The organism is Bradyrhizobium sp. 76, from assembly GCF_023073025.1.
Taxonomy (GTDB): domain Bacteria; phylum Pseudomonadota; class Alphaproteobacteria; order Rhizobiales; family Xanthobacteraceae; genus Bradyrhizobium.
The window spans coordinates 279397-391065 of record NZ_JADPIS010000102.1 but is presented as its reverse complement, the minus strand read 5'-3'; the positions used below and the strand labels follow the sequence as shown (position 1 = coordinate 391065).

Annotated in this window: 104 protein-coding genes, 1 tRNA gene and 2 pseudogenes (2 of these 107 cut by a window edge); 55 read left to right on the top strand and 52 right to left on the bottom strand. The window is 64.2% G+C overall.

Annotated elements, in window-relative coordinates:
• From IVB48_RS25800 to IVB48_RS25790, 3 genes are all read right to left on the bottom strand, one after another.
• A protein-coding gene (locus tag IVB48_RS25800) for a tripartite tricarboxylate transporter substrate binding protein (protein ID WP_247404153.1) crosses the window boundary here: on the bottom strand, nt 1-884 show its 5' portion. 82 nt of this gene lie to the left of the window's left edge; the window shows 884 of its 966 coding nt (coding positions 1-884); it begins with the start codon at nt 882-884; the stop codon falls past the left edge of the window.
• A gap of 75 nt (nt 885-959) precedes the next feature.
• On the bottom strand, nt 960-1742 hold the full coding sequence (hisN, locus tag IVB48_RS25795) for a histidinol-phosphatase (protein WP_247284704.1): 783 nt from the start codon (nt 1740-1742) through the stop codon (nt 960-962).
• A gap of 538 nt (nt 1743-2280) precedes the next feature.
• Entirely contained in the window at nt 2281-3171 is an 891-nt protein-coding gene (locus IVB48_RS25790) for an N-formylglutamate amidohydrolase (protein WP_247404150.1), read from the bottom strand.
• A 420-nt stretch (nt 3172-3591) separates the two neighbouring features.
• Between IVB48_RS25790 and IVB48_RS25785 the strand changes: the two genes are divergently transcribed.
• From IVB48_RS25785 to IVB48_RS25760, 6 genes are all read left to right on the top strand, one after another.
• On the top strand, nt 3592-3951 hold the full coding sequence (locus tag IVB48_RS25785; protein ID WP_007597092.1) for a response regulator: 360 nt from the start codon (nt 3592-3594) through the stop codon (nt 3949-3951).
• 74 nt (nt 3952-4025) lie between these two features.
• Nucleotides 4026-4100: transfer RNA gene (locus IVB48_RS25780), tRNA-Val, on the top strand.
• A gap of 140 nt (nt 4101-4240) precedes the next feature.
• A complete protein-coding gene (locus tag IVB48_RS25775) occupies nt 4241-4456 on the top strand; it encodes a DUF2945 domain-containing protein (RefSeq protein WP_027565519.1) in 216 nt (71 codons plus the stop codon).
• A gap of 6 nt (nt 4457-4462) precedes the next feature.
• The gene (locus tag IVB48_RS25770; RefSeq protein WP_247404147.1) at nt 4463-4999 is read left to right on the top strand and encodes a DUF488 domain-containing protein; all 537 of its coding nucleotides are present in this window, start codon (nt 4463-4465) and stop codon (nt 4997-4999) included.
• 161 nt (nt 5000-5160) lie between these two features.
• A complete protein-coding gene (locus IVB48_RS25765) occupies nt 5161-5592 on the top strand; it encodes an L-2-amino-thiazoline-4-carboxylic acid hydrolase (RefSeq protein ID WP_247404144.1) in 432 nt (143 codons plus the stop codon).
• A 14-nt stretch (nt 5593-5606) separates the two neighbouring features.
• Complete coding sequence (locus IVB48_RS25760) at nt 5607-5849, top strand: hypothetical protein (protein ID WP_247404141.1); 243 nt, start codon at nt 5607-5609, stop codon at nt 5847-5849.
• Nucleotides 5850-5861: 12 nt separating this feature from the next.
• Here IVB48_RS25760 and IVB48_RS25755 read toward each other — a convergent pair whose 3' ends face one another.
• Nucleotides 5862-6326: an NUDIX hydrolase gene (locus IVB48_RS25755; protein ID WP_247404137.1), complete on the bottom strand. Its 465-nt coding sequence runs from the start codon at nt 6324-6326 to the stop codon at nt 5862-5864.
• 138 nt (nt 6327-6464) lie between these two features.
• Here IVB48_RS25755 and IVB48_RS25750 point away from each other — a divergent pair, with 138 nt between their 5' ends.
• Nucleotides 6465-6887 (top strand): RidA family protein, encoded by a 423-nt coding sequence (locus tag IVB48_RS25750; RefSeq protein ID WP_247404133.1) that lies wholly within the window; start codon nt 6465-6467, stop codon nt 6885-6887.
• A 68-nt stretch (nt 6888-6955) separates the two neighbouring features.
• Here IVB48_RS25750 and IVB48_RS25745 read toward each other — a convergent pair whose 3' ends face one another.
• The gene (locus IVB48_RS25745; RefSeq protein WP_247404131.1) at nt 6956-8047 is read right to left on the bottom strand and encodes an enolase C-terminal domain-like protein; all 1092 of its coding nucleotides are present in this window, start codon (nt 8045-8047) and stop codon (nt 6956-6958) included.
• Between the two features lie 176 nt (nt 8048-8223).
• Between IVB48_RS25745 and IVB48_RS25740 the strand changes: the two genes are divergently transcribed.
• Nucleotides 8224-9786, top strand: coding sequence for an adenylate/guanylate cyclase domain-containing protein (locus tag IVB48_RS25740; RefSeq protein ID WP_027565513.1), 1563 nt, complete (start codon nt 8224-8226; stop codon nt 9784-9786).
• A 221-nt stretch (nt 9787-10007) separates the two neighbouring features.
• Here IVB48_RS25740 and IVB48_RS25735 read toward each other — a convergent pair whose 3' ends face one another.
• The 4 genes from IVB48_RS25735 to IVB48_RS25720 form a co-directional block, all read right to left on the bottom strand.
• Nucleotides 10008-11234: an ABC transporter substrate-binding protein gene (locus IVB48_RS25735; protein WP_247404367.1), complete on the bottom strand. Its 1227-nt coding sequence runs from the start codon at nt 11232-11234 to the stop codon at nt 10008-10010.
• A gap of 276 nt (nt 11235-11510) precedes the next feature.
• Complete coding sequence (locus IVB48_RS25730; protein WP_247404128.1) at nt 11511-12440, bottom strand: carboxylesterase family protein; 930 nt, start codon at nt 12438-12440, stop codon at nt 11511-11513.
• 134 nt (nt 12441-12574) lie between these two features.
• Nucleotides 12575-13069: a hypothetical protein gene (locus tag IVB48_RS25725; RefSeq protein ID WP_247404125.1), complete on the bottom strand. Its 495-nt coding sequence runs from the start codon at nt 13067-13069 to the stop codon at nt 12575-12577.
• 232 nt (nt 13070-13301) lie between these two features.
• A complete protein-coding gene (locus IVB48_RS25720) occupies nt 13302-13871 on the bottom strand; it encodes an alpha-ketoglutarate-dependent dioxygenase AlkB (protein WP_247404122.1) in 570 nt (189 codons plus the stop codon).
• A gap of 79 nt (nt 13872-13950) precedes the next feature.
• On the opposite strand from IVB48_RS25720, the gene IVB48_RS25715 reads away from it, so the two are divergent.
• The gene (locus IVB48_RS25715; protein WP_007597071.1) at nt 13951-14091 is read left to right on the top strand and encodes a hypothetical protein; all 141 of its coding nucleotides are present in this window, start codon (nt 13951-13953) and stop codon (nt 14089-14091) included.
• Here IVB48_RS25715 and IVB48_RS25710 read toward each other — a convergent pair.
• The 3 genes and pseudogenes from IVB48_RS25710 to IVB48_RS25700 all read right to left on the bottom strand — a co-directional run bounded on the left by IVB48_RS25710 (nt 14088) and on the right by IVB48_RS25700 (nt 17885).
• Nucleotides 14088-15675: pseudogene (locus tag IVB48_RS25710) on the bottom strand (ATP-binding protein). The gene IVB48_RS25715 and the pseudogene IVB48_RS25710 overlap by 4 nt on opposite strands.
• Entirely contained in the window at nt 15672-16376 is a 705-nt protein-coding gene (locus IVB48_RS25705) for a response regulator transcription factor (RefSeq protein WP_247404119.1), read from the bottom strand. Before IVB48_RS25705 ends, IVB48_RS25710 begins: the two are co-directional and overlap by 4 nt.
• Before the next feature lie 18 nt (nt 16377-16394).
• Nucleotides 16395-17885 carry a DUF4173 domain-containing protein gene (locus tag IVB48_RS25700; RefSeq protein WP_247404116.1) on the bottom strand — a complete coding sequence of 497 codons (1491 nt, stop codon included), beginning with the start codon at nt 17883-17885 and terminating at the stop codon, nt 16395-16397.
• A 187-nt stretch (nt 17886-18072) separates the two neighbouring features.
• On the opposite strand from IVB48_RS25700, the gene IVB48_RS25695 reads away from it, so the two are divergent.
• Nucleotides 18073-19416, top strand: a complete 1344-nt coding sequence (locus IVB48_RS25695) for a glycoside hydrolase family 3 N-terminal domain-containing protein (RefSeq protein WP_247404113.1) — start codon at nt 18073-18075, stop codon at nt 19414-19416.
• Here IVB48_RS25695 and IVB48_RS25690 read toward each other — a convergent pair.
• The 3 genes and pseudogenes from IVB48_RS25690 to IVB48_RS25680 form a co-directional block, all read right to left on the bottom strand.
• Nucleotides 19413-21025 (bottom strand): annotated as a pseudogene (locus tag IVB48_RS25690) (ABC transporter substrate-binding protein). The gene IVB48_RS25695 and the pseudogene IVB48_RS25690 sit on opposite strands and share 4 nt — an antisense overlap.
• Before the next feature lie 96 nt (nt 21026-21121).
• Nucleotides 21122-22576, bottom strand: a complete 1455-nt coding sequence (gene hydA, locus IVB48_RS25685) for a dihydropyrimidinase (protein WP_247404110.1) — start codon at nt 22574-22576, stop codon at nt 21122-21124.
• 113 nt (nt 22577-22689) lie between these two features.
• Nucleotides 22690-23298: a TetR/AcrR family transcriptional regulator gene (locus IVB48_RS25680; RefSeq protein WP_247404107.1), complete on the bottom strand. Its 609-nt coding sequence runs from the start codon at nt 23296-23298 to the stop codon at nt 22690-22692.
• 102 nt (nt 23299-23400) lie between these two features.
• Between IVB48_RS25680 and IVB48_RS25675 the strand changes: the two genes are divergently transcribed.
• The 6 genes from IVB48_RS25675 (at nt 23401) to IVB48_RS25650 (ending at nt 27535) form a co-directional block, all read left to right on the top strand.
• Nucleotides 23401-24096: a PspA/IM30 family protein gene (locus IVB48_RS25675; RefSeq protein ID WP_247404105.1), complete on the top strand. Its 696-nt coding sequence runs from the start codon at nt 23401-23403 to the stop codon at nt 24094-24096.
• Between the two features lie 36 nt (nt 24097-24132).
• Nucleotides 24133-24408 carry a YiaA/YiaB family inner membrane protein gene (locus tag IVB48_RS25670; RefSeq protein WP_027565500.1) on the top strand — a complete coding sequence of 92 codons (276 nt, stop codon included), beginning with the start codon at nt 24133-24135 and terminating at the stop codon, nt 24406-24408.
• 228 nt (nt 24409-24636) lie between these two features.
• Nucleotides 24637-25701: an amidohydrolase family protein gene (locus IVB48_RS25665; protein WP_247404102.1), complete on the top strand. Its 1065-nt coding sequence runs from the start codon at nt 24637-24639 to the stop codon at nt 25699-25701.
• 14 nt (nt 25702-25715) lie between these two features.
• On the top strand, nt 25716-26828 hold the full coding sequence (locus IVB48_RS25660; protein WP_247284685.1) for an amidohydrolase family protein: 1113 nt from the start codon (nt 25716-25718) through the stop codon (nt 26826-26828).
• Between the two features lie 15 nt (nt 26829-26843).
• A complete protein-coding gene (locus IVB48_RS25655; RefSeq protein WP_247404099.1) occupies nt 26844-27257 on the top strand; it encodes a Rieske (2Fe-2S) protein in 414 nt (137 codons plus the stop codon).
• A gap of 71 nt (nt 27258-27328) precedes the next feature.
• Nucleotides 27329-27535 carry a hypothetical protein gene (locus tag IVB48_RS25650; protein WP_247404096.1) on the top strand — a complete coding sequence of 69 codons (207 nt, stop codon included), beginning with the start codon at nt 27329-27331 and terminating at the stop codon, nt 27533-27535.
• Between the two features lie 129 nt (nt 27536-27664).
• Here IVB48_RS25650 and IVB48_RS25645 read toward each other — a convergent pair whose 3' ends face one another.
• On the bottom strand, nt 27665-28510 hold the full coding sequence (locus IVB48_RS25645; protein ID WP_247404093.1) for an SDR family NAD(P)-dependent oxidoreductase: 846 nt from the start codon (nt 28508-28510) through the stop codon (nt 27665-27667).
• Between the two features lie 195 nt (nt 28511-28705).
• On the opposite strand from IVB48_RS25645, the gene IVB48_RS25640 reads away from it, so the two are divergent.
• The 5 genes from IVB48_RS25640 (at nt 28706) to IVB48_RS25620 (ending at nt 34985) form a co-directional block, all read left to right on the top strand.
• Complete coding sequence (locus tag IVB48_RS25640; protein ID WP_247357883.1) at nt 28706-30202, top strand: aldehyde dehydrogenase family protein; 1497 nt, start codon at nt 28706-28708, stop codon at nt 30200-30202.
• 204 nt (nt 30203-30406) lie between these two features.
• On the top strand, nt 30407-31270 hold the full coding sequence (locus tag IVB48_RS25635; protein WP_247404090.1) for an outer membrane beta-barrel protein: 864 nt from the start codon (nt 30407-30409) through the stop codon (nt 31268-31270).
• A gap of 157 nt (nt 31271-31427) precedes the next feature.
• Nucleotides 31428-32555, top strand: coding sequence for an alkene reductase (locus tag IVB48_RS25630; RefSeq protein ID WP_247404087.1), 1128 nt, complete (start codon nt 31428-31430; stop codon nt 32553-32555).
• A 156-nt stretch (nt 32556-32711) separates the two neighbouring features.
• Complete coding sequence (locus IVB48_RS25625; RefSeq protein ID WP_247357886.1) at nt 32712-33215, top strand: GFA family protein; 504 nt, start codon at nt 32712-32714, stop codon at nt 33213-33215.
• Between the two features lie 108 nt (nt 33216-33323).
• Nucleotides 33324-34985 carry a thiamine pyrophosphate-binding protein gene (locus IVB48_RS25620; RefSeq protein ID WP_247404084.1) on the top strand — a complete coding sequence of 554 codons (1662 nt, stop codon included), beginning with the start codon at nt 33324-33326 and terminating at the stop codon, nt 34983-34985.
• 117 nt (nt 34986-35102) lie between these two features.
• Here the strand turns inward: IVB48_RS25620 and IVB48_RS25615 are convergent, their stop codons facing one another.
• The gene (locus IVB48_RS25615; RefSeq protein ID WP_247357888.1) at nt 35103-36482 is read right to left on the bottom strand and encodes an LLM class flavin-dependent oxidoreductase; all 1380 of its coding nucleotides are present in this window, start codon (nt 36480-36482) and stop codon (nt 35103-35105) included.
• A gap of 241 nt (nt 36483-36723) precedes the next feature.
• Between IVB48_RS25615 and IVB48_RS25610 the strand changes: the two genes are divergently transcribed.
• The 6 genes from IVB48_RS25610 (at nt 36724) to IVB48_RS25585 (ending at nt 42386) form a co-directional block, all read left to right on the top strand.
• Entirely contained in the window at nt 36724-38133 is a 1410-nt protein-coding gene (locus tag IVB48_RS25610) for a M20 family metallopeptidase (RefSeq protein ID WP_247404081.1), read from the top strand.
• Between the two features lie 99 nt (nt 38134-38232).
• A complete protein-coding gene (locus IVB48_RS25605; protein ID WP_027565488.1) occupies nt 38233-39144 on the top strand; it encodes an amino acid ABC transporter substrate-binding protein in 912 nt (303 codons plus the stop codon).
• Between the two features lie 114 nt (nt 39145-39258).
• The gene (locus IVB48_RS25600; protein ID WP_027565487.1) at nt 39259-39990 is read left to right on the top strand and encodes an amino acid ABC transporter permease; all 732 of its coding nucleotides are present in this window, start codon (nt 39259-39261) and stop codon (nt 39988-39990) included.
• Between the two features lie 4 nt (nt 39991-39994).
• The gene (locus tag IVB48_RS25595) at nt 39995-40687 is read left to right on the top strand and encodes an ABC transporter permease subunit (RefSeq protein WP_027565486.1); all 693 of its coding nucleotides are present in this window, start codon (nt 39995-39997) and stop codon (nt 40685-40687) included.
• Nucleotides 40688-40695: 8 nt separating this feature from the next.
• Nucleotides 40696-41427, top strand: a complete 732-nt coding sequence (locus IVB48_RS25590; RefSeq protein WP_007597027.1) for an amino acid ABC transporter ATP-binding protein — start codon at nt 40696-40698, stop codon at nt 41425-41427.
• Between the two features lie 98 nt (nt 41428-41525).
• Nucleotides 41526-42386 (top strand): D-amino-acid transaminase, encoded by an 861-nt coding sequence (locus IVB48_RS25585; RefSeq protein WP_247404078.1) that lies wholly within the window; start codon nt 41526-41528, stop codon nt 42384-42386.
• Nucleotides 42387-42513: 127 nt separating this feature from the next.
• On the opposite strand, the gene IVB48_RS25580 is transcribed toward IVB48_RS25585, so the two are convergent.
• The 3 genes from IVB48_RS25580 to IVB48_RS25570 all read right to left on the bottom strand — a co-directional run bounded on the left by IVB48_RS25580 (nt 42514) and on the right by IVB48_RS25570 (nt 45917).
• The gene (locus IVB48_RS25580; RefSeq protein ID WP_247404076.1) at nt 42514-42975 is read right to left on the bottom strand and encodes a carboxymuconolactone decarboxylase family protein; all 462 of its coding nucleotides are present in this window, start codon (nt 42973-42975) and stop codon (nt 42514-42516) included.
• A gap of 29 nt (nt 42976-43004) precedes the next feature.
• Nucleotides 43005-44621, bottom strand: a complete 1617-nt coding sequence (locus IVB48_RS25575) for an MDR family MFS transporter (protein WP_247404074.1) — start codon at nt 44619-44621, stop codon at nt 43005-43007.
• Between the two features lie 114 nt (nt 44622-44735).
• Nucleotides 44736-45917, bottom strand: a complete 1182-nt coding sequence (locus tag IVB48_RS25570) for an HlyD family secretion protein (protein WP_247404072.1) — start codon at nt 45915-45917, stop codon at nt 44736-44738.
• 275 nt (nt 45918-46192) lie between these two features.
• Here IVB48_RS25570 and IVB48_RS25565 point away from each other — a divergent pair, with 275 nt between their 5' ends.
• Entirely contained in the window at nt 46193-47104 is a 912-nt protein-coding gene (locus IVB48_RS25565) for a LysR family transcriptional regulator (RefSeq protein ID WP_027565481.1), read from the top strand.
• Here IVB48_RS25565 and iaaH read toward each other — a convergent pair.
• Complete coding sequence (gene iaaH, locus IVB48_RS25560) at nt 47099-48523, bottom strand: indoleacetamide hydrolase (protein ID WP_247404069.1); 1425 nt, start codon at nt 48521-48523, stop codon at nt 47099-47101. The two genes, IVB48_RS25565 and iaaH, sit on opposite strands and share 6 nt — an antisense overlap.
• Nucleotides 48524-48598: 75 nt before the next feature.
• Complete coding sequence (locus tag IVB48_RS25555) at nt 48599-52048, bottom strand: indolepyruvate ferredoxin oxidoreductase family protein (protein WP_247404066.1); 3450 nt, start codon at nt 52046-52048, stop codon at nt 48599-48601.
• Nucleotides 52049-52198: 150 nt separating this feature from the next.
• Between IVB48_RS25555 and IVB48_RS25550 the strand changes: the two genes are divergently transcribed.
• Nucleotides 52199-52654, top strand: a complete 456-nt coding sequence (locus tag IVB48_RS25550) for an Lrp/AsnC family transcriptional regulator (RefSeq protein ID WP_247404064.1) — start codon at nt 52199-52201, stop codon at nt 52652-52654.
• 149 nt (nt 52655-52803) lie between these two features.
• On the opposite strand, the gene IVB48_RS25545 is transcribed toward IVB48_RS25550, so the two are convergent.
• From IVB48_RS25545 to IVB48_RS25535, 3 genes are read right to left on the bottom strand one after another with little or no spacing between them, the layout of a single operon-like run.
• Entirely contained in the window at nt 52804-53589 is a 786-nt protein-coding gene (locus IVB48_RS25545; protein WP_247404062.1) for a fumarylacetoacetate hydrolase family protein, read from the bottom strand.
• 15 nt (nt 53590-53604) lie between these two features.
• Nucleotides 53605-54972, bottom strand: coding sequence for an LLM class flavin-dependent oxidoreductase (locus IVB48_RS25540; RefSeq protein ID WP_027565476.1), 1368 nt, complete (start codon nt 54970-54972; stop codon nt 53605-53607).
• Between the two features lie 36 nt (nt 54973-55008).
• Nucleotides 55009-56061: an Ldh family oxidoreductase gene (locus IVB48_RS25535; RefSeq protein ID WP_247404059.1), complete on the bottom strand. Its 1053-nt coding sequence runs from the start codon at nt 56059-56061 to the stop codon at nt 55009-55011.
• 295 nt (nt 56062-56356) lie between these two features.
• Here IVB48_RS25535 and IVB48_RS25530 point away from each other — a divergent pair, with 295 nt between their 5' ends.
• The gene (locus IVB48_RS25530; RefSeq protein WP_247404057.1) at nt 56357-60472 is read left to right on the top strand and encodes a GAF domain-containing protein; all 4116 of its coding nucleotides are present in this window, start codon (nt 56357-56359) and stop codon (nt 60470-60472) included.
• On the opposite strand, the gene IVB48_RS25525 is transcribed toward IVB48_RS25530, so the two are convergent.
• The 4 genes from IVB48_RS25525 to IVB48_RS25510 all read right to left on the bottom strand — a co-directional run bounded on the left by IVB48_RS25525 (nt 60446) and on the right by IVB48_RS25510 (nt 65335).
• Nucleotides 60446-60787, bottom strand: coding sequence for a hypothetical protein (locus tag IVB48_RS25525; RefSeq protein ID WP_247404055.1), 342 nt, complete (start codon nt 60785-60787; stop codon nt 60446-60448). The two genes, IVB48_RS25530 and IVB48_RS25525, sit on opposite strands and share 27 nt — an antisense overlap.
• Nucleotides 60788-61071: 284 nt before the next feature.
• The gene (locus tag IVB48_RS25520; RefSeq protein ID WP_247404052.1) at nt 61072-61878 is read right to left on the bottom strand and encodes a WecB/TagA/CpsF family glycosyltransferase; all 807 of its coding nucleotides are present in this window, start codon (nt 61876-61878) and stop codon (nt 61072-61074) included.
• On the bottom strand, nt 61871-64243 hold the full coding sequence (locus tag IVB48_RS25515; protein WP_247404049.1) for an exopolysaccharide transport family protein: 2373 nt from the start codon (nt 64241-64243) through the stop codon (nt 61871-61873). Before IVB48_RS25515 ends, IVB48_RS25520 begins: the two co-directional genes overlap by 8 nt.
• Before the next feature lie 291 nt (nt 64244-64534).
• Complete coding sequence (locus IVB48_RS25510; protein WP_247404046.1) at nt 64535-65335, bottom strand: methyltransferase; 801 nt, start codon at nt 65333-65335, stop codon at nt 64535-64537.
• Between the two features lie 394 nt (nt 65336-65729).
• On the opposite strand from IVB48_RS25510, the gene IVB48_RS25505 reads away from it, so the two are divergent.
• Complete coding sequence (locus IVB48_RS25505) at nt 65730-66758, top strand: glycosyltransferase (protein ID WP_247404043.1); 1029 nt, start codon at nt 65730-65732, stop codon at nt 66756-66758.
• A 15-nt stretch (nt 66759-66773) separates the two neighbouring features.
• Here IVB48_RS25505 and IVB48_RS25500 read toward each other — a convergent pair whose 3' ends face one another.
• Nucleotides 66774-67760, bottom strand: a complete 987-nt coding sequence (locus IVB48_RS25500; protein ID WP_247404364.1) for a glycosyltransferase — start codon at nt 67758-67760, stop codon at nt 66774-66776.
• Between the two features lie 247 nt (nt 67761-68007).
• Here IVB48_RS25500 and IVB48_RS25495 point away from each other — a divergent pair, with 247 nt between their 5' ends.
• The 3 genes from IVB48_RS25495 (at nt 68008) to IVB48_RS25485 (ending at nt 71724) form a co-directional block, all read left to right on the top strand.
• On the top strand, nt 68008-69072 hold the full coding sequence (locus tag IVB48_RS25495) for a glycosyltransferase family 1 protein (protein WP_247357906.1): 1065 nt from the start codon (nt 68008-68010) through the stop codon (nt 69070-69072).
• 40 nt (nt 69073-69112) lie between these two features.
• Nucleotides 69113-70513 (top strand): O-antigen ligase, encoded by a 1401-nt coding sequence (locus tag IVB48_RS25490; protein WP_247404040.1) that lies wholly within the window; start codon nt 69113-69115, stop codon nt 70511-70513.
• Between the two features lie 65 nt (nt 70514-70578).
• Nucleotides 70579-71724, top strand: a complete 1146-nt coding sequence (locus IVB48_RS25485; RefSeq protein WP_247404037.1) for a GNAT family N-acetyltransferase — start codon at nt 70579-70581, stop codon at nt 71722-71724.
• A gap of 43 nt (nt 71725-71767) precedes the next feature.
• Here the strand turns inward: IVB48_RS25485 and wrbA are convergent, their stop codons facing one another.
• From wrbA to IVB48_RS25470, 3 genes are all read right to left on the bottom strand, one after another.
• A complete protein-coding gene (gene wrbA / locus IVB48_RS25480; RefSeq protein WP_247404033.1) occupies nt 71768-72367 on the bottom strand; it encodes an NAD(P)H:quinone oxidoreductase in 600 nt (199 codons plus the stop codon).
• Nucleotides 72368-72449: 82 nt separating this feature from the next.
• Nucleotides 72450-73148, bottom strand: a complete 699-nt coding sequence (locus tag IVB48_RS25475; RefSeq protein ID WP_027565463.1) for a pirin family protein — start codon at nt 73146-73148, stop codon at nt 72450-72452.
• Between the two features lie 35 nt (nt 73149-73183).
• On the bottom strand, nt 73184-73936 hold the full coding sequence (locus tag IVB48_RS25470) for an SDR family oxidoreductase (protein WP_247404029.1): 753 nt from the start codon (nt 73934-73936) through the stop codon (nt 73184-73186).
• Between the two features lie 117 nt (nt 73937-74053).
• Here IVB48_RS25470 and IVB48_RS25465 point away from each other — a divergent pair, with 117 nt between their 5' ends.
• Nucleotides 74054-74989 carry a LysR family transcriptional regulator gene (locus IVB48_RS25465; RefSeq protein WP_247404026.1) on the top strand — a complete coding sequence of 312 codons (936 nt, stop codon included), beginning with the start codon at nt 74054-74056 and terminating at the stop codon, nt 74987-74989.
• A gap of 130 nt (nt 74990-75119) precedes the next feature.
• On the opposite strand, the gene IVB48_RS25460 is transcribed toward IVB48_RS25465, so the two are convergent.
• Entirely contained in the window at nt 75120-75377 is a 258-nt protein-coding gene (locus IVB48_RS25460) for a hypothetical protein (RefSeq protein WP_027520456.1), read from the bottom strand.
• Between the two features lie 154 nt (nt 75378-75531).
• Here IVB48_RS25460 and IVB48_RS25455 point away from each other — a divergent pair, with 154 nt between their 5' ends.
• On the top strand, nt 75532-76515 hold the full coding sequence (locus IVB48_RS25455) for a tripartite tricarboxylate transporter substrate binding protein (protein WP_247404023.1): 984 nt from the start codon (nt 75532-75534) through the stop codon (nt 76513-76515).
• Between the two features lie 95 nt (nt 76516-76610).
• Nucleotides 76611-76961, top strand: a complete 351-nt coding sequence (locus tag IVB48_RS25450; RefSeq protein ID WP_247404020.1) for a hypothetical protein — start codon at nt 76611-76613, stop codon at nt 76959-76961.
• On the opposite strand, the gene IVB48_RS25445 is transcribed toward IVB48_RS25450, so the two are convergent.
• From IVB48_RS25445 to IVB48_RS25435, 3 genes are all read right to left on the bottom strand, one after another.
• Nucleotides 76958-77434: a YbaK/EbsC family protein gene (locus IVB48_RS25445; protein WP_247404018.1), complete on the bottom strand. Its 477-nt coding sequence runs from the start codon at nt 77432-77434 to the stop codon at nt 76958-76960. The two genes, IVB48_RS25450 and IVB48_RS25445, sit on opposite strands and share 4 nt — an antisense overlap.
• A 41-nt stretch (nt 77435-77475) precedes the next feature.
• Nucleotides 77476-78207, bottom strand: a complete 732-nt coding sequence (locus IVB48_RS25440; RefSeq protein ID WP_247404015.1) for a haloacid dehalogenase type II — start codon at nt 78205-78207, stop codon at nt 77476-77478.
• Nucleotides 78208-78299: 92 nt separating this feature from the next.
• Complete coding sequence (locus IVB48_RS25435; protein WP_247404012.1) at nt 78300-79310, bottom strand: NAD(P)-dependent alcohol dehydrogenase; 1011 nt, start codon at nt 79308-79310, stop codon at nt 78300-78302.
• An 84-nt stretch (nt 79311-79394) separates the two neighbouring features.
• Here IVB48_RS25435 and IVB48_RS25430 point away from each other — a divergent pair, with 84 nt between their 5' ends.
• Complete coding sequence (locus IVB48_RS25430; RefSeq protein ID WP_085350121.1) at nt 79395-79742, top strand: MerR family transcriptional regulator; 348 nt, start codon at nt 79395-79397, stop codon at nt 79740-79742.
• A 24-nt stretch (nt 79743-79766) separates the two neighbouring features.
• Here the strand turns inward: IVB48_RS25430 and IVB48_RS25425 are convergent, their stop codons facing one another.
• Nucleotides 79767-80189, bottom strand: a complete 423-nt coding sequence (locus IVB48_RS25425) for a helix-turn-helix domain-containing protein (RefSeq protein WP_247404009.1) — start codon at nt 80187-80189, stop codon at nt 79767-79769.
• A gap of 84 nt (nt 80190-80273) precedes the next feature.
• On the opposite strand from IVB48_RS25425, the gene IVB48_RS25420 reads away from it, so the two are divergent.
• A complete protein-coding gene (locus IVB48_RS25420; RefSeq protein WP_247404007.1) occupies nt 80274-81008 on the top strand; it encodes an SDR family oxidoreductase in 735 nt (244 codons plus the stop codon).
• Nucleotides 81009-81059: 51 nt separating this feature from the next.
• Here the strand turns inward: IVB48_RS25420 and IVB48_RS25415 are convergent, their stop codons facing one another.
• Nucleotides 81060-81944: an amidohydrolase family protein gene (locus IVB48_RS25415; RefSeq protein ID WP_027565452.1), complete on the bottom strand. Its 885-nt coding sequence runs from the start codon at nt 81942-81944 to the stop codon at nt 81060-81062.
• 336 nt (nt 81945-82280) lie between these two features.
• On the opposite strand from IVB48_RS25415, the gene ykgO reads away from it, so the two are divergent.
• The 3 genes from ykgO (at nt 82281) to IVB48_RS25400 (ending at nt 83539) form a co-directional block, all read left to right on the top strand.
• Nucleotides 82281-82406: a type B 50S ribosomal protein L36 gene (gene ykgO, locus IVB48_RS25410; protein ID WP_006611362.1), complete on the top strand. Its 126-nt coding sequence runs from the start codon at nt 82281-82283 to the stop codon at nt 82404-82406.
• 106 nt (nt 82407-82512) lie between these two features.
• The gene (locus IVB48_RS25405; protein ID WP_007596972.1) at nt 82513-83154 is read left to right on the top strand and encodes a tetratricopeptide repeat protein; all 642 of its coding nucleotides are present in this window, start codon (nt 82513-82515) and stop codon (nt 83152-83154) included.
• Between the two features lie 124 nt (nt 83155-83278).
• Entirely contained in the window at nt 83279-83539 is a 261-nt protein-coding gene (locus IVB48_RS25400; RefSeq protein WP_247404005.1) for a hypothetical protein, read from the top strand.
• Between the two features lie 12 nt (nt 83540-83551).
• Here the strand turns inward: IVB48_RS25400 and IVB48_RS25395 are convergent, their stop codons facing one another.
• A complete protein-coding gene (locus IVB48_RS25395; protein ID WP_007596968.1) occupies nt 83552-83734 on the bottom strand; it encodes a hypothetical protein in 183 nt (60 codons plus the stop codon).
• 325 nt (nt 83735-84059) lie between these two features.
• Here IVB48_RS25395 and IVB48_RS25390 point away from each other — a divergent pair, with 325 nt between their 5' ends.
• Complete coding sequence (locus IVB48_RS25390; protein WP_247404002.1) at nt 84060-85016, top strand: alpha/beta hydrolase; 957 nt, start codon at nt 84060-84062, stop codon at nt 85014-85016.
• Nucleotides 85017-85124: 108 nt separating this feature from the next.
• Here IVB48_RS25390 and cycA read toward each other — a convergent pair whose 3' ends face one another.
• Nucleotides 85125-85520, bottom strand: a complete 396-nt coding sequence (gene cycA, locus IVB48_RS25385) for a cytochrome c-550 CycA (protein ID WP_247357923.1) — start codon at nt 85518-85520, stop codon at nt 85125-85127.
• Nucleotides 85521-85792: 272 nt separating this feature from the next.
• Here cycA and IVB48_RS25380 point away from each other — a divergent pair, with 272 nt between their 5' ends.
• The 5 genes from IVB48_RS25380 (at nt 85793) to IVB48_RS25360 (ending at nt 91789) form a co-directional block, all read left to right on the top strand.
• Nucleotides 85793-87286 carry an FAD-linked oxidase C-terminal domain-containing protein gene (locus IVB48_RS25380; RefSeq protein ID WP_085350117.1) on the top strand — a complete coding sequence of 498 codons (1494 nt, stop codon included), beginning with the start codon at nt 85793-85795 and terminating at the stop codon, nt 87284-87286.
• Between the two features lie 63 nt (nt 87287-87349).
• Entirely contained in the window at nt 87350-88585 is a 1236-nt protein-coding gene (locus tag IVB48_RS25375; RefSeq protein WP_247403999.1) for an FAD-binding protein, read from the top strand.
• Nucleotides 88586-89908 (top strand): glycolate oxidase subunit GlcF, encoded by a 1323-nt coding sequence (glcF, locus tag IVB48_RS25370; protein WP_247403996.1) that lies wholly within the window; start codon nt 88586-88588, stop codon nt 89906-89908.
• 100 nt (nt 89909-90008) lie between these two features.
• Nucleotides 90009-90380, top strand: coding sequence for a histone (locus IVB48_RS25365; protein ID WP_247404361.1), 372 nt, complete (start codon nt 90009-90011; stop codon nt 90378-90380).
• A gap of 404 nt (nt 90381-90784) precedes the next feature.
• A complete protein-coding gene (locus IVB48_RS25360; RefSeq protein ID WP_247284644.1) occupies nt 90785-91789 on the top strand; it encodes a TorF family putative porin in 1005 nt (334 codons plus the stop codon).
• A 231-nt stretch (nt 91790-92020) separates the two neighbouring features.
• On the opposite strand, the gene IVB48_RS25355 is transcribed toward IVB48_RS25360, so the two are convergent.
• Nucleotides 92021-93784: an ABC transporter ATP-binding protein/permease gene (locus IVB48_RS25355; protein ID WP_247403992.1), complete on the bottom strand. Its 1764-nt coding sequence runs from the start codon at nt 93782-93784 to the stop codon at nt 92021-92023.
• A gap of 313 nt (nt 93785-94097) precedes the next feature.
• On the opposite strand from IVB48_RS25355, the gene IVB48_RS25350 reads away from it, so the two are divergent.
• On the top strand, nt 94098-95762 hold the full coding sequence (locus IVB48_RS25350) for an L-lactate permease (protein ID WP_027565443.1): 1665 nt from the start codon (nt 94098-94100) through the stop codon (nt 95760-95762).
• Nucleotides 95763-95899: 137 nt separating this feature from the next.
• Nucleotides 95900-96298, top strand: a complete 399-nt coding sequence (locus IVB48_RS25345; RefSeq protein ID WP_027565442.1) for an META domain-containing protein — start codon at nt 95900-95902, stop codon at nt 96296-96298.
• Between the two features lie 127 nt (nt 96299-96425).
• Here IVB48_RS25345 and IVB48_RS25340 read toward each other — a convergent pair whose 3' ends face one another.
• From IVB48_RS25340 to IVB48_RS25330, 3 genes are all read right to left on the bottom strand, one after another.
• Nucleotides 96426-97637 (bottom strand): hypothetical protein, encoded by a 1212-nt coding sequence (locus tag IVB48_RS25340; protein ID WP_247403990.1) that lies wholly within the window; start codon nt 97635-97637, stop codon nt 96426-96428.
• A gap of 199 nt (nt 97638-97836) precedes the next feature.
• Nucleotides 97837-99468, bottom strand: coding sequence for a chaperonin GroEL (gene groL / locus IVB48_RS25335; protein ID WP_027520435.1), 1632 nt, complete (start codon nt 99466-99468; stop codon nt 97837-97839).
• A 147-nt stretch (nt 99469-99615) separates the two neighbouring features.
• Nucleotides 99616-99912 (bottom strand): co-chaperone GroES, encoded by a 297-nt coding sequence (locus IVB48_RS25330; RefSeq protein ID WP_007596954.1) that lies wholly within the window; start codon nt 99910-99912, stop codon nt 99616-99618.
• Between the two features lie 314 nt (nt 99913-100226).
• On the opposite strand from IVB48_RS25330, the gene IVB48_RS25325 reads away from it, so the two are divergent.
• Nucleotides 100227-100748 (top strand): hypothetical protein, encoded by a 522-nt coding sequence (locus tag IVB48_RS25325; RefSeq protein ID WP_007596953.1) that lies wholly within the window; start codon nt 100227-100229, stop codon nt 100746-100748.
• Between the two features lie 169 nt (nt 100749-100917).
• On the opposite strand, the gene IVB48_RS25320 is transcribed toward IVB48_RS25325, so the two are convergent.
• Nucleotides 100918-101697 (bottom strand): protein phosphatase CheZ, encoded by a 780-nt coding sequence (locus IVB48_RS25320; RefSeq protein ID WP_007614982.1) that lies wholly within the window; start codon nt 101695-101697, stop codon nt 100918-100920.
• Between the two features lie 315 nt (nt 101698-102012).
• Here IVB48_RS25320 and IVB48_RS25315 point away from each other — a divergent pair, with 315 nt between their 5' ends.
• The gene (locus tag IVB48_RS25315) at nt 102013-102813 is read left to right on the top strand and encodes a L,D-transpeptidase (RefSeq protein WP_027565440.1); all 801 of its coding nucleotides are present in this window, start codon (nt 102013-102015) and stop codon (nt 102811-102813) included.
• A gap of 72 nt (nt 102814-102885) precedes the next feature.
• Here IVB48_RS25315 and IVB48_RS25310 read toward each other — a convergent pair whose 3' ends face one another.
• The 5 genes from IVB48_RS25310 to IVB48_RS25290 all read right to left on the bottom strand — a co-directional run bounded on the left by IVB48_RS25310 (nt 102886) and on the right by IVB48_RS25290 (nt 107975).
• Nucleotides 102886-103722, bottom strand: a complete 837-nt coding sequence (locus IVB48_RS25310; RefSeq protein WP_247403987.1) for a DUF2076 domain-containing protein — start codon at nt 103720-103722, stop codon at nt 102886-102888.
• Nucleotides 103723-103853: 131 nt separating this feature from the next.
• A complete protein-coding gene (locus IVB48_RS25305; RefSeq protein ID WP_247403984.1) occupies nt 103854-104699 on the bottom strand; it encodes a ChbG/HpnK family deacetylase in 846 nt (281 codons plus the stop codon).
• Nucleotides 104696-105742, bottom strand: a complete 1047-nt coding sequence (locus IVB48_RS25300; RefSeq protein WP_247403982.1) for a glycosyltransferase family 2 protein — start codon at nt 105740-105742, stop codon at nt 104696-104698. The genes IVB48_RS25305 and IVB48_RS25300 overlap by 4 nt, the downstream gene beginning before the upstream one ends.
• Nucleotides 105743-105842: 100 nt before the next feature.
• A complete protein-coding gene (gene hisG, locus IVB48_RS25295) occupies nt 105843-106820 on the bottom strand; it encodes an ATP phosphoribosyltransferase (protein ID WP_247403979.1) in 978 nt (325 codons plus the stop codon).
• A 3-nt stretch (nt 106821-106823) separates the two neighbouring features.
• Nucleotides 106824-107975 (bottom strand): ATP phosphoribosyltransferase regulatory subunit, encoded by a 1152-nt coding sequence (locus tag IVB48_RS25290; RefSeq protein ID WP_247403976.1) that lies wholly within the window; start codon nt 107973-107975, stop codon nt 106824-106826.
• Between the two features lie 714 nt (nt 107976-108689).
• Between IVB48_RS25290 and IVB48_RS25285 the strand changes: the two genes are divergently transcribed.
• On the top strand, nt 108690-109634 hold the full coding sequence (locus IVB48_RS25285) for a helix-turn-helix domain-containing protein (protein ID WP_247403973.1): 945 nt from the start codon (nt 108690-108692) through the stop codon (nt 109632-109634).
• 9 nt (nt 109635-109643) lie between these two features.
• Here IVB48_RS25285 and IVB48_RS25280 read toward each other — a convergent pair whose 3' ends face one another.
• Nucleotides 109644-110396, bottom strand: a complete 753-nt coding sequence (locus IVB48_RS25280; protein WP_247403971.1) for a 16S rRNA (uracil(1498)-N(3))-methyltransferase — start codon at nt 110394-110396, stop codon at nt 109644-109646.
• Between the two features lie 210 nt (nt 110397-110606).
• On the opposite strand from IVB48_RS25280, the gene IVB48_RS25275 reads away from it, so the two are divergent.
• Both IVB48_RS25275 and ubiA read left to right on the top strand, forming a co-directional pair.
• Nucleotides 110607-111266 carry a hypothetical protein gene (locus IVB48_RS25275; protein WP_247284634.1) on the top strand — a complete coding sequence of 220 codons (660 nt, stop codon included), beginning with the start codon at nt 110607-110609 and terminating at the stop codon, nt 111264-111266.
• Nucleotides 111263-111669 carry the beginning of a 4-hydroxybenzoate octaprenyltransferase gene (gene ubiA / locus IVB48_RS25270; RefSeq protein WP_027565431.1) on the top strand. The gene runs 526 nt beyond the window's last position, so the window shows 407 of its 933 coding nt (coding positions 1-407); it begins with the start codon at nt 111263-111265; its stop codon lies off the right edge, out of view. The genes IVB48_RS25275 and ubiA overlap by 4 nt, the downstream gene beginning before the upstream one ends.

Below are 111669 nucleotides of genomic sequence, written 5' to 3'. Positions count from 1 at the left end.
TCCGGCTCATCGCCGACCAGGGTTGCGCCCTGGGCGGCGAGCTTTTCCTTCACCGCGGGATCCGCCATCGCCTTCGTGGCCAGACCATGCAGCGCGGTGACGATCTCCTTCGGCGTGCCCTTCGGCGCGACCATGCCGTACCAGTTCTCGATGCGCAGATCGGCAAAGCCGGCTTCCGCGGTGGTCGGCACATCAGGCGCCGTCGGCGAACGCTCGGCGGAGCCAACTGCGATCGGTCGCAGGGCGCCCGCCTTGACCTGCGGCAGCAGCACGGGGAGGTCCAGGAACGTCATCTGCACCTGCTGGCCCAGCAGATCGTTCACGGCCGGCGCCGCGCCGCGATAGGGCACGTGCACGATGTCGATTTTGGCCGTCAGCTTGAACAATTCCCCGGCGAGATGCGGCAGGCTGCCGGGGCCGGAGGAGGCGAAGTTGAGTTTTCCCGGCTGCGCCTTGGCGAGCGCGATCAATTCGCCGATGTCCTTTGCGGGCACATTGGTCGCCACCACCAACATTTCCGGCACGGTTGCGACCAGCGTCACCGGCGTGAGGTCGTTGAGCGTATCGTAGGCGACCCGCTCCATGCTCGGGCTGATGGCGAGCGCGCCGGCCGAGGAGATCGCGATGGTATAGCCGTCAGGGGCAGCCTTGGAGATGGCATCGGTGCCGAGGACGCCACCTTGGCCGCCGCGATTGTCGATCAGCACCGGCTGCCCTGACAGCTCCGACATGCGCTGGCCGATCACCCGCGCGATGATGTCGTTGGGGCCGCCGGCCGGGAACGGCACGATCAGCTTGATTGGCTTGGCCGGGAAATTCTGGGCGCAGGCCAGGGTCGGAAACAGAAGCAAGGCCGCGAGAAGGAGCGTGCGCCGGTTGGTCATGCAGGCTCCCTGAAGCATGATCCGGAAAAGTGTGCAGCGGTTTTCCGAGAGGATCATGCGCAAACAATAAATCGCTTATCCGTTGAGCAGTTTCAGTGCTTCTTCGTGAACCCTGGCGTCGCCGGCCGCGACGATGCGGCCGCCGCCCTGCGCCGGCTTGCCTTCCCAGGTGGTGACGACGCCGCCAGCGCCGGTCACGATCGGGATCAGGGCTGCGATGTCGTAAGGCTTCAGCTCGGTCTCGACCACGAGATCGACGTGACCCGCCGCCAGCATGCAATAGGAGTAGCAGTCGCCGCCATAGCGCGACAGCCGCGCGCCCTTCTCGATGCGGCCGAAGATGGCGCGGTCGCGCTCGTTCATCAGCAGCGGGCTGGTGGTGTAGGTCGTCGCCTCCGACAGCGAAGCACAGCGCCGGACCTGGAGCCGGCGCTCGCCGGAGGGGCCATTATAATGAGCCGAGCCGCTGTCGCCGGAAAAGCGTTCGCCGATGAAGGGCTGGTGCATCATGCCGTAGACCGGCGTGCCCTTGTGCAGGAGCGCGATCAGCGTGCCCCAGATCGGAAAGCCGCCGATGAAGGATTTGGTGCCGTCGATGGGGTCGAGCACCCAGACGTAATCCGAATCCTCGCGCTCGTTGCCGAATTCCTCGCCGACGATGCCGTGCTGGGGAAAGTTGGCCTTGATCAGACGCCGCATCACCGCCTCCGCGGCGCGGTCGGCCTCGGTTACGGGGTCGAAATCCTTGGTCTTGCTCTTGTCCTCGATCGACAGCGAGGTGCGGAAGAACGGCAGGATGGTTTCGCCGGAGGCGGTGGCGAGCCGTCCGATGAAGGCGGAGAAATCGATCACCGTCACGGCGTATCCTCAAAAAGCGAAAGTCGGGTGAAGCTCACTCCTGCCTAGCTCAAATCGGAAGGATCGTGCAGCGCTGTCTTGCTTTTGCACCCTGGTATTTTGGATGCCGGAAGCGTTCGCCTCGTCAAAGACACCCGCTGGGCAAATATCGATCATTGAGTTGAAACCTTAGTTCCGGATTTGCCTCGTTGGTATGCAAATGATTATCAACCCATTGAATTTACTTATCAAAGGAGCTGAATCCGGGTTTCTCTGGAAGCAACCGAGCTATGTCCTCATTGCATGGGAAACCGCTCGAAAGCCCTTGCACTTTGTGCGTCGCGGCCGCATATTGTTGCGGTGCGGTAGCGCTTCTCGCGTTACTGCTGCCCTCCTTGGGCGTTTCCTCCCTAGACTTGGGCCGCTTCTTCATTAGAAGCGGCCCTTTTTTCTTTCAGCCTCTCATTTCTTTAAGCCTTGGCTTTCATTTCAATGCGCGCCGCGAAACGCGCACGCGCTGATCGCACCCAACACCATTGTTCGAAGAAAAACGTCGCGCTTATTCCGCCGCGGCCTGGAACGGGCCGAGATCGCCGAACGGGACCGTGGTCGCCAGCACGTCGGCGAGCACGCCGAAGTCCGACGCCACTTGCGCAAAGCACGGACTGCGCTCGCGCCGCCGCTCGTCCATGTAGATCGCGCGGTTGAGCTCGAGCTGCACGGCGTGGAGGCCGCTGGCCGGGTTACCGTAATGCTCGGTGATGAAGCCGCCGGCATAGGGCTTGTTGCGGCCGATCGAATAGCCGAGCCCGGACATGGTCTCCTCGACCCGGTCGGGCAATAGCGGCGTGCAGCTGGTGCCGTAGCGGTCGCCGATCACGATGTCGGGCCGCCGCGGCTCGTCGCGGGAGACGCCGACCGAGGGCATCGAATGGCAGTCGACCAGCACGACGGTGCCGAACATCTGGTGCACCTTGTTGATCAGCCGGCGCAGCGCGCGATGATAGGGCTTGTACAGCGTCTCGATCCGCCCCAGCGCGTCGTCGACCAGGATGCGCTCGCGATAGATCTCCTGGCCGTCGCCGACCACGCGCGGAATGGTGCCGAGCCCGCCGGCGACCCGCATCGAGCGGGTGTTGGCAAAGCTCGGCAGGCGCCCGGTGAACATCCGGGGATCGAGCTCATAGGGTTCACGATTGACGTCGACATAGGAGCGCGGAAAGTTGACCCGCACGGTCGGAAAGCCGCGCTCGCTGAGATGGCCGATCAGCTCGTCCATGAAGGAATCTTCGGAACGCCGCAGCGTCGGCAGGTCGATCCTGGAGGCGATGAGGAATTCGTCCGGATAGGTCGAGCCGGAATGGGGCGAGTTGAAGATAATCGGCGCGCGCCATTGCGCGGGCTCAACGATCTCGAAGGCGGGCGACTTGTCGCCGTCAAACCGGGTCATCTTCTCAGGCTTCGTCCCTTGGTGTCAGGCTTCATCCCTTGGCAATCAGGCTTCGCCCCTTGGTATCAGGCTTCGCCTCTCCGTATCAGGCTTCGCCCTTGGCGCCGCACGATCCAACAAGCCCAGCACCGGCCTTAACGCATTGATTCGGCCGATCAGGCGGCTCTTATGTGTCGTCATTGTCCGGAATCGCAACCATCCTGCCAAGCGAAAAGATGAGATCTGCGCTGGAACATGTCTTAACCCTGCGGGCAGCGAGGTGGGGACCGGCAGGTACGGCTCGATTGCTTCATGCCGTATTCCGGTTCACAAGAGTCCGGCAGCGCGAGCTGCGGACGGTAAAGATTTTCACCCCAAATTTACCCTCCGTCGGGCTTAGTGACCTCCGCTGATATCCTCTGGGGATTCGACATTTCCGCCATGCCAAAGATCCTGCTCGCCGAAGACGACAACGACATGCGCCGTTTCCTGGTCAAGGCGCTGGAAAACGCCGGTTTTCAGGTCTCGTCCCACGATAACGGCATGGCCGCCTATCAGCGGCTGCGGGAAGAGCCGTTCGAGATGCTGCTCACCGACATCGTGATGCCGGAGATGGACGGCATCGAGCTCGCCCGCCGGGCCTCGGAACTCGACCCCGACATCAAGATCATGTTCATCACCGGCTTCGCCGCGGTCGCCCTGAACTCGGATTCGGACGCCCCCAAGAACGCCAAGGTGCTGTCCAAGCCCGTGCATTTGCGCGAATTGGTCAGCGAAGTGAACAAGATGCTGGCGGCCTAAATCGGCCCCCTTCCGTCCTTGCACCGGCTCCCGTGAGCCGTTATAGGGACCCGACCCGATCTAGACGACATCTAGGGCGCGTAGCTCAGCGGGAGAGCACTACCTTGACATGGTAGGGGTCACAGGTTCGATCCCTGTCGCGCCCACCACGCTTCGCCTTCGGCTTCGCGTGGCACAGCCAAGACCTCTCGGGCGAAGCGTGTCCGGCGTAGCTCGAAGAGCGGAGACGGACTGGAGCGTTCTGCTCCGCTGCCTGGAACGTCCAGACGCGCTCCCGCATTGGTTCGCCATGCCGAAAGTGTTCAAGCGTGGCGACCATGTCAGCTGGAATTCCGAGGCCGGCCGGGTGCGCGGCCACATCCTCCGCGTGCACACCAAGGACGTCGAGTACAAGGGCTACGTCCACCATGCCAGCCCCGACGATCCGCAATACGAGATCAAAAGCGACAAGACCGATCACGTCGCCTTGCATAAGGGCCGGGCGTTGCACTTGCTCCGGAGCTGACGGGCGATGGCTCACCCATTCTTCACGATCGGCCACGGCACACGTCCAATCGGTGAATTCGTTGTCCTGTTGCAGAGCGTGTCCGTCACGCATCTCGTCGACGTCCGCACCGTGCCCCGCTCGCGCACCAATCCCCAATACAATCGCGAGGCCCTGTCGCAAGCACTCGGGGCCGTTTCGATCGACTATGAGCATATCGCCTCGCTCGGCGGCCTGCGCAGCCGCAAGCGGGAGATACCGCGCGAGACCAATGCTTTCTGGCAGAACGACAGCTTTCACAACTATGCCGACTATGCGGTGAGCGAGAGCTTTCGCGAGGGGCTCGCGCATCTGCGCGAACTCGGGCAAGCGCAGCGATGCGCCATCATGTGTGCCGAGACGGTATGGTGGCGCTGCCACCGGCGGATCATCACCGATTACCTGCTCGCCGGCGGCGAGAGCGTGTTTCACATTATGGGACCCGGGCAGGTCAAACTGGCCGAGATGAATCCGGCGGCGCACATGATGGCTGACGGCCGCTTGGTTTATCCCACGGAAAGTTAGCAAATCGTCGCTATTCGCGGCTATGATTGCTGCAGTCCGTGATCCTCTGGGAGAGTGGGTTATCGCTACCCGTCACCCATAGGGTCTATGATCCTCTTGGTCCGCGACGTGAGTTTGCCATGAGCATTTCCGTGCTCGAACAGGTCAGAATCCAGGCGTAGGTGTTGGTGCCCTTGGTCAAGGCGCTCCAGGCCGAACTCGGCGAGACGCATGCCAACGCGCTGGTGCGCAAGGCGCTCGGCGATCTCTATCGCGGTTTCGGCGAGGAATTCTGGAAAGCCAAGAACGAGAACAATCTCGGCAAGGCGGTGTCCTCCGCCTTCAAGACCTATGCCCGTGACGACGCGCTCGCTTACAATATTGTCGAGCAGACCGAGGACGTCTTCGCGCTTGATGTGAAGCGATGCGCCTATGCCGAGTTCTACAAGGCGCTGGGCGAGCCCAAGCTCGGCTTTCTCCTGGTCTGCACCGCCGACTTTGCGACCGCCGAAGGTTTCGGCCCCGACGTCGCGCTGACGCGAACGCAGACCATCATGCAAGGCGCTCCGCATTGCGACTTCCGCTACCGGCGCGATCCGGGCGGATCACGGTGAAGGAACTCCGACCCATGCGAACGGGCTGTCTTGCCTTAGCTGTATTGTCGGTGATTGCGTCGCGGGCCGACGCAGCCGCCATTGACTGGCAGGCCGAGTTCCAGCGCTGCCGCGCGCTGCGTGAAACCATGGCGCCACTGCTGCAGGCCGGCCAAGGGATATCCGCAGTCGGCCGCTCCAATACGGCCGTGCGGCGTTGCATCTGGATCCAGCGCCGGGCGGTGCGCAAGCAAATCCCGGGCGCGGAGACGTGGTAGCGAGAGCGTCTGTCAGTTGGACTTCTTCTTCGGGGCGAGCAAGTCCTTTAGCCCGGCCGGATAGAGGCTCGGCCCGCCCTCGATGTCGAGGTCGGCGAGGTCGAACCAGCGGGCGATGATCTGCTCCCCGTTATACTCGCGGAAAGTGATTCGATCCTGGCCACTGAACGCGCCGCCGGGAAACGCGACCTCCGCGATGAACATCATCTCATGCCCGGTCGCTCCCTCGTGCAGGAAGATGTTCTCCATCATCGACGGCTCGCCCGTGATGGTGATGTCGATGCCGAGCTCTTCGTAAAATTCCCGCACGAGCGCCGTCCGCCAGCTCTCGCCAAACTCGATCTCGCCGCCGAGCGGGCGCACGCCTTTGATCCGGCCCGCGTCGTCGCGAACCTCGGCCGCGAGCAGCCGCCCGTCACGCCAGTGCAGGCCGATCGCGACGACCCGGATGTGCGGGTGAGGGCGCCATGCGGTCATAGGGGATCGTTATAGTGCGCGCTGCCGCTGCCCAATGTGCGGAAAGAGCCTCGCAGCCTTGATCCGGGACTCGGCGCCTGCCATGGTCCGATCTTCCGCTACGCTCCACCGGATGTGAGAAGAAGGCAGGGTATCGAGATGAGCAGCGTGAACAAGCCCGGCGGCAACTATCTGCCGGTGATCATCCATGGCGGAATTGCCTATGTCAGCGGTCAGCTGCCGCGTCGCGGCGAAGACCTGCTGTACGCGGGCAAGGTCGGCGCCGGTGTCGACATCGCTGCCGCACAGGAGGCGGCAGCCCTCTGCGCCGATCTCTGCATTGCGGCCATCAACCACGCAACAGGCGGAGAGGACAAGATCGTCCAGGTCTTGCAGCTCGTTGGATACATCGCCTCGGCGCCTGGATTTACGCAGCAATCGCAAGTCATGAACGGCGCCTCCGACCGGCTGATCGAGCGCATAGGTGATCGCGGTCGTCATACGCGTACATCTGTTGGCGTCGCCGAGTTGCCGCGGGGCGCACCGGTCGAGCTGAGTATGATTGCCGCTGTTCGGTCGTAGATGGCGTGTTCGCTCGGTGATCGTCAGGTACCGAAGTCCGCGATGTGATGCGCCGCAACGAACGCGGCCTATTCGACCAGATACTTCTTCACCGCGGCCTCGTCCCACGCAATGCCGTTGCCGGGCTCCTCGCTTGGCAGGGCAAAGCCGTCCTTGATCTGCAAACGGGTCGCCAGCACCGCGTCGGCCCAATCGACATATTCCAGCCAGTGCGCGGTGGGCGTTACGCAGAGCAGATGCGCGCTGACTTCCGAGAACAGATGCGTCGACATCTCGATGCCGGCGGCATGCGCCAGCGCGGCGGCGCGCAGCCAGCCGGTGACACCGCCGATGCGTTGCACGTCGGGCATCACGTAGTCGCAGGCTTCCGCCGACAGCGCGGATTGCATCGCGAACGCGCTGTCAAAGTTCTCGCCGATCTGGACCGGGGTGCGCAGCGCATCCGCGATGCGGGCGCAGCCGGAATAGTCGTCGTGACGAATCGGCTCCTCGATCCAGGTGAGCCCCTCGTCGTCGAGCATCTCGCCGCGGCGAATGGCCTCGCTGACCGTCAGCGCCTGATTGTAGTCGCACATCAAGGTCACGTCGTCGCCGACGGCCTTGCGCACCGCGCGCACCACCTTCAGGTCTTCCCGCGCATCGGGACGGCCGACGCGGATCTTTGCGGCTTGAAAACCCTCGGCCAGCAGCTTGTGGGCTTCCTCCACCGCGGCACCCGCCGGCATGATGCCGAGCCCTTTCGAATTGTAGGCCCGAACCGGTTTCGGCGCGCCGCCGAGCAGGCGCGCCAGCGGCAGGCTTCGAGCGCGGGCCAGCGCATCCCATGCCGCCATGTCGATGCCGGATTGCGCCAGCCGCTGCAGGCCGGCCAAACCCAAGAGCGTGAAGCGCTGGGTCAGCTTGCGCTCGATCTCGAACGGCAGCAGTTCATCGCCCGCGACGAGCTCTGACATTTCCGCGACCATCGCCGTCAATGGCTTCAAGGCCGAGGGGGTGATCGAGAACAGATAGGCGTGCCCCCGCGCGCCCAGGTCGGTCTCACAGTCGATCAGCACCAGCGGCGCCTTTGCGACAGCCCCGGTCGAGGTTTTGAGCGGGAGGTTCATCGGCACAATGACGGGCCGCGCATTGAAGCGCTTGATACGGATGGTCTCGGTCATTTGAGGGATCTCCCGGTGGAGTGAATGCAGATTAATGCCGATCTTAAACATTCGCCATGAAACGAAAAGCCGCTTGGCGCGACCACCATAAAATGGGGTTGCGCGGGAGCGCGTTTATTGGCTCTGTTCCGCATCCCCCGAGTTCGAGACAAGAACGCTCATCACGGAGCCAAAGAGTGAAGCAAGAGATCTCCGAAGAACAGCGCAAGAGTGGCATCCTGACCGGTGCCGCGGTCGCCTTCCTCCTGCTCGCTTTGCCGCTCGCAGTGTGGCTGGACCTGACCGAACTCAGCAAGACCGCGCTGCGCCGGCAGGCGATCGACCTGAATTCGGTGATCACGAGCGTGCGCAGCTATTACGCGACCAACGTGGTCGGGCGCATCATCGCCAATCCGAACGGCACGACCAGGGTGGTTCACAACTACGAATCCGTCCCCGGCGGGGTCCCGATCCCGGCCACGCTGTCGTTGGAGCTCGGGCGGGTAATCGGAGCGCAGCAGGAAAACATCACCTACCGTTTCGTCTCGGACTTCCCGTTCCAGAATCGCGCCCCGCACCAGCTCGACAAGTTCGAGAAGGATGCGCTCGAATCGCTTCGCAACGATCCCGAGCAGAAGATCGTCGAGACCGAGACCTCGCTGTTCAACGACAAGGTCCGCTTGATCGCTCCGGTGACGATGGGCCCGGCCTGCGTCAGCTGCCACAACAGCCACCCCGAAAGTCCAAAGAAGGACTGGAAGGTGGGTGACGTCAGGGGCATCCAGGAGGTGATCATCGCCCAGCCGATCGCCGCCAACATCTTCTCGTTCAAATTCCTCTTGGCCTATTTCCTGATCGCGGCCGGCAGCGGCTTGTCGTTTCTCTCGCTGCAGCGCCGTCAGGCGAGCCGCATCAAGGGCATGAACAAGGAGCTTGAATCCGCCAACGACTTCCTCGCCTCACTCTCGATGAAGATCTCGCGTTACATTCCGCCGCAGGTCTACCGAAGCATCTTCTCTGGCCAGAAGGACGTCACCATCCACACCGAACGCAAGAAGCTCACCATCTTCTTCTCGGACATCCAGAACTTCACCGCGACGGCAGAGCGGCTCCAGCCGGAGTTGCTGACCCAGCTCCTCAACGAATATTTCACCGAGATGTCGGCGGTCGCCCACGAATTTGGCGGCACCATCGACAAGTTCATCGGCGATGCCATGCTGATCTTCTTCGGCGATCCCGAGACCAAGGGCGACCGCGCCGACGCCCAGGCCTGCCTCCAGATGGCCTGGCGCATGCAGCACCGCCTCACCGAGCTCAATGCGAAATGGCGCGCCTCCGGCATCGAGCTGCCGTTCAAGGCGCGCATGGGCATCAATTCCGGCTATTGCAATGTCGGCAATTTCGGCAGCAGCGATCGCATGGACTACACCATCATCGGTGCGGAGGCGAACCTCGCCGCGCGCCTGCAATCGATCGCCGAGCCCGGCGGCATCGTGCTGAGCTATGAAACCTTCGCGCTGGTCAGCGACATCGTCCGCGCCCACGCGCTGCCCGCGATCACGATGAAAGGCATCAGCCGCGAAGTGATTCCGTACTCCGTGGATGCGCTGAACGACGCTTCAGTGGAGACAAGCGGCATCATTACCGAGCGTGCCCCCGGGCTGGAGCTCTATCTCGACCCCGCGGTGGTGAAATCCGGCGACGCAGCGCGGGTGCGCTCGCTGCTGGAGAACGCGCTGGCCTCGCTGAAGCCGGTGTGAGGCAGGGCTGTCGCAGTCGCAGTTGAGGTTGTCGAACGTGCTCGGCCTGCATGGTCCGAGACGCCCGCTCTGGCGGGCTCCTCACCATGAGGGTCGGATTTCTCGCTGCGAAAACGCGACCTCATCCTGAGGCCTGCCTAGGCGGGCGTCTCGAAGGATGGCCGCGGGCGAGCTCCCAGTCACGTTTTGTCCGTGCGCTACCGCTGCCAGCGTGAAGCAACTCACCGCGCCGCGCCTTCCGTAAACGCCGTCTCGATCACGTCGCCGAAGGGTTGCCAGGAACGGCCGTCGAACTGGACCAACCGCATCTGCCTGATCGGCAGGTAGCTGGTCGGCGAGGTGTTCATCCTGATGTTGGGCAGGGCGACCGAGGGCTGATAATTCCTCAGCGAAGCCGCCTGACGCATGATGTTCTCGCGCGATAAATCGTCGCCGCATTGCTTCAGCACCTGCGTCAGCGCCTCGGCCGCGGCGTAGCCATAGAGCGCGGCGCTGTTGTTGGTGCTTTCGTCGTGATGGTATTTGTCCATGAAGGCGAACCAGTCCTTCATGGCGGGATCGTCTTTCCACGCGGGATCGCTCGGATCTTTGAGGAAAGCCGCCGAGATCACGCCGGAGGAATTCTCCAGGCCTGCGGGCGCCATCGCATTTGCGATCGAGGCCGAGGCGTCGTTGACGATGAAGACCGGGCGCCATTTCATTGCCGCCGCCAGCTTGATCACCTTGGACGCCGTCGACGGTACACCGAGAAAGACGAAAATATCGGCGCCGGCGCGCTTGAGGATCGAGACGTGTCCGTCGAGATGCTCATCGGCAATGTCGAAGGCGATGTCGACGAGGACGAGACGGTTCAGATCGCCAAGTCCTTCCTCCATGCCCTTGAGAAGCGCACGCCCGAACTGGTCGTTCTGCCAGAGCACCACGATCTTCTTCCTGGGATAATAGGCCTGAAGATAGTTGGCGTAGATGCGCCCCTCCGACCGGAACGACGGCTGCCAGCCCATGGTCCAGGGAAACGCCTTGGCCTGGCTCAGCTCCTCGTCGCCGGAGGCGACGAACAGTTGTGGGATCTTCTTTGCGTTCAGATACCAGCGCGTGGCGAGATTACCGGGTGTGCCGAACGATCCGAACATCAAATGCACGTCGTCCGTCTCGACCAGATTGCGCGTCAGCTCCAGCGCCGTCATCGGATCGGAATTGTCATCGCGCGTGATGAAGCGGATCTTGCGGCCGTTGATGCCGCCGCGCGCGTTGACCATGTCGAAATAGGCAGCTTCCGCCTGACCAATAGCACCGAACTCCGAGAGCGGTCCCGAATACGGCATGACATTGCCGATACGGATTTCGTTGTCGGCGGTGGGCTGATCCGAGTGTTGTTGCTGCGACATCGCTCCGAGCGAGGCCAAGGCGATCATCGAGACGAACAGCATCCTGCCGGTGACGCGCATGCTCAACACCTTGTCGTTGGCCCCCAACGAGGTCGGCTCAGTCCGCAGCAAGGCGAGTTGATCTACGTCAAGCGTTTGTCAAAGCTGTGGCCGGATGGCGCGCCGCGATGCGGCGCGTCGCAGCCCGGGCGAAAGCGACAGGCGTGCTGACGGGCTGCAAGAGGTCGTCATGGCCGGGCTTGTCCCGGGCATCCACGTGCTTTGTGCCGCGAGGAAGGCGTGGATGGCCGGGACAAGCCCGGCCATGACGTTGCAGGAGCTGCGTCCGCAACATCGCTACGGCAGCCCGCGCGCCTCGAGCTGATGCACCAGCAGCAGCGTCGGCTCGGCGAGGCTGTCGCCGGAGCCGTCGAGGCCGAAGGCGCTCGCGATGCCGTCGCGGCTGCGCAGCAGCGCGCTACGCGGACAATGGCCGGCGCCGCAGAGCGTCTTCTTCAGGATTTCGCCCTGCGCCGTGATGCCGGCGGAATCATCCGCGGCCCAGGCCAGCACGATCGGGACGTCGACATTGAGGATGCCGGGAAAGACCGAGCGCTTGTTGTACTGGCTGGCGTCGCTGCCGAGATAAGCCTTCTCGCTATCGCTCGCGTCCTTGCCGGCGCGGTAGACCCCGGACACCAGCACGACCGCCGCGACATCGGCGCGGTCGGTCTGGAGTTCGGGATGGGCCAGCAGGGTGGCGACATGGAAGGCGCCGGCGCCGTAGCCGACCGCGACGATCTCGCGGGCATCGCCGTTGAACAGGTCGATATTGCCGTGGACCCAGGACAGCGCCGCCGCCACGTCGGTCGCACCCGCCGGCCACGTCGCCGAGGGCGCCAGCCGGTAGTTGACGCGCACGCCGATCATGTCGTTGCGGGCGGCAAAGCACATGGCCTGGTCCTGGATCTGGCGCGACAGCTCCGGCGCGGCGCGGTCGCCGGTGAAGGTGTCGCCGGTCACGAACAGCAGCACCGGCCGCGGCGTGTCCGCCTTGGTCGTGGCGGTGGCGACATCGAGCACATTGGCTTCGCTCTCGCCGTAGCGCAGGCCGCGCGAGAAGGTGACCTGCTCGCACAGCCGCGCGGTGCCGCCCGCGGTGGTGTCGTTGTCGGTGAGGCCGACCCGGACGAGATCGGACGGCGGGGCCGACCGCATCGGAAGCGGACCGTGTGCGGAGGCTGCCGTCACGCCCAGAATCAGAAAAAATGCGAGAAAATTCTTCATGTCGGTGTTGGCCCTGCGTGCCCGATATGGGCTCGCGCGTTTGGCCCGTCTTTTCAATTCGCCTTATTAGTTAGTTGGTCATGAGGCGATTTCACGGCACCCATGGTTCTCTCGGCACGTCCTCCACGCGTGGTTCAATTCCCCGGCTGGAACGTGCAATCCGCGCCGCTGCCGTCCTTCCGGCGGATGGCGTTGGGGTCGATCGTGCAACTCAGCTTGGTCAGGCTCTCGAAATTCGATCCTGCGGCGCCGTCGGGCGGAATGCCGGCCAGGGCTTCGGTGGCGAAGATCTCGCCGGCCGTGGAGCCGTTCACCGTCCTGGTCTTCTTGCCGAAGGTGACCTCGCAGTTCCGGATGGTGATGTCCACATTACCGGCGCGACAAACGATTCGATCGGCGGTCACCACGATCGGCTTCTTGTAGGGAATGTCGCTGTTGGCGGCGAACAGCATCGCCATCGCCTTCTTCTCGGCGCCGGACAGCACCGACGACAGCGGCGCGATCACCCCCGCGAGTGCCAGCGCCGTCGAGCCCGAGACTTTTGCGGGTGCCGCGTCGGATGCATCGGCGACGCCGGAGGCGGTTCCGACAACGAGGGCGCAGGCGAGGATCAATCGACCGGCTTTCATCTTGCCTCCCTGGACCTGCCATCGCGGCTTCCCTTCCGGGCGGCGCGTGGAACCAGTTTAGCATGTAAACGCGAATTGGAAGGCAAGTTCGCCGGGCCTTGCGCCTTTGCGCGGTGCGGCTGTTTTGCCCCGAGGTGTCAAACGGTTACGCCGCGGGGCCGAGCCTCGCGCCGACACGGCCGTTCTACTGTGCATGGGGTTGTTTTCGCGTTTTTTTTGTTTGGCCGGCCGGTCAGGCCTGCTTCATCGTCCGGAAGGTGATGGAATAGCGGCGCGCCTCGACCGGCGGGATGCTGTGCTCCCATTGCGACCGCGCCTCGCCGTCCATCATGTAAAGCGAGCGCGGCAAGGCTTCGAGTGTGTGACGCTCCCATTTGTCGCCGTTACGACGGCGGAAGCGGAATTTGCAGGACGAGCCCAGCGACAGGCCGAGGATTTTGTCGAAATGCGGCTTGTCGCGATGCCAGCCGATGCCGACGCCGGCGTCGTATTCGGTGCAGAGCACCTGCCGCACGCTGCCGCCGGCGAGACCCGCCCATGCCTCGACCTGCCGCGCGACAGGAAGCACCCAGTCCGGGATCGGCTCGGCCTCGGCCAGCCGCTGCTCTGTGTAGTCATAGCGATAGCCGAAGGACGCCACCCGGCGGTTGCCCTCGAAGGCACCGAACTGGAAGCGCTGGAGCGGCAATGCTGCGATGCGGCCGATGAGCGCCTGCTCGACGGCGGCCTCAACGAAGTCATCGGCATAGCGAAGGCCGGCAGGCCCTGCTTGCGGATCGGCGAACAAACCAAGCTGCGTCATTCCTCGCATTTCCGTGATGGAACCTAATGGTGGCTGATGCGACTTACATATGACGCGGAAAGTAACGTGCGAGGCTGTCATGGCAGAGAAGCATACCGCCGATCCGGCAGAGATCATGCGGGCGACCGGTCATCCTGAACTGGAATACGCCGCCGGCTGGACCATCGCCGGTCTGGTCACCATCGGCACCATCGTCGCCGCCTGGGTGTTCGCGATCTAGCCCATTGGAAACTGGAGCTCGAACGCCGCGCCCTGATCGGTCGGCTTGAGCCTGATCGAGCCGCCATGGCTCGCCATCACCGCGCGCGCGATCGCGAGACCCATCCCGGTACCGCCCTGGTCGCGGCGGGTGGTGAAGAACGCGTCGAAGATCCTGTCGCGGTTCGGCGCCGAAATCGCCTCGCCGTCGTTGGTCACGGTCAGACGCAGGGTCGTGCGCTCGTCGATCGCCTCCAAGGTGATAGCCCCAGCCTTGTGCCGCATCGCATTGTCCGCGAGATGCGACAGCACGATCAGCGCCTTCTCGGCCGACATGCCGATCATCAGGTCGAGTCTGCCGCTGGCCTCGATCGAGCTCGCCGGAAATCGGCTCCTGAGGTCGGCAATCACCGGCGCCAATTCCGTGCGCTCGTTTTGCGGCAGGCTTTCGGCACGCGCGAGTTCGCGCAGCCGCTGCGCCATCGCTTCCAGCCGCTTTGTGTCGGACAGGATGTTGGCGATGAACGTCTCCTGCTCGGCCGGCGTCAGGCTGCCCGCTTTGCCCTGAACCGAATCCTGCAACAGCTCGGCGGCGCCCTTGATCGAGGTCAGCGGCGATTTCAATTCGTGGGTGAGATGGGCCGAGAACGTCGCGATATAGTCCGAGCGCCGCGCCAGCTGTTCGGCCATGCCGAGGAAGCTGTGTGAGAGCTGCGCGAACTCGCGCGTACCGTAATGTCGGAGCGGCCTGAACGCCTCACGGTCGCCGCGGCCTATTCTGGTGGCGCGATCGATCAGCTCGCGCATCGGCAGCGTGATGGTGCGCGAGAATACGAGGCCGATCGCGATCGTGCCGAGAACCACGGCGAGCCCCGCCAGCACGAACTTGGCCCGCTCCTGATAGAGATGGTCGAAGATGTTGCTCGGCGTCCGCGTCGTGTAGATCACCCCCGCGACGCGGTTGTTGACGATGACAGGCATTGCCGAAAACACGTGGACGCCGAGGCCGCGGCTGAAGGAATAGATCGACGGCGGCGGCTTGTCGGGCACGCGGTTGCGCAGGGGTGGCGCGGTATTGCCCATGCAGCGCGTCCGCGACCTCCTCGATGTGGGCGAGCGACTGCCCGACCTCCTGCCGCCCGGCGATCACCACGCCTTGGGGATCGAGGATGCGAAAGCCTGCCAGCGTCACCTTTTGGGTCTCGCGGATGATCGGCGTCAGCTTTGCGCCGATCTCGACATAGACGGGCTGCGGCGGCTGTGGAGCGGTTTGCGCCTCTGGCCGCCGCCGCAGCAGGTCGTTGGCGGTGAGGTCAAGCGCGGGACGGATCGGGGTGACCTGGTCGCCTGGATCAGGCAGCACGTTCGTCGGCACCTCGGCGCCGAGCGTCAGGCCGCTGTCGAGGCGCGCCGTGACCTCCTGCGCGTAGATCGTCGCGAGCACGCGGCTCTGCGCGATCAGCTCGGCCTGGGTCTGGCGGATCAGCTGGTTGTCGTAGAGACGGAAGAAGAACAGGCCGACCAGCGGCAGCACGCCGACGGTCGCCAGCACCGTGAAGATCACCAGGGTGAGCGACGGCCGCCATTTGTCCGGCGCCGCGCTCATGCGTCCTTCTCGCAGCGGCCGAGCTTGAAGCCCACGCCGTGGATGGTCTCGATGACATTGTCGCAGGCCAGCGCCGCGAGCTTGGCGCGGATGTTGCGGATGTGGCTGTCGATGGTGCGGTCGGAGACCTGGATGTTGAGCTGGTAGGCGGCCCGCATCAGCTGCTCGCGATTGAACACGGAGGTCGGCCGGGTCAGGAACGCGCGCAAGATGCCGAACTCGATCGCGGTCAGCTTCAGCGGCGTGCCGGCGAACGACGCGACATGCTGCTCGGGATCGATCAACAGGCCGCCTTGCGCGAGTGCCGACGGCCCCGCCTTGGCCTCGCCATTGCGCGGGCCGAGACGGCGCAGGATGACGTTGACCCGTGCCACCAGCTCGCGCGGGCTGAACGGCTTCGTCACGTAGTCGTCGCCGCCGATCTCGAGGCCGAGGATGCGGTCGATCTCCTCGTCGCGCGCCGACAGGAACAGGATCGGCACGTCGGAGCCTTTGCGCACCTCGCGGCAGACTTTGAGGCCGTCGAATTCGGGCATGCCGATGTCGAGCACGATGAGATCGGGCTTGTCGGTGGCAAAGCGGCTCAGCGCCTCCTTGCCGTCGCGCGCTTCGATCACGTCCATGCCGGCCTTCTTTAGCGCAACGCGGATGACCTCGCGGATGTGGCCCTCGTCGTCCACGATGAGAATGCGATGCGCCAAGAACCTCTCCGCTCCCCGTCAGCCTGCCGGCCGAACTTTCTCCAGCGCGTCCAGCCTGCGCTGGAGCCGCCAGTTCCGAAAGCCCCAGCTCCGCCAGGCCATATCCTGACGCTGGACTTCTACAAGCCGATCGCGCCGCGACACAAGGCAGTTGTCGCCCGGGCGATGAGCGATGACCTTGTCGATCGCAGGCAGCGCCTGCGGCCCGAGTGTGAGGAGATAATTGGCGTCGATGCTCAAGCCCTTACCCGACATTTCGTTGCTGTGGCTCAGATTATAGTCGGCGATGAACGCATCGAAGTTCATCAGCGAGCAGCCATACAGCGCGATCGTTAACGCGATCAGATTGGCGCCGACGAGCCATTGGTTGGACCTGTCGAGCACGATCCGGGCCACGATCAGGATCAGCCCGAGCGCCACCAGCCCCATCCAGATGAAGGCGGCGATGCGCCAATAGGTCAGTATGTAGATGTCGACGTAGAGGTCGAGGCGGAGGATGGAGGACGCGACCAGAAGCACATTCTGCCCGACCCAGAGATAGACCAGCGGCCGGATCACCTTTGATTTCTCGACCGGTCCACCCGGACGCATCGCCACTAGCACGAAGGCGGCGGCGAGGAGGGCGGTGGCGATCAGCGGGTAGGCGCCGCGATGGGCATAGCCCGCATATGTCAAATTGGCCGGCAGCGCGACATGGCCCCAGAGGTAGATGCCGTCGAGAATGGACTGTGCCGCGAACAGCAGATTGAACAGGATCAGCGAGCGCAGGATGGTGGAGGGGCCCAGGAACTGAGCCGAGACTTGGGACGGCAGCGGCGGCGGCACGGAGCCGTCGACGACCGTCGTGGTGGCAATCGTCCTGCGCCGCCAGCGCACATGGATGAACGGCCAGACCAGGGCCAGCATCATGGTCCAGAACAGCACGCGCGGGATGCTGATATACTCGAAGATGAGCTTTGGATTGAGCAGAGACACCCACTGCTCGATCACCGGATTGGCCGCCGCGAACAGCGCGACGAAGACGGTGCTCATCACAGCAGGCATCAGCCAGAGTGCGATGCCCCGGGTGAATCCCGACATGTTGAAGATCTGCAGCGCGTCGAGGAAGAATCTGAAGGGCCCGAGCAGGAAGAAATTGCGCAGCGCGCGCGCACGTTCAGTGAGCCCGGTCGTTTCCGGATTGGTCGCGATCAGAAGCGCAATGGCCAGCGCCATGGTGAGGATCAGGAAGGACAGCATGTTGAGCTCCTCGACCGCCGGTGCGAGGCCGGCGACGAGAATGGCCGCGCCGATCATGGCGCGCCGCAGATCCAGAGCCGCATGATTGAACAGCATCGACACGCAAGCCATCGCGATCACAAACAGCGTCAGCGACAGCCCGATCCTCGGACCATAGAACAGCCAGTCGGCGAGCGCAGCGAGAACCAGCGCGAGGCCGACCTTGGCCGGGATCGAGGAATGCCTGATCGGCTGGATTTCCGCTGCAATTGTCGAAGCCAGGCTCGTCATTTCAAGAAGACCTTTCGTGATGGGTGGCATCACGAAGTCTGAACGTCGTTTGTGCAGAAGGCGGGATCGTCGTCTGCACGGCTTCAGGAGTCTTTTGCAGATTATGTGCAGGCGCGGTTTTAGTCCTTACGCGGCGCAAATCGCTTTGATAGGTGCGATGCATACATCACCTTGGGCGTGACGCATCATGCAGCTCCTAAACCGCACCGGTCTCATCCTGCTCTGGCTGGCCGCCCCTCTCGTCGCATTTGCGGCCGCTAACAAGAACGATCCCTATCTGCTCGTGCTGCGCGGCGCCGGAAACATCGCGCTTGTCGTCACAAGCATCGTGATCGTCATCGTGCTGCTGCGCAGGGGACGTTGGTGCACAACCGCCGGCAAGCTGCTCGTCATGCTCTGGTGCGTTCCGCCGCTCCTGATGTCGGCGGCGCACCTGAAATTCGAACTGCGCAAGCACGATGTTCTTGCCGCCAGTGCGGCCGAGGCGGGTCAGCTCGGACCTCACTTCATGGTCGGCTATTCCTCCCTCCCGGAGGTCGCGCGCCTCGCCGAGCAAGGCTTGATCGGCGGTGTCTACGTCACCCGGCACAACATCCGGGGCCGGACAGTCGAGGCGCTGCGTGCCGAGATCGCGGCGCTACAGGACAAGCGGCGCGCCGCCGGCCTGCCGCCGCTGGTCGTTGCGGCGGACCAGGAGGGCGGCATCGTCGGGCATCTTGCGCCGCCGCTGACGAAGCTGCCGGCGCTGGCGACGCTCGCCGGGCTTGCTCCCGATGACCAGCAGGCCAAAGCGGCAGAGTTCGGCCGCATCCACGGACGTGAACTCGCCGGGCTCGGCGTCAACCTCAATCTGGCGCCGGTGCTCGATCTCAAACCGCCGGTCCGGCGCAATCGCCTCGACTTCCACACCCTGATCGGTCAGCGCGCGATTGCGACCGATCCCGCCGTGGTCAGCGCGATCGCGAGCGCCTATGTACGCGGGCTGGAACAATCCGGCGTCGGCGCCACGCTCAAGCATTTTCCCGGCATCGGGCGCGTGCGCACCGACACGCATCATTTCAGCGCCAATCTTGATACGCCGGTGAAGGAGTTGGAAGCAACCGACTGGCTTCCGTTCCGCGAGGTGCTGTCGCATTCGCGCAGCGCGCTCATGGTCGGCCACGTCACGCTCACGGCCGTCGATCCCGATCGCGCCGCCTCGCATTCGAAGCGTGTCGTCGAGGAGATTATTCGCGACAAATGGGGCTATCAGGGCGTCGTCATGACCGACGATCTCGTGATGGGCGCGATCTACCAGCACGACGTCTGCCAGGCCGTTGTCGAGGCGATCAACGCGGGCGTCGATCTGCTGCTGGTCGCCTATGACGGCGCGCAATTCTACCGGATTTTTGCTTGCGCCTTGGATGGATCGCGGCGGGGCAGGCTCAATACGGCGATGCTGCGCGCGAGCGAAGCGCGGCTCGCGCGGGGTTTCCCGTCCGAGCAGGCGCGAGCCGTCTCAAGCACCGTCAGCGTCGCCCGCCAAAACTAGCCCTTCGCGAACTGGCGGTAGTCCGGCTCGCGATGAAACCAGAACTCGTAACCGGTGATGGCCTTCTGCATGGCGACATCGTGGATCGGCTGGTTGAGCGGGACGACGGGAACATCGCGCATGCAGAGCGCGATGAAATCCTTCACGGCCTTGTCGTACTCGGCAGCATCCGTGGTGAACCGCGCCTTGTCGATCAGCGCGTCCATTTCCTTGTTCTGGTAGGAGGAGATGTTGAAGATCGAGTTGTTGCCGTGGAAATTCCAGTAGAAGTAATATTCGGGATAATCGAGCCAGCCGCTGAAACGATTCAGCGCGAGCGGCAGCTCCTTCTTGTTCAGCGTGGTGCGCCAGTTCGCGCCGGGAATCTTGTCGATCGCCGCCTTGATTCCGATCTTGGCGAGGCTTTCCTGGATCAGGATCGCGGTCGGCTCGCCGACCGTGGCGGTGCCGGTGTCGAGCGACAACGTCGTCTCCAAGCCGGTTTCGAATCCCGCCTCCTTCATCAGGGCCTTGGCCTTGTCGAGATCGGTGGCGTAGGGAAACGCCTGCGGCCAGACCGGCTTTGAGACGTCCGCTGCTCCGCCATACATGGGCACGGCGCGTCCGAAGAACGCGCTGTTCTGGATCTGTTCATAGGGCATCGTCCAGGCGACGGCCTGGCGCAGCTTCACATTGTCGAACGGCGGCTTTGCCGTGTTCAGCGCGACGGACCAGAGCGCGTACGGGATCGGCACGCCCGAGACCTTGACCTTGCCTTCCTTGATGATCTGCTCGAAGTCACGCGGCGCAAAGCCGCTGGAGATATCCGCATCACCCCGCTCCAGCATAGCGCGGCGGGTGCCGGCGGAGGGGACGTCGCGCGCGATCACGCGCTTGAGCTTCGGGAGAGGTCCGCTCTTCCAATCGTCGAAGCGCGCCAGCACCGTCTCGCTGCCCGGCTTCCAGCTTTCGATCCTGTAAGCGCCGCCGCCGGCCTCGTTGTTCCTGAGCCACGCCAGTGCCCACGGGTCTTCCGACGTCGCGTTCTTTTTCGCGAGCTCCGAGTTGATGATGAAGGGCACGACCACCGCGACGTTGAACAGCAGCATCTTGTCCTTGCGCACATAGTCGATGCGGAAGGTGTGGTCGTCGACCACGATGAACTGCTCGGACTTTTCCAGCGATCCCGCCGACATCTGGAAGGTCGGAAAGCCGCCGACCTTCACCGCGCGGTCGAACGACCATTTGACGTCTTTCGCCGTGACCGGCGTACCGTCGTGGAATTTGGCGTCCTTCCGTAGCTTGAAAGTGCAGGACATGCCGTCGGTTGCAACCTCCCAGCTCTCGGCGAGTTCAGGCGCGAGCTTTTCGCGGTCAGGGTGCCGTCGGGGAGCGTCTTCGAGGCGTAGCTCAGCAGGCGATCGTAGCAATTCCAGGACAGCCCGTTCACGGTCTGGTTGGAGCCGACGCCCTGCATGTCGAGCGAGTTCGGCCCGAGCTCCTGCACCACCAGCAGCGTCTCGCTGCGCCCCTGCGCCGAGGCAAAGCGCGGAGCGAGGGCGGTCATTCCGGCAAGGCCGAGACCGCCGAGCACGCCGCGGCGGTTTAGGTTGAAAGATGATGCGCTCATGGGTGCCTCACTCCAGAGAGATTTGCACCATAAAGAGGCAAGGCGCATGCCATCGGCCGCGCTTCACGGCGTCGCATGCTGCGCGGACCTTCAGTTCTACGGCGTCACCGCGCCGCGGCTCACGGCCCGCGGGGCGGTCAGCTCTTTCCAGGTGGAATTGGCGACATGCACGGGCGAGAACGCCGGGCGCTCGACATAATGGCCGTCGCCGGCCTCGGCGCGCAGATTGCCATCTTTCCAGACGATTCGGCCGCGCGACAGTGTCGCCGCCGGTCCGCCGGTGCATGAAAAGCCCTCGAACACGTTGTAATCGATCCGGCTCATCTGCCGCTTCGCGCTGATGGTCCTGCTCGCCTTGGGATCCCAAACCACGATATCCGCGTCCGAGCCGATGGCGACCGCGCCTTTGCGCGGATAGATGTTGAGGATGCGGGCGATGTTCGCAGAGGTCACGGCGACGAATTCTTCCTTCGTCAGCCGCCCCGTGGTGACGCCCGCGCTCCACAGCAGCGCGAGGCGATCTTCGAGGCCGCCGGTGCCGTTCGGGATCTTCCTGAAATCGGCGAGCCCGAACCGCTTCTGCTCGGTGGTGAAGGCGCAGTGGTCGGTCGCGACCACCTGCAGCGAGCCGGCTTGCAGGCCGGCCCAAAGACTATCCTGATGCGACCTGTCGCGGAACGGCGGCGACATCACGCGCTGCGCGGAATGATCCCAATCCTTGTTTTGATATTCACCCGCGTCGAGCAGCAAGTGCTGGATCAGCGGCTCGCCGTAGACGCGCTTGCCCGCCGCACGTGCGCGCGCGATCGCCTCATGCGCTTCGCGGCAGCTCGTGTGCACGATGTAGACCGGCGTCCCCGTCATGTCGGCAATCATGATGGCGCGGTTGGTGGCTTCGCCCTCGACCTCCGGAGGTCGTGAATAAGCGTGTCCCTCGGGCCCGGTGACACCGCGCGCGATCAGCGCCTCCTGCATCAGGGCGACGACGTCGCCGTTCTCCGCATGCACGACCGGCATGGCGCCGAGATGGGCGCAGCGAGCGAACGAGTTGTAGAGCTCGTCGTCGTTCACCATCAGCGCGCCCTTGTAGGCCATGAAGTGCTTGAAGGTGTTGATGCCGTAGGTTTTGACCACGGTCTCCATCTCGTCATGGATCTGCTTCGACCACGACGTTACCGCCATGTGGAAGCCGTAGTCGGAGGCCGCCTTCTCGGATTTGTGCCGCCACTCCTGATAGGCCGCGAGCATCGACTGGCCTGGATCGGGCAGGCAGAAATCCACCACCATGGTGGTGCCACCGGCCAGCGCCGCCTTGGTTCCCGATTCGAAATCGTCCGCGGTGACCGTGCCCATGAACGGCATTTCGAGATGGGTGTGCGGATCGATGCCGCCCGGGATGACGTAAGCGCCGCCCGCATCGATGATCTCGCACCCCGTCGGCGCATCGAGCGATTGCCCGACCGCGACGACGGTCTCGCCGTCGATCAGCACGTCCGCGCGGCGCGAATGATCATGATTGACGACGGTGCTGCCGCGGATGAGGAGGGGCATGGGAGGCTCCCGAGAGAGGCGTGAACCTCGCGAAGCTAGGCGCGCTGCATGCGCCGCGACAGGTGAAATTTTAGTCAGGCGTGGCCGACAGTTGAGCTGTGCTGTCCCGGCCTCTACGCCGCCCGCGCGATCAGTCCGTCAATCATCGCGCGCACCAGGCCCGCGATTTCCTTCCGGAGCGCCGGCAGTGGTACCGCGACCAGCTTCTGCTCCAGGCCCAGCGCCACCATGCCATGCACCGCCGAGAACAGGCTGCGCGCGGTGATGCCGAGCTCCTCCCGACTGCGTTGTGGAAACAGCGCGGCCAGCGGCTGGTAGACATGGCGGAACAGCCGCATCTGGTCGTCGATGGACCAGTCGGGGAGGGGCTTGTCGGGGTCCATGCGGTGCTCGAACAGCGCGCGCCACAGTTCGAGATTCTCCGCGGCGAAATCGCAATAGGCGAGGGCGATGCGGACCAGAATCTCCTGTGGCGACGGCTCGCCCGCACCTTCCGCCACGCTCAGGGTCTGGTCGAGCCGAAGCAAGGTGCGCGAGCCCACGCGCAGGATCAGCTCATCCACATCGGCGACGAGATTGTAGACCGCGCCGTTGGCGCAGCCGATCTCGCGGGCGAGATCGCGGGTTTTCAGGCCCGCCAATCCCCTGTCGGCGATCATTCGTTCCGCCGCCAGGACCAGGTCGGATCGAAGGTTCTCTCGACGTTCCAATGCCTTAGTCATCCGCGATCAAATTTCTGAGCATTGCTCAAATATTTATTGAACGATGTTCAAGTTTATTGCTACAAACCATCCGTGAGCAACGCTCATAACAGGGAGCTTCAGATGTTCAAGACCGTAGTGACGCTTTTCCGCGGCAGCGTGGCCGCCGCCGGCGAGGAGCTGGAGGACCGGACGGCCCTTCTGATCCTCGATCAACAGATGCGCGACGCGGCCGCCGCCGTCGAGCGTGCCAAACGGACGCTGGCGCTGGCGATCGCCCAGGACCAGCAGGAAGGCCGCAAGCTCGAGGCGACCGTCGCCCGCATCGCCGATCTCGAGACGCGCGCGGTAGCGGCGCTCGATGGCGGCCGCGAGGATCTCGCCAACGATGCCGCCGAAGCCATCGCAGGTCTGGAGGCCGATCGCGATGCGGCACTGACGGCACGTGCGCTGTTCGCAACCGAAATCGCGCGGCTGAAGCGGCACGTCGCAAGCGCGCAGGCCCGCATCACCGAGCTCGACCGCGGCCGCCGCGTCGCCCGTGCCTCGGAGGCGGTGCGCTCGCTTCGCCGCAGCGGCATCGGGGCGGCACGCCCCTATGAATCCACACTGCCGGAGGCGGAGAGCACTTTGAGGCGACTTCGTGAGCGGCAGATGGAAGCCCAGGCCGCCGACGACGCGCTGGTCGAGCTCGATGCGGCCACCGGTCCGCTCGCCACCGCCGAAAAACTCGCCGAGCAGGGTTTTGGCCCCCGGCTCAAGACGACCGCGGACGACGTGCTGGCGCGGTTGAAGTCCAAGCGCATGCCGACTGCCTGATCCCAACTCCATCATTGGAACCAACAGGAGACCATCATGAACCAGAACGGCCAGCCCCACAGCGGCGCCTGGGTGACTTTCACTTACGCGTCCTTCGCAGCCTCCGCGTTCCTCATTGCCATCGGCATCTTCTTCCTCCCGATCGACCTCTGGATGAAGGGTTATCTCACCATGGGCATCGTCATGCTGATCCAGACTTGCATCACCCTGACCAAGACGGTCCGCGACAACCATGAAAGTAGCCGGATGGTGAACCGCATCGAGGATGCCAAGGCGGAACGTCTGCTGATGGAAGTCTCCAAGGCTGCCTGACTGGCATAGACAATCCGCAAGGAAGCAGCGGAGCAATGCGCTCCGCGGCTTCGCGCGCCGGAACGCATTTCGCCACAGCTCATATCGCGCCTGCGAAATGCAACATAGCCATGACGATCGCGCGGGCGTGCGCTCTTGCGCAACCGCACGGGCAGGGGCAGTCTTTACAGGCGGCGCACAAGAACGCCGCCAATAAGATGTGCTTACAAGATCTCGGCGAGGAACCTCATGGCAGCGACGCGGATCGACTGCGACATCCACCCGGCGGTTGGTGGCACGCGCACGACGCTGCTGCCCTATCTCAGCGATCACTGGAAAGAGCAGGTGGTGAGCCGCGCCATCGATGGATTCGATCTCACCTCCTATCCACCGAGCATGCCGCTGGCGGGCCGTACCGACTGGCGTCCGGCGAACGGCGCAAAGCCTGGTTCCGATCTTGCGATGGTACAGAAGGGCGCATTCGAGCAGTTGGGTGCCAGCCACGCGATCCTCAACGTGCTCTACGGCGCTCAGGCCGTGTTCGATCCCTACATGGCGGCCGACTTCTGCAAGGCGATCAACGATTGGATCGCGACTGAGTGGCTGTCGCGCGATCCGCGCTTGCGTGCCTCGATCGTGGTGCCGATGCAGGACCCGGATCTGGCGGTCGAGGAGATCGAGCGCCGCGCCGGCGATCACCGCTTCGTCTCGATCCTCGTGCTGGCGCAGGGCGAGACGCTGCTGGGACGGCGGCATTTCTGGCCGGTCTATCGGCTCGCGGAAAAGTACAAGCTGCCGCTCGCGATCCACGCCGGCACGCAATATCGGCAGGCGCCGAGTTCGGCCGGATGGCCGTCGCACCGCTACGAATATTACTTCGTCGAGGCGCAGGCGTTTCAGGCGCAGATCTTGAGCCTGATCTATGAGGGCGTGTTCGGCAAGTTTCCGAACCTCAAGGTCGTGCTGATGGAATCCGGCGTAAGCTGGCTGCCGGCCTTCATGTGGCGCGCCAACAAGACCTGGCGCGGAGTGCGCGTCGAGGTGCCCTGGGTCGAGCGCGAGCCGGCTGAGATCATTCGCGAGAATTTCCGCGTCACCATGCAGCCGTTTGATGCGCCGGGCGACGCCAGAAGCGTCGAGGAGATCATCGACCAGATCGGCTCGGAAAAAATGTTCCTGTTCGCGTCCGACTATCCGCACTGGCAGTTCGACGGCGACGATCCGATCCCGCCGAACCTGCCGAATAGCATTATCTCGAAGATGTGCGTCGACAACCCGCTGGAGACGTTTCCGCGGCTGTCGCTCGCCAACTGACTTTGGAGGTTCGCATGGATGAGGTCATCGACCGCCCGCTGCGGGAAGACGAGAAGCCCGCCGCTTCGCGGCTGCGCATCGTCGATTGCGACGTCCATCCGAGCCTGCATTCGCCCGACGACCTCAACGAGTTCTTGCCCAAACGCTGGCAGCAGCATCTGAAGGAATATGGCAGCCATTTGCGCACGCCCTATCTGTTCACCACGCCCTATCCGCGCTCCTCGCCGCTGATCGCGCGCCGCGATGCCTGGCCGCCGACCGGCGGACCGCCCGGCTCGGATCTCGCCTTCATGCAGAAGCAGCATCTCGATCCGCTCGACGTCGAGTTCGGGATTTTGCAGGTGCTCGATCTCTTCATCTTCTCGCAGCAGAACCTCGAATTCGGCGCCGCGATCCAGCGCGCCATCAACGACTGGCAACTGGCGTTCTGGTCGCATCGCGACCCGCGTCTGAAAGCTTCGATCCTGGTCGGCCAGGACGGCGTTGATCTCGCCATTGCCGAGATCGAACGTTGCGCGAAAATCGGCGAGTACGTCCAGATCAACGTCTCGCCGCGCGCCAACGAGCCGCTCGGCCGCCGCCGCTATTGGCCCATCTACGAACGTGCGCAGGCGCTGGGCTTGCCGCTCGGCATCCATGTCGGCGGCTATGGCGGGCATGCGCCGACCGGTGGCGGCTGGCCGTCCTATTATGTCGAGGAGCACCAGTCCAACGCGCACACGATTGCGGCGCAGCTTGCCAGCCTCGTGATCGAGGGCGTGCCGGAGCGCTTTCCAAAATTGAAGTTCGTCTTCATCGAGGGCGGCTTCGGTTGGATCCCGTCCGCGGTGTGGCGGATGGACCAGCATTTCGAGCGCTTCCGCAGCGAGGTGCCGCATCTCAAGCGCAAGCCGTCAGAATATGTCCGCGAGCATTTCTGGTTCACGACGCAGCCGATCGACGAACCTGACGAAGCCCGGCACCTGCGCTCGCTAATCGAATGGGTCGGCATCGATCGTCTCTTGTTCTCGTCGGACTATCCCCACTGGGATTTCGACGATCCGCGCTTCGCCTTCAAGACGCCGCTGACGGAAGCCGAGCGAAAGAAGATCTTCAGCACCAATGCCCGCGCGGTCTACAAGTTCTGAGGAGGTCTGCACGGTATGGCCCGTCACATCGTCGCGTCCACCTCGGAGATCCCACCCGGTGGCAACAAGGTCGTCGATGTCGCCGGCCGCGACATTGTCGTGTTCCACGTCAATGGCGAGTTCTTCGCTTTGCTGAACCGCTGTCCGCACGAAGGCGCGCCGCTGGAGAAAGCGGCCTGTGTCGCGCGACTGACCTCGCCCGAGCTCGGCATCTATCAGCGCTCGCGCGTCGGCGAGATGCTGCGCTGTCCCTGGCATGGCTGGGAGTTCGACATGCGCAACGGCCAATCCTGGTTCGACCCGAAGCGCGTCAAGATTAGGTCATATCCGGTCGCGGTGGAGCGGGGCGAGGAACTCCAGAAAGGTCCGTATGTCGCCGAGACGTTTCCGGTGCATGTCGAGGACAGCTACGTGATTGTCGAGGTCTGAGCAGCCGTTTCGGATTGTGATTTCGCCGCAGGTGGGATAAGCCTCGCCCGCATTTATGGCGGAGACGAGCTTTGTCGAAACAATCCCTGCGTGAGGAGGCCGAGCGCCTGATCCGCGAATCGATGGAAAAGAAAACCGTCGTCGTCAAGCAGGGCGATACCCGCATCGAGGCCGTCTGTGGTAAATGCGGCGCCCCGAACCGTGTGCAGGCGCCAAAGGGGCAAACCCGCATCAAGTTCTCCTGCAAGAATTGCGGGCATCAGCAAGAGACGCTGTAGAGCGCCCCCTGTGTAAACCCTCATCCTGAGGAGCCCGCTGGGAGCGGGCGTCTCGAAGGATCGAGGCCCACCGGACCTGCATGGTTCGAGACGCGCGTTCCGCGCTCCTCACCATGAGGATCAAACAGCCTAATCCCCCTCCACGAATTTCGCGAATGCATCCGCATGGTCCGGATGCCAGCGTGACAGCGGCGGGCGGTTCTCCACGATATCGCCGGCGGCCCACAGCATGCGCTTTTCGTCGAGCGCGCGCGGGACGTCGTTGTCCGGGCACAGGATGTAGAAATCGCCGGCCTCCAGCCGCATCAGCATGAAATTCACGGTCTGCTCGGCCGTCCATGCGCCGGCCGGCTTCTCCGTCCGGCCCTTCGCGGTAAGGCCCGTAAAGACGAAACCGGGAATCAGCAGATGCGCGGTGATGCGGCAGCCCGCAGTGTTGCGCAGCTCGTGCTGGAGCGCCTCCGTAAAAGCTTTCACGCCGGCCTTGGAGACGTTGTAGGCGGGATCGCCGGGCGGGGTGGTGATGCCCTGCTTCGAGCCGGTGTTGATGATGAGCCCCGCCCTGCCGCGCGCGACCATGTTGGGCGCGAAGATGCGCGAGCCGTTGATGATGCCCCACATGTTGACGCCGATGATGCGCTGCCAGTTGTCGGGTTCGCCGAACAGCGTACTGCCGGGCTGGATGCCCGCGTTGTTCATGAGGATGTCGGTGCCGCCGAAGCGCTCGCGCACGGCGCGCTCCAGTTCCATCACGCTCTCGGCCTTGCTGACGTCAATCGCGAAGGTCATCACGTGTGTGGCGGACGTCAGGGATGAGAGTCTTGTCGCGGCATCCGCCAGTCCCGCCTGATCCACATCGGCGATACACACCTTCATGCCGTCGCGCGCGAAGGCTGCGGCGGCGGCGAATCCGATGCCGGACGCACCGCCGGTGATCACGGCAACATTGTCTTTGACGATGGCGGGGTGGGGCATGGATCGTCTCCGGGGAGGGGCTCGGTCGTGCCATAACATGGCACTCGCGCGACCCTGCACAAGTCGGCATGGGAGGTCTTCGTTCCGCGCCGACTTTACGCCTCTCCTTTACGCCTGTCCGGCATCGCAGTATTCTATCGACCTAACGATCCCGCCCAGATCGAACCAATCAATCATTCGACAGGGAGTTCAGCCATGGCTGTGTCGCAGGCTATTCCGATCACGCGCCATCCGTTCGCCAACGGGTCCTACAAGCAGATGCTGATCGACGGGAAGTGGGTCGATGCTGCCTCCGGCAAGCGCTTCGAGACCCACAACCCCGCGACCGGCGAACTGCTTGCAACAGTGGCGGAGGGCGACAAGGAAGACATCGACCGTGCGGTCGCTGCCGCCCGCCGCGCCTTCGAAGGTCCCTGGAGCAAGGTCAAGCCGTTCGAGCGGCAGAACCTGCTCCTGAAGCTTGCCGACCTCGTCGAGAAGAATTTCGACGAATTGTCGCAGCTCGACACGCTCGACATGGGCGCGCCGCTCAGCCGTACCCGTGCCTATCGCCTGCGCGCTGTCGGCATGCTGCGCTATTATGCCGGCCAGACCACCGCGATCCATGGCGAGACCATCGAGAACTCGCTGCCCGGCGAAATCTTTTCCTACACGCTGAAGGAGCCGATCGGCGTCGTCGGCGCCATCATTCCCTGGAATGGTCCGCTGACTGCAACAATCTGGAAGATCGGTCCGGCGATCGCGACCGGCTGCACCGTCGTGCTCAAGCCCGCCGAGGAGGCGCCGCTGACCTCGCTGCGCATCGCCGAGCTCGCGATGGAAGCGGGCGTGCCGCCCGGCGTCATCAACGTCGTGCCCGGCTACGGCGAGACCGCGGGCGCGGCGCTTGCCTCGCACCATGACGTCGACAAGGTTGCCTTCACCGGCTCGCATGTCACGGGCCAGTCGATCATCCGTGCCTCGGCCGGCAACCTCAAGCGTGTCTCGCTCGAGCTCGGCGGCAAGTCACCGGACATCGTCTTCGCGGACGCCGATCTCGATGCGGCCGTGCCGGGCGCCGCGATGGCGGTGTTTGCCAATTCGGGGCAAATCTGCAGCGCCGGCACCCGGCTGTTCGTCGAGCAGTCGATCTACGAGGAATTCGTCGGACGTGTCGCCGAGTTCGGCAAGAAGCTGCAGGTCGGCAACGGCCTCGATCCCAACACCCAGATCGGACCGCTGGTGTCCGAGCAGCAGCTCGAGCGCGTCACCAGCTATCTCGACATCGGACAGAAGGAAGGCGCCAAGGCGCTCGCCGGCGGTGGCCGCGTTACCGAAGGCGCGCTTGCAAAAGGCTTCTTCGTGTCGCCGACGGTGTTCGCTGGCGTCCAGGACAATATGCGCATTGCGCAAGAGGAGATCTTTGGTCCCGTCATCTCCGCGATCGCGTTCAAGGACATGGACGAGCTGGTCAAGCGCGCCAACGCCACCACGTTCGGTCTCGGCTCGGGCCTGTGGACCCGGGACGTCAGCAAGGCGCATGCGGTCGCGAAGAGGCTCCGTGCCGGTTCGGTGTGGGTGAACTGCTACCAGGCGATGGACCCGGCTGTGCCCTTCGGCGGCTACAAGATGAGCGGCTACGGCCGCGAATCCGGCAAGCAGCACGTCGAGGAATATCTCAACGTGAAGGCCGTCTGGATCAAGACGGCCTGACGCGCCATCGCGTCCGGACTTCAGCGATCGGTCTTGCCTGCGGCGACGTGAGTCCGCTTGCAGCGACCAAAGGTTGTTGCCCGGACGCTACATGCGATTTTGAAAGCTCGCGTTGTCCGCGATTTTGCAAGGCTTGCTATCCCATTTCGAATGTCGGCCGGTTAGTTCTGGTCAACGTCAATCTTCGGAATTGGAATCTCGATAATGCTTCGCTTTGCTCCGATCGTGTTTGTGGCTTTGGGCGTCGCCTCGGCGCAGCCCGCTCTTGCGGCAGATATGACCGCACGTGCGCCAGCGTACAAGGCGTCGCCACTGCCCGTTGCCTACAACTGGTCGGGCTTCTACGCCGGCGTGAATGTCGGGTATGGGTGGGGGGATGGTGCGAACAATCTCGCGCCCCATGATCCGGTCTTCACTGCGGGCGTGCTCGACGTCGCACTGGCGGGAGGCCTTGTCCCGGCTTCGCTGGCAACAGACGCGCGTGGTGTGCTGGGCGGCTTGCAGGCCGGCTACAATGTGCAGACGGGCTCGTTGGTGTGGGGCGTCGAAGCCGATATTGCGGCGGCCGACACCAAGGGTAGCTCAACGGTGACCCGAACCTTGCCGGTCTTCCCGACGATCATGACCACGCAAGATCAGAAGGTCGACTGGCTGGGGACCGTGCGCGGCCGGATCGGTGCCACCGTCGTGCCCGACTTGATGCTGTACGCGACCGGCGGTCTTGCCTATGGGCATGTCAAGGCGTCGACGTCGATCGTGGATCCTACGGGTGGGAGCGGCACGCCCTGCCTCAATGTGATCTGTAGCGCAGGCGCGGTGGAAAGCTGGCGCGTGGGCTGGACGGTCGGCGGCGGCGGCGAGTACCGCATTGCGTCGAACTGGAGCGTCAAGCTCGAATATCTCTACTACGATCTCGGCAGCGAGAAATACACCATCTTCAATCCGCTATTCCCGTTCACGCCCGGCCCGGCGCGTGGCTTTGACTCTACCGCGAATTTCACGGGCCACATCGCGCGTGTTGGCTTGAACTACAAGTTCAGCCCAGGCGCGGTCGTTGCGAAATACTGACCTGCAATCCGGATAGACGAAAGCCCCGGGCCCGGCCCCGGGGCTTCTTTTATTCGCCGCCTCTTTTGGCTGGCCAGCCATTCCCCCGTGCAGCTTCCGAGCTGCGGACCTTTCTCTTATGATCCCCGTCCTCTCATCCAATCATTTTGGGGCCGGAATGAAATTCGAGGCGTTGTTTCAACCGTTGCAGGTCGGTCCGTACAAGCTCGCGCACCGCGTCGCGATGGCGCCGTTGACGCGCATGCGAGCCGAGCGCGAGAGCTTTTCGCCGCGGCCGCTCAATGCCGAATATTACGGTCAGCGCGCCACCCAAGGCGGCCTGCTCATTGCCGAGGCCTCGCCTGTGCTCTCGCATGGTCGCGGTAATCCGGCGACGCCCGGCATCTATTCGGAGACGCAGATCGCGGGCTGGCGCAAGGTTGTCGACGCCGTGCACGCCAAGGGCGGCATCATCTTTCTCCAGCTCTGGCACGTGGGCCGCGTCTCGCATTCTTCCTTCCACGGCGGGGAGCTGCCGGTCTCGGCATCGGCGATCGCGATCAAGGCCGAAGGCATGAAGGCAATGACCGCCGACGGCAAGATCTCCGACTATGAGACGCCGCGCGCGCTGGAGACGAACGAGGTCACGGGCATCGTCGAGGCCTTCAGGCAGGGTGCGAAGAACGCGCTGGCCGCGGGCTTCGACGGCGTCGAGATCCACGGCGCCAACGGCTATCTGCTCGAGCAATTCCTGCAATCACGCAGCAACCAGCGCACCGATCAATATGGCGGTTCGATCGAGAACCGCGCGCGGCTTCTGCTCGAAGTGACCCAGGCGGCGATCGACGTCTGGGGCGCGGGCCGCGTCGGCGTGCGGCTGTCGCCCCACGGCATCGCCAATGATTCCGGCGAGCCCGATCCGATGCCGCTCTACACGCACGTGGTCAAGGCGCTCGACAAGCTCGGTCTTGCCTATCTGCATTTCATCGAACCGCGCTCCAGCGGCTCCGGGCGTGCCGAAGTCAACTGGCAGAACGTGCCGTCGGCAATGCTGCTATTCCGCCCGCTCTACAGCGGCGTGCTGATGACGGCAGGCGGGTTTACGGCCGAGACGGCGAACGCCGCTATCGCAGAGGGACACGCCGACCTCATCGCCTTCGGCCGCATCTTCATCTCCAACCCCGATCTGCCGCGCCGCCTGCAGCACGACTACCCTCTCACGCCGTATAACCGTGCGACGTTCTACGGCGGCGAGGAGAAGGGCTATACCGACTATCCGGTGTATGACGAGCTGACGCCGGTCTGACACTGCTGTAGCCCGGTTGAGCGAAGCGATATCCGGGGTCTTCACCTAAGCTCTGGTCTTCCCGGATGTCGCTTCGCTCATCCGGGCTACGGAGTTATTGTGTTGCCCCGACGGACACCACGAATTCCGTCATTGCGAGCGATGAGGGAAGCACCCATGGCCAAAGCCGCAGCCGCCGCAGGAGTTGCCACCGGCCAATGCCTCTGCGGCAAGGTCACCTTCGAGATTGACGTTCCCGCACGCTGGGCCTGGCACGATCACTCCGCCGCCAGCCGTCGCGCCCACGGCGCCGCCTATGCAACCTATGTCGGAAGCTGGAAGAAACGGTTTCGCATCACCGCAGGCAAGACGGCGCTGACGCGCTACGAGGACAAGGCAACGAAGACCGCGCGCAGCTTCTGCGCGCATTGCGGCACGCCGATCGCATATGAGCGCCCGCGCGGGCCGCACATGGTCAACATCCCCCGTGCGCTGTTCAAAGAGCGCACCGGCCGCCAGCCGCTGTATCACATTGCGATCGAGGAGCTGCAGGAATGGACCTATACCGGCGAGCCGCTGGTACCGTTGAAGGGCTTTCCCGGTGTGGTCTGGCAGCGCTCGAAAAAGAAGAAGCGGGCGGGCGGCGAGGATCCGTTCGAGCTGGGGCGCGAGGAGATGTAGCGTGCTGCGCCCACGCAACGCAGCCATGACTGCGCTTCCTTGCGCGCCTCCCGCGATTTCGGCCATCATGCTTCCTGCCTTGCGGCAACGTCCGCCTCTGGAGGAAACATGAAGAACAAGATCACCGGCCGCTCCGCCTTTCTCGCGCTGCTCAAGGACGAGGGCATCACGCATCTGTTCGGCAATCCCGGCACGACCGAACTGCCGATCATGCACGCGCTGAAGGACCATCCCGATCTCACCTATGTGATGGCGATGCAGGAGAGCCTGGTGGTGGCGATCGCGGATGGCTATAGCCGCGCCTCCGGAAAGCTCGTCGCATGCAACGTCCATGTCGCGCCCGGCCTCGGCAACGCGATGGGCTCGCTCTACAACGCCCAGTTCACGGGCACGCCGATGATCCTCACCGCGGGCCAGCAGGAGCAGGGCCACGGACTGATGGAGCCGGTGCTCTACGGCCCGCTGGTGCGCATGGCCGAGCCGCTGGTGAAATGGGCGGTCGAGGTGACCCGGCTCGAGGATCTGCCGCGCATCGTGCGCCGCGCCGCAAAAATCGCGACCACGCCGCCGACCGGGCCGGTGTTCATTTCGTTGCCCGGCGACATCCTCAACAGCGAGGCCGGAATAGATCTCGGTCGCTCCACCCGCATCGACGCCCGCACAAGGCCATCGGATGAGGCCCTGAAGGCTTTCGCTATGCGGCTGCTGAAAGCCGAGCGCCCCGTGATCGTCACCATGGACGAGGTGGTGAAGAGCGACGCGCTGAAGGAGGCAGCCGAACTCGCCGAGCTTTTGGGCGCGGCCGCGTACCAATCGTCGACACCCTATGGCTCGCACTTCCTCTCGGAGAGCCCGAGCTTCGTCGGCACGCTGGCACGGGTTCAGAAAGTCGCGCGCGACACGCTTGCGCCGTACGACCTCTTGATCGCGCTCGGCGGCGATCCCCTGCGGATGTCGGTCTACAGCGAGGTCGATGCGCTGCCGGAGGGCCTTGGCATCGTGCAGATCGGCCTCGGCGATTGGGAGATCGCCAAGAACTACGGTGCCGAGATCGCGCTGAAGGCGGATTTGAAGGAAACGCTGCGCGCGCTGATCCCGGTGTTGAAGGAGATGGGCGGCGCTGCCCTGGCGCAACGTGCGAGGCAACGTCTCGCCGAGCTCGCGCCGAAGAACTGGACCGCAAGGCGCACCGCGCTGGTCGAGCAGATCGGCAAGGCCGCGAACCGCAGCCCCATCGATCCGGACTGGCTGGTGCTGCAGATGGTCGAGGCCATGCCAGCCAATGCCATCCTCGTTGACGAAGGCCTCACTTCGAGCCGCCAGATCACGGCGCTGCGTGCGCACCGCGACCGCTTCGGCTATCACGGCCTTGCCTCCGGCGGCATCGGCTGGGGCCTGCCGGCCTCCGTCGGCGCCAGCATCGCCAATCCCGATCACCCCGTCGTCTGCTTCTCCGGCGACGGCAGCGCGATGTATTCGATCCAGTCGCTGTGGACGGCGGCGCATCACAAGCTGCCGCTCAATGTGGTCATTGCCAATAATGGCGGCTACCGCATCATCAAGCAGCGTCTGCTCGCCTTCCATGGCGACGACAATTACGTCGGCATGGATTTTGTCGATCCCCCGGTGGATTTCGCGGGCGTGGCGAAGGCGTTGGGATGCGAGGCGATCAAGGTCAGCGACCCTCGCGAGTTGAAGGCGACGCTGGTGTCGGCGTTCGGCCGGCCTGGCACGAAGCTGATCGAGGTGATGGTGGACGGGAAGGTGTAGGGCAGGTGCCTCCACCGTCATTGCGAGGAGCACTTGCGACGAAGCAATCCAGACTGTCTCCGTGGAGCAATTCTGGATTGCTTCGCTTCGCTCGCAATGACGGGGAGAGCGGTGGCTCTATCCCTTCCTCCCCACCCGGTACCCCGCCGCCGGATGCGGCGCACCCAGCCTTGCACGCCCGTCACCGAACAGCTTCTCCCGCAGCGTGCCCCGGGCGTACTCGGCCTTGTACCGCCCACGCCGCGTCAGCTCCGGCACCAGCATGTCGGCGATGTCCTCGAAATCGCCGGGTGAGATCGCGAAGGCGACGTTGAGGCCGTCGACATCGGTCGCCTCGAACCACGCTTCGATCTTGTCCGCGACCATCTCCGGCGTGCCGACCACGACGGGACCGGCGCCGCCGACGCCGACATGCTCGATGACGTCGCGCACGGTCCAGACGCGATCGGGATCGGCGCGGGTGACGTTATCCAGTGCGCTGCGGCCGGCGTCGTTCTGGACATGGCGCACCTGCTGATCGAGCTCGTAGCCGGAGAAGTCGATTCCGGTCCATCCCGACATCAGCGCGAGCGCGCCCTCGGGGCTGATGTGGCGGCGATAGTCGGCATATTTTTCGTTCGCCTCGGCCTCCGTCCGCCCGAGGATGATCGTCATCATCGAGAACATCAGGATTTCCGCCGGATTGCGGCCGAACGCGGCGGCCTCCTGACGGATCGCCGACACCCGCGGCGCGATCACCTTGGCCGACGGTCCCGACATGAACACGCATTCGGCGTGCTGTGCCGCGAACCTCCGTCCGCGCGGCGAGGTGCCGGCCTGGTACAGCACGGGCGTCCGCTGCGGCGACGGCTCGCTCAGATGGATCGTGTTGTTGATGCGGTAGTTGGCGCCCTCGTGGTTGACGCGATGAACTTTTGTGGGATCGGTGAAGATGCCGCGCGTACGGTCGCGCAGCACGGCGTCGTCCTCCCAGCTTCCTTCCCAGAGCTTGTAGACGACCTCCATATATTCGTCGGCGATCTCGTAGCGGTCGTCGTGCCCGATCTGCTTGTCCTTGCCGGCGCCGCGCGCGGCGCTGTCGAGATAGCCGGTGACGACATTCCAGCCGATACGCCCCTCGGTAAGATGATCGAGCGTCGACATCCGCCGCGCGAACGGATAGGGCGGCTCGAAGGAAAGATTGCTGGTGACGCCGAAGCCGAGATTCTGCGTGACCGCCGCCATTGCCGACAGCAGCAGCAGCGGATCGTTCGAGGGCGACTGGGCTGCATTGCGCAAGGCTGCGTCAGGACTGTTGCCGTAGACGTCATAGACGCCGAGCACGTCGGCCAGGAACAGCCCGTCGAAACGGCCGCGCTCCAGCGTTTTGGCAAGATCGATCCAGTAGGGCAGGCGGTTATATTCGGCAGTGCGGTCGCGCGGATGGGTCCACAAGCCCGGTGACTGGTGTGCGACGCAATTCATCGCAAATGCATTGAGCCTGATCTGCTTGGCCATGATGGTCCCCCGGCGCCCTGTACCGGGCGCTCTTCGAATGATAGAGCTGCGCCCGAACTTGGCGAAGTTCTTGCATATAGCGCGACGTTGGCAAGGCCAAAATCAGCGGCGCTGCCGCGCTTGGCAAGCCAATCTCAAGAGAGCAAGAACGAAATCCCAAGACTATCGAAGTCCCCGCCACTTTCGGAGGCCTGCCCGTATCGGGTATGCTTCTTCGCCTCGCAACCTAAAAAAGAAAATAATGACCAGAGCCGATGCCATCGCCCGCGCCCGTGACGATTTCAAATCCGGCGCGTTCCTCGCTGAACTCGACCGTCGCGTCGCCTACCGGACCGAGAGCCAGAATCCGAACCGGAGCGTCGAGCTGCGCGCCTATCTGGAACAGGAGATGGTGCCCGCTTTCGCCGCGCTCGATTTCCAAAGCCGGATGATCGAATCTCCCAGCGGCAAGGCGCCGTTCCTGTTCGCAGAACACCACGAGAGCGAGACGGCGCCGACCGTGCTGATCTACGGCCATGGCGACGTCGTCGACGGCATGGAAGGCGAGTGGCGCGACGGCCGCGATCCCTGGCGCACCACGGTTTCGGGCACGCGTCTTTACGGTCGCGGCACGGCCGACAACAAGGGCCAGCACAGCATCAACATGGCCGCACTCCGCGCGGTGCGCGAGGCCCGCGGCGGCAAGCTCGGCTTCAACGCCAAGTTCATCGTCGAGATGGGCGAGGAGATCGGTTCGCCGGATCTCGGCAAGATCTGCGATCTCAATCGCGATGCGCTCAAGGCCGATCTGTTCATGGCCTCCGACGGGCCGCGCCTGTCCGCCGACCGTCCCACCCTGTTCCTCGGCTGCCGCGGCGGCATCCGCATTCATCTCGATGTGAACCTTCGCGACGGCGGCCATCACTCCGGCAATTGGGGCGGTGTGCTCGCCAACCCCGCGACCATTCTGGTCAACGCGATCTCGACGCTGGTCGACGGCCACGGCCGCCTTCAGCTGGATGCGCTGAAGCCGCCGCGCCTCACCAACCAGATCCGCAGTTATCTTGCGGACGTGCAGGTGGTGCCGACCGAGGACGAGCCGGCGTTGGCCGAGGGCTGGGGCGAGGAGGGTCTTTCGGCGGCCGAGCGGCTCTACGCCTGGAACACGCTCGAAGTGCTGGCGATGTCGTCGGGCAATATCGAGAAGCCGGCCAACGCCATTCCCGGCCACGCCAATGCCGTGCTGCAACTGCGTTTCGTGGTCGGCACCAGGATCGATGGGCTGATCGAGGCGATCCGCGCGCATCTGGCGCAGAAGGGCTTTCCGATGGTCGAGGTGCGGGCGGCGCAGAGCTTTGCCGCCTCGCGCACGGATTTCGACAGCCCCTGGATCACATGGGCGGCAGATTCGGTCCGTCAGACCACCGGCAAGGTCCCGGCGGTACTGCCCAATTTCGGCGGCTCGTTGCCCAACGACGTGTTCTCCGAGATCCTGGGCCTGCCGACGATCTGGGTGCCGCACTCCTATCCCGGCTGCTCCCAGCATGCGCCCAATGAGCACATCCTGCTGCCATTGACCGAAGAGGCCTTGACGGTGATGGCCGGCCTGTTCTGGGATCTCGGGGAAGTGCCAAGCCCGCTAACAAGCCCGCTAACGCGCCCGCCGACCTGAGCCGTTAACCGGAGCCGCGATCCAGCCAAAAGTCACATTCTATTCCAATCCAATTTGTGCTTGCATCCCGCCGGCATCATCCTGAAAGGGGACCCAAAAGTGAAACATTTCCGTAGCATCGGCCTCGCGCTCGCCGCGACCTTCGCTGTCAGCCAGGCCGGGGCCGAGGAGCTGACCGGCACGCTGAAGAACATCAAGGACACCGGCGCCATTACGCTCGGCTTCCGCGACTCCTCGATCCCGTTCTCCTATCTCGATGACAACCAGAAGCCCATCGGGTTCGCGATGGACATCTGCTACAAGATCGTCGACGCCGTGAAGAAGGAGCTCAAGCTCGACAAGCTCGAGGTCAAGCTCAATCCCGTGACCTCGGCGACGCGTATTCCGCTGATGGCCAACGGCACAATCGACCTCGAATGCGGCTCGACCACCAACAATGCCGAGCGGCAGAAGCAGGTTGCCTTCACCAACACCCATTACCTGACCGCCAGCCGCTACGTCTTCAAGAAGTCGAGCGGCCTGAAGTCGATCGACGATCTCAAGGGCAAGACGGTGGTCTCGACCGCCGGCACCACCAACATCAAGCAGCTCACCGAAGCCAATGTTGCGAAAAGCCTCGGCGCCAACATCATCCCGGCCAAGGACCACGCCGAATCCTTCCTGATGGTCGAGACCGACCGCGCCGTCGCCTTCGTGATGGACGACATCCTGCTCGCGAGCCTCGTTGCCGGCTCGAAGTCGCCCGACGACTACGTCATCTCCAAGGACGCGTTCTCCAAGCCTGAGCCCTACGGCATCATGCTGCGCAAGGACGACGCGGCGTTCAAGAAGGTGGTCGATGCGGCGACCGCAGCGCTCTATACTTCCGGGGAAGGCCAGAAGATCTACGAGAAGTGGTTCACCCAGAAGATCCCGCCGAAGGGTCTGAACCTCAACACCCCGATCTCGGCCGAGCTGAAGAACGAGTTCGCCAAGCCGACCGACTCGCCGAACCCGGACGATTATAAGTAAGCTATAACCGCGATCTTTCGATCCGGATCGTGTCCGGCCATCTTGACTCCAAGGTGGCCGGACATTTGCATAGCGCCAGGACATCCATGACTGGCGCGTTCGCGCGGGGGACACGTGAACTACCACTGGAACTGGGGAATTTTCTTCGAGCCGAACCCGATGGGAACCGGCACCTATCTCGACATGCTGTTGTCGGGCCTGGTGCTGACCCTCAAGACGGGTGCGCTCGCTTGGATCATCGCGCTGATCATGGGCTCGATCGTCGGCGTGATGCGCACGCTGCCGTCGAAGGGAGCGTATTGGTTCGGCTTTGCCTATGTCGAATTCTTCCGCAACATGCCGCTGTTGGTGCAGCTCTTCCTGTGGTTCTTCGTGCTGCCGGAACTGCTGCCGAAATCTGCCGGCCTCTGGCTGAAGCAGCTGCCGAATGCGCCGTTCTGGACGGCGGCGATCGGCATCGGGTTCTTCATGTCGGCGCGCGTCGCCGTGCAGTTGCAGGCCGGCATCGGATCGCTCCCACGCGGCCAGAAGATGGCGGCGACCGCGCTCGGCCTGACGACCTTGCAGGCTTATCGCTACATCTTGCTGCCGATGGCTTTTCGCATCATCCTGCCGCCGCTGACGTCCGAGTTCCTCAACACCATCAAGAACACGGCTGTGGCCATCACCATCGGCTTGCTTGAGTTGACCGGACAGGCGCGCTCGATGCAGGAATTCTCGTTCCAGGTGTTCGAGGCCTTCACCGCCGCGACCCTTCTCTATCTCCTCGTCAACGCCGTCGTCGTGACCGCAATGCGCTTCCTCGAGCGCTACGTCGCGATCCCCGGCTACATCACGGGGAAATAGCACCATGTTCAGCAATTTCGATTTCGACGTCATCCGCCGCACGCTGCCTTATCTGTTCTACGAGGGCATGACGTTCACGCTGATGCTCACGGGACTTGCGGCGCTCGGCGGCCTGATCTTCGGCACGGCAATCGCGCTGATGCGGCTGTCTGGCTTCAAGATCCTGGGCCGCATCGCCGGGGTCTATGTCGACTTCATGCGCTCGCTGCCGCTGGTGCTGGTGATCTTCTGGTTCTACTTCCTGGTGCCCTATATCGGGCAGTGGGTGACCGGCGCGTCGCGCCCGATCAGTGTCGGCGCGTTCGCGTCCTCGCTCATCACCTTCATCTTGTTCGAGGCCGCGTACTTCTCCGAGATCATGCGTGCCGGCATCCAGTCGATCTCGCGCGGTCAGCCGGCCGCAGCCAACGCGCTTGGCCTGACCTACGCCCAGACCATGCGCTACGTCGTGCTGCCGCAGGCCTTCCGTAACATGCTGCCGGTGCTGATCACGCAGACCATCGTGCTGTTCCAGGACACCTCACTGGTTTACGTGCTGTCGATCACCGATTTCCTCGGTGCCGCGAGCAAGGTCGCGCAGCGCGACGGCCGTCTGGTCGAAATGTATCTGTTCGCAGCGATCGTCTACTTCACCATTTCCTGTGTTGCGTCCTTCGGCGTTCGCCGCCTGCAGGCGCGCATCGCCATCATTCGATAGAGTTTGTCATGATCGAGATCAGCCACGTCGACAAATGGTACAGCCCGAGCTTCCAGGTGCTGACCGACTGCACCACCAGCGTCACCAAGGGCGAGGTGGTCGTGGTCTGCGGTCCGTCGGGATCAGGCAAGTCGACGCTGATCAAATGCGTCAACGCGCTGGAGCCGTTCCAGAAAGGCGACATCAGCGTCGATGGCACCAAGGTCAACGATCCCAAGACCAATCTGCCCAAGCTGCGCTCGCGTGTCGGCATGGTGTTTCAGCATTTCGAGCTGTTTCCGCATCTGAAGATCATCGACAATCTCTGTCTCGCACAGCAGAAGGTGCTCGACCGGTCGCGCGACAAGGCGATGGCAAAAGGCATGCAGCTGCTGGAGCGCGTCGGCCTGAAGGAACAGGCGCAAAAGTATCCCGCGAACCTGTCCGGTGGCCAGCAGCAGCGGGTGGCGATCGCTCGCGCGCTCGCAATGGATCCCATTGTCATGCTGTTCGACGAGCCGACCTCGGCGCTCGACCCCGAAATGGTGAGCGAGGTGCTCGACGTCATGGTGGACCTTGCCCATGAGGGCATGACCATGATGGTCGTCACCCACGAGATGGGCTTTGCCCGCAAGGTCGCCAACCGCGTGATCTTCATGGACCGCGGCGAGATCGTCGAGGACGCCCCGAAGGACGATTTCTTCGGCAAGCCCCGCAGCGACCGCGCGCAGAAGTTTTTGTCGAAGATCCTGTCGCATTAATTCTCGCGTTATTCCGGGATGCGCCGAAGGCGGGTTTCAGGGCGTCGCCAAATCCCGTATAACCGCACCAAATCTCTCTTCCCGCCAGGAGACCTGCCTTGGATCCGATCGCCTATGTCAACGGCTCATTCGTCCCGCTCTCGGACGCCAAAATTTCGGTGCTCGATCGCGGCTTCCTGTTTGCCGACGGCATCTACGAGGTCTCGGCCGTGCTCGACGGCAAGCTGATCGACAATGCCTCGCATCTGACGCGGCTGGAGCGCTCGGTCGGCGAGATCCAGCTGAAGCTGCCCGAGACGGTCGAGCGCATCACCGAGCTCCAGAAGGAGCTGATCGCGCGCAACAAAGTCGAGAACGGCCTCGTCTATCTCCAGGTCACCCGCGGCGCCGACAAGGGCCGCGACTTCGCCTTCCCCAAGGGCGACGTCAAGTCGAGCCTTGTAATGTTCACGTCGGAGAAGGACATCATCAACGCCGCCTCGGCCAAGACCGGCATCAACGTGATCACCGTGCCCGACATCCGCTGGGAGCGGCGCGACATCAAGAGCGTGGCACTCCTCGCGCAAGTGCTGGCAAAGCAGGCCGCGGCCGAAGCCGGTGCGGGCGAGGCCTGGATGCTGGAAGACGGCTACGTCACCGAAGGCGGCTCGTCCTCGGCGTTCATCCTGACCCAGGACGACGTCATCGTGACCCGCAAGAACTCCAACGCGATCCTGCCGGGCTGCACCCGCAAGGCGGTGGTGGCGCTGGCGGAAGAGCGTCAGCTCCGCGTCGAGGAGCGTTCCTTCACGGTCGCCGAGGCGCTCGCCGCCAAGGAAGCCTTCGCCACCTCGGCGTCGCTGTTCGTCCAGCCGGTGGTTGCGATCGACGGCAAGAAGGTCGGCGACGGCAAGCCCGGCCCGCTTGCCGCGCGGCTGCGCGAGATCTACGTGGAGTTCGCCAAAGCGACGGCGATTTAAGCAGCGCACTCGGTGTCACCGCCCGCGAAGGCGGGCGATCCAGTCCGACGCGCGGGCGGTGATTAATCTCGCTGTCTCTGGAATACTGGATGCCCCGCCTGCGCGGGGCATGACAGCTGAGAACATCTCACGCCACCGACGCCTTCACCTTCACCGGGTGAACCGCACGGAACGCGATCGCGATCCTGTTCCAGGCATTGATGGCGCCGATCAGCATGGTCAGGTTCACCGTCTCCGCATCGGAGAATTGCGCGCGGACCTCCTCGTAGACGTCATCAGGCGCGTGCGTCTCGGAGATCAGCGTCACTGATTCGGTCCAGGCCAGCGCCGCGCGCTCGCGGTCGGTGTAGAGCGGCGATTCGCGCCAGGCGTTGAGTAGATAGATGCGTTGCTCGGTCTCGCCGCGCTTGCGGGCGTCCTCGGTGTGCATGTTGATGCAGAAGGCACAGCCGTTGATCTGCGACGCGCGGATCTTGACGAGCTCGATCAGCGATTTCTCGAGGCCGGTCGACTGGATCTGCTCTTCCAGCGCCATCAGCGCCTTCATCGTGTCGGGTGCGGCCTGGTAGAAATTCATGCGGGGTTTCATGGTCGTTCTCCTTGCTTGCTGGGGTGATGTCAGTGGGCGCCGCCGGCCGAGGCGGGGCCGGCCTTCTTCAGGAAGAGGGTGGCGATCAGCGCGACGATCAGTGCCACGCCGAGCAGATAGAAGGTGTCGCTGAAGGCGAGGATATAGGCCTGCTTCTGCACGATATGGCCGATCGCAACATAGGCGCGATGCAACGCGTCCGCCCGGTCGAGAATGCCGTGATTGACGAAATATTGGGTGAGCTGTTCCAGCCGCGTCCGCGTCGCCTGCTCGAACAGCGAGACCGACTGCATCAGCACGTTGGAGTGATACTGCTCGCGCTTGGTCAGCAGGGTCTGCAACAGCGCGATGCCGACGGCGCCACCGAGATTGCGCATCATGTTGAACAGGCCGGAGGCCGAGCCCGCGTTCTCCGGTTCGATGCCCGAGGTCGCCACCGCAGACAGCGGCGCCATCACCAGCGCCTGGCCGATCGCACGAACCACATTGGGCCAGAGCAATTGATCGGCGGCATAGTTGCCGGTCATGTAGATGTTCATGAAGTTGGAGGCCGCGAACAGGACGAAGCCGACGCCGATGATGAGCCGCGCATCGAGCTTCTGCATCAAGCGCGGCACCAGCGGGATCAGCAAGAGCTGCGGCAGGCCGGTCCATGCCAGCACCATGCCGATCTGCTCGGCATTATAGCCTTGGATGCGAGCCAGATATTGCGGCAGGATGAACACCGAGCCGTAGAGCGCGATTCCCAGCAGGAAATTCGCGAGCATGCCGAAGCCGAAATTGCGGCGGACCAGCAGGCGCAGGTTGAGGAGCGGCTTCTTCACGGTCAGCTCGATGATCAGGAAGGCGGTCAGCGCCACGGCCGCGATGACGGACAGCTTGACGATGAAGGGCGAGCCGAACCAGTCGTCCTTATTGCCATCCTCAAGCACGGTCTGCAGCGCCGACAGTCCGATCGCCATGGCGATGATGCCGGCCCAGTCGCCGTCGCGCAGCAGCCCAAGCTTCATGGGCTTTGCATCGAGCGCGTACCAGAGCATGCCGACCATGATCCCGCCCGGGACGACATTGACGTAGAAGATGTACTGCCAGCCAAAATTTTCGGTGAGATAGCCGCCGATGGTCGGGCCGATCGCGGGCGCGAACGTCGCCGACAGCGCGAACAGCGCAAGGCCGACCGGCTGCCTTCCGCGCGGCAGCAATGTGATGATGAGCGTGAACGCCATCGGAATCAGCACGCCGCCGGTAAAACCTTGCACTGCCCGCAGCACGATCATCTGCGGCAGGTCCTGCGCCAGCGCACAGGCGGCCGACAGGATCAGGAACAGGACCGCGTTGGTGAGCAGATAAATGCGGACCGAGAACACCTGCGCCAGCCAGCCCGAGAGCGGGATGACCACGATCTCCGCGATCAGATAAGAGGTCGAGATCCAGCCGCCATCGTCGATGCCGGCGCCGATCGCGCCCTGGATGTCGGCGAGCGAGGCATTGACGATCTGGATGTTGAGCACCGCCATGAAGGCGCCGAGTGTCGCGCCGATCACGGCAATCCAGGTCTTGGTGGAAACCACCGGCGTGGCGGCCGCGGCCGGAGCAGGAAGGCTGGCGGCGGAAGCGGCGTTCAGGGCGGGTTGGAGCGTGCTCATGAAGGGCCTCGTCTCGGGTACGGAGACAGGATGCATCAGGCGGATGGCTTCGATCATCGGGAAACGTGGGAAGGATCATCCGGCAGGACTTGATATTGCTGCCGGAGTGGGCCTTTAGCCTCCGTTGGGTCGCGTCGCATTGTCGGCGAGGCGCTTGGCCGTCTCGCGCTCGGCCATGACGGCCTGTTTGGTGTCGATAGTCGGCGCCGCGGACATGCCGGGGCGCAGCAGCCCGGTCAAGCTGTGGTCGTCGAGCACGATCTTCACCGGCACCCGCTGCACGATCTTGGTGAAATTGCCGGTGGCGTTGTCGGGCGGCAGCAGTGCGAATTCAAGGCCGCTCGCCGGCGAAAGGCTGTCGACATGGCCGCGCAGGGTCTGATTGCGAAAACTGTCGACGTGCAGCTCGACCGGTTGGCCGGCGCGGACATGAGTGAGCTGCGTCTCCTTGAAATTCGCCACGACATAGACTGCATCGAGCGGCACCACCGCCATCAATTGCGTGCCGGCCTGCACGAACTGTCCCACGCGCAGTGAGCGGGCGCCGACCGTGCCGTCGACCGGCGCCGTAATCTCGGTGTAGGAGAGATTCAGGGTCGCCTGCTCCGCGACCGCGCGCGCGTGCTCGAGCTGGGCTGTGGCCTGCGCGCGCTGGGTGGTGAGCACGTCGATCTTGCGTTGCGCGGCCACAAGGCCCGACCTGGCATGTTGCAGTTGCGCGTTGCTGGCGCGCAACGCGGCGTCAGTCTGTTGTGCGCGCTGAATCGTGCCGGAGCCCGACTTCATCAAATCGTCGTAGCGGGCGCGCTCCTCCTGCGCAAATTTCAGATTCGCGTCGGCAGCAGCGACGTCGGCCGTGCTCTGCTCGATGATCGGCTGCTGGAGTTCGAGTTGGGCGTCGAGGTTGCGCACCGACGCTTCCGCCGCAGCGACATCGGCGCGGGCCTGGTCGAGCGCTGCCTTGAAGTCGCGGTCGTCGATCTTCGCCAGCAGATGGCCCGCTTTGACCTTTTCGTTGTCGCTGACCAGCACCTTGGCGATGTAGCCCGAGACTTTTGGCGCGACGATCGTGGAGTCGGCCTTCACATAGGCGTCGTCGGTTGTCTCGAGATAACGGCCGTTGACCCAGTAGTCGTGTCCGTAATGGACAATCGCTGCTGTGCCCGCGAGGAACGCGAGCGCCAACGCCGCCCGTCGAACCATATTCCGGGTCGGACCACGCACCGGCACCGGCGGTGAAGCTTGCAGTACCTCAGTCGCTTGCTGGAAGTTTTCGGTGCGGGGCATCTCGGACATGGCAGTCTCCTGTCGGGTGGCTGAGACTATCGGTCTTCTTCGGGCGATCGATAATCGGCGAAATACCGGAAGGATTATCCGCTGAGAGTGGATAGTCCGGGAATCCCGCCTTCGCGTATGGTCTACCGAGCCGGAGGTGCGACTGCCCCAGAGCGATTGCCGCCTCTGTCGCAGGATTGCGGCTAACCCATCCGCCATCCGCGCGCGAGCTAATCTGACGGATAATCGGACAGAATTCCTTGCGATTATCGACCAAGAGCGGATAATCAGTCGGCATGGACCGATTGACGAGCCTCGAAGTCTTTAGCCGGGTGGTCGAGACTGGCGGCTTCTCTGCAGCAGCCCGCAAGCTCAACATGTCGACCACCATGGTGAGCAATCACGTTCAGGCGCTGGAAGACCGGCTCGGGGTGAGGCTGCTTCAGCGCACCACGCGTAAGGTCAATCTCACCGAGATCGGCAAGGCCTACTACGACCGCTGCATCCAGATCCTCGCCGATATCGAACAGGCCGACGATATCGCGAGCGAATTGCAGTCGGTGCCGCGCGGGACGCTGCGGATCCACGTCGCCACGCACATGGTGCCGTTCGTCGCGCCCGTGGTGGCGAAGCTGCTGTCGGCCTATCCAGAGCTCAAGATCGATCTGCGCATGGGCGAAGCCGACATCGATCTCATCGAAGAAGGCTACGACGTTGCCCTGCGCATGACCGCGCCGCCGGATTCGAGCCTGATCGTCCGCAGCCTTGCCACCTGGCGTCACGTGCTGTGCTGCTCGCACGATTATCTCGACAAGCACGGTCGCGTGCAGAAGCTCGATGAGCTCACGGCGCACAATTGCGGGCGCCATTTGAACTATCCCTTCGGCGACGATTGGCGCTTTTTCGATCGCAAGGGCGCGCCGGCATCGGTACGGATTTCCGGCAGCTTCATCACCAACAGCGGTGAGGCCTTGCGGAAGGTGGCGCTGGAAGGCGCTGCCGTCTGCCTGATGGCGGGTTTTCTCGTTCGGGACGATCTCGAAGCCGGTCGGCTCGTTCGCCTGCTGCCCGAGTACCGGCCGGTCGAGATGTCGATGAACGCCGTCTATCCGCACCGGCATCATCTGTCGGCGAAGGTCAGGACCTTCATCGACATGCTCGTGCATCACAGCGCCGAGCAGCAGAAGCTGATCAATCCGTATTCATGAGTGGCGCGGCGGCGGCAATCGCTCGAAAACGGCGTCGAGTGCCATGCCGATCGCAAGCAGGCCGCGATCGCTGCCCGCGGGGCCGTCCAATTCAAGCCCGATCGGCAGTTTGCTCCGGGCGCCGAGCGCGATCGGAATCTGGATGCCGGGAATGCCGGCATTGCTGCCGGGATCGGTGTTCTGGATGAACAGGGCGAAATTCTCCAGGCTGCTGGAATCGGGATTGGAGGCAATGGCGATACGCGGCGTGGTCGGGAAGGCGATGGCATCGAGCCGGTTGTCCGCAAAGGTCCTGCCGTAGAGCGCCTGCAGGGCGGGTCGCGCGGACCTGATGGCCGCGTCATAGATCGGCTCGGCATCGACCAGCGTATTGTCTGGACCTGGCAGCTTGCGCGGGATCACGAGGCCGTCATAGGTGCCCTTGACGTCGGGGCTCGCGATCTCCCGCGCCAGTGCGTCAATGGTGATGCCGGTGCTGCTATGCGCCAGATAGGCCACCATGTCGTCATAGGCCTCGTACAGCGCGACGGGAAAGCCGACCTGGACGTTGAGTTCGGCCAGATGCGGCATCTCGATCTCAACGATCGTGATGCCCTGCGTCTTCATTTTCGTGAGGGCTACCTGGAATGCGGCGTCGGTGTCGGCGTCGAGATTGCTCAGCATCGTCTTTACGATGCCGATCCGCACCAGCCTCAGATCGGCCGCCTGAACGGCATCGCCACCTGCAATGACGCGGTCGAGCAGCGCGACATCCGCCGCGGTCGCTGCCATCGGACCCGCGGTGTCGCGGGTGTGCGAGATTGGCGCGATGCCAGCTTGCGGATAGCGTCCGACCGTCGGGCGGAGCGAGGCACATCCATTCAGCGCGGCGGGAACCCTGACCGATCCGCCAGTGTCGGTGCCGAGCCCGCCCGCGACGATCCGTGCGCCGATCGCGGCGCCCGTTCCGGAGGAGGAGCCGCCGGCGATCAGGGCGCGGTCATAGGCGTTGCGCACGCCGAACTCCGCGCCGGTCTTGAATGCGGTGTTGTAGCCGGAGATGCCGAAGGCGAGCTCGTGCATGCTGGTTTTGCCGATGATGATCGCGCCCGCCGCGCGCAGCTTTGCGACCACCGGCGCGTCGGCCCTCGGAACGTAATTTTTTAGCGCTGGCGTTCCCGCGCTGCAGGGAAGTCCCGCGACCTCGATATTGTCCTTGATCACGATGGGAACGCCGCCGAGCGGCTTGTCCTTGTTGTCGTTCGCGTCGAATGCGGCCGCAGCTTTCAGGGCGCCGGCCTCGTCCAGGGTGACGAAGGCATTCAGATCGGCATTGGCCGTGGCGCGGGCGAGAGCTTCCGTCGTGAGTGCGGTGCTCGTGATTTTTCCGGCGCGGAGGTCGGCCACAGCCTGGGTCAGGGTCAACTGGTCGAAATCCATGAGGCGTCACCCCGTTGCAGGAGCGCCATCAGGGCGCGCCTCGGCTCCAGAGGCTGAAGCTTCGTCGGCGCCCCGTCAACCGTAGGCGCGCATCTTTGCAGGTGATGGGGCGTCGAACTCGGCGAACAGCCGCTCGACCTCGGCCTTCACCTTCCCGATCGCGGCGTCCTTAACCGGCCCGTAGCCCCGGATATCCATCGGCGCTTTTGCAATGGCGACCAGACTTGGCAGATGCGCCGCCTCGAGCCCGCCGAGCAGCCGTTTGATGATGCCGTCGTACCAAGTGATCAGTTCCCGCTCGGCGCGCCGTTCCGCCGTGTAGCCGAACGGGTCGAACGGCGTCCCGCGCAATCCCTTCAATCGCACCAGCATGGCAAGCGGTATCTGGACCCACTGCCCGAAGGCGCGCTTGCGCGGACGTCCGCGGGCGTCGCGCCTCGACGGCAGGAACGGCGGGGCGAGGTGATATTGGATGCTGAATTCGCCTTCGAACTCGCCTTTCAATTCGTCGAGGAAACCACTCTGCATGTGCAGCCGTGCCACCTCGTATTCGTCCTTGTAGGCCATCAACTTGAACAGCGCGCGCACGACCGCTTCGGTCAATGCTCCGCTATTCAGTTTGGCTTCGGCCTTGCGAACGTTTGCAACGAGTGCTCGATAGCGCGTTGCATACGCATCGTTCTGATAGGCCGTGAGGAAGTCGGCGCGGCGGTCGATCAACTGGTCGAGCGTCTCTGCCTTGGGCGCGTCGTCCATCTTCGGCAAGAAGTTGGGATCGGCCGCTGCAATCCGGCCCCAGGCGAAAGCCTGCTTGTTGCGTTCTACCGCGACGCCGTTGAGCTCGATCGCGCGCAACAGCGCCGACAGCGAGACCGGCAGCAGCCCGTGCTGCCAGGCAAAGCCCAGCATGACGATGTTGGCATAGACGGCGTCGCCGAGCAGGCGCTCGGCCAGCGCGTTGGCGTTGATGGTGTCGAGATTGCCGTCGCCGATCACCTGGCCGATCGCGCGCAGGCGGGCAGGTGAGGCGAGATCTGCGTCGCGGAAGCGGACGACGTCGCCGGTCGGCATCTCCGCGGTGTTGACCGCGGCGCGCGTGCCTTTCCGATAGGTGCCGGATGCCTTTGGCGAGGAGCTGACGACGAGGTCGCAGCCGATCAGCGCATCGGCCGCGCCCTGGTCGATGCGGACCTGATGCAACGCGTCGGGGGATGCAGCCAATCGGATGTAGCTCAGCACCGGTCCGAATTTCTGCGCAAAGCCGGTAAAATCCAGCACCGAGACGCCGTTTCGTTCGAGATGCGCCGCCATGCCGATCAGCGCGCCGACCGTGATCACGCCGGTGCCACCGACGCCGGTGACGAGCAGATCATAGGGACGGTCGAGCGGTGCGGGCGCGGGCAGCGGAAGCGTGGCCGCGTGGCCGACCGGGTTGATCCGGCTCGCGCCCTTCTTCCGGCGCGTCGCGCCCTCGACGGTGACGAAGCTCGGGCAGAACCCGTTGAGGCAGGAGAAGTCCTTGTTGCAGGATGAGAGATTGATCCGGCGCTTCCGGCCGAACGGCGTCTCCTTGGGCTCCACGCTGAGGCAGTTGGATTCGACCGAGCAGTCGCCGCAGCCCTCGCAGACGAGATCGTTGATATAGGCGAAGCGTTTGGGATCGGCCATCTGGCCACGCTTGCGGCGACGCCGTTTCTCCGTCGCGCAGGTCTGCTGATAGATCAGCACCGAGACGCCTGAGATTTCGCGCAGCTCGCGCTGCACATTGTCCATCTCTTCGCGCGGATGGATGGACACGCCGAACGGCAAGTCGCTGGGCGAAAATTGCGCTGGATCGTCCGACACCAGCGCGATGCGCGCAACGCCCTCGGCGCGGACGCTGAGCGCGATGGCGTAGACGCTGATCGGGCCGTCGACGGGTTGGCCGCCGGTCATCGCGACGGCATCGTTGAACAGGATCTTGTAGGTGATGTTGGCTTTGGCCGCGATCGCCTGCCGGATCGCCATCGAGCCCGAATGATAATAGGTGCCTTCGCCGAGATTCTGGAAAACGTGCTTGTTGCCGGTGAAGCGTGACGAGGCGGCCCAGTTCACGCCTTCGCCGCCCATCTGGATCAGGGACGATGTCTCGCGGTCCATCCAGCTCGCCATGAAATGGCAGCCGATGCCGGCTAGCGCCTTCGATCCCTCGGGCACCTTTGTCGATGTATTGTGCGGGCATCCCGAGCAGAAATAGGGCGTGCGCGTCGCACCAGAGACGTTGATCGTGCGCGCGGCCTCAGGCATCAAGCCGGCTGCGCGCGCGGCGAGATTGAGGCCCGGGAAGATCGGATCGAGACGGCGTGCGAGCACCCCAGCGAGCGCTCGCGGCGACAATTCGCCGATCCAGGAGATCAGCCGCGCGCCGGTTTCGTCGTGCTTTCCGACCATGCGCTCGGGTTTTTCGCCCGGATAATCGTAAAAATATTCCTTGAACTGGCTTTCGATGATGCCGCGCTTCTCCTCGACCACGAGGATCTCGCGCTTGCCCTTCACGAACGCCATCGCGTCATGCAGCGCCAGCGGCCAGACCATTCCGACCTTGTAGATGTCGATGCCGATGCTGCGGCAGGCTGCTTCGTCGAGACCCATCAGCCGCAGCGCTTCCATCAGATCGAGATGCGCCTTGCCCGTGGTGACGATGCCGTAGGTGGCGCCCGGGATGTCGTAGATGTGACGATCGATCGGATTGGCCTTGGCGAAGGCGTAGACCGCATGCTTCTTCGCCTCCAGCCGCTCCTCGATCTGTGGGCCGGGTAGATCGGGCCAGCGATAGTGCAAGCCGCCGGGCGGCGGCGTGAAGTCTGGCGTGTGGAAGGCGCGCGGCGGGCGCAGCGCGACGGAAGCGCCGGATTCCACGATCTCCGAGATCGCCTTGAAACCGACCCACATGCCGGTGAAGCGGCTCAGGGCGTAGCCATATTCACCGAATTCGAGATATTCGCTGACGCTTGCGGGGTGGAGCGTCGGCATGAACCAGCTCATGAAGGCCACGTCGGACTGGTGCGGCATCGAGGACGAGACGCAGCCATGGTCGTCGCCGGCGACCACCAGGACGCCGCCATGCGGCGAGGAGCCGTAGGCGTTGCCGTGTTTCAGCGCATCGCCGGAGCGATCAACGCCGGGGCCTTTGCCGTACCAGAGTCCGAACACGCCATCGACCTCGCGGTCGGCTTGCGTCTCGACCTGTTGCGAGCCGAGCACGGCGGTTGCGGCAAGGTCTTCGTTCACTGCCGGGAGGAATTCGATGTGGTCCCGCTTGAGTCGTTCCTGGATGCGCCACAGTTCGAGGTCGATGCCGCCGAGCGGCGAACCGCGATAGCCCGAAATGAAGCCCGCCGTGTTCAGCCCCGCGGCACGGTCGCGCCGGACCTGGTCGAGCGCAATGCGGACGATGGCCTGCGTGCCTGTAAGGAAGACTCGGCCCACTTCGCGATCGTAGCGGTCGGAAAGCTCGTAGGCGTCGAGTGACGAAATGGCGTCCATGCGGACCTCCCGCGGCATCCTTGCCATGGGAGAAGGGTAGGCCTGGGCGACTGGTAGGTCCTACCTATTTTCCCGAACAGAACATCCATTGTGGTAGAATTAACCGATATAGTATATAAAACGGTAGATTGATCCATTTTGGTGCTTTCCATGATCGAAGACCAAGACGCGCGGATTCTCGCCTTCCTTCAGAAGGACGGCCGCGCCACCAACCAGCAGCTCGCCGACGCGGTTGGCATGTCGACGTCGGCGTGCTGGCGCCGGGTGCGCGCGCTGGAGGAGCGCGGTGCCATCCAGGGCTATGCGGCCCTCGTCGCGCGCGAGCAGGCCGGCTTTGCGATGTCCGCGATCCTCCACGTCTCGCTGGAACGGCACGACGCAAAATTCGTCGACGAGTTCGTCGCGCGGGTGACCACGCGGCGTGAGGTGTTGGAGTGCTTTGCGACCACGGGCGATGCCGATTACCATTTGCGCGTCGCTGTGCAGGACATGGCGGCCTACAACAGATTCCTCGACGACTTCATGTTCCGCATTCCCGGCATTCGCTATGTCAGAAGCAACGTGGTGCTGAAAGAGATCAAGACGGGTGTGGCCCTGCCGTTTTGAGGGCAGCGCTTCGTCGTCCCGGCGAAGGCCGGGACCCATAACCACGAATGCCAATTGCCTTGCCGTAACGACGAGTCCTAATCAAAAACATCTGCTGCGGCGCATGGGTCCCGGCCTTCGCCGGGACGACACTGTTGGTGCAACGTGGGCTACCGCTCCTCCCGTACAAACCTGTTCCGCAGCGTGCCGATGCCGGTGATGTCGATCTCCACGACGTCGCCATGCTTGATATCAGGTGAGGCTCCATCCGTTCCCATCCAGATCACGTCGCCGGGCCATAACGTAAAGTATTTGGTCAGCTCGACCAGGAACGGCACCACGCCAAAGATCATGTCGTTGGTGTGGAAGCGGTTGGTCTCCTTGCCGTTGACCCGGACGATCGTTTCCATCTTGTCGAGGTCGGCTTCGGTCTCGATCCACGGGCCCATCGGCTTGAACGTGTCGGCGTTCTTCGAGCGCCACAGGCTGCGGTCGGCCTTCTGCCAATTCCGCTCGCTGACGTCGTTGCCGATGGTGTAGCCGAAGACGCAATCCATCGCATTCTGTTTGGTCAGGTGCTTGACCTTCTTGCCGACGACGACGACGAGCTCGCCTTCATAATGGATCTTGTCCGTCGCGAAGGACGGGATCATGACCTCCTCGTCATGTGCGATCAGCGCATTCTGGGCGCGATAGCCGATCTCGGGTCTGTCCGGCACCGCTGGCACCTCGCCGCGCTTGTCGGCGGCCTCTTTCAGATGCTTCAGATAGTTCAAGCCGACGCAGTAGAAGGTGCGCGGAATCAGCGGCAGCTCGATTTTAACCTGCGACAGCGGGTGCGTCCGCGAGGTGCGTTGCCATTCGCCGAAGGGATCGCCCTCGATCGCGATGACCTGGTCACCCTCGATGATCCCCCAGGACGTCTTGTCCGTGGCGGTGAATTTCAGCCAGCGCATGCCGTGTCTCCGTTGTTATTCCGCGGCATCGCGCGGCTGCACTTTCCAGTCGCCGGCAGCCGGCCGCTTGAGCCCGAGATTTTCACGCAGCGTCTTGCCGCGATATTCCTTCTGGAACAATCCGCGCCGCTGCAATTCCGGCACGATGTGCTGCACGAAATCGGCATAGGAGCCGGGCACATAGGTCGCGGCGATGACGAACCCGTCGCAGCCGCGTTCGACGAACATTTCTTCGAGCTTGTCCGCGATCTCCTTGGGGCCGCCAACCATCGCATCCTGGACCTGACCGCGGCCGGAGAAGGTGACGAAGTCGCGCGCGCTCGGATTGCTCTTGCCGGAGTTCTTGAGCACGCCGTCGCGGATGCCCAGAATGCCCTGCATGCTCTTCAATTCTTCCGTCGTCAGCGGCTCGTCGAGATCCTTGGAGGCGAAATCGTAGTTGAGCGCTTCGGCCAGCAGCGACAGCGCGTCGATCTGCAGTGGCAGCTTGTTGATCAGCGCCATCTTGTCTTCGGCCTCGGCTTTGGTCGCGGCGCAAACCGGTGTCGTCAGGTTGCAGAGGAACATCGCCTCCGGATCGCGGCCGGCTTTCGCGGCCTCGTTACGCACCGACGCATAGCCTTCCTTGGCGGCGGCGAGATTGCGTGCAGCGGTGAAGATCACCTCGCCCCACCGTCCTGCAAAGCGCTGGCCGCGGCCGGACGCGCCGGCCTGGATGATCACGGGATGGCCCTGGTCAGAGCGCGGCACCGTGAAGGGACCGCGCGACTTGTAGAATGGGCCCTTGTGATCGAGCCGCTTCACCTTAGCTGGATCGGCGAAGCGGCCGCTCTTTTTGTCCATGATGAGCGCGCCGTCTTCCCAGGTATCCCAGTGGCCGAGCACGATCTCCATGAATTCGTCGGCGCGGTCGTAGCGGGAATCATGTTCGGGATGAGAGTCCCGCCCCATGTTGTGTGCCTCGCCGTCATTGAGCGAGGTGACGACGTTCCACCCGGCGCGTCCGCCCGACATCAGGTCGAGCGTTGCGAAGCGGCGGGCGATGTCGAAGGGCTCGAAATAAGTGGTCGAGCCGGTCGCCCCCAACCCGAGCTTCTCCGTAACCATGCCCATCGTCGTCAGCACGATCAGGGGATCCATCTTCACGCAGCGGATGCCGTATTCGACGGTGTGGGCGTGATCGTTGCCGTAGCGGTCCGGCATCGCCAGCCGGTCGTCGAAGAAGGCCATGTGGAACTTGCCGGCTTCGAGGATTTTGGCGATCTCCTGATAATAGTCCGCCGACATCGAATCGTCGCGCGAGTCCGGATGACGCCACGAGCTCGGCAAATTCGTGCAGTTCTGCGCCTGAAGGAAGCCGACCAGTACCATCTGCCGCGTCATGCTGCTGTTCTCCGAATTGCGTCGGGCCGAAATCCGTCAGGCCAGGTCGAGGACCGTATCGAGCCTATACTCGCGCGCCAGCGCGCGCAGCTTTTCCCAGGTGGCATCCTCGATCTCGATGCCGTCGCGCAGGCGCTGCTGTTCGCGCACGCCCTCGATCTCGCCGGGATAGAACACGCCCTTGCTGCCCTCGGAGGGCGGGGTCGATTTGAGATAGTGCGCGAACTCGGCGACCTCGCGCTTGAAGTCGTGCAGCGGGCGAAACGCGGCGACGTTGAACACGGCCATGAAGCAGCCGTCATTGTGCCGGCCCGTGGGCTCGACGCCGAAACCGAGGCCGGTGAGCAGGCCGCACAGGACCTCGACCATGGCGGCGAGGCCGCTGCCCTTGTAGCCCTCGGTGCCGCCGAGCGGCAGCAGCGCGCCGCCCTTGCGGTATTGGGTCGGATCGGTGGTGTGTTGTCCTTCGGCATCGATGATCCACCCCGGCGGAATCTCCTCGCCGCGGGCGACCGCGAGCTGGATCTTGCCGGCCGCGACCGCAGAGGTCGCCATGTCCAGGTAGAACGGCGCATCGAGATCGGACGGCACCGCGATCGAGATCGGATTGGTGCCGAGCCGTGCCTCCTTGCCGCCGAACGGCGCCACATGCTTCGGCGAACGGCCGGAATCCGCCGTTGCAATCCCGATCATCCCTTCGCGCATCGCCATCAGCGGATAGGCGGCGAGGCGGCCGACATGGCTTTGCCGGAACACGGTGCAGGCGGCGACATTCGCCGTCTTCGCTTTCTCGATCGTCAACGCCATCGCCTTGGCGTTGACGTGGAAGCCAAACCCCCACTGACCGTCGATTACGGTCGTCGTCGGCGATTCCTGCACGATGGTCCATTTGGCGCCGGGCACGATGTGGCCGGCCTTGATCCGGTCGACATAGGTGGGAATGGCGATCACGCCGTGGGAGTCGTGGCCGGCGAGATTGGCGTTGACGCAGCCGCCTGCGACCGCGTCGGCCTCTTCCTCGGAAGCCCCGGCGGCACGAAGCAGCGCGGCGCTGATGCGCGTGAGGCGGTCGGCCTTGACGACGGGCATCGCGTTTCCTCGGTCATCGCCCTTGGTGGGCGGTTGCTGAGAGCCATCGTCTCAAAGCACGGCTGCGATATCAATCTCCCGTAAACCAATACAGGGCTGCAAATTCGTAGAGAGCACGTGCCTTTGGTCGACGATTCGCCCCGTGCGGCGGCATTTTCGACAGTTTCGCGCCGGTTGTTCGCAGCTCGTTCACTTTGATCGAGGGTTTGCGGCGCGCAATAACGACCACTTAGGCGATCGCCGGTCATAACGTCACCCGGGAAAAAAAGGCAGAAATGCCCGGGGAGTTGAGATCGTGCCGACGACACTCGCGCGCACCTTTGCGGCGTTGAGCGCCATAAACGAAGCGATCCTCTACGCGACATCGCAGGACGAGCTGTACCAGAAGGTCTGCGACGCCGGGTTTTCGAGCGGGGACTTCATGGCGGTCGCCGTGTTCCTGGTGGATCCAGACGGCCGTCGGCTGCGCTTTGCCGCCGGTCGCGGCGACGACGTCGCACGGCTGAGCGCAATCGAGATCACCACGGAAGCCGGAAGTGCCGAGGGCTCGGGCGTCAGCGGGGAGGCCTTCCGCAGCCGGAAGCTCTGCATCAGTAACGATTTTCTGAACGACCCGCGCTCGCTCGCGTGGCGCGAGGGCGCGGTCAAGGCACATGTCGGCGCCGCGGCGGCGTTGCCGCTTCTGTGCCGCGGCAAGAGCGTCGGCGTGCTGCTCGTGACCCGCAGCGAGGCCGGTTCGCTAAGCGATCAGATGGTGTCGTTGTTCGAGCGCATGTCGGCCAACATTTCCTATGCGCTGGACAATTTCGCGCGCGAGACTGCACGGCAGGCCGGCGAGCGGGCGATGCGCCGGCTCAACCGCATGTACGGAGCGATCAGCGCAACCAACGAAGCCATCCTGCGCGCCAAGACCGAGCAGGAGCTGTATCAGCTCGTGTGCGACGCCTCCGTGCACAGCGGCGAATCGCTGGCGACCATCGTGTTGCTGCGCGAGCAGGATTCTCACTGGATGAAGCCGGTCGCCTCCACCGGGCAGAACCTCGAGCTGGTCACCCAGGCACGCTATTCGATCGATCCGGAAAATCCCTACGGCAAGGGCATATCCGGCGAAGTGTTCCGGACGCAGAAGCCAATCGTCGAAGACGATCTCGCTCGCCGCACCAGGGGCACTCCGTGGGAGCACGCCAACGTCAACACCGGCGTCGTCGCCTGCGTGGTCGCGCCGCTGATCAGGCACGGTGAAAGTGTCGGCGTGCTCTTGTTCTTCATCAGCCGATCCTGGGCCAAGGACGAGGAGATCGTTGCGCTCCTCCTGCGCATGGCTGAGAACGTCTCGTTCGCGCTCGAGAATTTTGCACGCGAGGCCGAAAAAGCCAGGATCGCCAGGGAAGAAGAGCGCCTGGCACGCATGTATGCGGCGCTCAGCGCCACCAACGAGGCGATCTTGCGTGCGCGGTCGCGCTCCGAGCTGTTCGACCTCGTCTGCGAGGCGACGGCGAAGGGAGCCAAGTTCACTTCGGTCACCATTGCGCTCGCCGATCATCACGCCGAACTGCTGCGTGTCGTCTCCTGCTACGGACCGAACGCGGATCAGGTTCGCAACTTCACGTTCTCTACCTCGGACGAGGTGGCCGAAGGCCGCGGGCTGACCGGCACCTCGTTCCGCACGCGCCAGCCCGCCGTCAGCAACGATGTGCTCGCCGACGACCGCATTGCGCCGTGGCAGGCCAGCGCCCGCCGCAACGGGATCGCGTCCTCCGCGGCGTTGCCGCTCTTCAACGGTGACCAGGTCGAAGGCGTGTTCCTGTTCAACTCTCCGGAGCGCGACACCTTCACGGGCGAATTCATCGAGCTGCTGCGCAAGCTCCAGGCCAATGTCGCCTTCGCGCTGGAGAATTTCGACCGGGCCGACGAGAAGGCCAAGGCCGACAAGCAGCGTAACGGGTTGAGCGGCATGTTCGAGGCACTGAGCGCCACGAACGAAGCCATCATGCGCGCCAAGACTCGCGAGGAGCTATTCGAGGTTGGGTGTCAGGCGGCCGTGCTCGGCGGCGTCTTCGCGTCAGCGACCATCGGAATCCTGGACGAAAAAAGTGAGCTGGTTCGCGTCGTCGCGGTCAAGGGGCGGCTCCAGGAGCGAATGGTTGGACGTACCTGCGACGTCTCTCCAGATCATCCGGAGGGGCAGGGAATCATCGGCACGTCGTTGCGTACGCGACGGCCCAGTGTGATCAACGACTATCTCCACGACCCGCGATCGGCGCACTGGCATTACAAGGCAACCGAAGACGGAACGCGAGCCGCTGCCAGCTTCCCGCTGCTGCGCGCAGGTCAGGAGCCGATCGGCATTCTGCTTTTCCTCGCGCCGGAAGAGAATACGTTCACACCGGATATGGTCGAGCTGCTCGGGCGTCTGGCCGAGAACGTTTCGTTCGCACTCGATAATTTCGATCGCGCCGGGGAAAAGGCCCGCACCGAGGCGCAGAGGGAGCGCTTGGCTCGTATGTTCGCGGCGCTGAGCGCGACCAACGAGGCCATCATGCGGGCCAAGTCGCGCGCCGAACTGTTCGACCTCGTCTGTCTCGCCGCGTCGAACGGCGCCAAGTTTACCTCGACGACCATTGCGCTGGCGAGGGGCGACAGCGACCAGCTAGAGATCGTGGCGAGCGCCGGACCGTCGTCTGACACCACGCGCAATGTCCGCTTGTCAATCGACCCCGAGCGGCCCGAAGGGCGCGGAATGAGCGGCACGGCGTTCCGCACCCGCCAGCCCTGCATCAGCAACGACTATCTCAACGACGACCGCGTCCGCGTCTTCCACGCCATCGTCCGCAGCGACGGCGCACGGTCGGGCGCGGCGTTTCCGCTCGTCGCGCACGATCAGGCCGTCGGCGTCATGATCTACATGTCGACCGAACCGGGCACCTTCACGGCCGAGTTCGTCGAGTTGTTGCAGCGCCTCGCCGACAACGTCTCCTTCGCGATGGAAAATTTCGATCGCGCAGACGAGAAGAACGAGGCGGACGAGCGGATCGAGTACCTCGCCTCTCACGACAGCCTAACCGACCTGCCGAACCGCGAGACGTTCAACGGGCTGCTGCGCGAGGCGATCGACGCGGCGCAGCGCCACGATCACCGCTTCGCGGTGCTTTTCATCGACCTCGACCGCTTCAAGGTCATCAACGATTCCCTGGGTCACGAGGCCGGCGACCTGCTCCTGCTCGAAGTGGCGAATCGGCTGCGCGGTGCGCTGCGGGCAAGCGACGTGGTGGCGCGGCTCGGCGGCGACGAGTTCGTGGTGATCCTCGACCAGTGCGGCGAGATCGACGACGTCCAGCGTATCGCGACCGAGCTGCTGACGGCACTCGCCGAGCCCATGGAGCTGGCCGGGCACGAGTGCCATACCACGGCATCGATCGGCATCGCGATGTATCCGGCCAACGGCGCCGACGTGCAGACGCTGACGAAGAACGCCGATATGGCGATGTATCTCGCCAAGGAGGACGGCAAGAACGGCTATCGCTTCTTCTCCAAGGAAGTGAACACGCAGTCGATCGAGCGGCTGTCGCTGGAGAGCGCGCTGCGCCGGGCGCTGGAGCGGAATCAGTTCACTTTGAACTACCAGCCCAAGGTGGACATGGAGACCGGCCAGATCACGGGCGTGGAAGCCCTGCTGCGCTGGACGCACCCCGATCTCGGCAGCATCTCGCCGGCGCAGTTCATTCCGCTTGCGGAAGAGACCGGATTGATCGTGCCGATCGGCCGGTGGGTGGTGAAGGAGGCCTGCGCGCAGGCCATGGCCTGGCAGCGCCTCGGCCTGTTGCCGGTGTCGATGGCGGTCAACCTGTCACCGCGGCAGTTTGTCGACGAGCATTTGTTGCAGGACGTCGACGAGGCGCTGGCCGCCAGCGGCATGTCGCCCGTGCTGCTCCAGTTGGAGGTCACTGAGAGCATGATGATGCGCAACGTCGGGCGCGCGCTCAAGGTGCTCGACGCCATCCAGAGCCGCGGCATTCGCCTGGCGATCGACGATTTCGGCACCGGCTATTCGTCGATGTCGCTGATGAAGCATTTCCCGATCGACACCATCAAGATCGACCGCTCCTTCGTGCGCGACTTGCCGCAGGATGCGGAGGATCAGGCGATCGCGCAGGCGATCATCAGCATGGGCAAGGCGCTCGGCATGACCGTGGTGGCGGAAGGCGTCGAGAACGCCGAACAGGAGGCGTTCCTGCGCGCCCATGGCTGCGACGAGATGCAGGGCTTCCTGATCTCCAAGCCCGTTCCGGCGCGGCAGATGGCCGAGCTGCTGCGGCCGATGGAGCTGCCCGGCGCGCCGCCGCTCCAGCCGGAGCGGGACCATGCCGCCACCGCGGCTGCGGCGCTACGGTTGAAAAGCGCTGTCGTCTGATGGCTGTGGGTGCAGCTCGCGGACGTCCTCGTCCCTGATCTCCGCCTTGCGTGGAAAATCATCCGGCCACGGAAGTGAGGTTTGTTCGGCGAAGAGCGTGATAAGGACATGCGCGCCTTCGGCAAAGCTCGAGCCGTCGTCAAGGCCGAGCTCACGACACCACACCTGTCGCATCGGCTCGTGCGTATCGAGCACCGCCATCGCCGGACCCCACCACCAGGCCGGCGCCGGCGATCGTTCGTCCTCCGGCACGGCATGCCAGAGGACGAGCTCGTCCATCATGCGCTCGAATTGCAGGCTTGCGGCCTGATTCATTCGTTCCGTGCTCCCTTGGGTCGCGCCTGAAAGCAGGCCGATGCGCGGACTCGATCGTGGCCTTCGCTGTGAAAAGCTGGCTCGCACTATTGGCTGAGCCGATTGTGCCGCTTGTGTCGGCGGCCATACAAAAACATGCGGCGGCCGGGAAAGTTGCCGACGCCGACTGTGACAGTCTCTTTAGCCGCTTATGAGCCCGATCTGCAAGGCGCAATACCGGCGCCGCTGGCGATGAAATAGCGCAGGCGGGGCTGATAACCGGCGGCGGTCATGTCGTTGTCTACTCAGCGATTGAAGGGCCGGTTGCGGCTGAACAGCAGATAGATCGCGCGAGGGTTGGTGGTCAGATAGCGCCAGAACAGCCGGCGGGGCTCGAGCAAGGTGCGCCAGGCCCATTCCAGCCCGATCTTCTGCATCCATCGCGGCGCGCGGGCGCGGCTTCCCGACAAGAAGTTGAACAGGCCGCCGGATGTCTTGATGACGCCGACATTGGTGAGATGCGGCGTGAATTCCTCGACGAAAGCCTGCTCGTTTGGCACGCCCAGCGCAACCCAGAGATAATCCGGCGCCAGCGCGTTGATCTCGTCGACCTTCGCGCGCAATGCATCGCCACGGAGATACCCGTGGCTATGGCCGACGATCTTGAGGTTTGGATACATCTTCCGGACGTTCTCGACCGCCGCGGCGTTCTCGTCCTCGCTCGCGCCGAACATGTAAAAGGTGCGGCCGACCGCTTCGGCCTTGCGCGCGACGACGTGAAACAGATCCGTCGTGGCGACGCGCTCGGGCAGCGGAAACCAGGATTGCAGCCTGGACGCCGCCACCAGCGGCTGGCCATCGGCGTTGATGAGGTCGGCGCCGCGGAACAGGCGCTCGGTCTCCGGTTCGGTCGAGCACCGCGCCAGCACCTCGCCATTGGCCGAAGTCAGGTGCAGCGGACGGCCGATGCGATGGCGCGGATCGGTCGCCTCGATCATGAAATCTGCGGTCGCTTCCAGGTCGAGCGCGGCCATGCGAAGGCCGCCGATGGTGATCCGCGGCACGTCAGCGGTTGCGGCCCGGCCATCGAGATTGATGCGGCGCTCAAGCATATTGTCTGCCTCGTTGGCGAGCTTGGGCCATGGGGGTGAGTTCGTCGAGCACGACGCCGACGAGCTTGCGCTCGGCGCGGCCGAGCGTGCTCAATATCTCTTCCAGGCCGTCGTTGATGTCGAGGCTGGTCGGCAACACCGCCACCAGCGCGTCGGCATCATCGAGCAGCTTACGGCTGCCGGCCGTGAGTGGCGCCGTGGGGCCGTCGAGGATCACGAGGTCATAGCCGCCGGCGGAGCGCGCCTGCTCGATGGCCTTGCGGATGGCGTCAGTGGCCTTGCCAGCGTCGCCTTCGACGGCCGGCAATACCGAGATGCCGTTGAGTGTCTTGATCTCGCGTGCGGCCTTGCTGCCGATCGAAAGCCATCCGACCTTGCTCGGCTCGCTCTTGCGGGGACGGTTGACCTTGTTCGAGAGCGAGTGCGCGTGATGGTCGGCGTCGATCATCAGCACCCGGGCGCCGTCGCGCGCGGCCGCGAGCGCGAAATTGAGCGCCGTCACGCTGCGCCCGGTGGTCTCGCTGGCACCGACGAGCGCGATGACCGGCATTGTCTTTCCGCCGGCGCGCCGGGCCGCCGTGGTGCGCATGTCGCGCCAGGCGTTGAGCAGCGTCGTCAGTGGAAAGCCGGGGCGCAGCGTCGGCCAGCCCAGCCGGGTGAGGTCGATGCCGCCGCCGGTGGCGAGAATGGCACCAAGCGTGTGGATGACGTCGGCCTCCTGCAGGCGCGCGATCAGCGGCTTTTCGATCAGGGGCTTCTCGACCAACGAAGGTTGCAGCGGCGGGGCGGCGAGTTCCGGCAGTGCCTCCGCGACTTCCGGGGCTCGCGAGACCGGCTGGGCCCGGGCAGTCTCCGGCGCCCGCGACGGCTCTGGAGCTCGCGGAGCTTGCGGCAACGGAGTACGATTGGGACGGGCCGGCGCCGGTGCCGGCACGAACGCACCGGCGAACACCAGTTCGGCCGCGACGAACCAGCTTGATGCAGCGATTGCGCCGAAGATGAAACCGATCATGGCGAACAGGCTCATCGCCGGCGGGAACGAGCGCCGCTGCGGCACCGTCGCTTCGCCGATGATGCGGGCCGCCGAGGTGTTCAGCGTCTCCTGCTCCTCGGTCTCGCGCGACCGCTTGAGGAAGGATTGATAGACGTCACGGCTGGCATCGGCCTCGCGCTCGAGCTCGCGCAGGCGCACGGCGGCCTGGCTGAGCTGGACGCTCTGCCGCTTCTGCGCCTCCAGCGCCCGGCTGAGCGAGGCTTCAAAGTCGCGGGCGCGCGTCAAATCGTTCTTGGCGGACTGGGCGAAGCGGTCGATCTCTTCGTTGATGGTGCGCTTGAGATCCTCGACCTGCTTCTCGGTCTGGCGCAGCGCCGGATGACGCGGGCCGAGCTCGCCGGCTTGCTCCGCATATTTCTTGCGCGCGTCGGCATATTGCGCGCGCAGGTTGGCAATGGTCGGCGATTGCAGCGCCTCGGAGTTTGCGCCTGCATCTGCCGTGGTGCGTCGGCTCGCCTCGATCTGGTCGAGGCGCGCCTGCGCGTCCATCGTCGCGGCGCGGGCGGCGGAAAGCCGCTGGTTGCTGGCGGAAAGCTGCTGGTCGCTGATCAGCGCATCCTGGGTGCCGACGAAATTGTTCTGGGCCTTGTAGGTCGCAAGCACGGTCTCGGCGTTGCGCAGCCGCTCGCGCAGCTCCTTCAGGCGGCCGGAGAGATCGTTGGTGGCGCGCCGTGCGGCCGACGCCTGCGAGTTGCGGGATTCCGCGAGGTAGGCGCTGGTCAGCGTGTTGGCGAGCATCGCCGCTTTCGCCGGATCGGTCGACCAGACCTCGATGTCGACGATGAAGCTCTTCTCGGTCTTGCGGATCGTGATGTGCCGGTTCAGCGCCTCGAGGGCGGCGAGCTGCACTTCCTTTTTCTCCGTGGCGGAGGGCGCGTGGGGCTGAAGGCCGATCAGGCCGAGCAGCGACGACATCACGCCTTTGCCATCGGCCCCGCCGAATTCGGGGTCCTTGTCCAGATCGGCCTGCTGGATCACCTGGAGCAGCACGCTGTTGGAGGTGATCAGGCGCGCCTGGCTCTCGACCACCATCGACATGCCGGAGACGTCCTGCGCGCGAGGCGTTAGCTCGCGATCGACGAGCTGAAGCTCGCGCGGGTCGACATAGAGCTGGGCGGTGGCGGTGTAGCGGGGCGCCAGGCTCTTGCCCACGGTGACGGCAAGCGTCGCACCGAGCAGTGCGGCAACGGCAATCGCGATCTTCCGCCGCCAGAGCAGATTGACCAGCTCCAGCACGTTGAAACTGGCCCGAGGCCGCTGCTGCGAGGCCTCCGGTCTGGCCCGGTCTACCGGCTGGTTGTAGTCAAGCATGATCCCCAGCTTTCATTCCAAGTGCCGCGTGCTGAGGGGGTACTCTTCGCTCTACGCCACGCACCTCAGATATAGGTGCCCACTCAACGCAACAGGGAAAATTAACCATACTCATTGAGGGACTATTCACCGAAATGGCAAACAAAGCGTTTAAGCGCATGCCACTCTTCGACGCGTCGTCGTGACGCGTGCGATGACGCGGTCCTTCAGAGATTAACGGTTCGTTACCGCGTGCGTCGTGGCCGCGAGGGTTCGCTGGTCTTGCCATCGGCCGCGCGCGCACCATGGCCGTCAGCTTTTCCGCAGGATGACGTGATAATCGCCGCGGCGGACGTCGGTCCCGCGCGGGAGCACGGCGTTGAGCACGGCGGCGCCGGCGTCGACCAGGGCCGCGAACAGCGGCTTGCGCCGGCGCATCTCGGGATAGCGCGGGCTCTCGACCTCACGGCGGTAGATCATCTCGAGGCCGTTGGCGGCGGCGAACGCTTCGAGCGCCGGCAGCGACACCAGGGGATGAAAGAAGGTCGGGAACGGCGGCTCGCCCGGCAAGCCGGCATCCTTGATGCCGCGAATGTGCCGGTAGAACCAGACGTGGAACCAGTGCGGCGAGTATTTGGTGACGATCCCGGACAACGAGCGCGGATTGGGCGCGCCGATCAGGATCATGCCGCCGTGCTTGAGCGCATCGCGGAAATTCAGGAGTGCGGCGTCGACATTGGGAAGATGTTCGATCACGTTATAGCAGATCACCAGATCGAAGGTCCCGCGCTCGAAGCGGTAGGTCTGGACGTCGCCGAGGATCGCTTCGTCCGCGTAGCTGTTGTTGCGAACCTGGTCCTCGTCGATGTCGACGACGGTGACCTTGCTGCGGCTCAGCAATTCCGGTGGCAGTACGCTGCACGAGCCGCCTCCGGCTTCGTAGGTCGCGAGCTGGCCCTGCGGCAGTTCTCGGCGCAGCACGTCGTGAACGGCGAGCAGGCTATCGCGGGCTTCACCGGGGACGAGATCGTGCAGCGCCTGAGTGTGTGCAATGGCCGCGGAAATTTGGACCGCCGTGGCTGTCGCGAAATCGATCGTGGCTGGCTTGTTCATTTTTTTCCGACCGCGCTTGTTCGACTTAAATTTACAGGAAAAATCTCGTGTACCCGTAGAGCAAATCCGATGCCGCGACGCTTCACCCGTCGCAGTGCTTACGGTCAGGTTAATGAGCATGTGCGTTAACTACGGTATCGTCCGCGCCAGCCGCCATCGACGCCGTGGACCGCGAATTGCAGTATTACGCGCGCAAGGTTTCGCAGCAGAAACACCCGGAAGCAGTTAAGTGCATGGATGGCGGAAAATCGGCGGCGTGGCGCCGTCGCGAGGCTCAAACCGGCCGTTCATTTTGGGACGTGCCTGTCCCGCGGCGATGTGCCGTCGTGGGACGGCGCTGATCCTCTGGATCGAAGCAGGGCTTTTTCAATCTATCTCGGACATCTAGAACGTCATGACATTGATCCCGACAGACCTGTCCGCCACGCGTATCTCGGATGCCGTGCGCGATCCCAACCGGGAGATCGCGGCCAGCTCCCGGATTATCGACCTGTCGGTTGGTATCGTCGTCTGCATCCCCTGCTTCCGCCGCCCGCAGCATCTGCGGTTGACGCTGGACTCGCTCGCCAGCCAGCGCACCCCGCGCTCCTTCGCCGTCGTCATGGTCGAGAACGATGCGGTCCGGCGCGAAAGCGCGCCGGTGGCAGCGGAATATCTCGCCGATGGCAGGCTTCAGGGTGTCTGCCTGGTCGAGAAACGGCAAGGCAACGTCCAGGCGATCAATGCCGCGTTCGAGACGGCGCTGGCGATGTTTCCCGCCGCCACCCGGTTCCTGATGATCGACGACGACGAGATCGCCTCGCCCGATTGGCTCGAGCTGATGGTCCGCACCGCGGAGGCGACCGGCGCCGATGTGGTCGGCGGGCCGGTGCTGCCGGTCTTCGAGGACCGCAGCATGCCCTGGCTTTCGCGCCACCCCGTTTTCTGTCCCGCCTATGATTACAGCGGCGCTGTGCCCCTGATCTACGGCTGTGGCAATTGCCTGATCACGCGTGCGGCGTTCGAGAGGTTCGCCCGTCCCGCCTTCGACCCGCGCTTCAACTTCCTCGGCGGCGGCGACTGTGATTTTTTCGTGCGGTGCCGCGATGCCGGCATGACGTTCCACTGGACGGCGGAGGCTGTCATCACCGAGACGGTGCCGCAAAGCCGCACCAGTTTCGGCTGGATCGTGAAGCGAGGCCTGCGCATCGGCGCGATCAATTATCGCGTGCAGGCCAAGGCCGCGCAGGGCGCGGCGGCGCATGTGTGGGTGTTTGCGCAGATGCTCGGGAGGTTGCCGCTGTCGCTGGTGCGCGCGGCCGCTTTGCTGAAAACGTCGAAGGCCGTCGTCGCGATGCATCCCGTGATGGTCGCGCTCGGCTCGGTGCTCGCCGCGTTCGGCATCGAGCCGAAGCCCTACGAGGCTTCGAAGATCGTGTCCTGACGCCGAGGCGGCGGGCTAAATACCAAAGCAGGCGAGGGCGACCCTGACTGCGGAGCGTGGCAGCGATTTGAGCGAGCGGCGCCCGACCATCCCGAGATAGGCGAAGGCCTGGCGATATCTACCGAAGCGGACCGCTTGCATCGCCGAATACGTGACGAGATGAACCTCGGCGGCCTGGCGCAGCCCGGCTGCCATGCCCGCGGGCAATCGCGCCATGATCAGCCCGTCGTCGAACACCCGCGCGATCGCCGGAAAGAAATCCTGTGGCGTCCGCACCGCCGCGTTCATGGTGTTGGCCGTGTGCAGGCGGTAGTCGAGCAGCAGGTTTGGCGCAAATTCAAATTCGCCGATCGCGGCAAGGCGGCACCAGCAGTGCCAGTCCTCGCAATATCTGAGCGAGACGTCGAATCCGCCAATGGCACGGAAAGCCTCTGCACGTGCGAGCGCAATGCCGCCATTGACGATGAAGTTGCCGGCCGCGAGCCGCGCCAGCACGTCGCCGGACGGTTTGCGGCGTCCTTTCAGCAGATCCCGTCGGCCGATCTGCCGTCCCTCGCTGTCGATCGTGTTGTAGTCACCGTAGACGAGAACCGCTCGCGGCGCACCCCGCGCAGCCGCCAGCAGCGCCGCGACCGCGCCGGGCCGCAGGCGATCGTCGGCATCGAGGAAGAGCAGCCATTGGCTGCTCGCATGCTGTGCGCCGAGATTACGCGCTGCCGATACGCCGGCGGCGCCGTTGGTGATCAGGCGCAGTCGCGGGTCACGAATGGCGCGGACGATGGCGGTAGTGTCGTCGGTCGAGCCGTCGTCCACGACGATCACTTCGCTGACCTCAGCCTGAGCCAGTGCGCTGGCGAGGGTTTCGCCGACATAGGCCGCAACGTTCTTGGCCGGAATGACGACGGAAACCGATGTGGTTGAGCCGACTTGCAGCGGGAGGCGCGCCGCCGGAACGACGCGCGATGTGGCGGGCAATTCGAGAATTTCTTCCGCGGTGATCAAGATACGACTCGCCTTTAACCGTCTGTTAACCAGGGCGCTTTGGCGCGTTGGCAATGCGATCGATCGCAACCTTGGCCGTCGCGAATGATACTCGCATTGGGAAAAAAACGTCGCCGTGAAGGCTAACGCCGCGCTGGTTTCGTCAATTAGCGTTAAGCCGCCGGCATTAAGCCTGTGGCAAATTTGGAAGAGTGCGGCAGCCGGTCCCATGCGAGAATGCGCATCAGGCCGCCGCGGATGGACCCCAGTGCCCGCAAAGACATTCGACTACGATCCCGACGACATGGTCCTCAACCTGTTCTACGAGGACAAGGACGATCGCTGGTTTCCCGGCGATCGGCATTTGCGGCGCATGGCGCGTCGCATGCTGCTCGGCGAGCCGCGCATGAGCGGGCAGCTCCGCGTGTTCCTCAATCTCTGTGCGGGGCTCGACCGGCTCGGTATCCGCTATCGCGTCAACGACTATGGCTACATCGCGCGGCATCCGGGCGAACTCGCCTGCATCATCGGGCGCACCTTCCTGCTCGACAAGTTCGCCTGGAAAAATCCGATCCTGCTCGGCGTCGCCGCCCACAATCATCCACTCGACGATCCCGACCTGTTCAAGCGCCTGCCGGTCAAGAAGGTCGTGGTGCCCGGCCCGTGGTACGCCGACATGTATCGACCGCATTGGCCCGACACGGAGGCCTGGCCGATCGGCATCGACACGGATCTCTGGGCGCCGTCGCCGACGCCGCAAAAGAGCGTCGATGTCCTGATCTACGACAAGGTGCATTGGGATCGCGAGCGCTACGCGGCGGAGCTGATCGAACCCGTCCGCGCCCGGCTCACGAGGGAAGGCCGCTCGTTCACCGAGCTGCGTTACGGCAGCTACAAGGAAGAAGACTATCGGGCCGCGCTCGCGCAATCGCGTGCGATGATCTTCCTCTGCCAGAATGAGAGCCAGGGCATTGCCTACCAGCAGGCATTGTCTTGCGGCGTGCCGGTGCTGGCCTGGGATCCCGGCGGCCCCTGGCGGGACCCCGATTATTATCCGCATCGCGTTCAGTTCGCGCCGGTGTCGTCGGTGCCGTACTGGGACGATCGTTGCGGCGCCAAGTTCGTCGACATCGCCGGGTTTGAGGCGGGCTGGGATGATTTCTGGGCCGGGTGCGCCGCCGATACGTTCGATCCGCGCGGCTTCGTGCTCGACAACCTCACGCTGGAACAGCGTGCCCTGCAATATTACGAGATCGCGCGGAGCATCGTGCGGCAGCAGGCGCCGCAGAGCTCCGGCGGACTGGTTGACGGATGCTTAACAGGGATCGGCTAGGACTTCGAGCTTCCCCCGGCTTCACCACCAACCTCGAGCCATGGATCGCAGCGCCACTGACATGACCGACGTCGAGGCCCGATCGTTCGGCGACGTCCTGCGCGGTGGGCTTGCGGGGGTCAACGCCGTGCGGGCGGCGCGCTGCCTCGTCGCAGTCGCAGCCCTGCTCCTCGTGCTGGTGACGCTCGATCCGTTTCCTGACCTGCGCAACGAGGATGTCACCACCGTGGTCGGCGGGCGAATGGCGCTCACCTATGTCTCCTGGGGCCTATTGGCCGTGGTCGCGGTATTGTTCGTCGCCGCAACGGATGCGCCCGCGCTGAAGACCCTGGTGACACCGCTGCATCTCTGCCTGGTCGGCTGGCTGTTGATCAACATCGTCTTCTCCGAGAATCGCGGAGTCTCGATGCAGCGCTTCGTGCTCGCAGCCAGCGTGATGTCGCTCGCGGTGTTGTTGCCGCTGTTGCCGCCGACGCAGCGTAGCTTCAATCTGTGTCTTGGCGGCGCCGCGCTCGCACTGCTTACGCTCTGCTATCTCGGCGTCTTCCTCGCGCCGCAATACTCGATGCACACCGCACTGGACGTCACCGAGCCGCAGTTGGCCGGCGACTGGCGCGGCAGCTTCGGCCACAAGAACATCGCTTCGCCCGTGATGACCATCCTGATCTATGTCGGCATTTACTTGTCTGCCATTGGTTCGTTCGTGATGGGGCCGGCCATCGCCGCGCTGGCCGGACTCTTCCTGATCTTCACCGGCGGCAAGACGTCGTCGGTGCTGTGTCTTGCGATCTACGCGCTCGCCTCGCTGGTCTGTGTCACACCGAGTCTGTGGCTGAAGCGCATCATCTGCTTCGTGCCGCTGATCGTGATGAACCTGCTGACGGTCGGCAGCGTCCTGAGCCCGGCGCTCGGGGCGATGACGCGGTTGCTTCCGCTCGATCCCACCTTCACGGGCCGCTCCGCCATCTGGGAGTTCGCGCTCGCAGCCGTCGCCGAGAAGCCGATCATCGGTCACGGCTACGCCGCGTTCTGGGACGACGTGACCGCGCGGCAGACCGCCCAGGGCGCCGAATGGGCGACGAGCGCGGCGCACAGCCACAACAGCTATCTCGACCTCGCGGTCACCATCGGCCTGCCGGGGCTGTTGCTGGTGATCCTCGTCTTCGTGCTCGCGCCGCTAGGCAATTTCCAGACGGCCCGAACTCACAACCGCAGCGGTGCGTTGGCAAAGCTGTTCCTGACCGTGTGGCTGTTCGGCCTGTACTACGGGGCCACCGAGACCTTCCTGCTGGAACGGCAAAATCCGATCTGGTTCATGTTCGCGGTTGCCGTGGCCGGCCTGCACTTCCTGGCCAGGTTCCAATGCGTCGCGGAAATGGAACCGGACGACTTGTCGCAGCCGGTGCCGCCGCAGTTGCATCGGCTTAACGATAAGCCGTGAGGTCACTTGTGGCCGCGACAAAACATAATCTATCTGGAAACACCCAGTAATCGCATGTCCCGCGGATGACGATCCTCAGCGTCGAGCAACCAGATGGTCTTGTGTCCAGCACGTCGGGAATCGCGGTCGATTTCGTGCGTGATTGGCCGCGGGCCGCATCGCGCCTGAACGCAGGCCATCGCACTGCATTCCAGCATGGCTACTGGCTCGGCGCCTGGTACGAGGCGTTCCACGGTCTCTCGCCGCTGATTGCATTGATCTCCGATGCCACGACCGGCAGGGACATCGCAATGGTGCCGATGATCAGCCACCTCAGGCGCGGCATCCGCATCGTCGAATTCGCCGATCTCGGCGTCTCCGACAACAACGCGCCAATCCTGGCGCTCGATGCCGCGTTGGACGCGGCGGCGACGGAGGCGATCGGCAAGGCGCTGATCGACGCATTGCGCGCATTGCCGGACCGCTTCGATTTGCTGCGCCTGAAGAAGATGCCGGCCCAGATCGGCGGCAACCCGAACCCGCTGGTGTCGCTCGGCCGGGTCGGGTCCTGCTCGCTCAACGGCAACGTCGTGCCGACCGGCGACGACTATGAAGATTACCAGGCCTCGATCAAGCGCATGCAGATGCCGCGCTGCTGGCGCGTCTTCAACCGTCACGCCGGCGCGCGATTCGAGATCGCTACCGATGTCGCGCGTGCGCGCGAGCTGCTGGACGTGATGGATGCCCAGCAGCAGGCGCGCATGCGAAAGCTTGGTTCGCGCTTCGTCCTCAACGACGAAACCCATGCGCAGTTCTATCGCGAGGTCGCGCGTCAGGGCGTCGCGGACGGTTATGCCGTCATCTCGGCCCTGGTCTGCGACGAGGCCGTCGTCGCCACCACGTTCGGCGTCAGGTTCGGTGCGGCCTATTTCCTGCTGCGCATCAGCCATGCCGGCGATTCCTGGTCGAACTGCTCGCCGGGGCTGCTCGTGACCGAGCGCACCATGGCGGCGCTGCATGCAGATGGCGTGCGGCGTTTCGATCTCAGCATCGGCAACCAGGAGTACAAGCGCCGATTCGGCGCCGAGCCGGTGCCGCTGACCGATGTCAGCGTCGCGCTGTCCTGGCGCGGCGTGCCCTTCGCGTGGCGTGACCACGCCGCCCAGGCCCTGCGCCGTCATCCCAGGCTCGCTGCCTTTGCGGCGAAGGCGATTGGCAAGGGGACGCGCTGACGGGCGCTCCCCTCGCATCAGACGTGCAGCTCAGCCGTGTAGCTCAGCCGTGCAGCTTCCTGGCTGTCTCCGCGATCTGGCGGCCCTGATAGCGCGCACCGGCGAGCTCGTTGGCGCTGGGCTGGCGGCTGCCGTCGCCGCCGGTGATCGTGGTGGCGCCGTAAGGTGCGCCGCCGGTGATCTCGTCGAGCTTCATCTGGCCGGCGAAGCCGTAGTTCAGGCCGACCACGACCATGCCGAAATGCAAGAGGTTGGTGATGATCGAGAACAGCGTCGTCTCCTGGCCGCCATGCTGGGTCGCGGTCGCCGTGAAGGCGCCGCCGACCTTGCCGTGCAGCGCGCCCTTGGCCCAGAGACCGCCGGCCTGGTCGAGGAAGTTCGCCATCTGCGAGGCCATGCGGCCGAAGCGGGTGCCGGTGCCGACGATGATTGCGTCGTAGTTTGCGAGGTCCTCGATCGTCGCGAGGGGGGCGGTCTGGTCGAGCTTGTAATAGGACCCCTTGGCGACCTCGGCCGGCACCAGCTCGGGCACGCGCTTGATGTCGACGGTGGCACCGGCTTCGCGCGCGCCTTCCGCAACGGCATTGGCCATCGCTTCGATGTGGCCATAGGCGGAATAATAAAGGACGAGAACTTTGGTCATGATGGTCTCCGTTGGATGCAGATTTGATGCGTCGGTGTCGGGAGCGTCATGCCGGGACAAAGCCTGCACGACGAAGGCGTTGCTAAACCGCGTCGACGAGCACGATCTCGGAATCTTCCAGTGCCGTGATCTTCAGCCTGTCCTCGTCGCGGATCGCCGCACCGTCGCGGGCGTTGACGCGCACGCCGTTGATCTCGACTGACCCCGCCGCGGGCACGAGATAAAGGTGCCGTGACTTGTCCGGCGCGTACTCCGCGCTCTCGCCCGCCTTCAGTGTGGTGGCGAGCACCCGCGCATCGGCGCGGATCGGCAGAGCGTCCGTGTCATTCTCGAAGCCGCTCGCGATGGTGACGAGCTTGCCCGAGCGGTCTCCTTTCGGAAACGGCTTCGAGCCCCAGGTCGGCTGGCCACCGCGCGCGGTCGGCTCGATCCAGATCTGGAAGATGCGTGTCCTGGTCGGCTCGAGATTGTATTCGGAGTGGCGGATGCCGCTGCCGGCGCTCATCACCTGCACGTCGCCCGCTTCGGTGCGGCCTTCGTTGCCGAGGCTGTCTTGATGAGTGATCGCGCCCTCGCGCACATAGGTGATGATTTCCATGTTGGCGTGGGGATGGGCGGGAAAGCCGGTGTTGGGCGCGATCTCGTCATCGTTCCACACCCGCAGGGCGCCGTGACCCATGTTGTCGGGGTCATAATGGCTTGCGAAGGAGAAATGATGCTTGGCATTGAGCCAGCCGTGATCGGCGCCGCCGAGCTTTGCGAAGGGTCTGAGTTCGATCATCTGCGTAATTCCTTGTTGAGCGGGCGGCGCCTTGATCAGGCGCCGAAACCGCCGTCGACGTTGAGCACCGTGCCGGTGACGAAGGAGGCTTCCGGACTTGCGAGGAAGACGATTCCGGCCGCGACTTCCTCGGGGCGGCCGAAGCGTTGCAGCGCGTGCTGCTTGCGCTGGGTCTCGGCGAACTCGCCGCCGTCCTTCGGATTCATGTCGGTGTCGATCGAGCCGGGCTGCACCACGTTCACGGTGATGCCGCGCGGGCCGAGGTCGCGGGCTGCGCCCTTGGTGTAACCGACAACGGCGGCCTTGGTGGCGACGTAGTCTGCAAGACCCGGGAACGAGGCGCGGTCGGCAAGCATCGAGCCGACGGTGACGATGCGGCCGCCTTCCCCCATCAATTGCGAAGCGGCGCGGATCGCCGCGATCACGCCATGCACGTTGATGGCATCCTGGCGGGCGAGCGCTTCCGTGTCGGCATTGGCATCGTCGATCGCGCCGCCGCTCGCGACGCCCGCATTATTGACGAGGATGTCGAGATGGCCGAACTCCTTCGCGACGTCGTTGACGAGCTGCGTCACGTCCTTGGCCGAGGCCTGGTCCGCCCGGAAGGCGCGCGCCTTGACGCCCCGGGCCTTCAACTCGGTGACGACCGCTTCCGCCTTTTCGGGCGAGGCGACATAGCTGATGGCGACGTCCGCGCCTTGATCGGCGAGTGCGCGGGCAGAGGCCGCGCCGATACCGCGCGAGCCGCCGGTGACTAGGGCAACCTTGCCTGAGAGCTTCTTGGTCATTGGATTTCTCCATTCCTGAATTTCTGATGACCCTTGGATAAGCCTCCGCCTGTGGTATAGAAATAGAAACTGTTGAAACGCATTGTTTCCTTAAACAGCCCGGTTGGATCCCCTTCTATGGCCAAACTCCCCGATTTCGAGGCACTCGCGATTTTCGCAAAAGTCGTGGAATTACGGTCGTTTGCGGGGGCCGCGGGCGAACTCGCGATGTCCAAGGCGACGGTGTCCAAGGCGGTCACGCGCCTCGAAGAGCGACTCGGCGCCCGGCTGTTCAACCGTACCTCACGCCGGCTCGCGCTGACCGATGCCGGGCATAAGCTCGCCGAGCGTGCGACGCGCCTGCTGTCCGACGGCGAGGCGGCGGAGAACGAAGCGCTGGCGCAGTCGGTAGCGCCGCGGGGCCTGGTGCGGCTCGCCGTCCCCATGACATTCGGGATCAAGGCGGTGGCGCCATTGCTGCCGGAGTTCTTCGAGGCTTATCCGGAGGTCTCGGTCGATCTGCACTTGAGCGATGCGACCATCGATTTGATCGGCGAGGGCTTTGACATGGCGGTGCGGATCGCGCGGCTGCCGGATTCCTCGCTGATTGCGCGGCGGCTCTTCACGATGCCGCGCTTTACGGTGGCGGCGCCGTCCTATCTTAAGCAATACGGACGGCCGACGCATCCGATGCATCTGGCCGAGCACAAATGTTTCAGCTACGCCTATCTCTCGACGCCCAACGTCTGGCACTACACCAATTCGGCCGGCGAGCAGGCCAGCGTGCGTGCGGGCGGTCAGCTCCGCGTCAACAACGGCGAAGCGGTAATGCCGGCGCTGATCGCCGGCCTCGGCATCGCCGACCTTCCGGAATTCATCGTCGGCGAGGCCATTTCCTCCGGCGAGGTCGAAGTGGTCCTGAAGGACTGGAAGCAGGTTGAAGGCGCCGTACATCTGGTGACGCCACCTGGCGGCCCGCGCCCCGCACGCGTCGAGGCGCTCGGCGATTTTCTCGCAGCGAAGCTGCCGGGTACGTGCAAGCGGCAGGTGCGCGGAAAGGCAAAGCCGTCGTAGCAAAGCCGTCGTAGAGCGAGTGCCTTCAGCGACCTCCGTCATTGCGAGAAGCGAAGCGACGAAGCAATCCAGAATGTCTCCGCGGGGCATTCTGGATTGCTTCGCTTCGCTCGCAATGAACGGAGTTGGACTAAGACACCGTCACATCATTACGCGCGACCACGCGCAAGTTCGGCTTCAACGTTTCTTCCAGCTGCGACTTCAAATCATGGACACGCGGATCGCGCGAGCGCTTCGCGCAGACTGCGTATTGATGCACGGATTGCGCCAAGGCGCGTCGCGCTTCCGGCGTCCGCGTGACGTCGGGTTTTGATAGCCGCAAGACGATGGCGGCGAGATTCACCAGCATCTCGTCTAGCGCCACGTCAATGGTCTGAAGTCTATTCATCGCTCCACTCCCTGCGAGGCAACGGTAGAGTCCGGGGGGCGTTCCTGACCGGGCGGAACATGGATAATGCTTCGTTAATCCCGCCGCACGGCTTGTTCTTGCGGGCGGTCACGCTAGGCTGGCACCGAAATAAGAAAACAGGGGGAAATCTGCCATGGATCGACGCGATGTCCTGCGCGCCGCTGCCGCATTGCCGTTGTTGCCTTCGTTGTCGAGCGTGGCTTTCGCGCAAGTCTATCCCGCGCGCAACGTCACCATGATCGTGCCGTTTCCGGCCGGCGGCCAGGCGGATCTCGCGGCGCGCCCGGTCGCACAGGCGCTGGAGCGAATCCTGGGCAAGGCGGTCATCGTCGACAACCGCGCCGGCGGTGGCGGTGGATCGGTCGGCAATGCCGCGGCGGCGCGAGCCGAGCCCGACGGCTACACGCTGCTGATGACGCTGTCCTCGCTCGCGGTGCTGCCCGAAGCCGACCGGCTGTTCGACCGTCCGGTCGCCTACGAGCTCTCGCAGTTCATGCCGATCGCGCGGGTGCTGGCCGATCCCACGCTGCTCGCCGTGCCGGCCTCGGCGCCGTGGAAGACCGCGCAGGATTTCGTCGAAGACGCAAAGAAACGCCCGGGCCAGATCACCTATGGCTCGTCCGGGCCTTACGGCACGCTGCACGTGGCGATGGAAATGTTTGCGAGCAGCGCCGACATCAAGCTGCTGCATGTGCCGTTTCGCGGCGCCGGTCCAGCGCTCACCGCGCTGCTCAGCGGCACCGTGCAGGCGATCGCCGCCGCACCGGGAACGCTGAAGCCGCAAGTGGAGGACGGCAAGCTGCGCGTGCTCGGCAATTGCGGCGCCAAGCGCATCGCAAGCTTCCCCGATGTACCGACCTTCCAGGAGCTCGGCTACAAGGACGTCGAGATGTACATCTGGGCCGGGCTGTTTGCGCAGAGCGCGCTGCCGGCGCCGATCGCGACCCGCCTGCGCGAGGCGATGGCGCAGGTGATGACGAGCCCGGACGTGCTCAAGGCCTTCGAAATGTCGGGCAGCCTCGTTGCCTATCAGGACGCGCCGGCGTTTGCCGAGTTCGTGGCGGTCGACAGCGCGCGGCTGATTACGGCAGTGAAGAAGATCGGCAAGGTAGAATAGGTTCCTGGCCCGTTTTCACAATTTTTTGTTGGTCCAGAACCTCTCCGCGTCTCATTGATTGAAGAGAATTCGAGAGACTCGCGAAGGAATCGGACATGCGAACAGAGCGGATTGCGCTGGGTGTGGCGCTTGCGATCGGCGGCATCGTCGCGCAGGGCACCGCATCCGCTGAAGAGTATCGCGGAACCATGGAGCAGCAGATGGCCTGCACGCCGGATGTGTGGCGGCTGTGCAGCGACCAGATCCCTGATGTGAGCCGCATTACGGCCTGCTTGCGGCAGAACACGCCCCAGCTCTCCAGCGGTTGTCGCGCGGTGTTCCAGTCCAACAACCAGATGCCGCCGCAGCAGCAGGTTCCGGGCAATCGCGCCGCGCCGGCGCCACGATATAACAATGCGCCACCGCCTCCGGCGACCCAGCCCCGGCCTTACGACGAGGATGATTAGGGCGCTTCGGACCTGACTTCGCAGACATCGACCCATTCCGCCCCGGTCAGCTCGGCCATCCGCTCCGGCGTGATGCGCACCGCGCTATGGGTCGAGCCAGCGGCCGGCACCACCACGTCGAACGCTTTCAGCGAGACGTCGCAATAGACCGGCAGCGGCGCCCTCAGTCCGAACGGGCAGACGCCGCCGACCTCGTGGCCGGTGACCTCCGCGACCTCTTCCAGCCCCAGCATCTTCGGCTTGCCGCCGAACGCGGCCTTCACCTTCTTGTTGTCCATGCGCGAGGTGCCGGCCGCGACGATCAGGATCACGCGCTCGCCGATCCGCAACGACAGCGTCTTGGCGATCATTCCGGGTTCGACGCCATAGGCTTCGGCGGCCAGCGCCACTGTCGCGGAGCTGATCGGGGATTCGATGACTGATATGTCGGGGGCTTTTTCAGCGAAGAAGGCGCGAACGGATTGTAGGCTCATTCAGGTCGGCTCATTCCAGACTTATGGGCGGGCGGCGATGCCTAAGCAATCCTTGGCAGCTCCGAGAGCGCCCGGACGCGATGATCGGGCGCAAAGCCGAGCTCGTCCATCTGGGTGCGGATCGCCTTGAACATCGTCAGCGGTGCCACGAGTTCGTTCTCGACGCAAGCCAGCGCCATCGCTTCGGGCGTCACCCGTTCGATCCAGGCAACGTTCAATCCGAATGCTTTCGCGCCCGCAACATCCCAGGGATTGGAGGAGACGAACAGCGCCTCGTCCGGCGCGGTGCCGAGCACCTCGCCGATCAGCTCATAGGCCTCCGGGCTCGGCTTGAAGATCTTCTTCGCGTCGATGCTGATCGTGGCGTCGAGCAGGGCGTCGAGGCCGGAGTTGCGCACGAGCGCATTCAGCATATCCGGACTGCCGTTGGAGAGGATGGCGAGTTTTCGCGGTTTCAGAGCCGTGAGCGCTGCCGTCGCATCCGCATAGAGATCGAGATGCAGATATTTCTCGATCACGCGCTCGAATGCCTCGTTCTCGTAAGCGAGCCCGAGCACGCGCAGCGTATAGGCAAGCGAGTCGCGCGTGATGGCTGCGAAGTCCTGGTAGCGCCGCATCAGCGAGCGCAACCAGGTGTATTCGAGCTGCTTGATCCGCCAGATCTGCGTGATGATCTCACCGTAGCCCGGAAACGCATCCTCGGTGGTCTCGGCGACCGACTGGATGTCGTAGAGCGTTCCGTAGGCATCGAAGACAACGGCTTTGAGGCTCAATTGACCTGTCCTCCGGGATCGTTGCGGTCCACGGACTATACAAGGCGCCCCGAAATCGGTCCAAGACGGAATCGCGACTTGGGCCCTGGTTTCTAAAGCCTGATCACGACCTTGCCGAAATGTGAGCCGGTCCGCAGGTGCGCATACGCTTCGGGTGCCTCATCGAAACCATAGATCCGATCGACGATCGGGTGGATCGCGTGTTCGGTCAGGAAGCGATTCATCGCGGCAAAGTGTTCGATCGATCCGACGGTGACACCGATGATGTCGGCATTCTCCCACTGAAGGCGCGCGAGGTCGGGCTTGGGACCGAACCCCGTCAAGACACCAATCTGGACGATCTTGCCACCCGAAGCGACCGATCGCAGCGATCGATCATAGGTGCCGGGACCGCCGAGTTCGAGGATATGACTGGCCCCGGCGCCATTCGTCGCCTTCATCAGGGCGACATCCCAGTCAGGCGTCTCGCGATAGTTGATGAGGATCGAGCCGCCCAGCGCCTTGGCGCGGGCGAGTTTTTCATCCGAGGAGGATATCACGATCGCACGCGCCCCCAGCGCCACCGCGAATTGAAGCCCGAACAGCGCGACGCCGCCTGTTCCCTGGACCAACAGCGTGTCGCCTTTGCGCATCCCGGCGCGTGCGATGAGGCCATGGAAAGCCGTGACGCCGGCACAGGGCAGGGTCGCTGCCTCCACCGCGGACAGATGCGCCGGCACTGAGACCAGCGCGGTCGCCGGCAGCACGACATACTCAGCCAGCATTCCGTCCATCGTGTTGCCACCGAGGGATGACGGAATATAGCTGGACTTGAACGGCCCCGAGATCCAATCGCGGAAGAAAGATCCAGCGACGTGGTCTCCGAGTCGCCATTGCGCGACGTCGGCGCCGATGGCGTCAACGACACCCGCACCGTCGGAGAGTGGCACGCGGCCCTTGAGCTCGCCTTGGCCTGCACGGTCGAGGATCAGGAGGTCGCGGTAATTCAGACTTGCCGCTTCGACCCGAATGCGGACCTCGCCATTGGCGGGTTCGGGTTTGCTGATTTCGACGCGCGCAAGGCGGCCAGCACCAGCATGGCTATTCAAATGGTAGGCTTTCATCGTTGCTCCCTTCACAAGTGGCATTCACTTGGACGAGCAAAGTCTGTAGGGTCTGACAGTGCTGTCAGGGTCAAGAGGCTTCAGATGAAGATCGGCGAACTCTCCCGGCGGACGGGGGTCAGCGTCCGAATGCTGCGCTACTACGAAGGCGAAGGACTGCTCGCGCCGCTGCGGACGAACTCCGGCTATCGCGACTACGGCCAGGCCGAAGAGGAAACGGTGCGACGCATCAAGATGCTCGGCGGCGCCGGGATGACGCTCGAAACCATCAAGCGCTTGCTCCCCTGCGTGCGGAACAACGATCCGGCTTTCACGCCGTGCAACGAGCTGCGAAAAATACTCACGCAGCAGGTCGGTCTGATCGACGAACGTATCGAGACGCTCAGCCAAAGCCGGACAATTTTGGCGGGCTATCTGGCAAGCGTGAATTGATCGCACGCATCTCGACCATCACATTCACCGGCTCTTGGAATTCCAGGCCTCCCGCTCGGCGAAGACCTGGCTGACCTCCGCCATGTGCTTGGTGCCCCACGCGCAGAGCGGTACGAGAGCTTGGGCGAGGCTGTGACCCAAAAGGGTGAGGCTATAGTCCACCCGCGGCGGCACCTCCTTGTAGTCGGTCCGCTTCACGAGACCATCGGCCTCCAACTCCTTGAGCTGCTGGATCAGCACCTTGTCGCTGACGTCGCGCAAGGCTCGCCGCAGCTCGCCGTAGCGGGTCGGCCCGCCCTGGGCGAGGAAGTACAGAATCAGCGGCTTCCACTTGCCGGCGATGACCCGCAGGGTCGCGTCGAGGCCGCAAGTGAAGCCGGGCAAAGTCGGGGTGCAGCTTTGGACAGGTGGCGAAGCCTGCGCAGGTGGAGAGATCGTGTCTGACATTTTTGGGCACTTACCAAAAGGTGCATACTTGTCGATAGGTGGGTAGGCCGCCAGCTCAGTGCAACCCTAGTGAAGGAGCACATCATGAGCAGACTACAAGGCAAGTCGGCGGTGGTTACGGGCGGCGGAACCGGCATCGGATTTGGAGCGGCCAAACGGTTCATCGACGAAGGCGCGTTCGTCTATCTCTTCGGGCGGCGGCAGGAGCCGCTCGACGCCGCCGTGGCGCAGCTGGGTTCCTCGGCGCGCGCCGTCAGGGGTTCGGTGACTGATATGTCCGACCTCGACAGGTTATACGCGGCGGTGAAGGCCGAACGCGGCGGGCTCGACATCCTGTTCGCCAATGCTGGGACCGGATTGTTTGCGCCGCTCGGCGAGATCACGCCCGAGCATTACGATCAGATCTTCGACGTCAATGTGAAGGGGCTGGTGTTCACGGTGCAGAAAGCCCTGCCGCTGATGACGAAGGGGTCGTCGATCATCCTGACCGGATCGAGCACGGGGGTGATGGGGACGCCGCAGTTCAGCATCTACAGCGCGACCAAGGCTGCGATCCGGAATCTGGCGCGCAGCTGGGCGCTGGACCTGCGCGGCACCGGCATCCGCGTCAATGTGCTGTCACCGGGGCCGACCAAGACGGAGCTGGCGCTGGAGATCGTCGGCGAGGAAGCCTTCGATGCGCTCGGAAGCATGACGCCGATCGGACGCGTCGGCGACCCGAGCGAGACGGGGGCGGTTGCGGCGTTCCTGGCGTCCTCAGACAGCAGCTTCATGACCGGCGGCGAGGTTTTCGTGGATGGAGGCCTGGCACAGGTCTGAGACTTGAGCGTGAGGGCTTCGGTTACCGGATCGAAGCCCTCGACGCGCTTTCTAGATCCCCAGCAGCTTCCTTGCGTTGGCCTTCAGCACCTTCGGCCGGATCTCGTCGCGGATCTCGATCTTGGCGAAATCCGACAGCCAGCGATCCGGCGTGATCACCGGCCAGTCCGAACCGAACAGCATCTTGTCCTGCAGGATCGAGTTGATGTAGCGGACCAGGATCGGCGGGAAATATTTCGGCGACCAGCCCGAGAGGTCGATGTAGACGTTGGGCTTGTGGGTCGCGACCGACAGCGCTTCTTCCTGCCAGGGGAAGGAGGGATGGGCGAGGATGATCTTGAGGTCGGGGAAATCAGCCGCGACGTCGTCCATGTACATCGGGTTGGAATATTTCAGCCGCATCCCCATGCCGCCGGGCATGCCCGAGCCGACGCCGGTTTGGCCGGTGTGGAACAGCGCGATCGCGCCGCCATTGTTGATCTCTTCATAGAGCGGATAGGCCATGCGGTCGTTGGCGTAGAAGCCCTGCATGGTCGGGTGGAATTTGAAGCCGCGCACCCCGTATTCCTCGATCAGCTTGCGCGCCTCGCGCACACCGAGCTTGCCCTTGTGCGGGTCGATCGAGACGAAGGGGATGAGAACGTCGAGATGGTCGGAGGCGATCTCCAGCATCTCCTCATTCTTGTAGCGGCGGAAGCCGGTCTCGCGCTCGGCGTCGACCGGGAAGATCACCGCGGCGATGTTCTTCGATCGATAGTAGGCGGCGGTCTCCGGCACGGTCGGCGGATGCTTGTGCGGCGACTTGAAATAGTCCGCCATCTGCGCCTGAAAATCGTCATAGCCGTCGTCGGGATGGGTGCCGCAGGGCTCCTCGGCGTGGGTGTGGATGTCGATGGCGACGACGTCATCGATGTTGGGCAGCTTCAGCTTCGGCATGGGTTTCCTCCCGACGGGTTGCCGAATTGATTATATGATATAACGAACTTGGCAAGACATTGTGGGACAAGGCATTGTGGGACAAGGCGTTGTAGGACAGGCGTCGTCCGCGCCAGATTGGGCCGATCCGGCCGCTTCTACTTTGCATGGGGTTGTTTTCCAGAATTTGGTGGGTGGGATCGGGGCAGTTAACATTGACATCCGGTCCTCCCATGCCTTAAGAACCGCCCCGTCCCGGGCGGTCGGTCCGCCGGCGGGAAAATCTCATTTTGCCTCATTCGCGCGTGCCGAAACGGTAGTGCCGAACACGGCCTTTCGAACGTTCAGGATTCTGCCATGAAGGTCCGTAACTCGCTGAAATCGCTGCGCGGTCGCCATCGCGCCAACCGCCTGGTCCGCCGCAAGGGCCGGGTCTATGTGATCAACAAGGTGCAGCGCCGCTTCAAGGCTCGCCAGGGCTGATTTCGCCCTGCCGGACGCCGCGCGCGCCCCGCAAGACCACGGTCTCACACGAGTTTGACGCCGCCCCTGCTTTGCAAGGGCGGCTTTGCGCGTTTAGACTTCGACCATGGCAGTGAGATTCTTCGTCGCGCGCACCCTGTGTCTGGCCCTCGTACTGGGAGCCGCCGGACTCGCTCCGGCGCTGGCACAGCAGATTGATCCACCGACTCCGCCCGGCAAGCAGAAGAAACTTCCGGAAGCGCCGGCCAAGCTGCCCAAGGTCGATCGCACCAAGAATCTCGATTTCCTGTTCGGCGCGCTGAAAGCCGCGCCCGACGAGGCCAGCGCCAAGCACGTCGAGGCGCGGATCTGGGCGATCTGGATCCAGACCCCGAGCGACACCGCGGCGCTGCTGATGGCGCGGGCCAAGACCGCGGTCGACGCAAAGAAGATCGAGGTTGCGATCAAGCTGCTGGATTCGGTCGTCAAGCTCAGGCCCGACTACATCGAGGCCTGGAATCGTCGCGCGACGCTCTACTACATGCAGAACGATTATGGCCGCTCGCTTGCCGACATCCGCGAGGTGTTGATCCGCGAGCCCCGCCATTTCGGCGCGCTCGCAGGCCTCGGCATGATCATGCAGGAGGTCGGCGACGAAAAGCGCGCGCTCGAGGCCTACCGCAAGGCGCTCGCCGTCAATCCGCACCTCGAGAAGATCCCCGACCAGGTCAAGGCGCTGACCGAGAAGGTCGAAGGCCGCGATATTTAGCGGACAAGTCGATCATTGCTCGAGCGAATGCGGCGTAAGCCGATTAACCACGATGACACGCGCCGCGTTACGAGGGATATGGGTTGCCCCGCCGCAGGCCTACCTTCATGGCGGGAGCACAGCCATGAAGCGTTTGATCTTTGCAGGTATATTGCTGCTGGCGTCGGGCACGGCGAGCCTCGCCGACGGACTGTTCTGGGTGGTCGGCAATCGCGCCACCGGAAAATGCAACATCGTGACCAGCAATCCCGTGATCATCGGCGATGTCTGGTTCGGTGACGGTCCCTACAAATCGAAGGCCGACGCCAAGCTTGCCCGTTCGACCATCCGCGCCTGTCCCGCACCCACGCCTGACGAGGAAAAGGACGAGGACAGCACGAACTAGGTCGACAGCAACCTAGTGCAAAACGCTGCCTTCGCGCTCGGCGAGGCCGCGATCGACCGCTGCGGCGTAAGCCTTTGCAAGCTCCGTCTCGAGGTGCTCGTTGATCAGCAGCAGCGCGCGCACGGCACCGCGCAGGTCGCCGTGGCAGCTTGCCACGATCTCGTCGATCGCAGTATCTTTGGACCTCAGGCTCATCGAAATTCTCCGGTTCAAATCAGGATAAATCCTGCCGGTCTTTCCCGCATCCCCGAGGGTTGCGAGCACGATCGGCGCCCACCCGCGTCTAAATGGCGGAACCGACCGTGGCGATTATAAGGAAGCCGCGATGACGACGGCATGAAGCTTTTCGAAGCCTGCGTGCTCCGGGGAGCAGCATTGATTTGATTGCGTTTTTCCCGCTTGAATTATGCACATATCCACAGCCCCGGCATTTCAAGTGGAGCGCGGGGGCTCCCCGGGCGAAACTGCCGCCCGCAAGCCACGTAACTGCCCTGTGCCCTGGATCGCCCGGATTCCATCCATGATCGTGATGTCAGTCGTGACCGCGCTGCTTGTGCTGGCGCTGGTCACGCAGGCCGGCGTCCTCGCCGTGCAGCGCGCCTTTCCACCGCAGGGCCGGATGATCGAGGTCGATGGTGCCGTGCTTCACCTCGTCGATATCGGCCCGCGCGATTCGGGCCTGCCGGTCGTGATGCTGCACGGCGCGAGCTCAAACCTCGAAGCGATGCGGCGGCCGCTCGGCGATCTCCTCGCCAGGAACCACCGCGTCATCCTGATCGACCGTCCCGGCCACGGCTGGAGCACGCGGGCGCGGCGGCAGGATTCGACCCCGGAGGTCCAGGCGCGGATGATCGATGAGGCGCTCGGCAAGCTCGGGATCGATCGCGCGGTCTTCGTGGTGCATTCCTGGAGCGGCGCGCTCGGCGCGCGGTTGGCGCTCGATCATCCCGGCCGCGTCGCGGGCCTTGTGATGCTCGCGCCCGTCACACATCCCTGGCGCGGCGGCGTCGGCCGCTACAACGAGATCATCGCAACGCCCGTGATCGGCCCGCTGCTCGCCTACACCATAACCCTGCCGCTGGGCTATTTCCTGAGCGAGCCCGGCGCGCGCAATGTCTTCCTGCCGCAAATGATGCCGGATGGTTTCGTGCAGGACTCCGCGACGCCGCTGCTGCTGCGCCCGCGCGAGTTCATCGCCAATGCGTATGATCTGGTGACGCTGAAGGAAGCGGTCGCCGCGCAGGTCGCGCGCTACGGCGAGATATCGGCGCCGGTCACGATCATCGCCGGCGAACCCGACAAGACGGTGAAGACCGACATTCACGCGCGGCCGTTCGCCGCCACCGTGCAGAACGCCAAGCTGATCGTGCTGCCCGATCTCGGCCACATGGTGCAGAACGCGGTGCCCGATCTCGTGAAGACCGAGATCGAGACGCTGATCGGGAAAATCGTCCCGGCGCAGGCGGCCGCCGATTAGATCGTTTTCGAGCGAAGTGGATGCCGGTTTGCGTGAAGAAAACGCGTCAAAACAAGAAGCTGGAGCTTCGGTTCAGAACCGAAGCTCCAGCGACCGCCTGTCGCGCGCTTACTGCTTGATCTTCCCGTCCTTGTCGAACTGCGACACATAGGCCCAGAGATTGTTGATCTCGTTTTCGTTCTTGATGCCGGCGAAAGCCATCTTGGTGCCGGGGATCTTGGCCTTGGGGTCCTTGATGTATTCCTTGAACACGGCCTCGTTCCAGGTGATGCCGGAATTCTTGTTGGCGTCGGAGTAATTGTAGTCCGGCGCGGTGCCGGACTTGCGGCCGTCGAGGCCGTTGAGCTCGGGGCCGACCTTGTTCTTGGCGCCTTCGCCGATCGCGTGACAGGCCAGGCATTTGTTGAACGAAGATTTGCCGGCCGCGACGTCCTGCGCCATCGCGCTGGGTGCGGTGGCAATCGCGGTGAGGATGGTCAATGCGCCAAAAATCAGTTTTGTCATCGGGTGCTCTTCGTTTCTTCCCTGGGGCTGGTCAGTTGCATGCCTGATCGGCAATGGTCGGACCTGCCGGTTTTGGCAGGCCTGCTCGGATTGGACAAGCCGCCAAACCATGGCAGGTTTCACGATTTCCTACTTGTCCCAGAGCGAACTCGCGCAAGATCGTCGATCTGACTTTCGGATGGCCTACCCAAACCACCGCGGACGTGGTTGATTTACCGCGACAAATCGATCGTGCGGCCTCGGCCGAAACGATATGCCATGAAGGAAATGCTATGGCCATCATGATGCCCGCGAGTGACCAGGCCGTGCTCGCGCGCCGCGCCGAAATCGTGGCTGCATTGCGCGCAATCGTACCGGGCGAAGGCGTGATCGATAGCGCCGCCGAGATGCGAGCCTATGAATCCGACGGATTAACGGCCTATCGGCAGCCGCCGATGGTCGTGGTGCTGCCCGACACGACCGAGCAGGTTTCGCTGGTCCTGAAATATTGTGCAGGGCAGGGCATCAAGGTGGTCCCGCGTGGCTCCGGCACCTCGCTGTCCGGCGGCGCGCTGCCACTGGAAGACGGCGTGCTCCTGGGCCTCGGCAAGTTCAAGCGCATCCGCGAGATCGATTTCGACAACCGCGCCGTCGTCACCGAGCCCGGCGTCACCAACCTCGCGATCAGCCAGGCCGTCGCTCATGCCGGGTTCTACTACGCGCCGGATCCGTCCTCGCAGATCGCCTGCTCGATCGGCGGCAATGTCGCGGAGAATTCCGGCGGCGTGCACTGCCTGAAATACGGCATGACCACCAACAACGTGCTCGGCTGCGAGATCGTGCTGATGAGCGGCGAGATCCTGCGCATCGGCGGCAAATCGGCGGAGAACTCCGGCTACGACCTGATGGGCGTCATCACCGGCTCGGAGGGCCTGCTCGGTGTCATCACCGAGATCACGGTGCGCATCCTGCAAAAGCCGGAGACGGCGCGCGCGCTGATGGTCGGATTCGCGCAAGTCGAGGCGGCCGGCGAATGCGTGGCGCGCATCATCGGCGCCGGCATCATTCCCGGCGGCATGGAGATGATGGACAAGCCCGCGATCCACGCCGCGGAGGCCTTCGTCCATGCCGGCTATCCGCTCGATGTCGAGGCCCTCCTCATCATCGAGCTCGACGGTCCCAAGATCGAGGTCGACGAGCTGATCACGCGGGTCGAGACGATTGCGAACGCTTGCGGCTCGACCACCTGCCAGATCTCGACCTCCGAGGCCGAGCGCAATCTGTTCTGGGCCGGCCGGAAAGCCGCGTTCCCCGCCGTCGGCCGCATCTCGCCGGACTATCTCTGCATGGACGGCACCATCCCACGCGGTGCGCTGCCGAAAGCGCTGGCGCGCATCCGCGAGCTATCGGAAAAATACCAGCTCGGTTGCGCCAACGTGTTCCATGCCGGCGACGGCAACCTGCATCCGCTGATCCTCTATGACGCCAACAAGCCCGGCGAGATCGAGCGCGCCGAAGCCTTCGGCGCCGACATCCTGCGCGCCTGCGTCGAGTTCGGCGGCGTGCTCACCGGCGAGCACGGCGTCGGCATCGAGAAGCGCGATCTGATGCCTGAGATGTTCAGTGAGATCGACCTCAACCAGCAGCAGCGCCTGAAATGCGCCTTCGATGCGCAAGGCCTGCTCAATCCCGGAAAGGTGTTTCCGACCCTGCACCGATGCGCCGAGCTCGGCCGCATGCATGTCCACGCCGGGAAGCTGGCATTCCCGGACATTCCGCGGTTCTAGAGTCGCCTCGCTGCAACGCGCCAAATTTGATTTTCGCTGCAAACTTCGTTACCCGCTACAGGCGTGGATACGCTCAAGGTCAGAGACGCCAACGACGTCGAAGAGGTGGTGCGCGCGGCGATTGCCAATGAGCAGCCGCTCGAGATCATCGGCCATGGCTCCAAGCGCGGCATCGGCCATGCGATGGCGACCAACGCCGTGCTGGACGTCTCCGCGCTGAATGCCATCACCGCCTACGAGCCCAACGAACTCATTGTCACGCTCCAGGCCGGGGCGCCGCTGGCCGACGTGCTGTCGCTGATCGATGCCAAGAACCAGCAATTCGCCTTCGAGCCGATGAACACCGCGCCGCTGCTCGGCACGCCCGCGCTCGGCACCATCGGCGGCATGATTGCGTCTGGCCTGGCCGGTCCGCGCCGGATCAAGGCGGGCGGGGCGCGCGACCATCTGCTCGGGGCGCATGCCGTCTCCGGTTTCGGCGATAGCTTCAAGACCGGCGGCAAGGTGGTGAAGAACGTCACCGGCTACGACCTCTGCAAGCTTCTCGCCGGTTCCTGGGGCACGCTGTCGGTCATGACCGAGGTCACGCTGAAGGTGATGCCGAAGCCGGAGGCCGAGCGGACGCTGTTGCTGCGCGGCCTCGACGATGCCGCGGCCAACAAGGCGATGACGGCGGCGCTCGGCTCGCCCTTCGACGTCTCGGGGGCCGCGCATCTGCCGACATCGGCGTTCCGGACCAAGATCGAAGGTCTCGGCGATATCGCAGGCCAAAGCGAGGCGCTGACCGTGCTGCGGCTTGAGGGCATTACCGCCTCGACCGCCCACCGTGCCGGCTCGCTGCGCGAATTGCTGGCGCCGTTCGGAACCGCAACGCTCGTCGAGGACACGGTGTCAGCGGCGCTATGGACCACGATCCGCGACGTCCTGCCGTTCGCGGCTGACGGCACGTTGGGGGCTTGGCCGGTTTGGCGGATCGTCTGTCCGCCCGCGTCGGGCGCGGCGCTCGGGACGCTGCTGGCGCGCGAGACCGGCGGCGACGTGATCTACGATTGGGGTGGTGGACTGATCTGGGCGGCGTTGCCACCGAAGCCGGACGCGCATGCCACGGCCGTGCGCGAACGTGTGAATGCGGCCGGCGGGCACGCCACGCTGATCCGGGCGGCCGAGGACATCAGGCGCGCGATCGATGTATTCCACCCGCAGGCCCCTGGCCTTGCCGCCTTGAGCGAGCGGGTCCGCGCCAGTTTCGATCCGAAGACCATCCTCAACCGGGGCCGGCTGACGCGGGACGCTTGCTGAATGAAGACCGAATTCTCACTCGCGCAGCTCGCCGATCCCGACATCGCGGAAGCCGACAAGATCCTGCGCGCCTGCGTCCATTGCGGCTTCTGCACCGCAACCTGTCCGACTTATGTGCTGCTTGGCGACGAGCTCGATAGCCCGCGCGGCCGCATCTATCTGATCAAGGAGATGCTGGAGAAGGACCAGACGCCGACGGCCGAAGTGGTCAAACATGTCGACCGCTGCTTGTCGTGCCTGGCCTGCATGACGACCTGCCCCTCGGGGGTGAATTATATGCATCTGGTCGATCAGGCCCGGGTCAGGATCGAGCAGCGTTACGAGCGGCCGCTCGCCGAGCGGCTGCTGCGCCGGGTGCTGGCCTTCGTCCTGCCGCACCCGCAGCGTTTCCGCGCCAGCATGTGGCTGGCGCGGCTCGCCCGCCCGCTGGCCGCGTTCCTGCCGACGCCCCGGCCGTCGGCGACACCCGGCCTGATCCTGCGCCTCAAGGCGATGCTGGCGCTGGCGCCGGACCGGCTGCCGCCACCGGGGCCCGCCGCCGGCAGTGTGTTCGCGGCACTCGGCAAGAAGCGCGGCCGGGTCGCGCTGCTCCAGGGCTGCGCCCAGCAGGTGCTGGCCCCGCGCATCAACCAGGCCGCCATCAGTCTCCTCACGCGCCACGGCATCGAGGTCGTCCTCGTCAGGGACGAGCAGTGCTGCGGCGCGCTGACCCATCACCTCGGCAACGACCAGGACGCATTGGGGCGGGCTCGCGCCAATGTCGCGGCGTGGCGCGCGGAAGCGGCCGGCGAGGGGCTCGACGCCATCCTGGTGACGGCGTCAGGCTGCGGCACCGTGATCAAGGACTACGGCTATCTTCTGCGCGAGGACGCTGCGTTTGCCGCCGATGCGGCGAAGGTCTCCGCGCTCGCCAAGGACATAACTGAATACGTCGCCGGCCTTGGACTCGTGGCCACCGCGCGACAGGACAACATCGTCGTCGCCTATCACTCTGCGTGTTCGTTGCAGCACGGACAGAAAATCACGGGCCTTCCGAAAGAATTGCTTTCCAATAATGGATTCGTGGTGAAAGATGTGCCGGAGAGCCATTTGTGTTGCGGTTCGGCGGGGACCTACAACATTCTCCAGCCCGAGCTTGCGGGCCGGTTGCGTGATCGCAAGGTCGCCAACATCGCGAGCGTCAAGCCGGACATGATTGCCGCAGGCAATATCGGCTGCATGGTGCAGATTGCCAGTGGCACGTCAGTTCCGGTCGTACACACGATTGAGCTTCTCGATTGGGCTACGGGCGGGTCGCGGCCGGCATTGAACGCGCAAGACTGAGCTTTCGAAGACTGAGCTTTCGAGGGCTGAGCTTTCGTCCGCAGGTGACGGCTGAAGACGCCCGGATCGACCATTGTTCGGCGGCAACAGGAGGACCACGATGGCGAAAGCGAAGAAGAAAAAAAGCAAGAAGGCCAAAAAAGCCAAGAAGGCGGTAGCGGCGAAGAAGACCTCAAAGAAGGCAGCCAAGAAGTCCGCGAAGAAGTCTGCCAAGAAAGCCACAAAGAAATCTGCCAAGAAGGCCGCGCCGAAGAAGGCCGCCAAGAAGTCGGCCAAGAAAGCCGCTACGAAGGCTGCCCCTAAGAAGGCCGCCAAGAAGGCTGCGAAAAAAGCGGCGCCGAAGAAGGCGAAGGCAGCTCCCGCGCCGAAGCCGTCAACGCCGGCAGCTCCGGCTCCCGAGCCCGCCGCCGAGACAAGCTGGGCGATGCCTTCGTCTTCTGCGGAAACGACGCCGGCCGAAGGACAAGGTTAGGCCCAAGGTTAGGCCAAAGGCTGGATCCAATCCGACGACCATGATCGACGACAGGAAGGCCGCAGCGGTGATGCTGCGGCCTTTTTGCATCGGCGTGACGGCGTGTTTGTCCTGGAGCAGCCTGATTCGTGGCGCGGCCAGCACGGTACCGCCGGGCCCGTACTAACCCGGGCCTGCCAGTGCACTTTGCAATGCAAATAATGTGGTCGAGAAGACACACAGGCTGACAACCTTTCTTGGAATCGTCAGAACGCCCAAAAAGTCGGCAGATGCCCGCGTTTTTTGCTTCTCGGTTTACGCCACTCCATCCAGATTGCCGCAGTTAGGAAATTTGCAATCAGGTCGTGCGTTCCGGGGGCTTCCGGGATCCGGCTGGGGTCTTAGAACTGGTGATGGGGATCGAAATGAAAAAAGTGGCTTTGTTGGCAACGGCGCTGGCAATGGTGACGGGCTCGGCTTTCGCGGCAGACATGCGAGTGAAGGCACTGAAGGCCCCGCCGGTGGTCGCGTTTGACCCCTGGGATATCGCCTTCGGCGGCGCCATCATGAGCGACTACATCTTCCGCGGCGTCACGCAGTCGAACCACAAGCCGTCGGTCGCGGCCTATTTCGAGCCGCGCTACAACATCAACAAGGACCTCCAGCTCTACGTCGGCGTGTCCGCCGAGAGCATCTCCTTCGCCAATCGTGCCGCTGCTGAAGTCGACATCTACGGCGGTATCCGCCCGACCTTCGGCGCCTTCGCGTTCGACATCGGCGTCTGGGGCTACCTGTATCCGGGTGGAAGCTGCGCCGACAACGTGCTCACCGGCGGCATTCCCGGCGGCAACGTCTGCGGCGTCAGCACGACCACGATCTTCCTCGCCGACGGCAACGTCATGAAGAAGGACGTCAGCTTCGTCGAAGTCTACGGCAAGGTGAACTACACCATCAACGACAGCTTCACGGTCGGCGCGACCGAGTACTACTCGCCGAACTTCCTGAACTCGGGTGCCTGGGGCAACTACGCTTCGTTGACCGCCAAATACACGGCGCCCAGCACGGCCTTTGGTCCCTCCGGCATGGGCATGTATGTGTCGGGTGAGTTCGGCCGGCAGTGGTTCGGTACTTCGGACGCCTTCTACGGCACCGGCGTCGGCACCGTTTTCGCCAACGGCATCCCCTACAAGGACTACAACACCTGGAACATCGGCATCGGCTTCACCTACAAGGTGTTCACGCTGGACCTGCGTTACTCCGACACCGACCTGAACAAGGGTGATTGCAACGCCTTCACCAGCGCCTTCAACGCCACCGGCACCACCAACGTCACCGCGATCAATCCGGGCGGCGCTGGCTCCAACTGGTGCGGCGCGGCCGGCATTGCCAAGCTGTCGTTCGACCTGACGGCGATGAGCAACCTGAAGTAAGCTTCTTCCCGAAGCGACTTGATGAGGGCGGCAGGGCAAACCTGCCGCCCTTTTGCTTTTGGGCGCAGGCCGGGGCATCTGCATGGTTCGAGACGCCCGCCTCCGGCGGGCTCCTCACCATGAGGGGGCACGGATTTCACCGCGAGGACAGACCTCATCCTGAGGGCCCGCCAAAGGCGGGCGTGGAAGAATGGCCGCAAGGGCCATAGCCTCAGGGTTGGTCGGACCGTCTCAGCGTGCCGCGCTCGGCTCCTTCTCGACCGGCACGGCACCGTCACCGAGGACGTGGATCGCGCCGTGCTTCACCATCGTCACCTTGCGGGTATGGAAGGCTTCCAGCGTCGAGCGGTGGCCAATCGAGACGAGGGTGGCCTGTGGCAGCTTCTCCGCCAGCAACCGGTACAGGCGGGCCTCGGACGGCTCGTCCAGCGAGGCCGTGGCCTCGTCCAGGAACAGATAGTCCGGCGCGTGCAGCAGCGCGCGGGCGAGCCCGAGGCGCTGCTGCTCGCCCAGCGACAGCATCCGGTTCCAATGACCGTCCTCCTCAAGCCGCTCGGCGAGGTCGGGCAGCCCGACCGCGATCAGCGCGTCCCTGACGCGTGAGGTTTCGAACGCGCCCGGCGCGGCCGGGTAGACCACCGCGTCGCGCAGCACGCCGACCGGGAAATAGGGGCGCTGGGGCAGCATCATCAGCTTCGCCTTTTCCGGCACGAAGATGCTGCCGGTGCCGAACGGCCAGATGCCGGCGATGGCCCGGAACAGCGTCGACTTGCCGGAGCCCGACGGTCCGGTCACCAGCACGCGCTCCGGCGTCTGGACGGAGAACGCGTCGGCGGCGACCAGCGGCGTGCCGCTCGGCAGGTTCACGCAGAGCTGTTCGAGAGAGATATTGCGATTGCCGCCGGCGGCCTTGAGGGCAATCGCAGGCTCGTGCGGCGGCAGGTGCGCGGCCGCATCGACCGACATCTCGAAGCCGTCGAGGCGGGCGACGATCGAGCGCCATTCCGCCAGCGATCGGTACGCCGTGACGAAGAACGACAATGCGCCCTGTACGCTGGAGAAGGCGGACGCGGTTTGCATCATGTCGCCAAGCTGGATCTTCTTGGCGAAGAAGGCCGGCGCCACCAGCACGTAGGGAAAGATCACGGCGGCCTGCTGATAGCTCGCGGTGAACGCGGTGAGGCGCTTGGTGCGGCTCATGATGGCGTACCAATTGCCGATCACGAAGCCGAAGCGCTCCAGCAGCCGGCCGCGCTCGGCGCCTTCGCCCTTGAGCAGCGCGATCTGCTCGGAATTTTCGCGGACACGGACGAGATTGAAGCGGAAGTCGGCTTCATAGCGCTGCTGCTCGAAATTGAGGTTGACCAGCGGGGCGCCGATCCAGTGCGTCAGCGCCGTGCCGAAGATCGCGTAGACCAGCGCGCCCCAGCACAGATAGCCGGGGATCATGAGATCGGCGCCGAACAGGTGCAACGGCGCGGCGTTGGAAAGCCCCCAGAGGATGATCACGAACGAGAACAGCGTCACGATCGACGAGAGCAGGCCGAGACCGATGGTCAGGGTCTGCTCGACGAAATTCTTGACGTCCTCGGTGATGCGCTGGTCCGGGTTGTCGGCCGCATCGCCCTTGAGCTGCATGCGGTAGTGGGTGGCGCCTTGCAGCCATTCGCCCAGATAGTGCCGGGTCAGCCATTGCCGCCAGCGGATCTGAAGCCACTGGTTCAGGTACAGCTTGTAGACGGCCAGCGCGATGAAGGCGGAGGCGAGGCCGATGAAGATCCAGATCTCCCTGACGAAACTATCCCAGTCACTTGCCTGCAGTGAGCTGTAGAACCGGTTCTGCCATTGATTGACCAGGACGTCGATCGCGACCAGCGCCAGCTCCATCGCGATGACAGCGGCGAGCAGGCCGCGGCCGGCCCATTTGTCCTCCGACCGGAAATACGGGGCGGCGATTCGCCAGACGATCGCGAGCGTGGCGCTGATGTTCTTCACAGAGCTCTGTCTCCTGAGGGGATGTGCACAACTGCCCGGGGCCAAAGACTCGGGACGACGGCGGAAATCGGCGCGCTTAGACTAAAGTCGCAAGTCCTGCAATTTGCGTTGGCTTGTCGCAGCTTGCAACCCTAGCATGGGGCGCATCGGCGCGGGGTGGGGGCCTTCGGGATTTCGCGAGCTTGTGAGCGGACGGGAACCGCTGCATTCGCGAGGAATTCGCGTCCAGCTCGGGGGTTATCGCTTCAGCGTCAAGCAGGATCGGCTGTCCACGCGGGCCGCCTGCAGCACACATGCGTGGGGGAGGAAGATCATGTGGAATCAAGTTTATGACCCGTTGCACAGCCCTGTGCTGTCGACGATCGCGGCGGCAGTCCCTGTCGTCACATTGCTGGTCCTGATCGCGAGCGGCCGCGTCCAGGCTCATATCGCGGCGGTCATCGCCGTGATCGTGGCCAATTTGATCACGATCTTCGTCTTCACCATGCCGGCCAACATGTCGATCCGCGCTTCGGTGCTGGGCATCGTCACCGGTTTCTTTCCGATCGGCTGGATCGTTCTCAACGTCATCTTCCTTTACCAGGTGACGGTGACCACTGGACGCTTCGAATTGCTCAAGCGCGCCGTCGGCGGCGTCACCGAGGACCGGCGGCTGCAATTGCTGCTGATCGCGTTCTCGTTCGGCGCCTTCTTCGAGGGTGCTTCGGGCTTCGGCACCCCGGTCGCGATCACCGGTGCCGTCCTGATCGGCCTCGGCTTCTCGCCGCTCGCGGCCTCCGGCCTGTCGCTGATCGCCAACACAGCACCGGTCGCCTTTGGCGCGCTGGGTACGCCGATCCAGGGCCTCGCTTCGGTCACCGGGCTCGATCCCTACATCCTCGGCGCGATGGTCGGACGGCAGTTGCCGATCTTCTCGCTGATCGTGCCGTTCTGGGTGGTGTGGGCGTTCGCGGGCTGGAAGGGCATGAAGGACGTCTGGCCGGCGATTCTCGTCACCGGCGTGTCGTTCGCAGTCCCGCAATTCGTGATCTCGAACTTCGTCAACCCCTGGATCGTCGACATCGGTGCGTCGCTGATCTCGATGGGCGCGCTGATCCTGTTCCTGAAGGTGTGGCAGCCCAGGCAGCTCTGGCTGTCGCCGGCGCTGCGCAGCCGTGATGAATCGACCTCCACCATGGCGGCCGCAAAACCGCTCGACAAGACGCCGCTCACGCAGAGCGAGATGTTCAGCGCGCTGCTGCCTTGGATCATCGTCTGTATCGTGATGCTGATCTGGGGCAACGGTGCCTTCAAGACCTGGGCGAACTCGATCTTCACCTGGAACTACCCCGTTCCCGAGCTGCATCAGATGATCAACAAGATGCCGCCGGTCGCACCAGGGCCGACGAAAGAGAGTGCGGTGTTCGGCTTCACCTATCTCTCGTTCACCGGCACAGGCATGCTGATTGCCGCGATCATCTCCGGCTTCCTGATGGGCGTCGGACCCGGCAAGCTCGTGATTCAGTACGGCCGCACCATCCGGCTGTGCGCGATCTCGCTGATCACGATCTCGGCGATGCTCGCGATCGGCACGCTGACGCGGCTCTCCGGCGTGGACGCGACGCTCGGCCTCGCCTTTGCTGCAACCGGCGTGCTCTATCCTTTCTTCGGCACGCTGCTCGGCTGGTTGGGCGTGGCGCTGACAGGGTCGGATACCGCTTCCAACGTGCTGTTCGGGAATCTTCAGAAGATCACCTCCGAGCAGCTTGGCCTGTCGCCGATCCTGATGGCCGCGGCGAACTCGTCCGGCGGCGTGATGGGCAAGATGATCGACGCCCAGTCGATCGTGGTCGCGTCCACTGCGACGAATTGGTACGGGCACGAAGGCACGATCCTGCGCTTCGTGTTCTGGCACTCGATCGTGCTGGCCTCGTTGGTCGGCGTGTTCGTGACGTTGCAGGCCTATGTCTGGCCGTTCACGGCGATGGTGCTGAAGTAGCAGGTCACAATTCGCTTCGAAGCAAATCCCCGCGGATTCGTCCCCGCGGGGATTTTTGCGTCGCGTATGCGCGAACCTTCTCAACGGCGCCGCCGTCTTATAGAAGGTGCCGCAAATCAGGTCGGTCGAGAGGTTTCATGGTTTCGTTCAGGCAGATGGTGTGTGCGGCGGTTGCAATGCTCGCGATGTCCACGCTCGCGCGTGCGGAGGACGGTTTTCCGTTCGGCACCGAGATGACGCTGGAGGCGCTGCCGCAGCCGGGCTCGAAGCGGATTCCGAACATCGAGATCGGCGACAATGGTGAGGTCGTGCTGGAGCTCTGGTGCAAGGGCGGCAAGGGCCAGTTCTCGGTCGCCGGCAATACCGTGATCTTCGTCCCCGGCCAGATCCAGGACCGCTCCTGCCCGCCCGCAAGGGCCCAGGCCGACGACGATCTCGTTGCAGCCCTCGGCAGCGTCGAGACCTGGAAGCGCCAGGGCGACGTGCTGACGCTCGTCGGCCCCAAGCCGCTGCGTTTTCGCGTCAACGGAAATTAGCCACCGCTGTCATTCCCCGCGAAAGCGGGGAATCCAGTATGCCGCGGCCTATCGATTCAACCACGGCCGTCTCGGAGTACTGGATCGCCCGCCTTCGCGGGCGATGACTGACAGGGGGTGTCTGCGTCTACTTCCACACCGACTTGTCGGCGTCCCAGCGCTGGCCCTTCAGCTCCTTGGCGAGCGCCTCGACCGAACCGTTGTCGTCGGGCTGATCGCCTTCCTCGTCGGCCGTCGCTTCGTCTGAGAGATTGAGCTTGGCGCCGCTGCTCTCGTCGGTGGTCGTGGTCGCTGGACTCCCGACCCAGAGCATGAGCTTGTCGGTCGTGCCCGGCTTGTCGGGCGAGACGAGACCCGCAACCTCGATCGTGTCGGTGAGCTCGAGCGCGGGAAAGTCCTGGTTCGGCCGCTTGAACACCAGCTTGAGCTTGCCGGTCGCCGGGTTGAAGCTTTGCGAGATCGGCTTTGCCGCGAGCGTCCTGCTCAGCACGCCAGCCACCGCGGCCGCGAGCTTGTCGCGGTTGATCTTGTCGCCCTCGCGCCAGTCGGCGGCGGCAATGCGGATGGTGCGGTCCATCTCGGTCATGCCCGCGGTCCAGCCCGCGGCGGTGACGCCGGGCGTCGCCTTGAATTTTGCCAGCAGCGCACCGGCGCGCTCCGGATCGACCGACATGTTGATGGTCTGCTCGCCCGCGCGCAACGCGTCGCAGCCGACGGTGAGGCTCGCCAGCGTCACCTCGACGTCCTGGCCCTTCAGGCTCTTCAGGAACTCGGTCGCGGCATCCAGCTTGACCTTGACCGCGATCGCCTCCGGCGAGACGTCGGTGAAATCCTTCGGCTGCGGCGTGATACCGTCGTCGGAGGTCTGGTTGTCGAGGAATTCCTTCTCGCTGAGATCGGAATTGTCGGGCGAGGTGACCTCGGTCACGGCCTGGCCAATGCTGATCTGGCCGCGGAATTCGAACGTGTCTCCGGCCTGTTTGCGCAGCAGCTTGACGGTGACCGGCGCCTTCGCGCCGAGGCTCTGCGTCGTACCCGCCAGGTTCTGGCCCGCGACCTGGAGATTGACGACGAAGCGGTCCTTGCGGTCGGAATTCTTCGCGACGGGATAGCAGACGTCGAGCACGGCTGCGGTGACGGTCTTGCCCTGGCGTGTCTCCTTCAGGATCACATCGGCATTGCCGTCCATCAACCCGTCGATCGAGGTGAAATAGCGCGTCTCGACGCCGCCGGGCGCCGTGGCCTTGGGCGCCAGCTTCATCTGGGCGGATGCGACCTCAGGCGAACCTGCAAGCAGAGCCGCCAGAACGGCCGTGGAGCAAAACACAAGCGCGCGCATCGACGAAATCCCCGGGGCAATGGGGCATGATCCGGAAAGTGTGAAGCGGTTCCGTTGAGATCAGGCCCAAACAATTCGAATCGGGCGTCACCGTAGTGGGTTTTGGCCGCCGGTTGAATTGGAAAGCACGGGCCATGATTGCCAAAAAAGAAGGCCGCCCGGAGGCGGCCTTCGCAACACTGTGGGCTAAGGATCGGTCTTAGAAGCCGCCCATGCCGCCACCGGCCGGCATGCCGGGCGCGGCGTCCTTCTTCGGCGACTCGGCGACCATGGCCTCGGTGGTCACCAGCAGGCCGGCGATCGAGGCGGCGTCCTGGAGCGCGGTGCGCACCACCTTGGCGGGGTCGATGATGCCCTTCTCGACCATGTCGACATACTCCTCGGTCTGGGCGTCGAAGCCGAAGGTCTCGGACTTGTTCTCCAGGATCTTGCCGACGACGATCGAGCCTTCCACGCCCGCGTTCTCGGAGATCTGGCGGATCGGGGCTTCCAGCGCCTTCAGCACGATGTTGATGCCGGCCTGGACGTCGGCATTGGCATTGGTGAGACGGCCAACCGCCTTCTTGGCGCGGAGCAGCGCGACGCCGCCGCCGGGAACGATGCCCTCCTGCACCGCGGCGCGGGTGGCGTTGAGCGCGTCCTCGACGCGGTCCTTCTTCTCCTTGACCTCGATCTCGGTGGCACCGCCGACGCGGATCACCGCGACTCCGCCTGCGAGCTTGGCGAGGCGCTCCTGGAGCTTCTCACGGTCGTAATCCGAGGTGGTCTCCTCGATCTGGGCCTTGATCTGGCCGACGCGGGCCTCGATCTCCGGCTTCTTGCCGGCGCCCTTGACGATCGTGGTGTTCTCCTTGTCGATCACCACCTTGCCCGCGCGCCCAAGCATCTTCACCGTGACGTTCTCGAGCTTCATGCCGAGGTCTTCGGAGATCAGCTGGCCACCGGTGAGGATCGCGAGGTCCTCGAGCATGGCCTTGCGGCGGTCGCCGAAGCCCGGCGCCTTGACGGCGGCGACCTTCAGGCCGCCACGGAGGCGGTTGACGACCAGGGTGGCCAGCGCCTCGCCCTCGACGTCCTCGGCGATGATGACGAGCGGCTTGCCAGACTGCACCACGGCTTCCAGCACCGGCAGCATGGCCTGCAGGCCGGACAGCTTCTTCTCGTGCAGGAGGATGTAGGCATCCTCGAGCTCGGCGGTCATCTTCTCGGGGTTGGTGACGAAGTAGGGTGACAGATAGCCGCGGTCGAACTTCATGCCCTCGACGATGTCCACCTCGGTGTCGAGCGACTTGTTCTCCTCGACGGTGATGACGCCCTCGTTGCCGACCTTCTGCATCGCCTGCGCGATCATCTTGCCGATGGCGGCATCGCCGTTGGCCGAGATGGTGCCGACCTGGGCGACCTCGGAGGAGGCGGCGACCGGCTTGGCGCGCTTCTCGATGTCCTTGACGACGGCGGCGACCGCGATGTCGATGCCGCGCTTGAGGTCCATCGGGTTCATGCCGGCGGCAACCGACTTGGCGCCTTCGCGCACGATGGACTGGGCCAGCACGGTCGCGGTGGTGGTGCCGTCGCCGGCGAGGTCGTTGGTCTTGGAGGCGACCTCACGCACCATCTGGGCGCCCATGTTCTCGAACTTGTCCTCGAGCTCGATCTCCTTGGCGACGGTGACGCCGTCCTTGGTGATGCGGGGCGCGCCGAACGACTTCTCGATGAGCACGTTGCGGCCCTTCGGGCCGAGCGTCACCTTGACGGCATTGGCGAGAATGTCGACGCCGCGCAGCATGCGATCGCGCGCGTCTCCGGAAAACTTGACGTCTTTGGCAGCCATGGTCTGCAATTCCTCTTCTTTTTTCGTGATGTGTCTTGCTTATTGGGTCGCCTCATTCCCGGGGTCCGCGATCGAACCCGGCGGAATGATGCATGCCCGGATCGAGTGACCCGGGCATGCATTCAGCGGCCGTTCAGGCGTCTGGCCTTAGGCCATCACACCCATGATGTCCGACTCCTTCATGATCAGGAGCTCATCGTTGTCGATCTTGACCTCGGTGCCCGACCACTTGCCAAACAGCACACGGTCGCCGACCTTGAGGTCGATCGGGATCAGCTTGCCGGCCTCGTCGCGGCCACCGGGGCCGACGGCGACGACTTCGCCCTGGGACGGCTTTTCCTTGGCCGTGTCCGGAATGATGATGCCGCCCTTGGTCTTTGACTCGGCGTCGATACGTTTGACCACGACACGGTCATGCAGCGGACGAAATTTGGATTTAGTCATGACGTTTCCCTTTGGAGGCTCGCTTCGGAAGGAGTGAAAGTGGGCGGGCGGCGCTGCCGTCCACCCTTCTCGAGGATCGATCGGCGCGCGTTAGCAATCCATCTTTCAGAGTGCTAATGGTGCGTTCCGGGAATATGGCTTGGCCGCGATCCTGTCAAGCAAAGGTGGTTAAGCGATTGGTGAGACGGATATAGGATGGTGACATTGGAAACTTGTTCGGGGCGCCGGCGTATTAAAGGACGTCATTGCTCCGGCAGCGGTTTTGCGCTTGGCTGCGGAAGGGGTGCGGCCATGGTTTTGTCCGGGGGAATGCCATGATCAGTTCAGCTCACGCGCGCACGGTCGCCAATCTGGCGGCGGCTTCTTGCCTGGCGCTGCTGCTTGGCGCCTGCGGCGGCGGCATGAGCCTGCCGTCCTTTTCTTCCTCCTCACCGCCCCCCGAGGCCGAGCCCGGCACCGGTCCGGAAATGCCCGCCTCGATCCGCGCCGACGAGATCGTCGGGCGCTGGGGCCTCGCCTCGTTCCAGAACCCGGCCGACCGCGCCCGCACCGAGGCTGCCGCCCGGGCCCAATGCAAAAATCCTTATGTGATCACCGCCGGCTCCTCCGGCGGCGTGATCATGCATCTGGCGGACCAGGCAACACCGCAGGAGCTGCGGCTGAAGGGTTCGCCCAGCGGCAAGAACTATATCGGGCCGGCGGGTCCGACGCCCGGCGAGCAGGACCGCGAGATCGTCTCCTTCGACGGCCGCGTCCTCATCACCCGCTTCATCGACAAGGACGCCGCCACCCGCTACGGCAACATGGTCTACGTCCGCTGCGCGCCGAGGGCGTAGTCGCGGCGCCGGCCTAGCCACTCGTCATTGCGAGGAGCGAAGCGACGAAGCAACCAGGCTGCCTCCGCGGACACAGTCCGGATTGCTTCGCTTCGCTCGCAATGACGTCCAAAACAAAAAAAACGCCGGCTTGCGCCGGCGTTTTGTTTTTCCGGAGTGTCGCGTCCGCTCAGTCGAACAGCGCGTCGATGTCGTCCTGCGAGGCGTGGCCGACGTCGCCGGCGAGCTTCGGGCCGTTGAGAAGCTTGTCGTCATCGCTGCGGGTGTCGACCTGCGGCACGACGTGGGACTTGATCGCGTCGACGCCGCCCCAGATCTCCATCATGGAATTGATGTGCTGCTCGATGAACTTCATCGTGCTCATGACCTTGCTGATGCGCTGGCCGGTCAGGTCCTGGAAGTTGCAGGCTTCGAAAATCGAGATGACGCGTTCCTGGATATCGTCGGCCAGCCGCTTCTGCTGATCGGCCGATTGCACCTTGGCCATCGCGCTGGCCGCCTGGTCGATCGACTCGGCGGCTTCGAGGATCTGCTGGGTCGCCTGTTCGGTGCCGCCGACGACCGCGCCGAGCTCGCCATTGACCTTGGCCATTTCGCCGCCGTCGAAGCTCTTGCCGTGCAGTGTCGCGATCTCGCGCTTGGTGCGGTCGATGGCGTCGTGGATGAGGTCGAGCTCGACCTTCAGCTTCTCGCACTGCTCGATCTGCGCCCGGTAAGTATCCAGCATGGTACGGGCTTCGGAGAGCTCGTGGGCAGTGGAGGCGTCGATCGCCGCCATGGCGGCGCTGCCGGACAAGGGCGCGGTGCCCTTCGCCATCTGTGCACGGATCGCACGCAACTCGGCCATGATCTCGCTATGCATCGGCGCAGCCTCCTCAATCATTTCGGGGCTGGGCATCTCGCCGACAATAGCCTCCTCGACACGAAAACGTTTGCGGTGAATAGCCATCAAGAACTCCCCCCACCTCACTCACGCGTCTTTGTAGGCAGAAGCGATTTAACACGAAGTTCACAGCCGGAACTGTCGTCTCGGTTGTGCGCGACGGCTTGCAAACGGGCGATTAACCATGCGTGCAAGGCGTTCATCGAAAATAAACGCTGATCGCCAAATTGCACCGCTGCCGACGACGTGGTGAATCGAAATGGCGTTTCCGTTTACCAAACAAAACGGCTTTTGCTCTTTATTGACCACGTCGCGGGTGCGGATCAGCGGTCAGCTTGCCACGACGCATGTGATCTAGACGAAACAGTACAGAGTACGTCGATGTTCAAGAAAATGTCTGTCGCGCTGCTTGGCAGCGCTTGCACCTTCATTGCCGGCGCCAACAGCGCTAGCGCCTTCGACAATAGCGTGCCGAACGATCCGCCCGCGGTGCTCTATCAGCCGCAAGTGCCGCCTGCGCCGGTGCGTGTCGCCTCCAATGCGAACATGGGCGGCGGCTTCATCGAGTTCATGTTCGGTGACGGGCCCGGTCGCGGTCCGGCCTACGCTCCGCAGCAGCCGATGTATCAGCAGCAGCCTGGTTATTATGACCAGCGCCGCCTGCCGCCGATGGGCGAGCCGCAGACGCAGGGCGCAGGTCTCCAGCAGGAGGCGGTCGATCCGCGGCAGCGTCAGTTCGACCCGAGATTCGAGAAACAACTCGTTGACTATAGCGGCAATGAAAGCGCCGGCACGATCGTGGTCGATACGCCGAACAAATTCCTCTATCTCGTCGAGGGCAACGGCCGGGCGATGCGCTACGGCATCGGCGTCGGCCGTCCCGGCTTCACCTGGTCCGGCGTGAAGTCGATCACGGCCAAGCGCGAATGGCCGGCCTGGACGCCGCCGGCGGAAATGATCGCGCGCCGCCCCGATCTGCCCAGGCACATGGAAGGCGGCCCGGAAAATCCGCTCGGCGCGCGCGCGATGTATCTCGGCTCGACGCTTTACCGTATCCACGGCTCCAACGAACCCTGGACCATCGGCACCAACGTCTCCTCGGGCTGCATCCGCATGCGCAACGAGGACGTCATCGATCTCTACGGCCGCGTCAATGTCGGCACCAAGGTCGTCGTGATGTAGGCGCATAGCGCTCGGAACCAAAACGGCCGCCTCATCGGCGGCCGTTCTCGTTTGGAGCAAGGATAAAAAGCGTCAGGCGTAATCGCTGCCGCCATCATCTCCGCCGCCGAAATCGCTGTCGTCGGCGAGGTCGACATTGCCGCCGTCATTGTCGTTCTGATCGTTGTAGTTCTGGTCGTCGTTCGAAGCGTGGTCGGCGAAGCCCTGCCGGGACGCATCACCGCGGTTCGAGCCGATGTCGTCGAGGCCGGCATCACGCGCGAGCGAGCCGCCGGATTGATCGCTGCCGCTCCAGGGACTTCCACCAGCGCTGCGGTCGCCCAGGGCATTGGTGTCGCCGAAAGCCTGCTGATGCGATCCGCCCATCATGCCGCGGATGCTGGAGAGCAGCAGCGAGCCGCCAACGACGCCGGCCGCGGCTGCCGCCGCCGTGCCGAGGAACGAACCGCCGCCACCGCCGACCGGCGGCGCGCCATAGCCCTGACCGGGGCCCTGACCTGGACCTTGACCGTAAGCCTGCCCGTAGAGCGGCTGGCCATAACCGGGCTGGCTTTGCTGCATCGCCTGGCCGCTGTTCCACACCGGCCGCGAGTCGCGCGGCGGCACGTTCGGAACCGAGCCGCGCGACGGACCCCCGCCGAACAGCGTGTCGCGCATGGTGTCCAGGAAACCGCCGGACTGCGCCTGTTCGGGCGCCTGCGCCGCCTCCAGCTCCTGGATACGGGCATGGGCGCGCTTCAGCGCTTCGTCCTGCAACAGCACGGTCTGCACCAGCGCATAGATCGCGCCGGGCGCCTTGCGCAGGCCGTCGGAGATCGCGGCGATCGCGTCGGGATCGCGCGGTGCATTTTCCAGTTTTGAAAGCCGGTCGAAAAGCTCGTCGACGAGCTGGCGTTCCTGCGGCGTCATGGTCAGTCTCCCTCGCGCAAAACAAGCGCGAGGCAGATGTAGGGTTCCATTGTGGCCCCAACAGTGCCGGCAGGATTAAATTTCGGTATGCGACAAGCTGCCCCGCGGGCGGCTTTCGCAAACTGCTGGTTTCATCCCAGCGCGACGCCGCTGTCCGTCAGCAGGCGCGCGAAGGCATCGCCGGCGAGATAGGCGTGCTCGCGTTCCCGGACGTCCGTCATCGGGTCGAGCCCGGTGAGGATGTCGTCGACGAAGCCGGGATGACACATGATGAGACCGCCATCCGGCAGGCCTTCGAGGAAATGCCGCATCAGCTCGCCGAAATCGGCCGCCTGCGTGAAATCATAGGCGCCGGCGAAGCCGGGATTGAAGCTGAGGCCCGCGCTGCCGGCCCGGCGGCGGAATTGCGCGCTGAGGATATCGAGCACCATGGCTTTCGGTGAGGCCAGCCGCTGCATCAGCGGCAGGTCGCGGCCGCCCTGGCGCACCCAGGCTTTTGGCGCGACTTCGGCGACTGCGTCGATAAAGCCGTCGCGCACCTGCGGGTAGAGCTGCACATGCTGATGGCCGTCGACGAAGTCAGGCGCGCGCCCGAACGCTTTCGCGAAGGCTGCCAGCTGCGCCTTGACCTCGTTGCGAAAGAATTCGCGGTCGAGCCTTCGCGCAAGACCCGCGCGCAGCAGCTTCGGAAACGGGAGAAACATGTCGCCGTCGAGTGGGCGGAAATGCATGGTGAGCGGCCGGAACGGTGCCGACAATGTCACGTGCAATCCGATCGCGCAGCGCGGGCTCGCTTGCGCTGCCGTCTGGAGGGCTTCGATCTCGCTGCGCTCGACCGCAGGTCCCACCATCATAACCGAGGTGGCGTTGAGACGGCCGCGCTCGATCAGGTCGCGGATGGCGCGATTGACACCCGGGCTGATGCCGTAATCGTCGGCGCAGAGCCAGATCCGCCGCGGCGGCGCGGCCGCGTTCATTCGGCCGCCGTCCTCTTCGAGGCCTCGTCAGCCTTGTCGGTCTCGAAATGCTTTTCACTGTGCTCGGCGACGAAGTAGATCGGGCGCGCCTTCAGCTCGGAGAGGATCTTGCCGATATATTCGCCGACGATGCCGATCATGATGAGCTGCACGCCGCCGATCGTCATCAGGCCGATCACGAGTGAGGGATAGCCGGGCACCTGCTTGCCGGTGGTCAAGACCTCCCACAGGATCGACAGACCGAACAGGAACGCTCCGCCGGCGAGGATCACGCCGAGCAGGCTGGCGAAGCGCAACGGCGCCACCGAGAACGAGGTGACGCCTTCGATCGAAAGACCAAGCAGACGCGCGGCGCTGAAGGTTGTCACGCCATGGGTGCGCGGCGCGGGCTCGTAATCGACGCGGATCTGGCGGAAGCCGATCCAGCTCGCAAGGCCCTTGAAGAAGCGGTTGCGCTCCGGCAATTGCCTCAGTGCTGCGACCGCGCGCGGCGACAGCAGGCGGAAGTCGCCGGCGTCTTCGGGAATCTTCTGGCGCGCGCCCCAATTGATCAGCGCATAGAAGCCGCGCCCGGCGAGCCGCCGCAGGAACGGTTCGTTGTCGCGATGCGCCTTGGCGGTATAGACAACGTCGTAGCCGTCCTCGATCCAGTGCCGCACCAGTCGCTCGACCAGCGACGGCGGATGCTGGCCGTCGCCGTCCATGAACAGCACCGCGCCGAGCCGGGCATGGTCGAGGCCGGCCATCAGCGCGGCCTCCTTGCCGAAATTGCGCGACAGCGACACCACCTGGACGTCGACCGCATCGGCCGGCAGCGAGCGGGCGATCGACAGCGTCGCGTCCGCGCTGCCGTCGTCGACATAGACGACCTCGCAAGCCAAGCGATAGCGCTGACGCAAGGTCTTTGCGAGATCGCAGATGCGCTGGTGCAGGGCGGCGAGGCCCGCCGCTTCGTTGTAGAGCGGGACGACAATCGACAGTCCCTTCGCGGCGGTGCTTGCCGCGATGGTCGTCATGCCGGAAACGTCAGAGCCCAGCGTCATCGATCAAGGTTCCAGAGGCGTTCAAGGTCATCTCAACAGCATATGGTAGCTGTCGTTTGCTGTCGCTACGCTGAACGGAATTGCTCAACAAACTTTGGGCTCACTGCCGCAGGAACGCCTCGAGCCTGGCGAACAGCGGGTTCTCCCGGTCGAAAACATAATCCAGCGAAACCACCGAGACGGTCTCGGCGCCATGCCCGCGCAGGAAGCTTGCGAGTGCGTAGAGCTGGCCCGGCGGGCAGTGCAGCGTGAGCATGCCCGACGAGGTCGGTTCGCCGAACGGGGCTTCGACGCCGAAGCGCTCGTGGGCCTCGGCGAGCATGGCCGCGTCGCACTGGCGGAAGCGGGTGCGGACTTCGCGGTATTTGTTGGCCCGCGCCCGCGCCGCGATGTGATCGAGGATGATTCGCGCGGTCTCCCGCGCCTTCGGCGACCAATCGGCGTCTCTTGAGGCGACCAGATTGGCCTGGCTGCGCAGGATCACGCCGTCGTCGAGCACCCGCAATCCGTTGGCGGCGAGGGTCGCGCCGGTCGTGGTGATGTCGACGATCAACTCGGCGCTGCCGGCGGCCGGCGCGCCTTCGGTCGCGCCCGTGCTTTCGACGATGCGGTAATCGGTGATGCCCTGGCTCTGGAAGAAGGCGCGGGTGAGGTTGATGAACTTGGTCGCGACCCGCATGCGCATGTGATGCTGCTCGCGGAAGCCGGTGGTGACGTCGTCGAGGTCGGCCATGGTGCGGACGTCGATCCACGCCTGCGGCACCGCGACGACGACGTCGGCATAGCCGAAGCCGAGGCCTTCGATCAGGGAGACGCGCTTGTCGGCGTCCGCGATGGTCTCGCGCACCAGATCCTCCCCGGTGACGCCGAGATGCGCCGAGCCGCGGGATAGTTGCGAGGCGATCTCGCTCGCCGAGAGATAGGCGACCTCGACATTGTCGAGGCCCGTGAGCGTGCCGCGATAGTCGCGGGCGCCGCCCGCCTTCGACAGCTTGAGCCCGGCGCGGGCGAAGAAGGCCTCGGTGTTTTCCTGCAGGCGGCCCTTGGAGGGAACGGCCAGAACGAATGGCGCGCTCATGACTTAAGCTCCCACCTTGCGGCTGATCCGGGTCAGCGCATCCACCCAGACCGAGAAACCGACCGCCGGGATCGGCTCGGCCGATCCAAGCTGGGTCATCAGCCCGTCATAGCGGCCGCCGGCAACCAGCGGCTCGGCGCCGTTGCCGCGGTGATGCAGCTCGAATTCGAAGCCGGTGTAGTAGTCGAGCCCGCGCCCGAACGCGGTCGAAAACCGCGTCCCCTTCACATCGATGCCGCGCGCGGCCATGAAGCCGACCCGGCTTTCGAACTGGTCGATCGCAGCACTGAGGTCGAGCTTTGCATCATTGGTGAGCGCGCGCAGCTCGGCGACGGCGTCGTCGGGGTTACCCGATATCGACAGGAAATGCTTGAGCACGGCGATGGCCTCGCGCGGCAGCGCGCCGCCCTTCAGCGTCGACTGCTCGAGGAAGCGGTCGGCAATCTCGGCGGTGGTGCGGCCGCCGACATTGGTGGTGCCGGCGATCGACATCAGATCGGTGACGAAAGCGAGTGCCGCCTTGCGGTCGGAGCCGGCGAGCGCCGCGAGCACGCCCTCATATTCGCTGCGGGTCGCGGTGGTTGCGGCTGCCAGCCGCTCCAGATCCTGCTCCAGGCTGATCTTGCGGTTGAAATCCTTGACCAGGCGGCGGCGCCAGACCGGATAGAGGTCGAGTGCGTCGAGCAGCGCGTTGAACAGCGCCACGTCGCCGGTGCGGATCTCGACGTCGCGGACGCCGAACGCGGCGGTCGCCTCCAGCGCCAGCGCCAGCATCTCGGCATCGGCCGCAGCGCGGTCAAGACGGCCGAACGATTCGATGCCGGCCTGCAGGAATTCGCTGCTCTGGCCGTTGCGGTAGCGAAACACCGGGCCGAGATAGCTGAACCCGGCCGGCTGGCCGGCACGGCCAGAGCTGAGGTAATCGCGGGCCACCGGAATGGTCAGGTCCGGGCGCAGGCACAGTTCCTCGCCGGAGAGGTCCGTGGTCAGGTACAGGCTCTTGCGGATGTCCTCGCCGGAGAGATCCAGGAACGGTTCGGCCGGCTGCAGGATGGCGGGCTCGGCCCTGACATAGCCGGCCTGCGCGAACGACAGCAGCAGCGTATCCGCCCAGGCGGCGGAGCCGGCAGCATGTGAGGTGGCGGTCGCGGTCATCTCAAGGGTCCATCGTCCCGGTGGAACCGGGCAGGGCAAGCAAGGGGAACGAATTGCCGCAGGCCTTAGCATGGCCCGAAAGCGGTTTCGACCTCCAAAGGATCAATCGCTTAACAGCGTCGGAGCGAGGCGCGGTGATCAGAGGAGGCGGCGGCCTAATCAGGTCCGGCGCCAACTAGGTAATACAGCACCTGTTCATCCCGCTGCAATCGACCCAGGTAGGTAGGGAGGCTCACCTCACCCCCATTCATTTCGGGCCAAGGACGTCTCCGGGGCGCTTCCACGAGGAATGGGTCGCCTGGGGCGCCCCATCCGCGAGCTGCTCGGCCCGTTTGAGAATGCTCCACCGGTAGCATACTCAATTTGGGTAGGGGGACGATCCGTTCGCAGAGCCTTCGTTTACAATGCGAGTTGGTTTCCGATTCATGTGCAACGCAACCGATGGTATCCGGTCGCGCGACACACGCTGGCCTATATGCTGTTTTCGATCTGAGACATGTTCCGGCACTAAGACGAATTCGATCCACTCGACCTTCTGATCGTTCATGCCATCTCAATGCTCCGCGACTGCGGCGCGCCGGCGTCAACGGGCCGGATGATTTGCGTGGCGCTAAATCGCCGTTTCCAAGAAGGCCAAGTAAGCAGCAGAACATGGATCAAAGCCGTCTAGTCCCTGCTCGCGAGGGAATGCAAAAGAGAGCGGCGGATCGCTTGATGTCGTTCCAGGATCTCAAGCCGTCCTCGGCGCTCGAGCTCAATTCGTATGACATCGATCATTTCGGCGAGACCGAGAAATACGCCGGCGCATCGAGCATGCCGTTGTCGGCCGGGGTGACAGCGATCATGCGTGCCCGGCTCACCTTGCCGACCCTGACCCTGTCGCTGTTGAAAACCTTCCCCCGGATCATTCGAGGCTATCAGTTCACCAATGCTGCCGCAGTGGCGGTACCGATGGATCACGTGACCTCTGCCCGCATCAACGGGCAATCGATGGGCGGTTCTGTCCTCGTATTGAAAGGTGATTCAGATTGCCTGGTGCATGAGCCGGAGGGGCGTCTGCTGGCAGTGGTCTACTTCAGTCCATCCGGGCGGGAGCCATTGCCTGAATTGGGCGATGGATGCCATTTGCTGAATCCGGCGCCGGACGTGCTTGCCTCGCTACGCCGTCTGATCTCGATCTCGCTTGAAACCGCAGCAAATGACCCAGACTTCTTGAACGAGCCAGCTTCGCGAAAATTTGTCGAACAGTCACTGCTCAGCACGATGGACGCGGCGATCTGGTCCAGCGTCGCAAGCGGACCTGTCTCATCCACCGCCGAGCATTATCGCCGGATCGTAGCTGATATGGAGAAACTGATTCGGCGCGATCTGATGATCTGGCACAAGACGACCGAACTGGCGGAGCAGGCGGGCGTGTCGGTCCGGACTCTCCAGAGTGCGACACGAGCCATCTGCGGCATGAGCCCACATCGCTATAGCCGGGTCTTACGCCTCTGGTCGGTGCGCAAGCAACTGCGCACCGGTCGAGCGGGCCGGAGTGTGAAGTCCTGTGCGCTTGCGCATGGTTTCTGGCATCTCAGCGAGTTCGCAGCGAGCTACAGAGAGGCTTTCGGAGAGTTGCCTTCGGAGACCCTGAACCGATCGCTACGAGGCGAATAGCAACGTGCCTTAGCCGCGTTCGCCAGCCCAGTCGCCCAGCACCGCCTGCACCAGCGCCAGCGCGGCCACTGCGGCCGTGTCGGCCCGCATGATCCGGGGTCCCAGCGCCAGCCGCAGGATTTTCGGCTGCCGCAGCAGCAGCGCCCGCTCTTCATCGGCAAAGCCGCCTTCGGGGCCGATCAGCACGTCGACGCCTGCCGCCGCGTCTGCGCCTTGCAGGCTGTGAATGGGGTTTTCGAGCTCCGCCGCCTCGTCGCAGAAGATCAGCAGGCGGCCCGCGGCGCGCTGGCTGAGGAAGCGCTCCAGCGGCATCGGCTCGCCAACGGTGGCGATGCCGAGAATGCCGCATTGCTCGGCCGCCTCGACGACATTGGCGCGCATCCGCTCGGTATTGACGCGGGAAGCCTGGGTGAACCGGGTCAGCACCGGCTGAAGCGAGGCCGCCCCCATCTCGATGGCCTTCTGCACCATGTAGTCGAGCCGGGCATGCTTGAGCGGGGCGAAGACATAGGCGAGGTCGGGCAGCCGGTCCTGCGGCCGGGTCTGCTGGAGGATGACGAGGCCATCCGGCCGCTTGCGGCCTTCGATGGCGGCCTGCCACTCGCCGTCGCGGCCGTTGAACGCCAAGACCTCGGCCCCGGCGGCAAGCCGCAGCACATTGCCTAGATAATTGCTCTGGTCGCGGTCGAGCTCGATCCTGCCGTCCTGGGCGAGGGGGGCATCGACGAACAGGCGGGGGCGGCGGAAATCGTGGGAGGGCATGGTTCAAAGGTCCGATTTGGCGCCGTTCTTAGCCGAAAGCAGTACTTTCGGGGTAAATTTTGCCAAAATGGTGCGTCGGCGCGCCGCGCTCCTGCCCTATTCAACGGGTTGTTAAGGGCCGGCGGGAATCGTAAAATCGCGAGCACGCTGGTTGCGCTTCAATTGGGAAGACGCCGAACCCCGCAAGCTCCTGCCGGAGAGACTGCCTTGATGATCCGTCATTTGATGGTTCCGATCACTGCCGCCATGGTCACGATGGGCGCCGTTTGTGCCTATGCGCAGGGTTTCCCCGCGCCGCTGCCGGGCCAGGCCCCAACCAGTTCCGCGTTTCCGCCCGTGAACGGGTCGGCGCCCGTCGCCTCCGTCGGCGGCGCGCCGCAATCGTCCTTCCCCGTGAACGGCGCCGCGCCCGTCGGTGGCGCCGGCGCCTTCAGCGCGGCCCCGCCGACGCAAGCCGGTCCCGGCGAGGACTGCATGAAGGCCTTCATGCCTTTGCGCGAGGATGCCGAAAAGCGCGGCAAGCTGATCAAGGCCGCGAGCGACCGTCATGCCCCGCCTGACGAGGCCTGCAAGCTGATCCGCAACTTCAGTCAGGCTGAGACCAAGATGATCAAGTACATCGAGGCCAATGCCTCGAAGTGCGGGATTCCGGCGCAGGTCGGCGCGCAGATGAAGGACGGCCACAAGAACACCGAGGCCATGGCGGCGAAGGTCTGCAATGTTGCGCAGCAGATGCAGAACCAGCCCCGCGGTCCGGCCGGTCCGTCGCTGAGCGAAGTGCTGGGTTCGGCCTCGGCGCCCGAGGCCAATGCGGGCAAGAAGGGCGGCAGCACCTTCGACACACTCAACGGCAACGTCCTGACCCGATGAGCGACACATCCGCCCGCGTTGCCGATTCCACCGGCAACTGGGTCGATACGCGCGCACCGCAATGGGCGCGGCCTTATTTGCGCTTGTCCCGCTTCGATCGTCCGATCGGCTCCTGGCTCCTGTTGATGCCGTGCTGGTGGTCGGCGGCGCTCGCCGCCGGCATGGCGCATGACGTCCGCGGCCTGCCGCTCACCATCGTCCTGTTCTTCATCGGCGCCTTCGTGATGCGGGGGGCAGGCTGCACCTGGAACGACATCACCGACCGTGACCTCGACGACAAGGTCGAGCGCACCCGCTCGCGGCCGCTGCCCTCGGGTCAGGTGAGCGCGAAGCAGGCGCTGGCCTTCATGGTCGCGCAGGCGCTGATCGGGCTCGTGGTGTTGCTGCAGTTCAACCGCTTTGC

Excerpts from the sequence above, each read along its gene's own strand:
- IVB48_RS25790 (WP_247404150.1), bottom strand. The coding sequence starts at position 3,171 with ATGACCCGGTTTGACGGCGACAAGTCGCCCGCCTTCGAGATCGTTGAG.
- IVB48_RS25785 (WP_007597092.1), top strand. The coding sequence starts at position 3,592 with ATGCCAAAGATCCTGCTCGCCGAAGACGACAACGACATGCGCCGTTTC.
- IVB48_RS25775 (WP_027565519.1), top strand. The coding sequence starts at position 4,241 with ATGCCGAAAGTGTTCAAGCGTGGCGACCATGTCAGCTGGAATTCCGAG.
- IVB48_RS25770 (WP_247404147.1), top strand. The coding sequence starts at position 4,463 with ATGGCTCACCCATTCTTCACGATCGGCCACGGCACACGTCCAATCGGT.
- IVB48_RS25760 (WP_247404141.1), top strand. The coding sequence starts at position 5,607 with ATGCGAACGGGCTGTCTTGCCTTAGCTGTATTGTCGGTGATTGCGTCG.
- IVB48_RS25755 (WP_247404137.1), bottom strand. The coding sequence starts at position 6,326 with ATGACCGCATGGCGCCCTCACCCGCACATCCGGGTCGTCGCGATCGGC.
- IVB48_RS25750 (WP_247404133.1), top strand. The coding sequence starts at position 6,465 with ATGAGCAGCGTGAACAAGCCCGGCGGCAACTATCTGCCGGTGATCATC.
- IVB48_RS25745 (WP_247404131.1), bottom strand. The coding sequence starts at position 8,047 with ATGACCGAGACCATCCGTATCAAGCGCTTCAATGCGCGGCCCGTCATT.
- IVB48_RS25735 (WP_247404367.1), bottom strand. The coding sequence starts at position 11,234 with ATGCGCGTCACCGGCAGGATGCTGTTCGTCTCGATGATCGCCTTGGCC.
- IVB48_RS25730 (WP_247404128.1), bottom strand. The coding sequence starts at position 12,440 with ATGAAGAATTTTCTCGCATTTTTTCTGATTCTGGGCGTGACGGCAGCC.
- IVB48_RS25725 (WP_247404125.1), bottom strand. The coding sequence starts at position 13,069 with ATGAAAGCCGGTCGATTGATCCTCGCCTGCGCCCTCGTTGTCGGAACC.
- IVB48_RS25720 (WP_247404122.1), bottom strand. The coding sequence starts at position 13,871 with ATGACGCAGCTTGGTTTGTTCGCCGATCCGCAAGCAGGGCCTGCCGGC.
- IVB48_RS25715 (WP_007597071.1), top strand. The coding sequence starts at position 13,951 with ATGGCAGAGAAGCATACCGCCGATCCGGCAGAGATCATGCGGGCGACC.
- IVB48_RS25700 (WP_247404116.1), bottom strand. The coding sequence starts at position 17,885 with ATGACGAGCCTGGCTTCGACAATTGCAGCGGAAATCCAGCCGATCAGG.
- IVB48_RS25695 (WP_247404113.1), top strand. The coding sequence starts at position 18,073 with ATGCAGCTCCTAAACCGCACCGGTCTCATCCTGCTCTGGCTGGCCGCC.
- hydA (WP_247404110.1), bottom strand. The coding sequence starts at position 22,576 with ATGCCCCTCCTCATCCGCGGCAGCACCGTCGTCAATCATGATCATTCG.
- IVB48_RS25680 (WP_247404107.1), bottom strand. The coding sequence starts at position 23,298 with ATGACTAAGGCATTGGAACGTCGAGAGAACCTTCGATCCGACCTGGTC.
- IVB48_RS25675 (WP_247404105.1), top strand. The coding sequence starts at position 23,401 with ATGTTCAAGACCGTAGTGACGCTTTTCCGCGGCAGCGTGGCCGCCGCC.
- IVB48_RS25670 (WP_027565500.1), top strand. The coding sequence starts at position 24,133 with ATGAACCAGAACGGCCAGCCCCACAGCGGCGCCTGGGTGACTTTCACT.
- IVB48_RS25665 (WP_247404102.1), top strand. The coding sequence starts at position 24,637 with ATGGCAGCGACGCGGATCGACTGCGACATCCACCCGGCGGTTGGTGGC.
- IVB48_RS25660 (WP_247284685.1), top strand. The coding sequence starts at position 25,716 with ATGGATGAGGTCATCGACCGCCCGCTGCGGGAAGACGAGAAGCCCGCC.
- IVB48_RS25655 (WP_247404099.1), top strand. The coding sequence starts at position 26,844 with ATGGCCCGTCACATCGTCGCGTCCACCTCGGAGATCCCACCCGGTGGC.
- IVB48_RS25645 (WP_247404093.1), bottom strand. The coding sequence starts at position 28,510 with ATGCCCCACCCCGCCATCGTCAAAGACAATGTTGCCGTGATCACCGGC.
- IVB48_RS25640 (WP_247357883.1), top strand. The coding sequence starts at position 28,706 with ATGGCTGTGTCGCAGGCTATTCCGATCACGCGCCATCCGTTCGCCAAC.
- IVB48_RS25635 (WP_247404090.1), top strand. The coding sequence starts at position 30,407 with ATGCTTCGCTTTGCTCCGATCGTGTTTGTGGCTTTGGGCGTCGCCTCG.
- IVB48_RS25630 (WP_247404087.1), top strand. The coding sequence starts at position 31,428 with ATGAAATTCGAGGCGTTGTTTCAACCGTTGCAGGTCGGTCCGTACAAG.
- IVB48_RS25625 (WP_247357886.1), top strand. The coding sequence starts at position 32,712 with ATGGCCAAAGCCGCAGCCGCCGCAGGAGTTGCCACCGGCCAATGCCTC.
- IVB48_RS25620 (WP_247404084.1), top strand. The coding sequence starts at position 33,324 with ATGAAGAACAAGATCACCGGCCGCTCCGCCTTTCTCGCGCTGCTCAAG.
- IVB48_RS25615 (WP_247357888.1), bottom strand. The coding sequence starts at position 36,482 with ATGGCCAAGCAGATCAGGCTCAATGCATTTGCGATGAATTGCGTCGCA.
- IVB48_RS25610 (WP_247404081.1), top strand. The coding sequence starts at position 36,724 with ATGACCAGAGCCGATGCCATCGCCCGCGCCCGTGACGATTTCAAATCC.
- IVB48_RS25595 (WP_027565486.1), top strand. The coding sequence starts at position 39,995 with ATGTTCAGCAATTTCGATTTCGACGTCATCCGCCGCACGCTGCCTTAT.
- IVB48_RS25590 (WP_007597027.1), top strand. The coding sequence starts at position 40,696 with ATGATCGAGATCAGCCACGTCGACAAATGGTACAGCCCGAGCTTCCAG.
- IVB48_RS25580 (WP_247404076.1), bottom strand. The coding sequence starts at position 42,975 with ATGAAACCCCGCATGAATTTCTACCAGGCCGCACCCGACACGATGAAG.
- IVB48_RS25575 (WP_247404074.1), bottom strand. The coding sequence starts at position 44,621 with ATGAGCACGCTCCAACCCGCCCTGAACGCCGCTTCCGCCGCCAGCCTT.
- IVB48_RS25570 (WP_247404072.1), bottom strand. The coding sequence starts at position 45,917 with ATGTCCGAGATGCCCCGCACCGAAAACTTCCAGCAAGCGACTGAGGTA.
- IVB48_RS25565 (WP_027565481.1), top strand. The coding sequence starts at position 46,193 with ATGGACCGATTGACGAGCCTCGAAGTCTTTAGCCGGGTGGTCGAGACT.
- iaaH (WP_247404069.1), bottom strand. The coding sequence starts at position 48,523 with ATGGATTTCGACCAGTTGACCCTGACCCAGGCTGTGGCCGACCTCCGC.
- IVB48_RS25555 (WP_247404066.1), bottom strand. The coding sequence starts at position 52,048 with ATGGACGCCATTTCGTCACTCGACGCCTACGAGCTTTCCGACCGCTAC.
- IVB48_RS25550 (WP_247404064.1), top strand. The coding sequence starts at position 52,199 with ATGATCGAAGACCAAGACGCGCGGATTCTCGCCTTCCTTCAGAAGGAC.
- IVB48_RS25545 (WP_247404062.1), bottom strand. The coding sequence starts at position 53,589 with ATGCGCTGGCTGAAATTCACCGCCACGGACAAGACGTCCTGGGGGATC.
- IVB48_RS25540 (WP_027565476.1), bottom strand. The coding sequence starts at position 54,972 with ATGACGCGGCAGATGGTACTGGTCGGCTTCCTTCAGGCGCAGAACTGC.
- IVB48_RS25535 (WP_247404059.1), bottom strand. The coding sequence starts at position 56,061 with ATGCCCGTCGTCAAGGCCGACCGCCTCACGCGCATCAGCGCCGCGCTG.
- IVB48_RS25525 (WP_247404055.1), bottom strand. The coding sequence starts at position 60,787 with ATGAATCAGGCCGCAAGCCTGCAATTCGAGCGCATGATGGACGAGCTC.
- IVB48_RS25520 (WP_247404052.1), bottom strand. The coding sequence starts at position 61,878 with ATGCTTGAGCGCCGCATCAATCTCGATGGCCGGGCCGCAACCGCTGAC.
- IVB48_RS25515 (WP_247404049.1), bottom strand. The coding sequence starts at position 64,243 with ATGCTTGACTACAACCAGCCGGTAGACCGGGCCAGACCGGAGGCCTCG.
- IVB48_RS25510 (WP_247404046.1), bottom strand. The coding sequence starts at position 65,335 with ATGAACAAGCCAGCCACGATCGATTTCGCGACAGCCACGGCGGTCCAA.
- IVB48_RS25505 (WP_247404043.1), top strand. The coding sequence starts at position 65,730 with ATGACATTGATCCCGACAGACCTGTCCGCCACGCGTATCTCGGATGCC.
- IVB48_RS25490 (WP_247404040.1), top strand. The coding sequence starts at position 69,113 with ATGGATCGCAGCGCCACTGACATGACCGACGTCGAGGCCCGATCGTTC.
- IVB48_RS25485 (WP_247404037.1), top strand. The coding sequence starts at position 70,579 with ATGACGATCCTCAGCGTCGAGCAACCAGATGGTCTTGTGTCCAGCACG.
- wrbA (WP_247404033.1), bottom strand. The coding sequence starts at position 72,367 with ATGACCAAAGTTCTCGTCCTTTATTATTCCGCCTATGGCCACATCGAA.
- IVB48_RS25475 (WP_027565463.1), bottom strand. The coding sequence starts at position 73,148 with ATGATCGAACTCAGACCCTTCGCAAAGCTCGGCGGCGCCGATCACGGC.
- IVB48_RS25470 (WP_247404029.1), bottom strand. The coding sequence starts at position 73,936 with ATGACCAAGAAGCTCTCAGGCAAGGTTGCCCTAGTCACCGGCGGCTCG.
- IVB48_RS25465 (WP_247404026.1), top strand. The coding sequence starts at position 74,054 with ATGGCCAAACTCCCCGATTTCGAGGCACTCGCGATTTTCGCAAAAGTC.
- IVB48_RS25460 (WP_027520456.1), bottom strand. The coding sequence starts at position 75,377 with ATGAATAGACTTCAGACCATTGACGTGGCGCTAGACGAGATGCTGGTG.
- IVB48_RS25455 (WP_247404023.1), top strand. The coding sequence starts at position 75,532 with ATGGATCGACGCGATGTCCTGCGCGCCGCTGCCGCATTGCCGTTGTTG.
- IVB48_RS25450 (WP_247404020.1), top strand. The coding sequence starts at position 76,611 with ATGCGAACAGAGCGGATTGCGCTGGGTGTGGCGCTTGCGATCGGCGGC.
- IVB48_RS25445 (WP_247404018.1), bottom strand. The coding sequence starts at position 77,434 with ATGAGCCTACAATCCGTTCGCGCCTTCTTCGCTGAAAAAGCCCCCGAC.
- IVB48_RS25435 (WP_247404012.1), bottom strand. The coding sequence starts at position 79,310 with ATGAAAGCCTACCATTTGAATAGCCATGCTGGTGCTGGCCGCCTTGCG.
- IVB48_RS25430 (WP_085350121.1), top strand. The coding sequence starts at position 79,395 with ATGAAGATCGGCGAACTCTCCCGGCGGACGGGGGTCAGCGTCCGAATG.
- IVB48_RS25425 (WP_247404009.1), bottom strand. The coding sequence starts at position 80,189 with ATGTCAGACACGATCTCTCCACCTGCGCAGGCTTCGCCACCTGTCCAA.
- IVB48_RS25420 (WP_247404007.1), top strand. The coding sequence starts at position 80,274 with ATGAGCAGACTACAAGGCAAGTCGGCGGTGGTTACGGGCGGCGGAACC.
- IVB48_RS25415 (WP_027565452.1), bottom strand. The coding sequence starts at position 81,944 with ATGCCGAAGCTGAAGCTGCCCAACATCGATGACGTCGTCGCCATCGAC.
- ykgO (WP_006611362.1), top strand. The coding sequence starts at position 82,281 with ATGAAGGTCCGTAACTCGCTGAAATCGCTGCGCGGTCGCCATCGCGCC.
- IVB48_RS25405 (WP_007596972.1), top strand. The coding sequence starts at position 82,513 with ATGGCAGTGAGATTCTTCGTCGCGCGCACCCTGTGTCTGGCCCTCGTA.
- IVB48_RS25400 (WP_247404005.1), top strand. The coding sequence starts at position 83,279 with ATGAAGCGTTTGATCTTTGCAGGTATATTGCTGCTGGCGTCGGGCACG.
- IVB48_RS25395 (WP_007596968.1), bottom strand. The coding sequence starts at position 83,734 with ATGAGCCTGAGGTCCAAAGATACTGCGATCGACGAGATCGTGGCAAGC.
- IVB48_RS25390 (WP_247404002.1), top strand. The coding sequence starts at position 84,060 with ATGATCGTGATGTCAGTCGTGACCGCGCTGCTTGTGCTGGCGCTGGTC.
- cycA (WP_247357923.1), bottom strand. The coding sequence starts at position 85,520 with ATGACAAAACTGATTTTTGGCGCATTGACCATCCTCACCGCGATTGCC.
- IVB48_RS25380 (WP_085350117.1), top strand. The coding sequence starts at position 85,793 with ATGGCCATCATGATGCCCGCGAGTGACCAGGCCGTGCTCGCGCGCCGC.
- glcF (WP_247403996.1), top strand. The coding sequence starts at position 88,586 with ATGAAGACCGAATTCTCACTCGCGCAGCTCGCCGATCCCGACATCGCG.
- IVB48_RS25365 (WP_247404361.1), top strand. The coding sequence starts at position 90,009 with ATGGCGAAAGCGAAGAAGAAAAAAAGCAAGAAGGCCAAAAAAGCCAAG.
- IVB48_RS25360 (WP_247284644.1), top strand. The coding sequence starts at position 90,785 with ATGAAAAAAGTGGCTTTGTTGGCAACGGCGCTGGCAATGGTGACGGGC.
- IVB48_RS25350 (WP_027565443.1), top strand. The coding sequence starts at position 94,098 with ATGTGGAATCAAGTTTATGACCCGTTGCACAGCCCTGTGCTGTCGACG.
- IVB48_RS25345 (WP_027565442.1), top strand. The coding sequence starts at position 95,900 with ATGGTTTCGTTCAGGCAGATGGTGTGTGCGGCGGTTGCAATGCTCGCG.
- IVB48_RS25340 (WP_247403990.1), bottom strand. The coding sequence starts at position 97,637 with ATGCGCGCGCTTGTGTTTTGCTCCACGGCCGTTCTGGCGGCTCTGCTT.
- groL (WP_027520435.1), bottom strand. The coding sequence starts at position 99,468 with ATGGCTGCCAAAGACGTCAAGTTTTCCGGAGACGCGCGCGATCGCATG.
- IVB48_RS25330 (WP_007596954.1), bottom strand. The coding sequence starts at position 99,912 with ATGACTAAATCCAAATTTCGTCCGCTGCATGACCGTGTCGTGGTCAAA.
- IVB48_RS25325 (WP_007596953.1), top strand. The coding sequence starts at position 100,227 with ATGATCAGTTCAGCTCACGCGCGCACGGTCGCCAATCTGGCGGCGGCT.
- IVB48_RS25320 (WP_007614982.1), bottom strand. The coding sequence starts at position 101,697 with ATGGCTATTCACCGCAAACGTTTTCGTGTCGAGGAGGCTATTGTCGGC.
- IVB48_RS25315 (WP_027565440.1), top strand. The coding sequence starts at position 102,013 with ATGTTCAAGAAAATGTCTGTCGCGCTGCTTGGCAGCGCTTGCACCTTC.
- IVB48_RS25310 (WP_247403987.1), bottom strand. The coding sequence starts at position 103,722 with ATGACGCCGCAGGAACGCCAGCTCGTCGACGAGCTTTTCGACCGGCTT.
- IVB48_RS25305 (WP_247403984.1), bottom strand. The coding sequence starts at position 104,699 with ATGAACGCGGCCGCGCCGCCGCGGCGGATCTGGCTCTGCGCCGACGAT.
- IVB48_RS25300 (WP_247403982.1), bottom strand. The coding sequence starts at position 105,742 with ATGACGCTGGGCTCTGACGTTTCCGGCATGACGACCATCGCGGCAAGC.
- hisG (WP_247403979.1), bottom strand. The coding sequence starts at position 106,820 with ATGAGCGCGCCATTCGTTCTGGCCGTTCCCTCCAAGGGCCGCCTGCAG.
- IVB48_RS25290 (WP_247403976.1), bottom strand. The coding sequence starts at position 107,975 with ATGACCGCGACCGCCACCTCACATGCTGCCGGCTCCGCCGCCTGGGCG.
- IVB48_RS25285 (WP_247403973.1), top strand. The coding sequence starts at position 108,690 with ATGTCGTTCCAGGATCTCAAGCCGTCCTCGGCGCTCGAGCTCAATTCG.
- IVB48_RS25280 (WP_247403971.1), bottom strand. The coding sequence starts at position 110,396 with ATGCCCTCCCACGATTTCCGCCGCCCCCGCCTGTTCGTCGATGCCCCC.
- IVB48_RS25275 (WP_247284634.1), top strand. The coding sequence starts at position 110,607 with ATGATCCGTCATTTGATGGTTCCGATCACTGCCGCCATGGTCACGATG.